87 protein-coding genes and 1 tRNA gene (2 of these 88 running past the window's edge) are annotated in these 115,343 nt (G+C 62.4%); 36 read left to right on the top strand and 52 right to left on the bottom strand.

Features of this window, described 5'->3' with window-relative positions; translation table 11 throughout:
- Positions 1–1,236: the final stretch of a WD40/YVTN/BNR-like repeat-containing protein gene (locus tag D0Y96_RS19490; RefSeq protein WP_117303411.1), read on the top strand. The gene continues 1,968 nt to the left of window position 1, outside the view; the window shows 1,236 of its 3,204 coding nt (coding positions 1,969–3,204); its start codon lies beyond the left edge, outside the window; the stop codon is at positions 1,234–1,236.
- On the opposite strand, the gene D0Y96_RS19485 is transcribed toward D0Y96_RS19490, so the two are convergent.
- Both D0Y96_RS19485 and D0Y96_RS19480 read right to left on the bottom strand, forming a co-directional pair.
- Positions 1,233–2,537, bottom strand: a complete 1,305-nt coding sequence (locus tag D0Y96_RS19485; protein WP_117303409.1) for an RNA polymerase sigma factor — start codon at positions 2,535–2,537, stop codon at positions 1,233–1,235. The two genes, D0Y96_RS19490 and D0Y96_RS19485, sit on opposite strands and share 4 nt — an antisense overlap.
- A gap of 85 nt (positions 2,538–2,622) precedes the next feature.
- Entirely contained in the window at positions 2,623–2,976 is a 354-nt protein-coding gene (locus D0Y96_RS19480) for a YciI family protein (protein ID WP_117303407.1), read from the bottom strand.
- A 337-nt stretch (positions 2,977–3,313) separates the two neighbouring features.
- Between D0Y96_RS19480 and D0Y96_RS19475 the strand changes: the two genes are divergently transcribed.
- The 5 genes from D0Y96_RS19475 to D0Y96_RS19455 all read left to right on the top strand — a co-directional run bounded on the left by D0Y96_RS19475 (position 3,314) and on the right by D0Y96_RS19455 (position 10,631).
- Positions 3,314–3,712 carry a hypothetical protein gene (locus tag D0Y96_RS19475; RefSeq protein ID WP_117303404.1) on the top strand — a complete coding sequence of 133 codons (399 nt, stop codon included), beginning with the start codon at positions 3,314–3,316 and terminating at the stop codon, positions 3,710–3,712.
- Between the two features lie 134 nt (positions 3,713–3,846).
- Positions 3,847–5,097: an efflux RND transporter periplasmic adaptor subunit gene (locus tag D0Y96_RS19470; RefSeq protein WP_117303402.1), complete on the top strand. Its 1,251-nt coding sequence runs from the start codon at positions 3,847–3,849 to the stop codon at positions 5,095–5,097.
- Positions 5,097–8,252 (top strand): efflux RND transporter permease subunit, encoded by a 3,156-nt coding sequence (locus tag D0Y96_RS19465; RefSeq protein ID WP_117303399.1) that lies wholly within the window; start codon positions 5,097–5,099, stop codon positions 8,250–8,252. Before D0Y96_RS19470 ends, D0Y96_RS19465 begins: the two co-directional genes overlap by 1 nt.
- Entirely contained in the window at positions 8,252–9,697 is a 1,446-nt protein-coding gene (locus D0Y96_RS19460; RefSeq protein ID WP_350449125.1) for a TolC family protein, read from the top strand. Before D0Y96_RS19465 ends, D0Y96_RS19460 begins: the two co-directional genes overlap by 1 nt.
- Positions 9,698–9,791: 94 nt before the next feature.
- Positions 9,792–10,631 (top strand): universal stress protein, encoded by an 840-nt coding sequence (locus tag D0Y96_RS19455; RefSeq protein ID WP_147325152.1) that lies wholly within the window; start codon positions 9,792–9,794, stop codon positions 10,629–10,631.
- Positions 10,632–10,652: 21 nt separating this feature from the next.
- Here the strand turns inward: D0Y96_RS19455 and D0Y96_RS19450 are convergent, their stop codons facing one another.
- Positions 10,653–12,674 (bottom strand): FG-GAP-like repeat-containing protein, encoded by a 2,022-nt coding sequence (locus tag D0Y96_RS19450; RefSeq protein WP_158562507.1) that lies wholly within the window; start codon positions 12,672–12,674, stop codon positions 10,653–10,655.
- Positions 12,675–12,989: 315 nt separating this feature from the next.
- Between D0Y96_RS19450 and D0Y96_RS19445 the strand changes: the two genes are divergently transcribed.
- Positions 12,990–14,189: a tetratricopeptide repeat protein gene (locus D0Y96_RS19445; protein ID WP_117303392.1), complete on the top strand. Its 1,200-nt coding sequence runs from the start codon at positions 12,990–12,992 to the stop codon at positions 14,187–14,189.
- A gap of 72 nt (positions 14,190–14,261) precedes the next feature.
- On the opposite strand, the gene D0Y96_RS19440 is transcribed toward D0Y96_RS19445, so the two are convergent.
- The 3 genes from D0Y96_RS19440 to D0Y96_RS19430 all read right to left on the bottom strand — a co-directional run bounded on the left by D0Y96_RS19440 (position 14,262) and on the right by D0Y96_RS19430 (position 21,141).
- A complete protein-coding gene (locus D0Y96_RS19440) occupies positions 14,262–17,912 on the bottom strand; it encodes a tetratricopeptide repeat protein (protein ID WP_117303390.1) in 3,651 nt (1,216 codons plus the stop codon).
- A gap of 6 nt (positions 17,913–17,918) precedes the next feature.
- A complete protein-coding gene (locus D0Y96_RS19435; protein ID WP_117303388.1) occupies positions 17,919–19,397 on the bottom strand; it encodes a toll/interleukin-1 receptor domain-containing protein in 1,479 nt (492 codons plus the stop codon).
- A 250-nt stretch (positions 19,398–19,647) separates the two neighbouring features.
- Positions 19,648–21,141: a carboxylesterase/lipase family protein gene (locus D0Y96_RS19430; protein WP_158562506.1), complete on the bottom strand. Its 1,494-nt coding sequence runs from the start codon at positions 21,139–21,141 to the stop codon at positions 19,648–19,650.
- Between the two features lie 458 nt (positions 21,142–21,599).
- Here D0Y96_RS19430 and gltX point away from each other — a divergent pair, with 458 nt between their 5' ends.
- Entirely contained in the window at positions 21,600–23,060 is a 1,461-nt protein-coding gene (gltX, locus tag D0Y96_RS19425; protein WP_252263963.1) for a glutamate--tRNA ligase, read from the top strand.
- Between the two features lie 29 nt (positions 23,061–23,089).
- On the opposite strand, the gene D0Y96_RS19420 is transcribed toward gltX, so the two are convergent.
- The 3 genes from D0Y96_RS19420 to D0Y96_RS19410 are packed head-to-tail and all read right to left on the bottom strand — an operon-like array spanning position 23,090 to position 24,515.
- A complete protein-coding gene (locus D0Y96_RS19420; protein ID WP_117303381.1) occupies positions 23,090–23,314 on the bottom strand; it encodes a hypothetical protein in 225 nt (74 codons plus the stop codon).
- Complete coding sequence (locus D0Y96_RS20540; RefSeq protein ID WP_117303379.1) at positions 23,311–23,832, bottom strand: protein-disulfide reductase DsbD domain-containing protein; 522 nt, start codon at positions 23,830–23,832, stop codon at positions 23,311–23,313. Before D0Y96_RS20540 ends, D0Y96_RS19420 begins: the two co-directional genes overlap by 4 nt.
- A complete protein-coding gene (locus D0Y96_RS19410; protein WP_117303377.1) occupies positions 23,829–24,515 on the bottom strand; it encodes a TlpA family protein disulfide reductase in 687 nt (228 codons plus the stop codon). Before D0Y96_RS19410 ends, D0Y96_RS20540 begins: the two co-directional genes overlap by 4 nt.
- Before the next feature lie 100 nt (positions 24,516–24,615).
- Here D0Y96_RS19410 and D0Y96_RS19405 point away from each other — a divergent pair, with 100 nt between their 5' ends.
- The gene (locus D0Y96_RS19405) at positions 24,616–25,593 is read left to right on the top strand and encodes a KpsF/GutQ family sugar-phosphate isomerase (protein WP_252263962.1); all 978 of its coding nucleotides are present in this window, start codon (positions 24,616–24,618) and stop codon (positions 25,591–25,593) included.
- Positions 25,594–25,903: 310 nt separating this feature from the next.
- Here the strand turns inward: D0Y96_RS19405 and D0Y96_RS19400 are convergent, their stop codons facing one another.
- Together D0Y96_RS19400 and D0Y96_RS19395 are read right to left on the bottom strand one after the other, a co-directional pair.
- Entirely contained in the window at positions 25,904–26,776 is an 873-nt protein-coding gene (locus D0Y96_RS19400; RefSeq protein ID WP_117303375.1) for a pirin family protein, read from the bottom strand.
- Positions 26,777–26,865: 89 nt separating this feature from the next.
- Complete coding sequence (locus D0Y96_RS19395; protein ID WP_117303373.1) at positions 26,866–27,330, bottom strand: MarR family winged helix-turn-helix transcriptional regulator; 465 nt, start codon at positions 27,328–27,330, stop codon at positions 26,866–26,868.
- 293 nt (positions 27,331–27,623) lie between these two features.
- Between D0Y96_RS19395 and D0Y96_RS19390 the strand changes: the two genes are divergently transcribed.
- Positions 27,624–28,064, top strand: coding sequence for a recombinase family protein (locus tag D0Y96_RS19390; protein WP_117303371.1), 441 nt, complete (start codon positions 27,624–27,626; stop codon positions 28,062–28,064).
- 2 nt (positions 28,065–28,066) lie between these two features.
- On the opposite strand, the gene D0Y96_RS19385 is transcribed toward D0Y96_RS19390, so the two are convergent.
- The 5 genes from D0Y96_RS19385 to D0Y96_RS19365 form a co-directional block, all read right to left on the bottom strand.
- Positions 28,067–29,431 carry an alpha-L-fucosidase gene (locus D0Y96_RS19385; protein ID WP_117303369.1) on the bottom strand — a complete coding sequence of 455 codons (1,365 nt, stop codon included), beginning with the start codon at positions 29,429–29,431 and terminating at the stop codon, positions 28,067–28,069.
- Between the two features lie 128 nt (positions 29,432–29,559).
- Positions 29,560–30,339, bottom strand: a complete 780-nt coding sequence (locus D0Y96_RS19380) for a flagellar motor protein MotB (protein WP_117303367.1) — start codon at positions 30,337–30,339, stop codon at positions 29,560–29,562.
- Positions 30,340–30,345: 6 nt separating this feature from the next.
- Positions 30,346–31,239 carry a flagellar motor stator protein MotA gene (gene motA, locus D0Y96_RS19375; protein WP_117303365.1) on the bottom strand — a complete coding sequence of 298 codons (894 nt, stop codon included), beginning with the start codon at positions 31,237–31,239 and terminating at the stop codon, positions 30,346–30,348.
- A 430-nt stretch (positions 31,240–31,669) separates the two neighbouring features.
- Positions 31,670–33,097: an ATP-binding protein gene (locus tag D0Y96_RS19370; protein WP_252263961.1), complete on the bottom strand. Its 1,428-nt coding sequence runs from the start codon at positions 33,095–33,097 to the stop codon at positions 31,670–31,672.
- Between the two features lie 29 nt (positions 33,098–33,126).
- Entirely contained in the window at positions 33,127–34,779 is a 1,653-nt protein-coding gene (locus tag D0Y96_RS19365) for an NAD(P)/FAD-dependent oxidoreductase (RefSeq protein ID WP_117303361.1), read from the bottom strand.
- A gap of 368 nt (positions 34,780–35,147) precedes the next feature.
- On the opposite strand from D0Y96_RS19365, the gene D0Y96_RS19360 reads away from it, so the two are divergent.
- Entirely contained in the window at positions 35,148–35,807 is a 660-nt protein-coding gene (locus tag D0Y96_RS19360; protein WP_117303358.1) for a response regulator transcription factor, read from the top strand.
- A gap of 13 nt (positions 35,808–35,820) precedes the next feature.
- On the opposite strand, the gene D0Y96_RS19355 is transcribed toward D0Y96_RS19360, so the two are convergent.
- Both D0Y96_RS19355 and pruA read right to left on the bottom strand, forming a co-directional pair.
- On the bottom strand, positions 35,821–36,201 hold the full coding sequence (locus D0Y96_RS19355; protein WP_158562505.1) for a response regulator: 381 nt from the start codon (positions 36,199–36,201) through the stop codon (positions 35,821–35,823).
- A 94-nt stretch (positions 36,202–36,295) separates the two neighbouring features.
- Positions 36,296–37,891, bottom strand: a complete 1,596-nt coding sequence (gene pruA, locus D0Y96_RS19350) for an L-glutamate gamma-semialdehyde dehydrogenase (RefSeq protein ID WP_117303354.1) — start codon at positions 37,889–37,891, stop codon at positions 36,296–36,298.
- Positions 37,892–38,072: 181 nt separating this feature from the next.
- Here pruA and D0Y96_RS19345 point away from each other — a divergent pair, with 181 nt between their 5' ends.
- From D0Y96_RS19345 to D0Y96_RS19315, 7 genes are all read left to right on the top strand, one after another.
- Positions 38,073–38,684 (top strand): helix-turn-helix domain-containing protein, encoded by a 612-nt coding sequence (locus D0Y96_RS19345; RefSeq protein ID WP_252263960.1) that lies wholly within the window; start codon positions 38,073–38,075, stop codon positions 38,682–38,684.
- A complete protein-coding gene (locus D0Y96_RS19340; protein WP_117303351.1) occupies positions 38,681–39,325 on the top strand; it encodes an NfeD C-terminal domain-containing protein in 645 nt (214 codons plus the stop codon). Before D0Y96_RS19345 ends, D0Y96_RS19340 begins: the two co-directional genes overlap by 4 nt.
- 32 nt (positions 39,326–39,357) lie before the next feature.
- The gene (locus tag D0Y96_RS19335; RefSeq protein WP_117303491.1) at positions 39,358–40,797 is read left to right on the top strand and encodes a flotillin family protein; all 1,440 of its coding nucleotides are present in this window, start codon (positions 39,358–39,360) and stop codon (positions 40,795–40,797) included.
- Between the two features lie 66 nt (positions 40,798–40,863).
- The gene (locus D0Y96_RS19330; protein ID WP_117303349.1) at positions 40,864–41,538 is read left to right on the top strand and encodes a PspA/IM30 family protein; all 675 of its coding nucleotides are present in this window, start codon (positions 40,864–40,866) and stop codon (positions 41,536–41,538) included.
- A gap of 147 nt (positions 41,539–41,685) precedes the next feature.
- On the top strand, positions 41,686–43,149 hold the full coding sequence (locus tag D0Y96_RS19325) for an RNB domain-containing ribonuclease (protein ID WP_117303347.1): 1,464 nt from the start codon (positions 41,686–41,688) through the stop codon (positions 43,147–43,149).
- 18 nt (positions 43,150–43,167) lie between these two features.
- The gene (locus D0Y96_RS19320; protein WP_117303345.1) at positions 43,168–45,777 is read left to right on the top strand and encodes an AMP-binding protein; all 2,610 of its coding nucleotides are present in this window, start codon (positions 43,168–43,170) and stop codon (positions 45,775–45,777) included.
- A 402-nt stretch (positions 45,778–46,179) separates the two neighbouring features.
- On the top strand, positions 46,180–48,936 hold the full coding sequence (locus D0Y96_RS19315) for a TonB-dependent receptor (RefSeq protein ID WP_158562504.1): 2,757 nt from the start codon (positions 46,180–46,182) through the stop codon (positions 48,934–48,936).
- A gap of 138 nt (positions 48,937–49,074) precedes the next feature.
- Here the strand turns inward: D0Y96_RS19315 and D0Y96_RS19310 are convergent, their stop codons facing one another.
- The 3 genes from D0Y96_RS19310 to D0Y96_RS19300 form a co-directional block, all read right to left on the bottom strand.
- Positions 49,075–50,448, bottom strand: coding sequence for a DUF3300 domain-containing protein (locus tag D0Y96_RS19310; RefSeq protein WP_158562503.1), 1,374 nt, complete (start codon positions 50,446–50,448; stop codon positions 49,075–49,077).
- A gap of 317 nt (positions 50,449–50,765) precedes the next feature.
- Positions 50,766–53,690: an IPT/TIG domain-containing protein gene (locus D0Y96_RS19305; RefSeq protein ID WP_158562502.1), complete on the bottom strand. Its 2,925-nt coding sequence runs from the start codon at positions 53,688–53,690 to the stop codon at positions 50,766–50,768.
- A 314-nt stretch (positions 53,691–54,004) separates the two neighbouring features.
- Complete coding sequence (locus D0Y96_RS19300; RefSeq protein ID WP_117303337.1) at positions 54,005–54,205, bottom strand: allantoinase; 201 nt, start codon at positions 54,203–54,205, stop codon at positions 54,005–54,007.
- 175 nt (positions 54,206–54,380) lie between these two features.
- Between D0Y96_RS19300 and trxB the strand changes: the two genes are divergently transcribed.
- Together trxB and D0Y96_RS19290 are read left to right on the top strand one after the other, a co-directional pair.
- Positions 54,381–55,316, top strand: coding sequence for a thioredoxin-disulfide reductase (trxB, locus tag D0Y96_RS19295; RefSeq protein WP_117303336.1), 936 nt, complete (start codon positions 54,381–54,383; stop codon positions 55,314–55,316).
- A 188-nt stretch (positions 55,317–55,504) separates the two neighbouring features.
- On the top strand, positions 55,505–55,804 hold the full coding sequence (locus D0Y96_RS19290) for a hypothetical protein (protein WP_252263959.1): 300 nt from the start codon (positions 55,505–55,507) through the stop codon (positions 55,802–55,804).
- Positions 55,805–55,846: 42 nt separating this feature from the next.
- Here the strand turns inward: D0Y96_RS19290 and D0Y96_RS19285 are convergent, their stop codons facing one another.
- The 5 genes from D0Y96_RS19285 to D0Y96_RS19265 are packed head-to-tail and all read right to left on the bottom strand — an operon-like array spanning position 55,847 to position 60,649.
- Positions 55,847–56,713, bottom strand: coding sequence for a DUF3108 domain-containing protein (locus D0Y96_RS19285; RefSeq protein ID WP_252263958.1), 867 nt, complete (start codon positions 56,711–56,713; stop codon positions 55,847–55,849).
- Positions 56,714–56,747: 34 nt separating this feature from the next.
- Positions 56,748–57,308 carry a methyltransferase family protein gene (locus tag D0Y96_RS19280; protein ID WP_117303334.1) on the bottom strand — a complete coding sequence of 187 codons (561 nt, stop codon included), beginning with the start codon at positions 57,306–57,308 and terminating at the stop codon, positions 56,748–56,750.
- The gene (locus D0Y96_RS19275; protein ID WP_252263957.1) at positions 57,308–58,384 is read right to left on the bottom strand and encodes a glycosyltransferase family 9 protein; all 1,077 of its coding nucleotides are present in this window, start codon (positions 58,382–58,384) and stop codon (positions 57,308–57,310) included. The genes D0Y96_RS19280 and D0Y96_RS19275 overlap by 1 nt, the downstream gene beginning before the upstream one ends.
- A 4-nt stretch (positions 58,385–58,388) precedes the next feature.
- Positions 58,389–59,357, bottom strand: coding sequence for a tetraacyldisaccharide 4'-kinase (lpxK, locus tag D0Y96_RS19270; protein WP_158562501.1), 969 nt, complete (start codon positions 59,355–59,357; stop codon positions 58,389–58,391).
- Positions 59,354–60,649 carry a 3-deoxy-D-manno-octulosonic acid transferase gene (locus tag D0Y96_RS19265; protein ID WP_117303330.1) on the bottom strand — a complete coding sequence of 432 codons (1,296 nt, stop codon included), beginning with the start codon at positions 60,647–60,649 and terminating at the stop codon, positions 59,354–59,356. Before D0Y96_RS19265 ends, lpxK begins: the two co-directional genes overlap by 4 nt.
- A gap of 87 nt (positions 60,650–60,736) precedes the next feature.
- Here D0Y96_RS19265 and D0Y96_RS19260 point away from each other — a divergent pair, with 87 nt between their 5' ends.
- Complete coding sequence (locus tag D0Y96_RS19260) at positions 60,737–61,381, top strand: hypothetical protein (RefSeq protein WP_117303327.1); 645 nt, start codon at positions 60,737–60,739, stop codon at positions 61,379–61,381.
- 104 nt (positions 61,382–61,485) lie between these two features.
- Entirely contained in the window at positions 61,486–62,712 is a 1,227-nt protein-coding gene (gene serB / locus D0Y96_RS19255; RefSeq protein ID WP_117303325.1) for a phosphoserine phosphatase SerB, read from the top strand.
- Between the two features lie 91 nt (positions 62,713–62,803).
- Here the strand turns inward: serB and D0Y96_RS19250 are convergent, their stop codons facing one another.
- The 10 genes from D0Y96_RS19250 to D0Y96_RS19205 all read right to left on the bottom strand — a co-directional run bounded on the left by D0Y96_RS19250 (position 62,804) and on the right by D0Y96_RS19205 (position 70,259).
- A complete protein-coding gene (locus tag D0Y96_RS19250) occupies positions 62,804–64,099 on the bottom strand; it encodes a Gfo/Idh/MocA family protein (protein WP_117303323.1) in 1,296 nt (431 codons plus the stop codon).
- 27 nt (positions 64,100–64,126) lie between these two features.
- Positions 64,127–65,131, bottom strand: a complete 1,005-nt coding sequence (locus tag D0Y96_RS19245; RefSeq protein ID WP_252263956.1) for a sugar phosphate isomerase/epimerase family protein — start codon at positions 65,129–65,131, stop codon at positions 64,127–64,129.
- Between the two features lie 183 nt (positions 65,132–65,314).
- On the bottom strand, positions 65,315–66,694 hold the full coding sequence (locus tag D0Y96_RS19240) for an FAD-containing oxidoreductase (protein WP_117303321.1): 1,380 nt from the start codon (positions 66,692–66,694) through the stop codon (positions 65,315–65,317).
- Positions 66,691–67,158 (bottom strand): DUF4126 family protein, encoded by a 468-nt coding sequence (locus D0Y96_RS19235; protein WP_199480485.1) that lies wholly within the window; start codon positions 67,156–67,158, stop codon positions 66,691–66,693. Before D0Y96_RS19235 ends, D0Y96_RS19240 begins: the two co-directional genes overlap by 4 nt.
- An 88-nt stretch (positions 67,159–67,246) precedes the next feature.
- Entirely contained in the window at positions 67,247–67,927 is a 681-nt protein-coding gene (locus tag D0Y96_RS19230; protein ID WP_117303481.1) for a 7-carboxy-7-deazaguanine synthase QueE, read from the bottom strand.
- Between the two features lie 20 nt (positions 67,928–67,947).
- Positions 67,948–68,355 carry a type II toxin-antitoxin system VapC family toxin gene (locus D0Y96_RS19225; RefSeq protein WP_117303316.1) on the bottom strand — a complete coding sequence of 136 codons (408 nt, stop codon included), beginning with the start codon at positions 68,353–68,355 and terminating at the stop codon, positions 67,948–67,950.
- Positions 68,352–68,597 (bottom strand): hypothetical protein, encoded by a 246-nt coding sequence (locus tag D0Y96_RS19220; protein ID WP_117303313.1) that lies wholly within the window; start codon positions 68,595–68,597, stop codon positions 68,352–68,354. The genes D0Y96_RS19225 and D0Y96_RS19220 overlap by 4 nt, the downstream gene beginning before the upstream one ends.
- 32 nt (positions 68,598–68,629) lie before the next feature.
- Positions 68,630–69,007: a 6-carboxytetrahydropterin synthase QueD gene (gene queD / locus D0Y96_RS19215; protein ID WP_117303479.1), complete on the bottom strand. Its 378-nt coding sequence runs from the start codon at positions 69,005–69,007 to the stop codon at positions 68,630–68,632.
- Positions 69,008–69,129: 122 nt separating this feature from the next.
- Positions 69,130–69,789 (bottom strand): YceH family protein, encoded by a 660-nt coding sequence (locus D0Y96_RS19210; protein ID WP_117303311.1) that lies wholly within the window; start codon positions 69,787–69,789, stop codon positions 69,130–69,132.
- A 32-nt stretch (positions 69,790–69,821) separates the two neighbouring features.
- Entirely contained in the window at positions 69,822–70,259 is a 438-nt protein-coding gene (locus tag D0Y96_RS19205; protein WP_117303308.1) for a winged helix-turn-helix transcriptional regulator, read from the bottom strand.
- Positions 70,260–70,359: 100 nt separating this feature from the next.
- Between D0Y96_RS19205 and D0Y96_RS19200 the strand changes: the two genes are divergently transcribed.
- Positions 70,360–70,809, top strand: a complete 450-nt coding sequence (locus D0Y96_RS19200) for an anthrone oxygenase family protein (RefSeq protein WP_117303306.1) — start codon at positions 70,360–70,362, stop codon at positions 70,807–70,809.
- Between the two features lie 95 nt (positions 70,810–70,904).
- On the opposite strand, the gene D0Y96_RS19195 is transcribed toward D0Y96_RS19200, so the two are convergent.
- The 8 genes from D0Y96_RS19195 to D0Y96_RS19160 all read right to left on the bottom strand — a co-directional run bounded on the left by D0Y96_RS19195 (position 70,905) and on the right by D0Y96_RS19160 (position 81,951).
- Complete coding sequence (locus D0Y96_RS19195; RefSeq protein ID WP_117303304.1) at positions 70,905–71,165, bottom strand: hypothetical protein; 261 nt, start codon at positions 71,163–71,165, stop codon at positions 70,905–70,907.
- 69 nt (positions 71,166–71,234) lie between these two features.
- Entirely contained in the window at positions 71,235–73,241 is a 2,007-nt protein-coding gene (gene yoaA / locus D0Y96_RS19190) for a DNA repair helicase YoaA (protein ID WP_117303477.1), read from the bottom strand.
- A 276-nt stretch (positions 73,242–73,517) separates the two neighbouring features.
- Positions 73,518–73,847, bottom strand: a complete 330-nt coding sequence (locus D0Y96_RS19185) for a BrnA antitoxin family protein (protein ID WP_117303302.1) — start codon at positions 73,845–73,847, stop codon at positions 73,518–73,520.
- On the bottom strand, positions 73,828–74,100 hold the full coding sequence (locus D0Y96_RS20825) for a BrnT family toxin (protein ID WP_117303300.1): 273 nt from the start codon (positions 74,098–74,100) through the stop codon (positions 73,828–73,830). Before D0Y96_RS20825 ends, D0Y96_RS19185 begins: the two co-directional genes overlap by 20 nt.
- A 39-nt stretch (positions 74,101–74,139) precedes the next feature.
- Complete coding sequence (locus D0Y96_RS19175; protein WP_117303297.1) at positions 74,140–75,348, bottom strand: hypothetical protein; 1,209 nt, start codon at positions 75,346–75,348, stop codon at positions 74,140–74,142.
- 3 nt (positions 75,349–75,351) lie between these two features.
- Positions 75,352–76,506 carry a hypothetical protein gene (locus D0Y96_RS19170; protein ID WP_117303295.1) on the bottom strand — a complete coding sequence of 385 codons (1,155 nt, stop codon included), beginning with the start codon at positions 76,504–76,506 and terminating at the stop codon, positions 75,352–75,354.
- Positions 76,507–76,627: 121 nt separating this feature from the next.
- A complete protein-coding gene (locus D0Y96_RS19165) occupies positions 76,628–78,031 on the bottom strand; it encodes a tetratricopeptide repeat protein (RefSeq protein ID WP_117303293.1) in 1,404 nt (467 codons plus the stop codon).
- Positions 78,032–78,174: 143 nt separating this feature from the next.
- On the bottom strand, positions 78,175–81,951 hold the full coding sequence (locus D0Y96_RS19160) for a TonB-dependent receptor (protein WP_117303291.1): 3,777 nt from the start codon (positions 81,949–81,951) through the stop codon (positions 78,175–78,177).
- 341 nt (positions 81,952–82,292) lie between these two features.
- Between D0Y96_RS19160 and D0Y96_RS19155 the strand changes: the two genes are divergently transcribed.
- Together D0Y96_RS19155 and D0Y96_RS19150 are read left to right on the top strand one after the other, a co-directional pair.
- Positions 82,293–86,087: an FG-GAP-like repeat-containing protein gene (locus tag D0Y96_RS19155; RefSeq protein ID WP_252263955.1), complete on the top strand. Its 3,795-nt coding sequence runs from the start codon at positions 82,293–82,295 to the stop codon at positions 86,085–86,087.
- Between the two features lie 25 nt (positions 86,088–86,112).
- On the top strand, positions 86,113–87,891 hold the full coding sequence (locus D0Y96_RS19150; RefSeq protein WP_117303286.1) for a CRTAC1 family protein: 1,779 nt from the start codon (positions 86,113–86,115) through the stop codon (positions 87,889–87,891).
- 27 nt (positions 87,892–87,918) lie between these two features.
- Here the strand turns inward: D0Y96_RS19150 and D0Y96_RS19145 are convergent, their stop codons facing one another.
- On the bottom strand, positions 87,919–89,520 hold the full coding sequence (locus D0Y96_RS19145) for a tetratricopeptide repeat protein (protein ID WP_252263954.1): 1,602 nt from the start codon (positions 89,518–89,520) through the stop codon (positions 87,919–87,921).
- A gap of 312 nt (positions 89,521–89,832) precedes the next feature.
- Between D0Y96_RS19145 and D0Y96_RS19140 the strand changes: the two genes are divergently transcribed.
- Positions 89,833–90,840: an ATP-grasp domain-containing protein gene (locus D0Y96_RS19140; RefSeq protein ID WP_117303282.1), complete on the top strand. Its 1,008-nt coding sequence runs from the start codon at positions 89,833–89,835 to the stop codon at positions 90,838–90,840.
- Between the two features lie 7 nt (positions 90,841–90,847).
- The gene (locus tag D0Y96_RS19135; RefSeq protein WP_117303280.1) at positions 90,848–91,879 is read left to right on the top strand and encodes an LLM class flavin-dependent oxidoreductase; all 1,032 of its coding nucleotides are present in this window, start codon (positions 90,848–90,850) and stop codon (positions 91,877–91,879) included.
- An 81-nt stretch (positions 91,880–91,960) separates the two neighbouring features.
- Here D0Y96_RS19135 and D0Y96_RS19130 read toward each other — a convergent pair whose 3' ends face one another.
- The 3 genes from D0Y96_RS19130 to D0Y96_RS19120 all read right to left on the bottom strand — a co-directional run bounded on the left by D0Y96_RS19130 (position 91,961) and on the right by D0Y96_RS19120 (position 99,109).
- Entirely contained in the window at positions 91,961–93,931 is a 1,971-nt protein-coding gene (locus D0Y96_RS19130) for a S9 family peptidase (RefSeq protein ID WP_215601632.1), read from the bottom strand.
- A 64-nt stretch (positions 93,932–93,995) separates the two neighbouring features.
- Positions 93,996–97,415, bottom strand: a complete 3,420-nt coding sequence (locus tag D0Y96_RS19125; protein WP_117303275.1) for a TonB-dependent receptor — start codon at positions 97,413–97,415, stop codon at positions 93,996–93,998.
- A 92-nt stretch (positions 97,416–97,507) separates the two neighbouring features.
- Positions 97,508–99,109, bottom strand: a complete 1,602-nt coding sequence (locus D0Y96_RS19120; RefSeq protein ID WP_252263953.1) for a M28 family peptidase — start codon at positions 99,107–99,109, stop codon at positions 97,508–97,510.
- A 740-nt stretch (positions 99,110–99,849) separates the two neighbouring features.
- Here D0Y96_RS19120 and D0Y96_RS19115 point away from each other — a divergent pair.
- Positions 99,850–100,980, top strand: coding sequence for an acyltransferase family protein (locus D0Y96_RS19115; RefSeq protein ID WP_158562499.1), 1,131 nt, complete (start codon positions 99,850–99,852; stop codon positions 100,978–100,980).
- 80 nt (positions 100,981–101,060) lie between these two features.
- Here the strand turns inward: D0Y96_RS19115 and D0Y96_RS19110 are convergent.
- Together D0Y96_RS19110 and D0Y96_RS19105 are read right to left on the bottom strand one after the other, a co-directional pair.
- Positions 101,061–101,152: transfer RNA gene (locus D0Y96_RS19110), tRNA-Ser, on the bottom strand.
- Between the two features lie 150 nt (positions 101,153–101,302).
- Positions 101,303–102,685, bottom strand: a complete 1,383-nt coding sequence (locus D0Y96_RS19105) for a formimidoylglutamate deiminase (protein WP_117303268.1) — start codon at positions 102,683–102,685, stop codon at positions 101,303–101,305.
- Between the two features lie 116 nt (positions 102,686–102,801).
- On the opposite strand from D0Y96_RS19105, the gene D0Y96_RS19100 reads away from it, so the two are divergent.
- The 8 genes from D0Y96_RS19100 (at position 102,802) to treY (ending at position 112,101) form a co-directional block, all read left to right on the top strand.
- Positions 102,802–103,107 carry a DUF503 domain-containing protein gene (locus D0Y96_RS19100; protein ID WP_117303266.1) on the top strand — a complete coding sequence of 102 codons (306 nt, stop codon included), beginning with the start codon at positions 102,802–102,804 and terminating at the stop codon, positions 103,105–103,107.
- A 116-nt stretch (positions 103,108–103,223) separates the two neighbouring features.
- Complete coding sequence (rbfA, locus tag D0Y96_RS19095) at positions 103,224–103,604, top strand: 30S ribosome-binding factor RbfA (protein WP_117303263.1); 381 nt, start codon at positions 103,224–103,226, stop codon at positions 103,602–103,604.
- A gap of 70 nt (positions 103,605–103,674) precedes the next feature.
- Positions 103,675–104,691: a DHH family phosphoesterase gene (locus D0Y96_RS19090; protein ID WP_117303475.1), complete on the top strand. Its 1,017-nt coding sequence runs from the start codon at positions 103,675–103,677 to the stop codon at positions 104,689–104,691.
- A gap of 191 nt (positions 104,692–104,882) precedes the next feature.
- Entirely contained in the window at positions 104,883–106,565 is a 1,683-nt protein-coding gene (locus D0Y96_RS19085) for an ArnT family glycosyltransferase (RefSeq protein WP_350449124.1), read from the top strand.
- Positions 106,566–106,653: 88 nt separating this feature from the next.
- On the top strand, positions 106,654–107,649 hold the full coding sequence (locus D0Y96_RS19080) for a GNAT family N-acetyltransferase (RefSeq protein ID WP_117303257.1): 996 nt from the start codon (positions 106,654–106,656) through the stop codon (positions 107,647–107,649).
- Between the two features lie 176 nt (positions 107,650–107,825).
- Complete coding sequence (locus D0Y96_RS19075; RefSeq protein WP_117303254.1) at positions 107,826–108,233, top strand: YtxH domain-containing protein; 408 nt, start codon at positions 107,826–107,828, stop codon at positions 108,231–108,233.
- A gap of 148 nt (positions 108,234–108,381) precedes the next feature.
- The gene (locus D0Y96_RS19070) at positions 108,382–108,894 is read left to right on the top strand and encodes a hypothetical protein (RefSeq protein WP_117303252.1); all 513 of its coding nucleotides are present in this window, start codon (positions 108,382–108,384) and stop codon (positions 108,892–108,894) included.
- Between the two features lie 234 nt (positions 108,895–109,128).
- Complete coding sequence (treY, locus tag D0Y96_RS19065; protein WP_158562498.1) at positions 109,129–112,101, top strand: malto-oligosyltrehalose synthase; 2,973 nt, start codon at positions 109,129–109,131, stop codon at positions 112,099–112,101.
- Between the two features lie 29 nt (positions 112,102–112,130).
- Here the strand turns inward: treY and malQ are convergent, their stop codons facing one another.
- Both malQ and D0Y96_RS19055 read right to left on the bottom strand, forming a co-directional pair.
- The gene (malQ, locus tag D0Y96_RS19060; protein ID WP_117303247.1) at positions 112,131–113,645 is read right to left on the bottom strand and encodes a 4-alpha-glucanotransferase; all 1,515 of its coding nucleotides are present in this window, start codon (positions 113,643–113,645) and stop codon (positions 112,131–112,133) included.
- A 130-nt stretch (positions 113,646–113,775) separates the two neighbouring features.
- A protein-coding gene (locus tag D0Y96_RS19055) for a peptidylprolyl isomerase (protein WP_117303245.1) crosses the window boundary here: on the bottom strand, positions 113,776–115,343 show its 3' portion. The gene runs 406 nt beyond the window's last position; only the last 1,568 of its 1,974 coding nucleotides appear in the window; its start codon lies beyond the right edge, outside the window; the stop codon is at positions 113,776–113,778.

The following is a 115,343-nucleotide window of genomic DNA, read 5'->3' as shown; positions in this document are numbered from 1 at the left end:
GGGCTGCCGGAGGATGCTCCGGTCAACGCGGTTCGCGCCGATCCGGTGCAGCCGGGGCTGCTGTACGCGGCTACTGAGCACGCAGTGTGGGCATCTTTCGACGATGGAGCGCACTGGCAGCCGCTCCAGTACAACCTGCCGCACACGTCGATGCGCGACCTGCTGGTGAAGGACGATGATCTGATTGTGGCCACGCATGGTCGCTCCTTCTGGGTGCTGGACGATGTGAGTCCGCTGCGTGAGCTGGCCGCGGATGCGGGCCGGCAGGCCGCGCTGCTGCTTTCGCCTGCGCCGGCGTGGCGCGTACAACGCGACACCAACACCGATACGCCTCTGCCTGCCGATGAGCCTGCGGGCGAGAATCCTCCGGATGGAGCGATCCTTGATTACGATCTGCCGGGCGATGCGCATGAAGTTGCGCTGGAGATGCTCGACGGCACGGGCCAGGTGCTGCGCCGCTACAGCAGCAGCGATCCCGTCGCTCCTTCGCCGGAAGGGTTGCGCACGAATCTGATTCCGGCTTACTGGCCCGCTGTGCATGGACCGCTGCCGATCACTGCGGGAATGCACCGCGTAGTGTGGGACCTGCACGCGACGGCTCCGACTGCGGTGCATTACGAATATCCGATCGCGGCGGTGCCGCATCGCACGCCGCTGACGCCGGAGGGTCCTCTGGTGCTGCCGGGGACGTATACGATTCGCCTGACGGTCGATGGTCACAGCGAATCAAAGCCGCTGCTGGTGAAGATGGACCCGCGCGTACACACTTCGGTTGTCGATCTGGAAGCGCTGCATACGGAGCAGACCGCGATGGCGGCCTCCCTCGATGCGCTGGCAAAGGCCGATCTCGCGGCGCACTCGGTCAGCGAGCAGATTGCCGCTCCGCAGAATGCTGCACTCTCGACGCAGCTTGCGCCCTTCAGCGACACGCTGAAGACGCTGCTGGATGGAACCGGACCGAAGGCAGCGAAGCGGCTGCCGGGCATCGATGAGGTGACGCAGGAGGCGACGCAGCTTTATGAGGAGCTGCAGCAGGCCGATGCTGCTCCCACAGAGGCGCTGAAGGCGGCCGCTGCGCATGTGGAGATGGAAGGCAAAGAGGTGTTGCCGGGCTGGGAGGAGTTTGAGCAGAAGCAGCTGCCGGCGCTGAATACGGTGCTTCGCAATGCGCACCACACCGCTGTCGATCCTGCGAAGCAGCCGGAGAATATTCCGGAAGAGGGCGACGAGGGCTAAAGCGCGGCACGGCGCTTTTCAAGAAACTGCCGCACGGCGGGATCGGATTCGAGGCCAATGGCGATCTCATAAGCGCGCAGAGACTCGTCGCGCATGCCGGCGCGAGAGAGCAGATCGGCACGAGCGGCCCACCAGGGCTGATACTCGGCGAGGCGTGGATCGGCTGCGGAATCGGGCAGCGCATCGAGTCCGCTCTGCGGCCCTTTCAGCTCGGCGATGGCCAGAGCGCGGTTGATGGCGACGACCGGCGATGCGGTGAGCGACAGCAGCGCATCGTAAAGCTGCACCACCTCGAACCAGTTCGACTGTCCGCTCCGGCAGCGCGCAACATGCGCGGACTGGATGGCGGCCTCAAGCTGATAACGGCCGATTGCCCCGAGGCATCCGGCACGGCGCAGCAGCGCTTCGGCTTCGCCGATCTTTTCTGCGTCCCACAATGCATAGTTCTGTGCGCTGAGTGGAATGTACTCGCCATACTGGTTACGGCGGCCGCGGCGGCGCGCCTCCGCATGCAGCATGAGAGCAAGCAGACCAAGCGCCTCCGGCTCATCAGGCAACATTTCGACAACGAGACGGGCGAGGAAGAGTGACTCGGCGGTGAGATCGCGGCGCGTTGCATCGCTTCCGTCGGCATCGCTCCAGCCCTCGCCGAAGGCGGCGTAGATCGCGTCGAGCACGGTGTCGAGACGCCCCGCGAGCTCTTCGCGCTCAGGAATGCGGAAGGGGACGCCGGCTTCGCGAATCTTGCTCTTCGCGCGCACCAGGCGCTTGCCCATCGCCGCGGGCGAGGTGAGAAAGGCCGAGGCGATGGTGGCCGCATCGAGGCCCAGGATCGCCTGCAGAATCAATGGCGCGCGAATACTCTCTTCGATAGCCGGATGCGCACAGGCAAACATCAGCGCCAGCCGGCGGTCCGGGATCTCCGCGTTCTCCCGCTCGGCGCCGAGAACGTCGGCGATCTGCTGCAGATCGATTTCTTCATCGACGATGCCGCTGCTCTGCCGCTTTCGCACGACATCCATCCACCTGCGGCGCGCCACGGTGAGCAGCCATGCCTCCGGATTTGCGGGACAGCCATGCAGCGGCCAGTCTGCGAGTGCTGCGGCAAAGGCTTCGGAGAGCGCGTCTTCAGCGGCGGCGACGTTATGCGTGCGCGCGGCGAGAAAGGCGACAAGACGGCCATAGCTGCGCCGCGCTACCGCGTCGGCTACACTGCGTGCCTGCTCATCGCCTTCCGCTTTCTGCGGCTGACCGGCCGGCTCTTCGCGGCTGCGGTCATTCTCTGTGCTGCGCTGCTGCACGGATGAACCTCACTCGTGTTCCTGCTCAGATAAGGATGAAGCCTCCGGCAGCATTGCGCAGCACAGAAGGGTCGGCCATGACGAATCAGCCCTGCATGGCCCAGACCGGACGCACTTCCACTGTGCCGTGGCCTGCGCCCGGACAGCGCGAGGCCCACGAGAGCGCCGCATCGAGATCGGGCACATCGATCAGAAAGTATCCGCCGAGCTGTTCCTTCGAATCGGCGAAGGGGCCGTCGAGCACCTGCGATTTGCCGTTCGTGACGCGCACCGTGGTTGCGGTGGCAACCGGCTGCAGACGGTTCGAGCCCTTCAGAGCACCGGCCGTCGTAAGCGCCTGCGTATACGCCATGTAGGCCGCGAAGCCCTGCTCCTGCTGTTCCTTCGTCAGCTTCGGCCAGTCACTCTCGTTCACATAGACCATCAGAAGATATTGCATGCCAGACCATCCTCGTTATGAATTTGCGGCGGGCGCAAAGGCCCGACACCACGATGACGCGCGGGAGATGAAGATTTGGACAACTTCACGCTACATTTTTCAGATTCACCGGTCGAGGCTCTGCAGGCCGGGATGCGAAGATTAAAAAGTATCCTCGCAGACGAGCCGTAAGGCGAGGATTTACCGGTATTTATGCGGACATTCATCGGGATATGAATATGCGCCGCACAATATTTTGCTCACCATTGTCCCCTGCGCGCCATCCAAACTCACAGGGTATACTGAGGAGCGTCGGAGTGTGCCCTCAGTCTCCGCCGGACGACAGGATTCAGTCAGCTTGAAATTCACATGCACAGGACGAGCGCGATACTTCTGGTTTACTCTCGCATTCCTGTGGCTGGGCATCGCTGTATTCGCCTGGGGACTTGAATACAAGCTGTCGCTGTACGATCCGCCGCAGTCGATCACGCGCAAGATGCCGGAAGCCAAGCTCCTGTCCAAAAATGAGCATGCTACGGTAACGGAACACGCGGCGGTCTCTGAGAACGATCTGCGCGCATCGTCGACGGATTTTCACTGGTCGGTCTTCACGGTCTTTCTTGTCTTCCTGCTGCTGGCCGCCGATTATGCGGCTACCTCGCAGGACCGAGCGCCGGAAACGGAGAGTCCGTGGAAGCTGCGTCAAACCGCGGCTTTGAATGCCTTTTTCTTTCGACCTCCTCCCGCACTTTCCTGATTCTCCCTTTCATTACAGATTGAATCCGGCCTGACTTTCATTGCCGGCTGTCTCATGGCGCGTTCTCTGCCGGAGAACCCATTCGCCATGCAGGCACCGTCGGCCTGAAATCCATGAACAGGTGCATTCAGGTTATGCGAAAGCCTATCGCCTTGATTTTCGCCGCGGGACTGGCTCCGGCCATTCTGTGCGGCGTGACTGCCTGCAACTCCGGCGCCTCCGGCTCCCAGGCAAGCGCTGCGGAGATTCCGTCGGCCACGGTCGCTCCGGCGACACGCGGAACGATCACACATACGCTGAACCTGGCGGGACAGTTTCAGCCGTACCAGGTGGTCGACGTACATGCAAAGGTGTCGGGATATATCCGGCACATCTATGTCGATATCGGCGACAAGGTTCGCCAGGGACAGGTGCTTGCGGTTCTGGAGGTGCCGGAGCTGAGCGCGCAGCTGAAGGGCACCGTCGCGGAGCTGGCACGCAGCCGCGATGAGATCACACGCGCCGAACATGAGCTGGCCCGCACCGAGTCGGAACACAGCGCCGTGCATGCGGACTACCGGAGGTTGAAGCAGGCGGCAGCGGCGCAGCCTGGTCTGATCGCGGAGCAGGAGCTGGACGATGCGCAGTCAAAGGATCTCTCCGCGGAGGCACAGGTCGACGCGGCCAAAGCGTCGCTTGCCGCGGCACAGCAGCAGGCCGATGTGGACAGCGCCAATCATGAGCGCGTCGGCGCGCTGATGGGCTATACCCAGGTCACGTCTCCGCTCAACGGCGTCATCATCTGGCGCTATGCCGATACGGGCGCGCTGATTCAGGCCGGGACCGCGTCGGATGTGCAGTCGCTGCCGGTGGTGAAGCTTTCGCAGAGCGATCTGCTGCGTCTGCGTCTTCCGGTTCCTGAAGATGCGGTGCAGTACATCCACGAAGGCGCGGTGGTGCAGGTGCGCGTGGACGCGGTGAATCGCTCGTTTGTGGGCAGGGTAGTTCGCTTCACACGCGATGTGAGTCTCGCCACGCGAACGATGGAGACGGAGATCGATGTGGAGAACAGGGATCTGTCGCTGACTCCGGGCATGTATGCGAACACGAAGATCGAGCTGGAGCGCCGGCAGAACGTTCTCACCGTTCCGGTGATGGCGGTGGTCCGCAACGGCAATCAGGCTTCGGTGCTGGTGGTGGATGCGCGGAACCATGTCGAGCTGCGCACGATTGCGACCGGGCTGCAGGGTTCGAACCTGGTGGAGGTGAAGAGCGGCCTGGCCGAAGGCGATCGCGTGATCACGGGCGGACAGGCGAATTATCAGCCCGGCGAGACGGTGCGGCCGGTGGTGCGGCAGCTGCCGACGTTTGACGTAAACGCGGAGCAGTCCGGAGGCGGGGAGTAATGCCCAGATTCGCGTTACGTTATCCCTACTTCATCATCATGATGTGCCTGGTGATCGCCGTGGTCGGCATTACCAGCATCGCCGGTATGCCGGTCGATCTGTTTCCGACGATCGATATACCCGTGGTCGTCGTGGCCACCTTTTACTCCGGAATGCCGCCGCAGCAGATCGAAGCGGACATTACCGATACCTTCGAGCGCTTCTTTACGCTGGCCAATAACGTCGATCACATCGAGTCGCGCTCGCTGACGGGCGTGAGCCTGGTCAAGATTTACTTCAAGCCGGGCACCGATCCGAATGCGGCGCAGAGCAACATTGCCAACCTGGCAATGGCCGATCTGCGGCGACTGCCACCAGGGACGCTGCCGCCTGTCGTGCTGGGCATGGATGCATCGAGCCAGCCGGTGTGCCTGGTGACGCTGAAGGGCAAGGGGCTGAATGAGACCGAGCTGAAGGACCTGGCGCAGTTCCAGGTGCGCAACCAGATTGCGAATGTTCCAGGCGCCTCGGTGCCGCAGCCGTTCGGCGGGCGCTACCGGCAGATCATGGTGTACGTCGATCCGCTGAAGCTGGAAGCGCACAACATGAGCCTGATGGATGTGGTGCACGCGGTGAACGATTCGAACCTGATTCTGCCCGCGGGCGACGTGCGCATCGGCTCGAAGGATTACAACATTTACGCCAACAGCCAGGTGCCGACGCCGGAACAGATCAACGATCTGCCGCTGAAGTCGGTGGGCAACGCGTCGGTGCTGGTGGGCGATGTGGGGCACGCCGAAGATTCCGGCACGCTGCAGACGAATATCGTACGCATCGACGGGCAGCGGTCGGTCTACATTCCGGTACTGAAGCAGGGCGGCGACAGCAACACCATCACCATCGTGAACGGAATGAAGACCGCCATCCGGCATCTGGTCGATATTCCCGCTTCGTTGAAGACCGCGGTCGTCTTCGATCAGTCGCTCTTCGTGAAGGCAGCGGTCAAAAATCTGCTCAAAGAAGCCGGCATCGGACTGGTGCTGACCGGCATCATGATCCTGGTCTTCCTCGGGAGTCCGCGCGCCACCTTCGCGGTGCTGCTGTCGATTCCGCTCTCGGCACTGTTGTGCATGCTGCTGATGCACGCGAAGGGAGGGTCGATCAACACCATGCTGCTCGGCGGGCTGGCGCTGGCCTTCTCGCGGCTGATCGACGATTCCGTCGTCGTGCTCGAAAACATCTTCCGGTACATGGAGATGGGCGAAGCGCCGTATGCCGCTGCGGAAAAAGGCGGCATGGAAGTGTCGCTGGCCGTTCTGGCGGCGACGTCCACCACTTCCATCGTCTTCTTCCCTGTTACCTTCTTTTCCGGAGTCAGCAAATACATCTTCACCGATCTGGCTTTGGGCGTGGTGCTCTCGATCTTCGCGTCGTACATCTTCGCGATGACGGTCGTGCCGCTCTACTGCGCGAAGTTCATTCGCCTCTCGCATCATGAAGCTCCAGGCGAGGCGAAGCCGCCATCTCTCTTTCGTCGATTCGAGACGAAGTTCAACGAGTCGTTCCAACGGCTGCTGGATTACTACGAGTATCAGGTCATGCGCACGCTGCGGCGACCGGGTGTGACGACGGCGGTGATTATCGGCGGCATGGCGGTGATCCTGATCGGCCTGTTCCCCTTTCTCGGCAGATCGTATTTTCCGCGCACCGATCCGGGGCAGTTCGTCATCAACGTGCGGTGTCCGAGCGGCACGCGCATCGAGCTGAGCAACCAGTACATTGCGCAGGTCGAAAAGGAGATTCGCGATACCGTCTCTCCTCACGATCTCGGCATGATCGTGTCGAATATCGGCATTACTCCCGATCTTTCGTCGATTTACACCAGCAACTCGACGATGGACACGGCCTTTGTTCAGGTGAGCCTGAAAGAGGATCACACCATCGGAAGCTATGCCTATATGAACCGGGTGCGGCGCAGGCTGGCGAGGGATATGCCCGAGCTGACGACGTACTTCCAGGCGGGCGGTCTCGTCGATTCCGTGATCAACCAGGGACTTCCGGCTCCGGTCGATATTCAGATCAGCGGCAATGACCTTAACCAGTCCTTCGCGATGGCGCAGCAGATTGCGGCGCAGGTGAGAAAGCTACACGATGTGAGCGATGTGCTGATTCCGCAGAACCTGCGCTATCCGGGCCTCGAGCTGAATATCGACCGCGAGCGCGCCAGCCTGATCGGGCTTTCTCCCAAAGAGGTGGTCGATAACGTGATCACGGCGATGACCTCGAACGGCATGATCGCGCCGAGCTACTGGATCGATCCGAAGACGGGCAACAACTACATGCTGACGGTGCAGTATTCGGACCAGAAGATCGCCGATATGACGATGGACGACTTCCGGCAGATTCCTCTGCGCGCGAGCAACGAGCAGAACTACACGCCGCTGCAGTCGGTCGCCAATATTCAGGAGATCAATACGCCGACGGAGATCGACCACTATCAGATTCGCCGCGTGATCGACATCTACGTCATGCCGTCGACGGAGACGCTGGTGAACATAAACCGCGAGGTAAACAAAATCATCGGCGGCATCACCACGCCGAGGAACGTTCGCATCACGGTTCGGGGCGCGGTGGTGAGCATGAATCAGTCGTTCAACCGGTTTGCGATCGGCCTGCTGCTCTCGATCGCACTGGTTTATCTGATTCTGATGGCGCAGTTCACCTCGTTCGTCGATCCGTTCATCATTCTGATGGCGATTCCACCGGGCCTTGTGGGCGTGGTGGTGATTCTGCTGGCAACGCACAGCACGCTGAACATCATGTCGCTGATGGGCGTGATCATGATGACCGGTATCGTTGTCTCGAACAGCATTCTGATTGTGGAGTTCGCCGGAACCCTGCATGAAAAGGGCAGGCCGCTGCTCGAAGCGGTGGTGCAGTCGTGCAGGATTCGACTGCGCCCGATTCTGATGACCTCGCTCGCCACGCTGCTCGGCATGATTCCGATGGCGCTGGGTATCGAAGCGGGCAGCGAGCAGTATGCGCCGCTGGCGCGCGCCATTATCGGCGGCCTCGCGGTTTCCGTGGTGGTCACCGTATTCCTGGTTCCTGCCGTGTATCTGCTGATTCACGGCAGAGGCAAAACAACCATGGCCGTTGCCGAGGAGAAAGCATAGTGAGCACAGAAACGATGACGAGGCTGCTTTCCGCCGCCTGCCTGTGCCTGCTGGCCTCGGCCGCGGGCGCTGCATCCGCACAGAAGCAGATGACGGTCCCGGCGCTGCCCGATGCTCCACCGGCCCGGCTCATCTCCCGCGCCGATATGCCGCAGGCTGACGCAGCCATGCACGCCGCGCCGGATACGGCAGCGGCTTCCGCACAGGATGCCGGAGCGCTTCCACGGCTGACGCGGACGCAGGCGGAGCAGATGGCCGTGAAGAACAACCCCAGGATAAGCGCGAGCCATCTGCTGGCGCTGGCGCAGCACCAGGTAGTTCGCGAAACCAGAGCCGCGGAGCTGCCGGCCTTTACCGGCAGCATTACGGCGATGGATGCGGAGGACGCCAGCCGCATCTCCGCCGGATCGCTGACGGCCTCGCGCCTCTTCGAGCACGCTGGCGCAGGCGGAGGCTTTACACAGCTGCTGACGGACTTTGGCAGAACGAGAAATCTTGTGGCCTCTTCAAAGCTGCAGGAGAAGGCGCAGAATGCCGGCGCGCTGGCGACGATCGAAGACATTGTGCTGGCGACCGATCAGGCCTTCTACGATGCGCTCGAGGCCCAGGCGCTGCTGCAGGTGGCGCAGCAGAACGTGACCACGCGGCAGACGACCGACGACCAGGTAGGCCAGATGACGAAGAACAAGCTGAAGTCGACGCTCGACCTGAGCTTTGCCGACGTCAATCTGTCGCAGGCGAAGCTGCTGCTGCTGGATGCGCAGAACAATGCCGACTCGACGATGGCGGCGCTCGATGACGTGCTGGGACTGGACAAGCTGGTGAAGTATGAGCTGGTGGAGCAGCATGCGGATGCTCCGGCTCCGCCACCGGACGTGGAGCTGCTGATTCAGACCGGTCTGCAGCAGAGGCCCGATCTGCAGGCGCTGCAGTACAACCAGCAGGCGGCGGTGAAGTACAGCCACGCGGAGCGCGACCAGATGCTCCCGAGCATCAGCGCCGCAGGCACAGCGGGCAGCGTGCCCATCCGTCCGGCTGCGTACTACAACGAAAACTGGTGGGGCGGCATCGGCGTGAATATGACCATCCCACTCTTCAATGGATTTCTCTACTCATCGCAGGCAAAGGAGGCGAGCCTGCGCGCGCAGGCCGAGGGAGAGCAGGGGCGGGCTCTTCGCGACCGCATCGTGCGCGATGTGCGCACCTCGTGGCTTGCCGCCAACACCGCGTTTCAGCGAGTGGCAGTAACGGCCGATCTGCTGCAGGAGGCCAACCTGGCGCTTACCCTGGCGCAGACCCGCTACCGGCTTGGACTAAGCTCGATTGTCGAGCTGAGCCAGGCACAGTATCAGCAGACCGATGCCGCTATTCGCCATACCAACGCCTCGTACCAGTACAGACTGGCTCTGGCGGCGCTGAACTATCAGACCGGAGCCACTCCGTAACAGAGCGACTGCGCAGGTCCACGCTTTAGATTTCTCAGGAGGAGCTGGATTGCACGATATCGGCGAGAGACCGGAACCGAATCTGAAAACCGTTGTGTACGCGACCGATTTCTCGGTAAGCTCGCGGCTGGCCGGGACGTATGCCATGTACCTTGCCGCGTGGTTCTCGGCCAGACTGCTGGCCGCGCATGCCTTCACGCTGTCGGAGCCCGCGATGGAAGCCGAAGCCGAAGGCGCTTCTGCAAGCAGGCAGCGAAAAGACCTGCAGACGTTGCTGTCGGAGCAGGCAGCGGTGCTGACATCGACATCGGTCAAGCCGGTCCCGGTGCTTGTGGAAGGCGACCCGAAGGAAGAGATTCCCAGACTGGCTGAGGAGAACGCGCCTTCGCTGATTGTGCTGGGCACGCATGGCGGCGGACGGGTGGAGCGGAAAATCATCGGATCGGTCGCCGAAGCGATTCTGCGCGCGACGCGCCGGCCGGCTCTGATCGTGGGGCCGAAGGTGCAGACGGCGGTGTTTCCCTTCCGGCGTGTTCTTTATGCCGCCGAAGTCACGCCTGCTTCCATTCATGCGGCAGCCTTTGCCGCTGTCTTCGCGGAGGAGTTCGGCGCTGAAATCAATGTGCTCCACGTCCTTCGTCCGGAAGATGTTCGCCATCCGGAACATCTCTCTGAGCTTATCCAGCGCTGCTATGGACCGCTTCGAGATCTGGAGCCGCAGCGGGCACAGGAGTTCTGCGATGCGCGCGCATTTGTGGAGACGGGAAGCGCGCAGCAACAGATTATGAAACATATCCGCGAGCGTTCCATCGATCTGCTGGTGCTGGGCGCTGCCACCTCTGCGCACTTCAGCCTCGGGATGCATACGTCGGCGGTATTTCAGATGATCGTGGATGCTCCCTGCCCGGTGCTGACCGTTACGCTGCGGACGTAACCGGCCTGTACCGGGCAGAAGCTACCGGCCTGAGATATCGGCGCGATGCGAGCCCTGCTTCATTCTGTTGATGAAGACAAAGGTGCCGTACGGTCCCGACGTTTCGATGTCAGGCAGGCCGTCGCCGTTCATGTCCTTCAGCTCGATGTGCGCGCCGACTCCGGAGAAGTTGTGAATCATCTCCGGCACGAAGCGCGCTCCACCGGGCGCATGCGGATCGCGAACGGTTTTGTAGATATACAGCACGGGCTGGCCCCAGGGATCGGGATCGTGCCAGCTGTCGAGGTGCGAGAACGACCGCTTGCCCGTCACGATATCCGGAATGCCGTCGCCATCCATGTCGGCGAAGCCGATGGCGTGCAGCTCTGTGAAGGTTACGCCCCCGGCATTTTTATCGAGCCAGTTGTTCATGATCCAGTGGCGCACGAAGGTGATGTTTCCGGCCGCATCGCGCTTCTGCTCAAACCATGCCAGGCCGAAGCCGTGCCCCTGCTGCGCCGTCACCACATCGTTCAGTCCGTCTCCGTTGACGTCGTAAACGCCGAGCGTCGAGCCGCCTGGGCCGCCCTGCGAGATGCCGAAATTCGTAAAGGCAAAGGGATGGTACTTCCAGTAGCCCTGGGTTCCGGGCGGCGGCTGCTCCCACCATCCAAAGGGTGAGATGATGTCTTTCCGCCCGTCGCCATTGATGTCGCCCGCGCCCAGACCATGGACGAGAAAGTCGCCCCACGGTCCCTTCGGCGCAATCCTTGTGATGATCCACTTGCCGGTCGGGTCCTTCGGATCGGGCATGGAGTAGCCGAGGCCGTAGTCGGGGCCGCCGTGGAGGATCTCCACTTTGCCGTCGCCGAAGAGGTCCACCAACTCGGTGTCTTCGTTGGCGAGCAGATCGAGAACCTTGTACTTATCCCAGTGGCGCGACTGGCCTTTGGGATTTACGTAGAGCCAGCCGGTGATGTATCCGGCATTGCCGGTGAACTGGATGATGTCGTCCCATCCGTCACCGGTGAAGTCGTGCGCGAAGGCGACGGTGGAAAGCTGCGGATAATCGGCGGTGGGGTTGTAGGCCACGGGCGTGTAGTACTCCTGCGCCTTTGTGAAATCGGGGCCGAAGTAGATCCAGGGTCCGGCGGCAATGTCGGGATGGCCATCGTGATTGAAATCGCCGACGGCCGGCGACCAGGAGTAGAACAGGCCGTCCAGACGGTGCATCTCGAAATCGGACGAGAGATATTCCGCAGGGCGCTCGCGCTTCAGCAGATCCTTCCACGCGACACCGGAAAACTGCGCGGGCTTTGTGCCTCCGGCATAGAGCGCAATCCGACCATAGGTTCCGAGATCGGCCGGAACGATCACATCGGTGAGCGCGCCGGTGCCGTCGACGCCGCCATTCACCGACGGATTGAAGGCATCCTGAAAGAGAAAGATATTCAGCGAATTCCAGGCGCCGGGAAGGTAATCGCCGGTGGGCCGGTTGAGGGGCTGCATATCAGCGGTCTGCGGCGTCATGGCGCGCAGCGAAGGAAGGACGGTGTTGCGAATCTTCTGGAGCGCGTCAATCTCAGGAGGGGTATTTGCATGCGGACTGGACAGACCGCCGAAGCTGGCTCCGGAAGGAAGCTTCACCCGCGAGACGTCGCGGCCCTGGGCATCGACGGTGAGCGCGTAGACGCCGCGGTCGCTGTCGCTCAGCGCGACGTACAGGCCCTTCATTCCGCCGTCGGCCGTCTTCTCCGCACGCAGCAGAACACCGGCTTTGCAGTCTCCGGCGCAGCGGATTCTCGTGTAGAAGCCGATATTCGACAGCGACCGGCCGAGCACGAGCCAGCCGCCCTCCGGCGTCTTCGGCTGCGCGGTCACGACACCATCGCGCGCGGTCCACGCGGCGTGGCCGAGGGGCGTCCAGCCGGTGAGCGACGAGCCGGAGATGCCGCCGTCGGCCGGAAAGGCGGGCAGCTCGGTCTGGCTCCATGCAGCCGGCACATGGAGAGCGGCGAGTACGGCAAGCGAGGCGACCCACTGGATCGATCGGGTGATTTTCATCTTTTCCCGTTCCTTCCTCATTGCGCTATACGAACAATTCTTTGCGCTTTAATCAACGGCGTCCCAAATGTAATGACTGCCGCGGCGGCAAGTCAAGCCGTTCCGGCGGCTGCGAAAAGAGACCGGTGCCGATCCGTCTTTCGCGGTTATGCCGGGGCTTTTCCGCGATGGGCGAGATGCCTCTTGCCAAAGGCCGGGAAATCAGGGAATCTGATGGCACCGGTCTCCCCCTCGGCGTGGTCCCATCGGGCGCTCCAGATGAACACACATTTCAGACGATCTCTTTCCCGCAGCCGCGCTGTCTTTGCAGGCGTTATGGTCTTCGCGACTCTGTGTTCCGGTACCGCGATGGGAGCCGACACTCGTCCACCGGACAGCCTTTGGCGCACGTATTTTGAAGCCGCCATCGATACGATCGAGGCCAGCCAGGATGCCTCCGAGGCGGCGACCAAGCTGAGCCTCGATCAGAATGCCGTCGTGCTGCTGCAGTCGGCGCTGGACGTCGCCAACCGGATCGACCCCGACGGACCGCGGCCGCGCATTACGAACTGGCTCATCTATATCACCTACTATGAGCTGAACCGGGGGGAAGAGGCAGAAAAGCTCATCGCCAACAGCAAAGCAGTCGCGCTGAAACTGTACAAGGCCGACCTGATGCCGGTTGCGAAGAAGCTGGATCAGCTGGGCAATACTTACCTGAACCATGACACAGACACCAAAAACTACAACACGCTCAACGAAAACTTTGCCGCCTATAAGTGCTATCAGGCCGAAGTCGGCATTCTGATGAATACCTATGGAGAGTCGGATGTGCAGCTCGCGACGCCGACGTCCTCGATGGCGATTGCCGAGATGCGGCTCGGGACCGGTTATATGGCAGAGGCCGCCGATCAGCCAAAAGACAAGGAAGCGGATCGCAAGTCAAACGAGAAGAGCGCCGACTTGTATCTGACCGATGCCATCCAGCAATACAAAAACGCTCTGGCCATGTGGGCCGAGAGCAGCCGGCAAAATGAAGTGCTCAGAGTGAACAGTCAGCGGTACATGGTCTCCCGGTTCGAGCTGCCTGCTGCGGCCAGCCGCGATCCTGGCGCCACTGCCGGCGGCGGCGGAATCGAAGGCCCGAACAATATCACGAGCCTGCTGAGCGATACGGAGGTCGATCTCGGCGACCTTTACGTGGCGACAGATCAGAAAGACAAGGCGCAGAAGCAGTATCAGGAGGCCGCCGAGGTCCTGAGCTCCGTGCTGACCACCTACCAGGCCGACTGGCCGAACCATCCCAACATTGCCTTTGCGCAGAACCGGCTGGGGCTGATCTATCTCAAGGAAAATCGTTATCCCGACGCGGAGAAAGAGTTCCGGGTGGCGCTGCAGGCCACGGAACAGAGCGTGGGGAAATCGGCCGCGAACACGAAAACACTCGCGCAGAACCTTGGCTATACCCTGAGACTGGAGCATCGGGAGGCCGAGGCAAAGGTCATTGACGATCAGTACGGCGTGAAATCCAACTAGAGACGCGAACCCTTTTCGACGGAGCTGTTCCGGTGAAACGCACAGGCTGCACCAGGCGCGTACCTGCGCCGCTCAGTGCGCCTGTTGCGGACTGCCCTGCGTCTGCTGCTGATTGCTTTGCGCCTGCTGGCTGCTGCCGAGACGCTCCAGCTCCCTGTTCGCCCACTGCACCATGACCGGATTCTTCGTGGATGCTGCGGTGTTGCGCCAGAAGCGCGCCGCTTCGTCGACGGATGCGCGCTCCGTCAGGAAATCGGTGATGGTTCTGGCGGTGAGCTCGGTCTGGAACTGAACGTCTTTATTTTTCTGATCGGGAAGATCGGCGGCGGCGTGCAGCGCCTGCAGATACTGAGCCAGAGCTTCGTCCTGCCGGTCGAGAAGCGCGAGCGCGTTGCCGGCAGTCAGATAGCCCGCGATCAGATGTATATCCGCCATCTGCTTCCGGTCGGGCATAGCGGCCTCAATCGCCTGGCGGTCTTCATAGTACGCTCCTTCCTCGGGCGCAATGCTCAGCAGCCGATTGATCGTGTCCAGCGCCTCCTCTTCATGGTGAAGGTGATGCTCGATGGTCGCCACATCGGATTGCGCTCCCGGGGCAAACGGGTAGAGTTTCACGCGATCCCGGGCAAGCTTTAACGCTTTCTGAAGACTGGCATCGTCGCCCTTGCTGTACAGATAGCCGACATAACTCTGGAGAACGGTCACGTCGGAGGGGTTGTCTGCAAGCGCCGCCTGGAAGTGGCGTTCCTTCGCCGCGTCATCGGTTTCATTGATGGCCAGAAAGTATTCGGCAGCGGCATTGTGCGGGTCGAGGGTAAGAATCTCGTTGCAGTCTCTCCGCAGTGAGGAAAAATCCTTCGCCGAGTTCTCCACTCTGACTCTCGATACCAGAAGCTGCGCCAGCTTATCGTGCCGAAGCAGAGGCATCGGCTCGGTCTTTTTCTCCTTCGCTATGGCTGCGTCAAGAAGACTTCTCTCCGCAGCGAGCTTCATCACATCGGTGCTGTCGCCATTCACCGATTCCAGCTCCTGGGCCTTCATCTGCAGCATGTTCACATCATCGGGGCTGCCGGCTTCTTCGGTGTGCGACGGTTTCAGACCGCCCAGACGCGCCCGCACCCACTCCCGCAGCCCCCGGTAGCGCGGGTCGTGGTGCTGCGCATCTTCGGACTGAAAGTGCAGATACTGCTCAGTCGACCAGCGGCGGAAGCGGAGATCTCCACCGGAGACGTCGCCGAGGCGCTTCCAGATATCCCCAAAAAATGCGGAGATTCCATAGTCGGGAAAATGCCTTGTCTCCATCCAGGCCCAGTCGAGGACGGCCTCGTAGGCATAATGCGGCTGTCCGAAGGCGGCGGCTTTACGGTCGGCCTCAGCAAGATCGGCCGTATAGCGCGCATCGCCGCTCATGGCGTCGATGGCGGCGAGCTCGTAATAGAGCGCAACCAGAAAGGCCGGTCCAGGCGGCTGGATGAGCTTATGACCGGTCGCCTCCTGGATATCGGGGGAAACCTCGCTCTCGAACCGCGATTCATCTTCGGTGGGGCTGTAATGTTCAATGGCCTTCAGTGTGTTCTGTCTGGCCGCCGAGTAATCGCGCAGCATGGCCTCATCGATGGCCATGTTCTGCAGCACGTCGGGCGAGCGCGGGTCCTGAGCCATATAGCGCTTCAGATCGGCCATTGACTTTTCGGGCTGGTCGACGAGGAGATATTCATAGCCGCGATTTGCGAGCGCCAATGTATCGTCGGGCTGAATCTCCAGTATCCGGCTGAGCTGTTCAATCGATCCCTGGTGATCGCCTGTTTCCGACAGCGCTATCTGTTTCTCCTGGAGGGCCAGGATGCCGTAGAGATTCGAAGACTGACCCACGAGATCATCGGCCAGAACTTCGACGCTCTGCTGATCGCTGATGAGCTTGCCGCGCGAGGCCAGCACCTCCTCGTGCAGCTCCCCTGCGGAAAGCTGCGCGTCCTTCTTCTCCTCTTCGGCGGCAGCCCGCTGGTTATCGGCTTCGACCTCTGCCTGCTCCGCGGCGGTGCGCTGACGATCGGCCTCTGCTTTCTGTACGGCCAGCGCCACCGCTCTCTGCTGCGCCGTCTCGAGCGCCGAATCGGCTCGGTCCTTTTCCTTTTGCAGAGCGGTCTTCTGGCTGGTCAGAATTTTGCCTTCATGAATGGAGACGGCACCCAGGAACGCCGCCACCAGAAAGGCGAGCAGCACGACCGCGGCAAAGACCTGGAGACGGCGCAGCTCCTTTACCCGCCTGCGCTCTTTTTCGAGCGCTTCGGCCTGCTGCGCCTTCGCGCTGTCATCGAGAAAGCGCATGGCCTGCTCGAAGTTGCCGCGGTAGCGCCGGGCCCAGGCGGCGCTGGGCAGTTCACGATCGCGCCACGCGAGCGCAACGCCAAGCTCCGGCTCAGTGAGAAATCCCGCCCTTCCCTGCGCATGGTAGGCAGCCGTTTCGGCGAGGCGCTGCCAGGTCTCGGCAGAGGTCGATTCTTCCTGCACCCACTCCCGAAGACGCTGCCATCCACGAATCAGGCTTTCGTGCGAGATGTCGACCAGCGACTGCTCCTCGAGCGGAACATCGGAGGGCGGCATCAGAAACGAGCGGCCTGGGCGGCGGAAGCACTCGACCGTAGCGAGCACCTCGCCGAGGCTGGCGTGGGTGCGCTCCATGATCTCGATGATGCGCGTGGGACGGCGGACTTCGCGGTTGTCTCCACCCTTCTCGGTCAGCGACTGGAAGAGCCGTTTTGCGATGAGCCGGTGGCGGTCGTCGGGCAGCTCCGCCCAGGCTTCGTCCGCATGCCGCGAAAGCGCCTCGGCCATGCCGCCGATCGCTTCGTAGTGGCGCAGATCGAGCGGCTCGCCCTCCTGATGATCCTGCTCCCAGTAATCCCAGGTGCGCATCAGCGCGTGCTGCATGATGGGCAACTGGTCGGGATTGTCGCCCATATCGTTCAGCAGGCGATTGACCAGACGGGGCGCGATCTCCGCTCCGCCGACCGCGACCGGGCCGCAGATCGCTTCCTTCCGCTGCTCGCGGTTCATGCGCGGAATCAGGTACATCGCATCGTTGACCGCTTCCGCCAGGTTAAGAAAGCGGGCGCAGTCTCCGATGAAGTCCGAGCGCATGGTGATGATGATGTAGATCGGAACCGTAGTCTGGCTGGTCGCTTCAAGCAGCAGCTTGACGAAGGCGGCGGCATCGTTCTCCCGCCGCGCGCTTTCGGCGGCGCCGGCAAAGCGGAAGAGCTCCTCGAACTGGTCGACGATCACCAGAATGTTTTCGCGCGGAGGCAGATGCGCCAGCCGGATGGCATCGATCAGCCCCAGGCCGCTTGACCGGAGCGTGCTTTCGATCAGCGCCGTGTCGAGCGAGTCGTCCGAGCCCTTCTCCGGAGCGAGGACTCCTTTGCATCCCAGCGCGCGCGACAGATTGCCGATGGGATCGTCGCCGGGGCGGAAGATCACATGCCGCCAGCGGGAGCCGACCTGCACCATCATGCCGCCATAGAGGGCGGGCAGCACGCCCGCGCGGATCAGCGACGACTTGCCGCTTCCGGAGACGCCGATGACGGCCAGGAAGCGGTGCATGCGCAGACGCTGCAGCACCTCGTCGCTCTGGCCGTCGCGGCCAAAGAACAACGCTGTCTCGTCAAACTCGAAGTGACGCAGTCCTGGAAACGGATTGGAGCGGGGCGGATTCTGCGACATGTTCCGTTATTCCGGTTTGCGGCGAAGCTGCTCCAGAAAAGGCTGGAGGGCGTCGCCCGAGAATTCGTGAAAATTGCGCACCAGGAGAGCTTCACGCGTCTGTAAGCGGCGCTTTTGGTCCGTCTCCGGCGCCGCGATGTAAATGCAGCGCGACAGCACCGGTTCGACTCGGGCGTCCAGCACTTTGCGGAAGTCGTTGAGCTTGGCGCGAAGCCAGAACTCTCCCGCGGTTCCGTAAAAGATGATCGAGGCATCGCAAAGCCGCAGGTTCTCGACATGGTCTTCGCGTGTCTGCTTTTCGTCGGGTCCGGCGAGAGAGCAGATCACTTCGTATCCCTGATTGAAGAGATAGTCTTCGAGCGGCGCCACCAGCCCCTGCTCAAGATCCTGCTGATCGGCGATGATGTAGATCCGCAGCGGGCCGCGCCGGACCGGCGGCTTCACCACCGGCGGAGTCACCGCTTTCCGCTGAAAGACATCCTCAACCAGCGACTTCAGATCCTCGAGCCGGGTCTTCAGCACATCCGTCTTCTTCTGCGCGTCGGAATCGTTCTCCAGATGATTGATGAGCGCCTGCTGCCGCGCGTCGCCGGTCTTCAGATCCATCGGCATCCACAGCACGCGGCGAAAGCCTTCGATCTCGCAGCGCTCGGCGGCGAGGTCGGCCTGCAGCTCGGTGAGGGACTGCGTCTCGCCCTCCGGGACGATGCCGTAGCGCTCTCCGACCAGGTGGATCGACAGACTGCACTTCGAGAGAGACTCGCGCACCTGATCTCGGAAGTTTGCCCCGTCCTGGGCCAGCGGGCGGTCGGGCAGAACGGCATAGCCGCGATGGATCAGGTCGCGCTTCACCTCTTCGCGGGCCGCGCGCAGGTCGGAGGTCGTCTCGGCGAGATAGATCGTGCCCAGGGGCTCGGCCTGGCGCACGCCGCTGAGGCTGCGGAGAAACTCGGCCAGATCGTAGGCCACCCGGTTCAGCTCGTCGGCGTATTTGTAGCGCCACTTCTCGCCAAACTCCCGGTTGTATTCGTAGGCTGTCTTGCCGTCCAGCTCGTAAAACTCATACCCGGTCACGGCCTGCATCTCGGGCGGCTGAATCCGGCCTTCGACGGGCGTCTTGACCACCTTGAAAAGCCGCTTGAGGACGGGCACCGGCAGCGTGGTATCTTCGTTGGCCGAAGCGAGAAAGGCGTCAAACTCGGCCCGGCACCACTCGGAGTGAAAATACAGCGGGGAGATGACCGAGATCAGAACCGCGGTGCGCGGCAGCTGCGACTTGATTTTGTCGGCAAAGGGGTCGTTGCCTTTAATCTCGTGTTCATCGCGCCAGATCTTGGCCTCCGCACCGAGCCACTGCGCCAGACGGCTGCGCAGATCGCGATGGAAGTGCGTGACCCAGCCCTTTTCGCCCTCGATGACCGGCTCATCGTCCTTCCAGGCGTAGCTGATGAACACATCGTCGTCGAACTGCCGAAGAAAAGCCATGAAATCCCCTGAAGGCCTGTCTTTCGTCACGGGGTCGCACAGGGGGAGAAACACGACCTATGGGAAAGAGAACGACTGCCTGCCGCTGAACAACGTTGCAGAGAGTGCGCGAGCAAAATTACCGGCGCGCAGGATACTCTCTTTGACCGTCAACATATCGTAAAGAGGCTCTCCGCGCCAGCACTAACTCCGCCCCGCGGCCGAGGCCCTGCTTTCGGGCAGAACCGCCCTCGCAGCCGGCGGACTCGCCTTAGAAAACCGGAGCGTTCCGGCTGTCCGGGGAGCGGAAGTAGCGCAGCCAGAAGTCCAGCCGCACCTTTTCGGCGAGAGGCATGGTGCCGGTCTGCACACCGATCTCCATCGTGGCCGGCGAGCCGGCGCTGACCTGCGGCCACTTCGGCAGGCCGGGGCCGTTCGGATTCCCGGTCGCGGCGAAGTTCTTCAGATACGCCGAGGTGGTCTGAGCGATACGGTGGTCTGCGTCCTCCCAGGGGCGGTCGAGGACGCCGAGGTTCCGGAAGAAGTACGGAAGCTCGCCGGAGTGGAAGGCTCCGTACTGCGGATGCTGCGGCCAGGGAATCGCGCGGTCGAAGTAGTAGGTGTAGACCGGACTCTTATGATTTTTCCCGCGGCCCGAGGCCCAGAGGAACATCGAAACGCGGTCGCGGTCGCGCATGCTTTTCTTCGACATCTGCGCGATCTCATCGGACGTGGAGGCCGGATAGAGGCGCTCGAACTCGGAGGCAAAGCTGCCGTAGTACCGGTGCGCCATGCGGTCGTACTCGGCGGCGGAATGGGGCTGCGGAGCAAAGAGCGCGCCGTCGTCGGCCTGGTAGCCGGTGATGACCGGAACATCGCTGTCGGTGCCGCGCGCGCTGAGGGCCTGCATGCTGGCGGGGAGAATCCAGCCGTCCAGATCGGGCGCGAAGTGCAGGCTGCGGTCCTGCTGATCGGGCAGCAGATCAGCCGCAGGAAGGGCGCGGAGCTCCTGCACATTGCGGGCGTGGTGGGCCTCGGCGAAGCGGACGCCGGCCTGCTCGGCGGCAGCGAGATCGGGCATCGGGAAGACAACATTCCCCAGGCCACTGTCGGCCATGCCGCGCTGGAAGAGTCCTTTGGCTTCGGGCGAGGCGATGAGGGCGCCCACGCTGAAGGCTCCTGCGGACTGCCCCCAGATGGTGACACGGTCCGGATCACCGCCGAAGTTCCGGATGTTCTGCCGCACCCAGCGCAGGGCGGCGATCTGATCCATCAGCCCGTAATTGCCCGAGCTGTGATGCCGGGATTCCGCGGTAAGACCGGGATAGGCGAGAAAGCCGAAGGCGGCGAGGCGGTAGTTGATGGTGACGATCACGAGGCCGGTGCTCGCCAGGTTCTCGCCGTCGTATACAGCGATGCCGCCCGAGCCCTCGACCATGCCGCCGCCATGAATATAGACGACCACCGGCAGACCGGCCTTTGCCGAAGCCTGAGGCGTCCACACATTCAGATAGAGGCAGTCCTCGCTCACCTGGTTCTGGACGAGGTACTCCTGCGTCCAGGGCAGGACCTCTTTCCTGGTATGCTGCATGCAGCTCGCGCCGAACTGATCGCCCTTGCGGACACCTTTCCACGATGCCGGCGGCACCGGCGGACGCCAGCGCAGGTTTCCGACCGGCGGGGCGGCGAAGGGAATGCCCTTAAAGGACAGAATGTGCGATTGGGGAGCTTCAACTCCGGAGACAACCCCGGATGCGGTTTTCACAGGATGGTCAGCGGCCGGCGCCGCAAACAACTCAATTGAAGAACATACCATCAGGCATACAGCGGCAAATCCGGCTTTGTAACGCACGGGTCTCCTTCTCCGGTTCCATACATTCTGTCGCGCATGCTCTGCTTCCGCGCTGCAGAGTAATGTAACTGCGGGAGTGACTTACTGTGCAGAGATTTCCGCGCCGGCGCCGTGTTTTTTCCCGCTGCGGTTCTCATCGGAACTTTCAGGCCAGGAAGAGAGCAGCAGGGAGGGCCACGGCCGCGTCTGACGCGGGCTGCCGTGATTGCGATAAAGTAGTTCACAGGGCTTCCCGGGGAGTGGACAGAGGCGTGCATGATCCGGCTCAGAACTGCATGACGATGCCACGGCGGAGCACGAATCCTTCCACGGAACGGAAGAGAGCCCTTCCACGAGACCGAAGCCGGCACCGAATCCAATATTGAGCTGAAATGTCCTACTCTATGAATCCAGGCAAGTCTCCCCGCGTCCGTTTTGCGCCCTCACCCACCGGCTACCTGCATGTGGGCGGAGCGCGTACTGCCCTGTTTAACTGGCTCTTTGCCCGCCGCTTTGGCGGAACCTTCATTCTGCGGATCGAAGACACGGACTTCGAGCGCTCGTCGGAGGCGATGGTCGAGGGCATTCTGGAAGGCATGCGCTGGATCGGCCTGGACTGGGATGAGGGCCCGTTCTTTCAGTCGCGGCGGCTGGATCTGTACACGCAGACGGCGGAGCGGCTGATCGCCGGCGGCCACGCCTACTACTGCTTCTGCACGAAAGAAGAGCTGGAACAGCGCCGCGCCGAAGCCACGGCTGCCGGGCGGCCTCCCATGTATGACCGGCGCTGCCGGAAGATTGCGCGCGAGACCGCGGCGCAGAGAAGGTCGGCGGGCGAGCCGTGCGCGGTGCGCTTTGCGGTGCCCGAAGGAGGCAGCACCGGCTTCGACGATGCGGTCTTCGGGCGCGTGGAGTTCTCCAATGCCGAGATCGAAGATTTTGTGCTGCTGCGCTCGGACGGCATTCCGACCTATCACCTGAGCGTGGTGGCGGACGATCTCGACATGGAGCTGACGCACATCATTCGCGGCGCCGACCATATCTCGAACACGCCGAAGCAGGTGCTGCAGTATGCGGCTCTGGGCGCGGAGATGCCGGTCTTTGCGCATGTTCCGCTGATTCTGGGCCCGGACAAGACGCGGCTCTCGAAGCGCCACGGCGCGACCAGCGTCATCGCCTATAAAGACATGGGCATTGTGCCGGAGGCCTTCCGGAACTTTCTCGCGCTGCTCGGCTGGTCGCCCGGCACGGCACATAAAGACCGCGAGATCTTCTCCTCCGACGAGCTGAAGCAGCTCTTTTCGCTCGACGGGATCTCAAAGTCCAACGCCGTCTTCGACAACGACAAGCTGGCGTGGTTCAACACCGAATATATTCGTGCGTACAGCTCGGATAAGCTGCTGCCGCTGGTCGAAGAGGAGTGGCGCAGAGCCGAGTTCCACCCGGCACGGCCGCACGACGAGATTCTTTCGCTGATCGATCTGCTGAAGCCCCGCGCGCGCAATCTGAAGGACTTTGGCGGACCATTTCGCGCTTACTTCGGCGACGATTTCGAATATGATCCCGCCGCTGTTACAAAATTCCTGAAGGACGCGGCGGTGCGCGCCCTGCTGGTGGAGCTGGCGGAGCGCTATTACACGGCCGCGGAGTTCACCGAGGCTTCGACCGAGCAGGTGCTGCGCGGCTTCGCCGAAGAAAAGGGCGTGAAGGCGGGCGCGCTGATCAACGGCGCGCGCGTGGCGCTGACCGGACAGGCCGTGGCGCCGAGTCTGTTTGCGGTGATGACGGCACTTGGAAGAGAACGCGTGGTGCGGCGGCTGCGCGATACGGGCGGCATTCCGGGAGACGTGTAAGCGGGGCGCGCAGGCTTCGGCCGCTGGGATCAGTGGCCGGAGCGGTTGCGCTTCTTCCAGGCCTTGATGGACTTTTTCTGCGCCTTCGCCAGCTTCTTCTCTTCTTTCCGCTTCTGCTTCATGAACTTTTTCTGCGTCTTGTCCGAGCGCGTCTCATGGTTGCCCGGCGCGGGCGCGGCGTAGGAGACCGCCGGAACAGAAAGCATGGCAAACGCCAGCGAAGCGAGCAGCAGAACCCGGATAACTTTCTTCATCGTCTGACCTGGTCAGCGATAATATCCAGCGCAACCGGCGCCTCGCGGGGGGGATAGCAGGAGTTGGTGTCGCAGGCCTGGTAGCGCAGCGCGCCTTCCAGAAGATGCTCGCCGGGCGTTGCCGTAATATGCGCCGTCACGACGAACTCGCCGGTATAGACGCTGAGCTTGTCCGAAGGGCTGAAGGCCGGGCTGTAGTCGGAGCCCGAGGGGAAATCGACGGAGCTGACCTTCACTCCGGAGGGCTCTGCCACAATGAGCTGCGTCGGAATGAAGCTCTTCTCGCGCGGGGTATGCGAGTTGATGTGCAGGCCGTCTTTCACGCGGAAGTGCATCTCGACGGAGCCCTGCTTCCCTGCCGTGAGCGTGATCTGCTCGGGATAGAGATAGGCCACGGACTGCGGCGGCTGGCCGTTGTTCGCACCGCTCTTTTGCCACGGCAGCTTCTGCATGGCCACCGCACCTGCCGCACAGAGCAGCAGCGCGGCGCCGGACAGAAGAAGCGGAAGCCGTGTCACGAGGCGGCTCCGCTGCCGAGCGCTTTTTTGATGTTGGCTTCGATCTCGTCTTTGCTTGCGAGGCCGAGCGTGGCGGCGACGACCTTGCCGCTGCGATCGATGAAGAAGGTCGTAGGCAGCGCATCGAGGCCGCCCCAGGGCTTCGCAATCGAGTCGGCGTCGATAAGCACCGGATAGTTCATGTGCATCTTCGTTACGAACTCGGAGATCTGCTGTTTGTCTTTCTGGTTCTGCGTCTTGTTGTCCTTGTCGAGGTCGTCGGCGGAGACGCCCAGAATCTCCAGCCCCTGCGCAGAGTACTGATCGTGCAGCTTTTCAAACCACGGAATCTCGATCTTGCAGGGCGCGCACCAGGTGGCCCAGAAGTCGACGACGACGGCCTTGCCCTTGAAGCTGGAGAGCGAGACCTTCTTTCCCTGCAGGTCTTCGAGCGTGAAGTTGGGCGCGGGCTTGTCCTGCAGCGGATCGACCCAGGCGGGCCCCTGATCTGCAGAGGAATCGGCGGCGGGCTGCACCGCGCCTGCGGCCGAAGACGGCGTGCCGTTGTCGGGCACCAGCAGCATCTGCGGGCCCTGCATCTTCGCCTGCTCCTGTTTGCGGTGCCGGTAATTGACAACACCGGCCCAGACCATCGCCGTCAGGGCTGCCACCATCACAAGAATGACAAGAGAGTTCCGTCGCACACGATACCGCCTTCCATCCACCATTTTAGTGGAACTTCGTGGAACAGCACAGAATAAGCCGATGCCGCTCTGATAGCATCGAGTGTTTTGGGGCGTGATTTTGACCGAACACACACCGTCACAACTGGTAAGGATCGAGGCCGAAGCGCTCGAGGCGCTGGCCGCCCGTCTGGATGGGCCGATGGCGGCGGATTTCGAGCGCGCCGTGGAGCGGGTGCTCGCCTGCGGCGAATCGCGCGGGCGCGTGGTGGTGACCGGCATGGGCAAGAGCGGCATCATCGCGCAGAAGATTGCAGCCACGCTCAGCTCCACCGGCAGCCCGGCATTGTTTCTGCATCCGGCCGAGGCGGCGCACGGAGACCTGGGCATGCTGGCGCGGGGCGATGTGGTGATTGCGCTGTCGGCCAGCGGCGAGACGGAGGAGATTCTGCGCCTGATGCCGGTGATCCGGCGGGTGGGCGAAGCGCTGATCAGCTTTGTGTGCAGCATGCAGTCGACGCTGGCCCAGGCGAGCGACGTGGCGCTGGACTGCAGCGTGGAGCAGGAGGCCTGCGGCATCGGCCTGGCTCCCACCGCCTCGACCACGGCCATGCTGGCGCTGGGCGACGCACTGGCAATTGCCGTATCGCTGCGCAGGGGCTTTCGGACCGAGGACTTCGCCGAGCTGCACCCGGGCGGCAAGCTGGGCAAGCGGCTGCTGCGTGTCCACCAGAAGATGCGCACCGGCGATGCGGTGCCGAAGGTGCAGCCGGAGACGGCGATGAAGGACGTGATCTACGAGATGTCGCGCAAAAAGCTGGGCGTGACCACGGTCGAGCGCGAAGGACGGCTGGCGGGGATCATCAGCGACGGCGACCTGCGGCGGCTGCTCGATCTCGACGGGCCGGAGTGTCTGAAGAAGACCGCAGGCGAGGTGATGAACCGCGAGCCGAAGACCATTGCCGCCGACGAGCTGGCCGTGCGGGCGCTGCACTTTATGGAAGAGAAGAAGATTACGTCGCTGGTGGTGGTCGATGCAGAGCGGCGCATCGAAGGGATCGTCCACCTGCACGATCTGTGGGAGACGGAGCTGATCTGAAGGCAGCTAAAGTCCTGTCAGCTAAAAAGCGGTCAGTGAAGAAGCGGCCAGTGAAGAACCGGTCAGCTGAAAAGCGGTTAGCGAAAAATGGACAGGGTAAGACGGTTTGACGGATTTTTGTAACTCCTGAAACATGTCTGCGGGCGGAGTAAGCTGCCCCACCCCGATTTGCCCTTGCGCAGCTGATATTTCAACTACGAGCAAGAGCAAACCTGAGTGGAATCCAGCTATCCGGACTTTAACTGACCGGACTTCCGCTGATCGCTTTTACAGCTGACCGCTTTACCATCTAACGGCTTTACCGGCTGCCTTACGCCAAATGCCCCATCCGTCCGGACTGGTAATCGGTGACGGCCTGCATCAGCTCTTCGCGAGTGTTCATCACAAAGGGGCCGTAGCTGGCGATGGGTTCATCAATCGGCTCTCCGCTCAGCACCAGCAGGATGGTGTCGGCCTTTGCTTCGAGCGCGACCGAATCGCCTTCCGCGCTGAGGGAGGCCTTTTTCGCCTCGCCTTCGAGCGCGGTGCTTCCGTTGATCGTGACATCGCCCTTCAGCAGAACGAGCAGGCTGTTGTGCCCCTCGGGCAGCGCCAGATCGACCTTGTCGCCGGCCTTCAGGCGCACGTCGAAGACGTTGACCGGCGTAAAGGTCTTTGCCGGACCCTTCACTCCGTCCAGCTCTCCGGCGATGACGCGGGCGACGCTCTCTCCGCCCAGCTTCACCACGGGAATCTGCCGACTGGTGATGGCCTGATAGCGCGGCTTCGTCATCTTGTGCTCTTTGGGCAGGTTGACCCAGAGCTGCACGACCTCGAAGACGCCGCCGTTCTTCGTGAACTCACGCTCGTGCTTCTCCTCGTGCACAACGCCGGAGGCGGCCGTCATCCACTGCACGTCGCCGGGGTAGATGGTGCCGGAGTTGCCGGCCGAGTCGCGATGATCGACCGCGCCCTGCCACGAGATGGTGACGGTCTCGAAGCCGCGGTGCGGGTGCTCGTCGACGCCGCGTGCGCGGCTGGAAGGCTCAAAGTAAGCCGGGCCCGCGTAGTCGAGCATCAGGAACGGGCTGAGCTCGGGGGTGACTCCATTGGGCGCGAAGAGGGTGCGCACGGGGAAGCCGTCGCCGACCCAGTGCTTCGAGACCGGCCCGTTGATGGAGAGGATTTTCTTCTGTACAGACATGGTGTTGCTCCTTTGGCATCGCTGCGATGCCGGATGTGGTTGCGGTGCAATGCTGAAAACGGCTGCCGGAAATCTGCCGAAGCGCGGTATCAGTGCGGCGGCGGATCGGTGCTGCGTCCAAGGCGGCGCAGCAGATCGATCAGCTGCACGCGATCTTCGCAGGCAAACGAAGCGACGGCCTGCTCCATCGCCTGCTCGTGGCCGCGGAAGGCGCGGCGGATCAGGGCGCGGCCCGATGACGTAAGCCGAATGACTCGCGCCCGCCGGTCTTCGGCATCTTCGGTGCGCTCGACCAGGCCGCGCTCCGCCAGGCGGTCGATGGCCGCGGTCATCGAGCCGCTGGTCAGCAGCACTCTCGCGCCGATCTCTTTCACCGTCAGCGGCCCTTTGTGCAGCAGCGCTTCGAGCACGGCAAAGTCGCTCACTCCCATGCCCAGCGCCGCGATATTGCGGATCGCGTGCGCTTCGAGGGTGCGGGATGCCTTCCGCAGGATCAGCCAGAGGTGAATACCCCGGGTGTCCGTCGTATTTCCGGATTGGTTTTGAGTTGCCATCGTCAATTTTCTCGATATCAAGATGCTTGATATCAAGAAAAGATTCAGAGCCGGCCGCTCGGGCAGTCTTGGCGGCACCGCTGTTCTCTCCTGGAGGCTTCGGTTTCGAGTATTCCTGCGGCCGTCCGGGAGTGGACGCAGATTCCGGAAAGTGGACGCTCGGAGATCGAAACAGGGAAACGCTCTGGCGAAGATATCTTTTCTTATGTTTTGCTTGCGGCGCGCAGAAGGGTCCGGCGCTTTGGCATGGCGATTGCCACTGGGTACGGCGGAAATCTGCGGGGAGGCTTTGGATGGCGCATTTTGAAAGGATTCGCGATGTAATCTCGGGGCCCTTCAGCCCGGAGGTGATGGAGCAGCGCATGGCGGCCGGCTGGAAGCTGGTCTCGATCGAGTGGCGGCGCGAGCTGCCCGACTCGGAGGCTCCGACGGAGGGCGCTTTCAGCGAGCAGATTCCCTACGGCCTGCGCATCTCCGACGACTGCAGCCGGCTGGAGATCGATCCGAAGGAAAACCAGGCCCTGCTGCTGATGATGGAGCTGCTGGTGCAGGACTTCCCTTTCTCAAATATCGCCAGCGACCTGAACGAGAAGGGCTTCCGCATGCGCGAGGGCCGGCGCTGGAGCCCGGTCGCGGTCTTTCAGATGGTGCCGCGGCTGATCGAAGTGGGGCCGCGCCTCTTCTCGACCGACGAGTGGGAGGCACGGCGGCAGAAGTTTGCGCGGATGATGTGAGGCTACTCCCGGGGCAGCTTCACGTTCGCGTCGTTGAAGATCTGGAACTCGCGAATATGCGCCTCGCCGGTGGTCGAAAGCAGGTTGAGGCGGACCCGCTGCGCCGTGACCGGCGGAAAGATATCGATCTTCTTGTGGCCGATGGCCTGGGCTGAGGCGACCGTCTTCCAGCGGCCGTTTTCAAAGACTTCCACAGCATATTTTTCGATGTGCTGGCCATCGTTGAGCCACTCCATGGCGAGCGAGCGGTCGAAGGTCACAGGTTTCGGGAAGCTGATTTCAAGCGTGGCATGGTGCGAGCCCTGCGGAGCGGACCAGAAGGTATCCGTGTCGCTGTCGAAGGTGGCCTCCTCGCCGGCTGCGGGCCGTCCGTGCTCTTCGGCGACGAGGTTGTGCCCGTAAAGCTGGTGAATCGCATCGCCAAACGCCTTCAGGCGGGCCGCGTCCGCCTGCGGCACCAGCCCGGTGTCGTCCGGCGCAATGCCGAGCATGAGCTGGCCGCCGTGGCCGACGGTTTTGTTGTAGATGTCGACCAGCTCGGAGACGGACTTCAGGCTCGACTCGTCGTGCGGGTGCCAGAACCAGTGCAGTTTGCGCAGCGGCGTGTCGGCCTCGACGGGACGCCAGCGCAGGTACCCGGCACGGTCGATGACGTTCCAGTTCTCGTACGGAATGGTGCCGTCTTCCGAGCCCACCCAGCGCAGGTCGGCGTACTGGAAGAGCGCGACATCGGCAAAGACCATGGCGTTGGGCTGATAGGTACGGAGCTCGGTGACGATTTTGGCGAAGTCGTAGGTGTGCCCGGCGCTGCCGGCTCCGTCGAGCCAGAACTCGGTGAGTGGACCGTAGTGCTGCGCCAGCTCGTCCAGCTCGGCGAGGTAGAACTTGTCGTAGGCCGGCGGATCGTTGTACTTCGGCTCGTGGCGGTCCCAGGGAGAGAGATAGACGCCGAAGCCGAGGCCGTTGGCGCGGGCCGAATCGGAGGCCATGCGCACCAGATCACCTTTGCCGTCGAGCCACGGGCTGGATTTGACGCTGTAGCTGGTCTGCGCCGTCGGCCACAGAGCGAAGCCGTCATGGTGCTTCGCGACCAGGACGACGTATCGCGCGCCACCGGCTTTGACGGCCTTCATCCACTGATCGGTATCGACGTGCGCGGGGTTGAAGACAGACGGGCTGGCGGTGCCGTCGCCCCATTCGCGGTTGAGAAAGGTGTTGGTGCCGAAGTGGAAGATGACGCCGATCTCGAGATCCTGCCAGGCCACCTGCGCCGGGCTGGGCCTGATGTCGGTAAAGCTCTGCGCAGAGAGGGAGAGCGCGGTCAGGCAGACGATGGCAGACAGTATGGCACGCGGCAGCTTCGGCATCCGGATTCCCCGAGTATTCAGAGTAAGTCCTCAGCGTACATGGAATGCGAAGGCCGCAGCGCTGCCGGGCTGACGCCGTAGAGATTTCAGCGCGCCTGCGGTGCGGGACTCGAAGACAGCGAGCGGACTCAGTGAATCTGCACCTGCGCGGCGAGCGGCGCATGCGGCGTGACAATGCCGGGAGGGTCGGGTGCATCCTTCATGTACTGGACGATCAGCGAGATGCGGCGGTTCGAGGGATCGTAGGGGTTGGAGGGGACGCGAAGCTGCTCGTCGGCATAGCCGCGCACCTGAGAGACCTGATCGCCGCGCAGGCCAGAGGCCTGCATCACACGCCGCGCCGCGTTGGCGCGATCGGTCGAGAGCTCCCAGTTGCTGTAGCTGCCGGTGAGCGCATAAGGCCGCGCGTCGGTGTGTCCCTCGATCGAGATCTGATTGGGCAGGCTGCCGAGCTGCTGCGAGATGAGCTGCAGCAGCTCCCGGCCGTTCTGGCTGAGGGTGGCGCTGCCGGTATTGAAGAAGGTGCCGTCCTTCGATTCGAGCAGCTCGATGCGTAGACCTTCCGGGGTGATGGTGATCTGAATGTGATCGGAGAGCGCCTTGAGATTATTGCGCTTGAGAATGGCCGACTCCAGGCGCTCCTTGAGACTGGCGACATTATTGCGGGTGATAGGCAGGCTGTCGTTCGAGCCGGAGCGGTCGGTTCCGGTGAGCGCGGATTTGCCGGAGGGATCGTTGAAGTATCCGGCGACGGCCTGGCGGATGTGGTCGTTGGTGTTCATCAGCCAGAGCACTATGAAGAGTGCCATCAGCGCGGTCACGAAGTCGGCATAGGCGACCTTCCACGCGCCGGACTTATGGTGCGCTTCGCCGTGGCCTTTCTTCCGGACGAAAATGATCTTCGACATAGGCGCTCAGGCGGCTGTCTCCGTCTCTCCCTCGGGGGTTTCGCCGGTGCGCGGACCGCGGCAGGCCGTCTCCACCTCTGTAAACGAAGGGCGGACGTGCATGGGTATCGCGCGGCGGGCGACTTCGATGGCCATGATCGGCGGATTGCCCCGGATAAAGCAGAGCATCAGCACGCGCAGCATATAGAGGTAGGCATTCTCGTCGTCCATCGACTTCGACATGGACGCGCTTACCGGACCGATGAGGCCGTAGCAGAGCAAAATGCCGAGAAAAGTGCCGACCAGCGCCGCGGCCACCTTGTGGCCGATCTGCTCGGGCGGGCCGCCGAGCGCGCCCATAGTGATGACCACGCCCAGCACGGCCGCGACGATGCCGAGACCGGGAAGCGAGTCCGCCAGAGCGCTGAGCGAGTGGACCGGCTCGGTCGCCGAGCGGTGCTGCACCTCCATATCGAGCTCCATCATCTGGTCCATCTCGAAGGGATCGATGCCTCCGGTGACGGCCATGCGCATGGTGTCGCAGACAAAGTCGCGCGCGTGATGATCCTTCAGAAAGGCCGGAGAGGCTCCGAAGACCTGGCTCGTCGCCGGGTCCTCGATATCGGCTTCAATGGCCAGCATGCCGGCGCGGCGCGCCTTGTTCAGCAGCTCATACATCATCTTCAGTGTTTCGAGATAGCGGGCCTGGCTGTACAGCAGGGCGCCGAAGACGCCTCCGGCTCCGGCGGCGATCTTTTTGAGCGTATGGACGCGATTGGCGATCAGCAGCGTTCCCAGCGCCGCGCCGCCGATGATCAGCAGCTCCGACGGCTGCACCAGAACCGCCAGCTTCCCCTTCTCCAGAAGATAGCCGCCGGTTACGGCGCCGAAAACGATCAGTATTCCAACGATGGCAAACATGCGTTCCGGCTCTCCTGTACCCGGTCGGGCTCTGCGAAAGGGCGCACGGCAGCGCTGCCCAGAGACAGCATGGCCTGCACCGCGAGCTCTGACGGATGTATCGGCGGAGCGGGAGTGAACTTCAGGAGAGGAAGACGGAAAGAGGCAGGGCCTGAACCCTGCCTCTTCACGGAACACGGTCAGTGGGGGAGGGCCGGGGCTGAGCCGCTGGCCTGGAATCCGTGCTCATATTCGTGTACGCGCTGTGCGCGAAGACCGGAGCGGTGAAGTTATGATCTCTTCACGTTGATTTTTCCTGTGGGTGGGTCTGACGAAGACCAGCCTGCTGACAGATGAGATAGCCCGGCTGCGGGCAGTGTTGCCCGCTCTCCGGAGCCAATTCCATAAGCCTTTTTCGCAGCGCTTTATGGCCCGGGAAAAACCGCCTCGCTTATTCGCTGATGGGAAGCCGGACGATGAACTCGGTGTTTCCGGGCTCAGAGGTGAACTCGATCTGTCCGTGATAGCTGCCGGCGACGATGCGGTACGTAATGTCGAGGCCGAGGCCGGTGCCCACGCCCGCAGGCTTGGTGGTGAAGAAGGGCTCGAAGATGCGCTCGCGATGCTCGGGGGGAATGCCCGGTCCGGTATCGGAGACGCCGACGCAGACCTGATTGCGCTCGACCCAGGTGCGCACGACGATCTTCCCGCCGTCGGGGGATGCGTCGATGGCATTGTCGAGGAGATTGGTCCAGACCTGACTGAGGCCGGTAGCGGAGGTCGTCAGGCGGGGAAGCTCGGGGGTGAATCGCTTCTCGACGACGATCTGTTTGTGGCGGAATTTGTGACCGAGAAGGATGAGGGTGCTGTGGATGCTGTCCTGCACATCGACCTGGTGTTCCTTGTTCTTGCCGTCCCAGGCGTATTTTTTGACGGCGATGACCAGCTCGGTGACGCGGCTGAGGCTCTCTTCGATGGTGGTAAGAAGGTGGAAGTTCGAGAGCAGCGCGCCAAGCCAGTTCAGAGCGTCGGAGAGCAGCGCGGGAGGGAAGGCATACTGCGCGCACTGGATATCGTCCCTCACCCAGCCGGCGGCCACCAGAATGGGAGCAAGCTTCCAGGCGTTCATGACGCCGATGCTCTCCAGCCATTCGGTCAGCGCCTCTTCGGCATCGGACTGCTCAAGGCTGCCGAGGGCGGCATTCTTCTGCTGATTAAAGGCCGCCTGCTGCAGATCGCGCAGGCAGGACTTCTGCTCCTGCGTAAGCGGCGTATCGGTCAGGCGCAGGCTGATCTCCTGCAGCTGCGTCATGTTCTCGCGAAGCTGGGAGGCGGCGCGTTTGGCGGCGGCGCCGGGGTTGTTCAGCTCGTGCATCAGACCGGCGGCCAGCGTGCCGAGCGAGATCAGCTTCTCTCTCTGCTGCGTCAGCGTCTGATAGGTTTCGATGCGGCGCGCCATATTGGCCAGAACGCCGCCGCGCACGGCCGGGCAGGTGGACATCAGACGCCAGAAGGCATCGGCCTCGATCCGCACCAGCGTGCTGTCCTCGACCACGCTGCAGCTGGCCGGAGCGCACTCGGAGCCGAGCATCAGCGGGACTTCGCCGAAGGATTCACCGGCCTGAAGGACGGCAAGCGGAGTGATCTCGCCCTTGCTGCCGGCCTTGGTCACCTTGACCTGGCCGCCGAGCAGCACCCAGAAAGAGAGACGGGGCTCGCCCTGCTCAAAGAGCAGCGAGCCGGCCGGCGCATGCACCAGCTCCACGTCATCGAGACAGGCCAGATCGGCGGCCTGCGACTGAGAAAATACCGCGGTTTCACGGAGCTGCGAAAGCAATTCCTGAGCAGAAATCGTTTCCGAGGTAACCTGTCCTTCCATCTGCGCTTTATCCATCCATGACGCGCCCGCTAGAAGCGGGCAAGATACTGATGCACAAACTGTACGGCTATGGAACCCTCGCCCACTGCCGAAGCCGCACGCTTGACCGAGCCGTGACGAACATCGCCGGCAACAAAGACCCCTGGTGTACTGGTTTCGAGCAGAAAGGGCTCACGCTCCTCTTTCCAGATGCGCGGAAGCTGCCCTTCGACCCGAAAATCCCGCCCGGCAAGAATAAAGCCATTCGCATCCCGCATGATGCCCTCCGGCAGCCAGTCCGTCTGCGGAGCGGCCCCGATGAAGATAAACAGCCCGGTTGCCGGACGGAGCTCCTCACCCTGCTGCGTGCCGATCCGGATGGCTTCCAGCCTGTTCTCTCCTATGGCTTCCTTCACTTCTGCCCAGGTTTCCACCACGATATTGGATGTGCCGGCAATCTGATCGATTAAATATTTCGACATGCTCGACTCAAGCGAGCCGGAACGCACCAGCATAGTCACTTTTTCAGCGTACCGGGAGAAGTACATCGCCGCCTGGCCGGCGGAATTGGCTCCGCCAACGATATATACCTGCTCTCCGGCGCAGGAGCGCGCCTCGACCAGCGCGGCACCATAATAGACACCTGCTCCGGTCAGCCGCTCGACGCCGGGAGCGGCAAGACGGCGGTAATTGACCCCCGTGGCGATAACGCAGGCATAACAGGAGACATCGCGGTCATCGGCCAGGCGCACCAGCCGGTACTGGTTATCGACGCAGATGCTGGTCGCGCGCTGGGTGAGGAATTCAGCCCCGAAGCGCGAAGCCTGCACGTAGGCGCGGCGGGCAAGGTCGGCTCCGCTGAGCCCGGAGGGAAAGCCGAGATAATTTTCGATGCGCGAGCTGCTGCCTGCCTGGCCGCCGGGCGCTTCCGGCTCGATGACCAGCGTTTTCAACCCCTCGGAGGCGCCGTACACAGCGGCGGCGAGGCCCGCCGGACCAGCGCCGATAATGGCCAGGTCGTAAAAGTCCTTCTGCGCCTGAGTGCGCAGGCCGACGCGGCCGGCCAACTCCGTAATGGTCGGCTGCACGAGCGCGGCGCCGTCGGGAAAGAGGACCGCGGGCAGGTGGCGGTCGTCCACCTTGTACTGCTGCAGAAGCTGCACGGCGGCATCGTCCTTTTCCGGATCGAGCCAGACATACGGAATCTGATTGCGCGAGAGGAAGTCGCGCACCTGATAATCGCGCAGCGACCAGCGCGGACCGACGACGCGCAGACCCTCGAACGGCGGCTTATAGTCGACGCGCCAGTCTTCGAGCAGATCGTCTAGCACCGGATAAAGCTGCTCCTCGGGCGGGTCCCAGGGCTTGGTCAGATAGTAGTGAATGCGGGCGGTGTTGATGGCGCGGATGGCCGCTTCGGTGTCGGCATACGCGGTGAGCAGCGCGCGCTTCGCATCGGGATAAACCCCCTGCGCCCGCTCCAGAAATTCGACGCCCTGCATGCCGGGCATGCGCTGGTCGGAGAGAAAGAGAGCGACCACATCGCCGCGCTCTTTGAGCTGCGCACAGATATCGAGAGCTGCCTGGCCCGAACCGGCGCGCAGAATGCGGTAGCCGGAGCCGTACTGACGGCGCAGATCCTGGATGACCGCTTCCAGAACGCTGGCGTCGTCGTCCACCGCGAGGATGACTGGTTTACCCATCGGTACAGTGAGTGTATGCTCCGTCAGTATTTTTTTGATAACCTTCGGGCGAGGTCGGAGCTATCCTTTGAGCTATCAATAACTTTTTGCTTTGCAGAGAGAAGGTTTCTTCGCTACTCTTGATTCCAATTTACCAAAAAATCAGAAGGAACCTGGTAGTAAGCTGCGATTCCTCAGTATGCGACTTTAGACGCCACACAGTGTCCGGCTGTTCAGAAGAGACACAAGGTCGGGTTCTTACCGGTCGATGAGCTGCACAGGCAGCAGCGATCAGCTGCGCCTGAAACCAAGTCGATCATGCATGTGTAGACTGTCCCGCAAGACCGTCTGCCCGGTATGGGAAAGTCATTTGAGGAAACGAAAGATCGATGAACAAAGTTATCTTAGCCGATAGCCAGGCGATCTTCCGCGCGGGTACCGCCAAAATACTCGCTATGGAGGACGACTTTCGCATTATTGCTCAGTGCGCGGAGGCGGAACGGCTTTTGCCGGCACTGGATGCCTTCCGCTGTGCCACTGTGCTTTTCGCATCCACACTCAAACTTGAACTGCCTGATTTTGTCGAACGTGTGCGCGCCGCCGGCAGCCGCTGTATCGTGATTGCCGAAAATGGTGAATCTCCCCTGCCGTACCTTAGTGCGGGTGTGCAGGGATTTCTGCATCGCGGCGTGAGCGGCCCTGCCCTCATCGACTGCGTGCGCCGCGTGGCCGCAGGAGAGCGGAACGTGCGCGCAGCCGGAATCGGCGCCGTTCAGCCGCCGGACGAGGATCTTGTCGGAGCGCGGGTTCGCGACCGTCTGACTCCGAAGGAGATGAAGATCGTCGCGCTGATCGTTCAGGGATGCAAGAACAAGGAAATCGCGATGCGCCTGGGAACGACCGAACAGGTCATCAAGAATTACCTTCGCAGCATCTATGACAAGACCGGCGTCTCCGACCGGCTGGAGCTGGCGCTGTTCACCATCCATCACCGGATTCTCGCCGAGGCAGCCGCGGCTGTCGGCGAGCTGATGATGCAGGGAACGTAACAGAACCAGTTACTTATTCGGCGGGCGCTGCTGCGGGTCTGGCCTGAAGCAGCGCCTCAAGCACCTGCAATAGCTCTCTCGGGTCGGCAGGTTTTTCAAGATAGAGGTCGGCCAGCGGCTCCGCGGCCTGAAACGCCTCGTCCACATAACCCGACACCACCAGAACCGGAACCGTGGAGCGAGCAAGCTGTCTTGCGGCCTGTACGATGCTGCGTCCGGAGTCCTGCCCGAGACGCCAGTCGGTCACGATCACATCGAAGTCCTGCGTCTGCAGAATCCGCATCGCATCGGCGGCGTTGGTGCAGGCGGTAATGGAGTGGCCGGCCTGTTCAAAGATGAGCCGCTTCAACCGGATAATTTCCGTATCGTCATCCACGCACAGAATTCTGGCCACACAACACTCCTTGCACACTTCCGCAGCCGTGGCTGAGCCCGTTGCTCCATATCACTTACCTGCGAGCAGTTACGGCCACTATATACGAAATAACTCAGCGCAGCTTTTCCGCTACGGACTTAGCCTGGGTAAAGAGATACAGATAGTCCGGACCTCCGGCCTTTGAGTCCGTGCCCGACATATTGAATCCGCCGAAGGGATGCGCGCCCACCATAGCTCCGGTGCACTTCCGGTTGAAATAGAGATTTCCGGCATGATACTTCTGCCGGGCGCAATCCAGCTTGACGCGGTCTTCGGTATAGACGGCTCCGGTAAGTCCGTACTCGGTGTTATTCGCAATTTCAAGAGCATGGTCGAAGTCACGCGCCCGCAGAACAGCAAGCACCGGCCCGAAGATCTCCTCCTGCGCGAGGCGCGCATCGGGAGCAATGTCGGCGATGACCGTCGGCTCGATGAAATATCCGTTCTCCGGAGTGGAGACGGCGTTGCCGCCGCTGATCAGACGGCCCTCCTGCTTCCCGATGGCGATGTATTCGAGGATCGTCTTCATCGCCGCCTCGTTCACGACCGGCCCCATATTCGGGTTCGCGGCGGGATCGCCCACCGTGAGCTTCGCCACGCGCTGCTGAACACGCTCGAGGAAGACGTCGTAGAGCGGCTCTTCGACGATGGCGCGTGAGCAGGCCGAGCACTTCTGCCCGCTGAAGCCGAAGGCCGAGGCGACAACGCCGTCGACGGCCGCGTCAAGATCGGCATCGGAGGAGACGATGATCGAATCCTTGCCGCCCATCTCGAGGATGGTGCGCTTGATCCAGATCTGGCCGGGGCGGGCCTTGGCGGCGCGCTCGTGAATGTCGAGGCCGACATCCTTCGATCCGGTAAAGGCGATGAAGCGCGTCTTCGGATGCTCGACGATGGCGTTGCCGAAGGTGGCGCCGGAGCCGGGGCAGAAGTTGACGACACCGGCCGGCATGCCGCCCTCTTCCAGCACTTCGACGAAGCGCGCGGCGATGGTGGGCGAGTCGCTCGACGGCTTGAGGATGACCGTGTTGCCGCTGACGATCGCCGCCGCTGTCATGCCCGCCATGATGGCAAAGGGGAAGTTCCACGGCGGGATGACCGCGCCGACGCCGAGCGGAAGATAGAGCAGCTCATTGCGCTCGCCGGGATACTGAATCGGCGTGGTCGCTTTCGCAAGGCGCAGCGCCTCTCGCGCGTAGAACTCGAGGAAGTCGATGGTCTCGCCCACATCGGCATCGGCCTCTGCCCAGTTCTTGCCGACCTCATAGGTAAGCCACGCGCAGAATTCGAACTTGCGCTTACGAATGATCGCGCCCGCGTGCAGCAGCAGCGACGCGCGATCTTCGACCGGCGCATACTGCCAGGTCTCGAAGGCCTTCAGCGCCGCCTGCATCGCCAGCTCGGCGTGCTCGGCTCCGGCCTTCTGGTGAATGCCGACGATCTGCGCGGGCCGCGACGGATTGCGCGATTCGATTTTGCCGGCGGTGAGCATCCGCTCGCCACCGATGATCAGCGGATATTCGTATCCGAGCCGATCGCCGATCCGGACGAGCGCCTCTTTCATGTCGTGCTCATTCTCGCGCTGTGAAAAATCGAGGAAGGGCTCATTGCGAAAGGCTCCCTGCGGCGGATGCGGCAGAATGACGGTGGAAAGCTGTGCCAGTGACATAACAGATCAGTGTAGCTCCGCCCGGGAAACGGCGAGAAAGACAGGGGTGGGCGCGGGTTATCCGGCTCAGGCGAGCCGGATTCGATTTGTTTTCAGCGGCTTTCGGGGGCGATTCGATTCCTGTTGCGCAATATTACATATTGCGATATCGTATTCACGGATTGCGATAGAGCTTCCGGCGATGAAACTGGGCGAAAAACTTCGGTATCTGCGCGAGATGGAAGGCAGCCTTCGCGGGCTGGGACGCGCCATGACGCAGCAGGAGCTGCTGCGGGCCATCCGCGAGGAGACCGGCGGCGAGATGAGCCAGAGCTACCTCTCGCAGATCGAGAACGGCGGGCGGCCGCACCTGACCAACACCACGCGGCTGCTGCTGGCGAAGTTCTTCCACGTGCATCCGGGCTATCTGGTCGATGATCCGGAGGGCTACCACCCGGAGCTGCTGAGTGATGCGCGGGCGCTGGCGCCGACCTCCGACGACAAGCTCGATCTGTGGCTGATCGGCGGAGCCGAGCGCTTCCGCCGCGACCCTGAGCTGCGGCGGGCGCTGCTGGCGGTGGCGCGTCACGCGGACTCGCGCAGCTGTCTGCTGCTGCTCGAAGCCGTGCTCGACACACAGGGACTGGCGGAGCGGCTGCTGGAGGTGCTGCGGCCCACTCCGGGAGTGGAACCGGGGAGGAGCGCTCCGAAGGCATCGGGCAGGACGTTGCCGCCTGCCGTGCCGCAGCCGGCGCAAAGGGCCGGGCGCTCGCAGACGGCACGGCGCGGCAAAAGAAAGGAGGCCGGCAAATGACGTGGCAGGCGTTTTATCTGATCTGTTTTGCGCTGGGACTGTCGCTGACGTTTCTGTCGGCGCTGGGAGTTTTCGGGCATCTGCACTTCGGACACTTCCATCTGCACACGCCGCTGGGCAGGGCCGGGCACGGCCATATGCACGTGCCGCACACCCACGGTGGCGCGCAGGCGGCGGGCAAAGTGAGCATCAGCCCGGTGAACGGCTTCACGCTGGCGGCGTTTCTCTGCTGGTTCGGAGGGTGCGGTTATCTGCTGACGCAGTTCGGCAGTTTTGTGATGCCGGTGGTGCTGGGCGTCTCCACACTGACGGGGCTGGCCGGCGCGGCGATTCTCTTCTGGTTTCTGGTGCGGGTGCTGATGCCGCACGAACGCGAGCTGACGGCGGCCGATACGGAGATTCTCGGCATGCTGGGACGCGTCAGCGGCCCGATCCGGGAAGGCGGCACGGGAGAGATTTTGTTTTCGCAGAACGGCAGCCGCCGTTTTGCTCACGCGCGGAGTGAGGAAGGCGTAGCGATTCCGCGCGATACAGAAGTGGTGGTCATGCGCTACGAGCAGGGCATTGCGTACGTGCGGCGCTGGGAAGACATCGCTGACGAAGCGGCGGAGCCCGGCCGCGGCACGGCGCAGAAACGGTAATCGCAGTTTTCCTGATGAAAGGTCAGGATGTTATGACGAACACCATTGTTGTCATTGTCGGACTCGGCCTGCTGGTGCTGATACTTCTGGCGGGCATACTGGCCAGAATGTTCCGCAAAGCCGGACCGAATGAGGCGCTCATCGTCTTCGGCTTTCGCGGACCGCGCGTGATCAAGGGACATGGCACGATCATCTTTCCGATGGTCGAGAACTGCCGCGAGCTGTCGCTCGAGCTGATGTCATTCGACGTGGCTCCGCAGCAGGATCTGTACACGAAGCAGGGCGTGGCGGTCACCGTCGAAGCCGTGGCGCAGATCAAAGTGCGCAGCGATCAGGAGTCGATCCTGACCGCGGCGGAGCAGTTCCTCACCAAAACGCCGCCGCAGCGCGAAGGGCTGATCCGGCTGGTGATGGAAGGCCATTTGCGCGGCATCATCGGCCAGCTCACGGTCGAGCAGATCGTGAAGGAGCCGGAGATGGTGGCCGACCGCATGCGTTCCACCTGCGCGGACGATATGAGCAAGATGGGGCTCGAAGTGGTCTCGTTCACCATCAAGGAGGTTCGCGACAAGAACGAGTACATCACCAACATGGGCCGTCCTGACATTGCCCGCATCAAGAGAGACGCGGACGTGGCCGCGGTCGAGGCCGAGCGCGATACGGCGATTCGCCGCGCGAATGCTCTGCGCGAGTCGGCGGTGGCGAAGGCCGCGGCCGATCAGGAGCGGGTGATCGCCGAAACGCAGTCGCTGGCCAAACAGGCGGAGGCGCAGCGCGACCTCGATATCCAGAAGGCGCAGTTCGCCGAGCAGAGCCGCCGCCAGCAGGCGCAGGCCGATAAGGCCTACGAGCTGCAGACGAATGTGATGCAGCAGCAGGTCGTCGCCGAGCAGGTGAAGGTGATGCAGATCGAGAAAGAGCAGCAGATCAAGGTGCAGGATGCGGAAATTCTGCGCCACGAGAAGGAGCTGATCGCCACGGTGCTGAAGGATGCCGAGATTCAGCGTCAGCGCATCGAAGCCCTGGCCGCGGCGGAAAAAGCGCGTCTGACGATGGAAGCCGAGGGCCGCGCCTCCGCGATCCGCACACAGGGCGAGGCGGAAGCGGCGGTCATCTTCCAGAAGGGCGAGGCCGAGGCGAAGGCCATGAACATCAAGGCCGAGGCATACCAGGAGTGGAGCCAGGCCGCGGTGGTCGACAAGCTGATCTCGAGCCTTCCGGATGTGGTGCGCGCGATGTCGGAGCCGCTGGCGAAGGTGGACAAGGTCACCATCGTCTCGACCGGCAGCGACGGCGCGGCGGGCGCGAGCAAGCTCACCGGCGACATGGCAAAGATCGCGGCGCAGGTGCCGGCGCTCTTTGAAGCGCTCTCGGGAATGGATCTGCGTGAGCTGATGTCGAATGTGAAGAGCATGCGTTCGCGGCCGAACGGAGGTTCTGCGAACGGCAGCTCGACGATCGACGGCAAGTAACTTCAACCCGGGCGGAGGGCCTTTCGGCTCTCCGCCTCAATTTTATTTCCGTTAAGGAGGAAGATTATGGCACTCCTCGAACGTGTGGGAACACTGCTTCGGGCCAACCTCAACGATCTGATCGAAAAGGCCGAGGACCCGGAGAAACTGCTGAAGCAGCTTGTGCTCGATATGGAAAATCAGCTGCTCCAGGTAAAGACACAGGTGGCCATCGCCATTGCCGACGAGCACCTGCTCGACAAAAAGCGCAAAGAGCACGAAGAGGCCGCCGCCGAATGGCAGCGCAAGGCCGAGCTTGCGGTGAAGAAGGCGAATGACGACCTGGCGCGCGCCGCGCTGGAGCGCTCGCTGAGCCACAAACAAATGGCTGCCGGCTTTGCGCAGCAGCTTGAAGATCAGAAGGCCGAGGTGGAGACGCTGAAGAACGCGCTGCGCCGACTGCAGCAGAAGCTCGAAGAGACGCGCTCGCGCTGCGAGATGCTGATTGCGCAGCACCGGCGGGCGCGGGTGGTCGGCAGGGCGGCACAGGCGCGGCAGGCCATCGACAACAAAGACCGCGCAGCCGGGATGCAGCGCATGCGTGTGCGCATCGCCGGCAGCGAGGCGAGCAACGCCGCGCACGAAGAGCTGGCGGATGCGGACACGCTCGAGGATCGCTTTGCCGTGCTGGAGCGCGAAGAACAGATCGAGGCGCTGCTTCGCGATCTGAAAGAACAGCATGGACGCGACGCCGCCGTCTGATCCGGAGTGATCCATCGTATTCGCGCAGCGCTGCGGCACACTCGCCACCGCGCTGCCGCATGCGCAAAATTCTCCGCGAACCTTTTCCGCGCCTCCCCTTTTCCCCAGGCGGCGTGATAGTTTTGAGCTTCCTGTCTACAGGTGGTCATGACGAACGGACATTCTCACTTCAACCTGCGGGACGCTGCGCGGCGCTCTCTGATCGAACATGGATTTCAACCCGATTTTCCGGCAGCGGCTCTCGATGAAACTGAACAACTGAAGAGCCATCCGCCGCAGCCTCCGGCTTCGGCACGCGATCTGCGGCACCTTCTGTGGTCTTCGATCGACAACGACACCTCACGCGATCTCGACCAGATCGAATACGCCGAGCGGCTGCCGAACGGCGATCTGCGCGTGATGGTCGCCGTCGCGGATGTGGATCTTTTCGTGACGAAGGGCTCGGCGCTGGACCGCTACGCGCTCGCGGAGACGGCGACGATCTACACCGGCGTCGAGAACTTTTCCATGCTGCCGGAGGCGCTTTCGACGGGCCTCACTTCCCTGCTGGAGCATGAGACGCGCGCGGCCATGGTCGCCGACTTCACGATCGACGCGCATACGTGCATCGCATCGAGCGAGATTTATCCGGCCATCGTTGTCAACAAGGCGCAGCTTGCCTATCCTTCAGTCGGCGCATGGCTGGCCGGCACCGGCCCGGCTCCGAAGAAGGTCGCCGCCTCGGCCGAGCTGCAGGCTCAGCTTCGCCTGCAGCATGAGATTGCGCAGCGTCTGCGGCTGGAACGATACCGGCACGGCGCGCTGAACATCGAGACCATCGAAACGCAGCCGGTGATGATGCACGACGAGGTCGTGGACGTGGCCGCGGAGCTGAAGAATCCGGCGACGGAGCTGATCGAGGACTTTATGATCGCCGCCAACGGCGTGGTGGCGCGCACGCTGGCCGCGAAGGGATTCTCTTCCATTCGCCGCGTGGTGAAGACACCCAGGCGCTGGGACCGCATCGTGGAGCTGGCAAAGCAGCAGGGCGGCAGCCTTCCGGCAACGCCGGATTCAAAGGCGCTGCACGACTTTCTCTGTGAGCGGAAGAAAGCGGACCCCGACCACTTTACCGATCTGTCGCTGGCGGTGGTGAAGCTGCTCGGTCCCGGTGAGTATGTGCTGGAGCGTCCCGGCGATCCGCCCGAGGGGCACTTCGGCCTTGCCGTGCAGGACTACACGCACTCCACCGCGCCCAACCGCCGCTATGCCGATCTGGTGACGCAGCGCCTTCTGAAGGCGATGCTCCAGGGACGGCCCTCGCCCTACTCCGATGACGAGCTGGCTTCGGTGGCCGCGCAGTGCACCCGGATGGAAGACGCCGACCGCAAGGTGGAGCGCGAGATGCAGAAGCGTATCGCCGCGGTTGCGATGAGCCGGCGCGTCGGCGAAACCTTCAGTGCCATCGTCACCGGAGTGAATCAGCACGGCACCTTTGCCCGCGCTCTGGCTCCACATGTGGAGGGCATGGTGGTTCACGGCCAGCAGGGCGTCGATGTTGGTGACAGAATCAGAGTGAAGCTGGTGCGCACCGATCCCTGGCACGGGTTCATCGATTTCGCGCGCATCTGATTTCGCGTCTTACTCTGCATGCGCCCTCATCTGGCAACCCTGATCGACGATTTCCGCCATAACGGCGGGCAGGCGGCGATCGTCTCGCACCGCGGCAACCGCCGCATCGTCACGACCTGGGCGGAGCTGGCCGCGCTGGCCGACAGCTTTGCCGCAGAGCTGATGCGCCGCGGCATCGGCATAGGCGAGCGGGTTGTGCTGTGGGGGCCGAACGGCGCGGAGTGGATGGGCGCGTTCTTCGGCTGCCTGCAGCGCGGAGTGCTGGCCGTACCGCTCGATGCCGCGGGCAGCCTCGACTTTGCGCAGCGCGTGATCGCCGACACCGAGCCGCGCCTGATCGCCGGCGATGGGATGCTGCTGGCTGCGCTGGGCGGCACGACTCCGCTGCTCGACTTCGATGCCGTTGCGGTGCTGCCGCGGTATGCCGGACCCGATCTTCGCGAGCCTGCGCTGTCGCTCGACACGCCGCTGCAGATCCTCTTCACCTCGGGCACAACGGCAGAGCCGAAGGGCGTGGTGCATACGCACCGCAATGTGCTGGCCAGCCTTGCGCCCATCGAGCGTGAGATGCAGAAGTATCGAAAGTATGAGCGCATCGTGCATCCGCTGCGCTTTCTGCACACGCTGCCGCTCAGCCATGTCTTCGGCCAGTTCATGGGATTGTGGATTCCTCCGCTGCTGGCGGCGGAGGTTCACTTCGAGTCACGGCTGCAGGCGCAGCGGCTGCTGGAGCTGTTGCGGCGCGAGCGCATTTCGGTGCTGGCGGCGGTGCCGCGCGTGCCCGACCTGCTGCGCTCGGCGCTGCTGGCGGAGCATCCGGAGCTGGAAGCGCAGTTGAAGGCCGCGCATGGGGAGAAGATCTGGAAGCGATGGTGGCGCTTTCGCAGCATTCATCGCAGATTCGGTTACAAATTCTGGGCATTCGTGTGCGGCGGCGCTTCCCTGCCGCCGGAGCTCGAAGATTGCTGGACGACGCTGGGCTTTGCGCTGATCCAGGGCTACGGCATGACCGAGACCGCCGCGCTCATCACGCTGAACCATCCCTTTAAGCCGGGCAAAGGCACGATAGGCAAAGTGCTACCGGGCCGTGAAGTGCAGATCACCGACGAAGGCGAAGTTCTGGTACGGGGCGAGATGGTCTCCACCGCGACCTGGCAGCAGGGTGCGATGCGAAGGAACGAATCGCCGTGGCTGGCAACCGGCGATCTGGCGAGCCGCGACGAGGAGGGCCAGCTGCGCTTTCTGGGGCGCAGAAACCAGGTCATCGTGACCTCTTCAGGCATGAACATTCACCCCGAGGACGTCGAGGCCGCACTCAGTGCGCAGCCCGGCGTGCAGGCATCGGCGGTGGTGCCGCTGCTGACCGCAAACGGTACCGAGGCCGCGGCGGTGCTGCTCTTTCGCGGACCGGAAGAAGCTGCGCAGCAGGCGGTGATCGCTGCCAATGCGAAGCTGGCCGAGTATCAGCGCATTCGCCACTGGCGTTTGTGGCCGGAGCTGGACCTGCCGCGCACCTCAACCGGCAAGATTCAGCGGCGGCGCGTGACGGAGTGGATGAACGCGCAGCGCCGCGATGGCTCGGGCTCGGATGCATCCGATCCGCTGATGCGCCTGATTGCTTCCATCACCGGCACGCAGGCCGCAAGCTCCGGCGACGACGCGCGCCTGGCGGAGGATCTGGGGCTGGACAGCCTGGGCCGCGTGCAGCTGCAGGCCGAGCTCGAACAGAGGCTGAACCTTACCCTGAGCGACAGCATGCTCGAGCAGGCCGCTACGCTGGGCGATCTGCGACGGCTGCTCGGCATGGGCGCGCCGGCACCGGAAGCTGCACCGGAAAGACAGACTGCGGTTGTGCAGACTGCGGCAAATCAGGCCGGTGCGATGTCCGCGGAACAGCCTGCAGTGCCGCAGCAGACGGTGCGGAAGGATATCTATCCCCGCTGGCCGTGGTCGTGGCCGGTTCGGATACTGCGCGTCGCCTTTATCGAAGCGGTTCTGCGCCCGCTGGTGTGGCTGCTGGCCGCTCCCGGAATCGAGCGCGACGCCACGCTTTCCGTTAAAGGTCCGGTGCTGCTGATTGCCAACCACGTCAGCACCTATGACGTGCCGCTGATTCTGTATGCCCTGCCTGGCCGCATGCGCCGTCGCGTGGCCGCAGCAATGGCCGCCAATATGCTTGCCGACTGGCGGCAGAGGAAGAACCTGGGCCCGCGCGTGCTGAACGTTCTGGGGCCGCCAGTGTGGCTGCTGGTTACGGCGCTCTTCAATGTCTTTCCGCTGCCGCGCTCGGCGGGCTTTCGCCGCAGCTTCGAGCACGCGGGCGAAGCGCTCGATCACGGCTATCACGTGCTGGTCTTTCCGGAGGGCCACCGCACCGCCGGCGGTCTGCAGGCCTTCCGGCCGGGCATCGGCATTCTGGTCGGCGAATCGAAGACGGCTGTGGTTCCGGTGGCGCTGTGCGGGCTGGGTGAGATAAAGCAGGGGCAACGGCGCTGGTTCCGCTCCGGCAGCCTGACGGTGCGCGTCGGCGAGGCACTGCAGTTTGCGCCAGGCCTGAGCCCGGAGGCGATAACTACCCAGTTACAACAGAAGCTGCAGCAAATGCTTTCCCAAAGCGGAAAGGTGTAGGAAAATGAAAGAAGGACAAGGGCTGAGCCGTTCAAGTTATTACTGATTCGGTACGCTCCTGTTCCATTCTGATTACTCCCCCATTACGCAGGTACAGTACACCATTGCGTGTTCCCTTCTGCCTGGAGATTGTTACAAATAAAGCTAATCTCACAAATCACAGGCTCACGGTGCGATACGCCCTGCACCATGAAGCGAAATGACCTCTTTTTATGCCTCACTTTGATATGGATCAGAGAGATCGTACCTTGCGCCCCCTGCACTCTGCGTGCTGAGCCTTCCGCATCTCTCTGAAAAGACTGCCCTGGAGCTTCCCCGACCTGCATGCCAAACCTCTGTCCCGAGAAAATGCCGAACGCCCGTGCGGCCCGTTGCGTGCCGCGGCGGAGCAGGCGCGGCAGTATGACCCGGGCCATGATGCGGGGCTGCAGCTTTCTTCTGTGGGCCGGGCTGCTCTTTACTTTTTGGCTGTGCGCGCCGAAGATCCTGGCGCAGACCACTCCCGGAAATGCTCCGGGAACCGTCTCCGGTACGGTCCTCGATCCCGAAGGCGCGCTGGTCCGGGCGGCGAAGATCGCACTGATCAGCGCGGATCACCTGTCGCAGGCGACGCAGAGCGACGATTTCGGGGTCTTCCGCTTTCCGGACGTGGCGCCGGGCCGGTATACGATCACGGCCCAGGCGACCGGGTTTTCGCTCTTCGCGCTGAGCGATGTGGACGTGCAGCCGGGCCAGAATGTACGTCTGAATCTCCGGATCAGGATTGAGGTGCAGCAGCAGCAGGTGCAGATCTCCGGCCAGACGCTCGATACCAGCCCCGACCAGAACGCCAGCGCCATGATCCTCCGCAGACCGGAGCTTGACACGCTTCCGGACAATCCGCAGGATCTTCAGCTGCAGCTGCAGGTGATGGCCGGCTCCGATCCGGAGTCGCCGACGCAGTTTTACGTCGATGGATTTACTTCGGGCAAGCTGCCGCCCAAGTCGGCGATCCGCGAGATCCGCATCAACGAAAACCCTTACTCGGCGGAGTACGACAAGGTGGGCTTTTCGCGGGTGGAGATCTTCACGAAGCCGGGCACGGAAAAGCTGCACGGCGACCTGTTCCTGCTGGGCAACGATTCGGCGCTGAACTCGCGCAACCCTTATGTTTCCACGCAGCCCTCGTACAGCTCGGTCTATGCGCTGGGCGATGTCAACGGGCCTCTGTCGAAGTTCGCATCATATTTTCTGAGCGTCGAAAGCCAGCGCTACGAGAGCCAGTCGTTCATCCACGCGGTCACCACTCCGGGAGGCGCGGCTTACGATGCCGCCGTGCCGAGTCCGCAGACAGGGCTCGACCTGACGCCGCGCTTCGACTTCCAGGCCGGCAAAGATCAGACCGTCACCGTGCGCTACGAGATCAACCGCGCCACGCAGGACGATCTGCTGTCCAGCTCGTTTTCCCTGCCCTCGCAGGCCATCAGCACGCGCAACGTGCAGCAGACGCTGCAGATCAGCGATACACAGATGTACGGCGCGCACGTCGTCAACGAAACGCGCTTTCAGTACGTGCGCACGCGCAACCATCAGATTGCGGCCAGCAGCTTGCCCACCATCGTGGTGCAGGGCGCCTTCACCGGAGGCGGCAACAATCTGGGGACGGTGATCGACAAACAGGACCAGTACGAGCTGCAGAACTATGCTTCGGTCGCGGCCGGAGCGCACTTCCTCCGCTTCGGCGGCCGCTGGCGCGCCACACGCGACTCCAACGACTCGAATGCGGACTTCAACGGACAGTACATCTTCTCGTCGCTCGACGATTACGCCGCGGGCAAACCATCGCTCTTCAGCCTGACGACGGGACAGTCGAAGATTGCGATTCTGGCGCAGGATCTCGGCCTTTACGCCGAGGACGAGTGGAAGCTGCACCCGAATATGACGCTGGCCTACGGGTTGCGCTTCGAGACGCAGAACCATATCCACGATCACGCGGATTTTGCGCCGCGGCTGTCGTACTCCTGGGCCATCGGCGCGACGGACAAGAAGGCCGCGAGCACGATTCTGCGCGCCGGAGCCGGGATTTTTTATAACCGCTTTACGCCGGACCTGGTGCTTACGGCGGAGCGCCAGAACGGAATCGTCCAGCAGGAGTATCTGGTCGAGAATCCCTCGTATCCGAATTTCCCGCCGCCGAATGGCTCATCCTCGCCGACGATTTACCGCATCGCTCCGCTCCTGCACGCTCCGTACACGGCCGAGGAGAGCATCGAGATCGATGAGACGCTGCGCAAGATTCTGACGCTCTCCGCCACCTGGCAGTATTCGCGCGGGATCGATCTGCTGCTCACGCGCAACATCAACGCGCCGCTGCCCGGCACCTTTCCGGCCAGCCCGGTGCGTCCGCTGGGAACGAACGAAAATATCTACGAGTACGAATCGGAGGGCGCGTCAAAGCGCAACCGCCTGCTGGTGCGCTTCCACCTCACCACCGGGCCGGTGCTGCTGTACGGCTCGTGGACGCTGGGCTGGAACAAGGCTAACACCGCCGGTCCCGCCAGCTTTCCTTCGAACCAGTACGATCTGCACGCCGACTGGGGACGCGCTTCGAACGATATTCGCGCCCAGGGCTATCTGGGAGGCGTGATCAATCTGCCGTGGAGCCTTCAGGCTACGCCCTTTCTCGTGATGCAGTCGGCGACCCCGTTCAATATCACCATCGGGCAGGACCTGAACGGCGACGCGCAGTTCAACGACCGCCCGGCCTTTGCCACCGATCTGAACCGGCCCAGTGTCTACCGCACGCGCTACGGCAACTTCGACGCCGACCCGCTGCCGGGACAGACGATCGTCCCCATCAACTATGCGAACGGGCCGTCGCAGACCATGCTGAACTTTACCCTGCTGCGGAGTATCGGCTTCGGTCCCGCGGTGCAGGACAGCGCTCCGGCAGCGCCTGCAGCCGCCGGCGGCAAAAAGAAAAAGACGCCGGTGGAGAGGAAGTACAATCTGGCGCTCGGCTTCGAGGCGCAGAACATTCTGAATAACGTGAACCCGGCGCCGCCGGTGGGCGTGCTGGAGTCGCCGCTCTTCGGACAATACACGGCGCTCTCTTCGAGCCTGTTCTCGAGCACCGAGGCTAACCGCATCTTCTATCTGAATCTGCGCCTGAGCTTCTGAGGCTTCCGTCTGCGCCTGAGCTTTCAGAGCGCTGCTTTGGGTAACTTCCTGCGCACGCCACAGCCTGCACAGCTTCTTTCGCCGCAAAGAAAAGCGGGGATGGGAGCTCCATCCCCGCTCTGTTGTTCGTGCTGTTTTTTAGCGGTGTCCGCCGTGACCGGCCGGATGGCCGCCGCCGCCGGGGTGTCCACCACCGGGATGGCCACCGCTCGGGTGTCCGCCGCCAGGATGAGCTTCCGGACGAGCCTGCGGATGCGCGCCGCCGGAGGGCCGGCTGAAGTTCTGCTGCGGCCGGTTATAGTTCTGCGCCGGACGAGTCTGCGCAGGCCGGCTGAAGTTCTGGGCCGGGCGCGCATTGTTCTGGCGGAAGCCGTTGTTTACGTTGCCGCGGTTATACGTGTTGCCACGGTTGTAGGTATTGCCGCGATTGTAGGTGTTGCCGCTGTTGCGGTTGAACGTGTTGGTCCGGTTGATCGTGGTGTGGTTGTACACGTTCACGTTGCGGTTGTAGTTCACGGCGTGCATCGACACGTTGCGGTTGAAGGCGCGCGCCTGCGGGTTGCGGTCAAAGCGGCCGTAGTAGCCGTGGTTGATGACCGTCACGCTGCGCGAGACATACGTGGTGTGGTTGAAGAAGACGGCGTGGTTGCCCCATCCGCAGCCCCAGTGTCCCCAGCCCCAGCCCCAGTGCGACCATGCACCGACGACGATTCCAAGACCAAAGCCGATGCCCAGGCCGACTCCGAAGGCGATGCCGCGCGGCGGCGGCGCAACATAGTAGCCATACCAGGGATGAATGACCGGGCCATACACCGCCCAGGGGTTGTAATAAGGCACGTAGACCACCGCGGGATTGACCGGCGCGATCACGATGTTACCCGGCGCGTAGGTCACGGCGATCTGTGAGCCGGTGCGCAGGTTTCCGGAGCTGTATGCCTGCTGACGCATCGCCTGCACCGCGTTCATCACGTCCTGCGGCTGGTTGTAGTAGGCGTTGCCGAGCTGCGAGGTCCAGTCCATGTTGCGGTCGAGGTTCGAAAGCACGGTGGGAAATGCCGTCAGCGCCTTGACGCTGGGGTCCCACGGCATGCCGTCGGCCATCTGCGCGATCTGATCCGGGCTCATGCCCGCATGCTGCTGGGCGAAGCGGTCGGCGTCAGGAATCTGATTGGGAAAAGTTGTGGCGGCCAGAATCTGCGCCACGAGCGCATCGGGATAGAGCGCGATCGGGGCAACGAGCTGATTGAGCTGATCCGGGCTGAGGGCACTGTACTGCTGCGGCGGCGCTCCACCCTGGTCAATCGGCGCATCCTGATCCGGAGGAGGCGGTGGCGCACTCTGTGCAAACGCCGAAAGGTTACCCATGCCCAGCGGAATCATCAGGTAGACCAGAGAAAGCGCAATAGCGCTGCGGCTGAATCTCAGCGCGGACGCGGCTGCGCGGTGTGTCCACAGCCGTGCGCCGAACTCTCCGGCGCGATTCCAAAAACGGTCCGTTTGTTGCTTCATCATCTTCATTTCTGCCCTCATTCTTTCAGGCCATTCGGAGGATGCGTCCTGTGAGCCGCGTCCGGTTCCGATTCCTGTCCCTTGAGACACGGAGTTGCCCCCAGGAGTTGCGTTCCTCCCGATTCTAATGACAAAGAAGACGTCGTGAGGCCCGGAATATTGATTTGAGGCACGAAGGGGAGGTCTGCCGGATTTACCGGCCGGTATTGAAAACAGACCCGCAAAAAGAGCGCCGGAAGATGAATCGACGCTCATCGAACGGTCATGTGGCAGGCGAGCCTCGCATTGCGATTCAGGGATCGCACATCCGGAATCGCCGCTCAGGGATACTGCTCGATCTGAAAGTTCAGCACCGCCGCGTCGCCGGTCACCGCAGTCACGATGAGCCTCTCCGGCTGCCCGTCGTTCGCAGAAGGAACCAGCGTGACGCTGCCGTCGGCAAGCGATGTGAGCTGCACGGTCTGCTGGCCGAGCACGGGCGCGGCAGGACAGCGTCCATGCTGCGGGCAGGGCTCTGTCCAGGCGTAGGTCGTCTCATAAAAGGTGACGACCGCGCCCGCCATGGGATGGCCGATGGCGTCGGTGACCCGAAGCACGACCGGACTGAGGCTCTGCGCGGCGGAGATGTTCTGAGTGGTTCCACTCAGCGCGGCGAGCGCGGCGGTCTGCGTATGCACCGCCAGCACCATGAACTGGGTACAGGTGGAGGAAGCGGTGAGGCAGGCATCCACGGGCACGACGTCTCCCGCGCCGAGCGGGCCGGCTGCGATCTGCGAGCTCACCAGACCGCCGCTGTTACTGACACCGTTCTGCTCGGTCACCGTGGCGCCGATGCCCATCGGCGTCCAGCTCACGCTCTGGCCGGCCACCGGCGCGCCGTTGTTCAGCACCAGGCCCTGCGGATTCCACGTCGTGGTCGCTCCGATGGCGAGGTAGAGATTCGGCGTCACCGCGCTGATCGACGGAGGAGCCACGCCGGTAAACTCAGCCAGCGTGGTTGCGCCGTTGCTGAGCGAGGCGGTGATCTGCGTCAGCGCCGTCGACGCCGCGCTCACCAGCACCGCCGCCGTGCCGTCTTCTCCCGTCACCACGCTGCAGGAAGCGGCTCCGCAGCCAAGCGCAGCCGCGCCTTCGGTCACCCGAAAGGTTACGGTCACGCCGGATGCGGGGATCTGACCGGTCTCATCGAGCGCCCGCACCGTGAACGGCAGAGGCACGCCCATGTCCACGCTGCCCGAGGGCGCGGTCACCACGGCCAGCAGATCGCCGTTCTCCGCCTCGTAGCTCAGGCCATCCTCGATCGCCGCCATGCCCAGCGTCTGCGGATCTTCCACCTCGACCAGCACATTGCCGGTCGTGCCGCCCGAGGCCGGAGCGATGGCGGTGATCTCCGTGGGCGAGACGCTGGTCACCTCTGCCGGATTTCCGTTCACCGTCACGGTCGAGTTCAGATGGAATCCCATGCCCGCAATCAGGATCGGACCGCCTGAGACGGGCAGCCGCGCCGGGCTTACGGTGTCGGCATAGAGCACGCGTCCCCGGTAGAGGTAATCCGGGCGTCCGTCGCCGCGGGCATCCGCGATGCCGAGCCGCACCTCTCCGTCCGCGGTGGTCGCCACCGGCAGAGTGGTCAGGCCGACCACATCGCCGTTCAGAGGCTGCAGCGTGCCGATTGCGGGAAGCGTGCCCGCGTCGGCCGTGCCGTTCCACATCCCCAGAACCAGGCGCGCCTTGTCCTGGGAGTCCTGCCCGCTCGCGTCGAGCGCCTCGCCCTCGATGGTAAATTCGCGATTGGCGCGCGCTCTCCACGCAAACCATACCGTCTGGCCCGGCGCATCGAGCTGCCCCATCCACTCGCCGCCGGCAGCAAGCTGCGATGGCTCCTCTTCGCTGCTCCCGACACCGCGCGAGGTCGCAGTTGTGTCACCGGCCGAATCGTCAATGACGACATCTTCGGTAACCGACGATCCGGCGGTGAGGCCGTGCAGCGTGATCACCGGCATGGTGCCGGAGGGAGTGACCTGCCCGGTCACGTAGGGGCCGACGGAAAACTCCTCCACATACTCGGGATTGATCGGCTCGAAGGTGAGCTGATAGTCCGACGAGGTCACGCCCGAAGGCAGCGCCACATCACTCAGATCGAAGTACCCCTCGAGCGATGGATCGCTGCTGCCGAAGCGGTCGAGGGCATTGCCCTGCGCATCGTCGGGGCCGTTGACCCGGTTGCCGGCGTTGCCCTGGTAGAGCACGCCGCTTACGGCGGTCACCGTGTAGCGGATATCGGGCTCTCCATTGACCAGCGGCCGCAGAACCACGTTGACGCCCTGCATGCCCTGGCCATTTTTGAAGTGAATTGTTCCGGTCACCGAGATCGTGTTGGGTACAGTGAGCTTCTTGCTGATAAAGCTGCCGATGTTCGCTGAAGTGACCGGATACAGGCGGCTGAGAGCAGCCATATCGTCCGGACGAAGGGTCGTCATGTTCGGCATGCACGCATTACCGCTTTCGTCGCAGAGCCTTTCGACCGGATGCATCACCGGCCAGCCCTGCAGACCCTCCGTCGTGATCTGATCGCCGACGAACATCTCTTCGTTCGTCGAAGACCAGTCGAGACCCGCAAGCCGGCCGAAGGCACGCGCGATCTGATACTGAAGATTCGTCAGCTGCGTACTGGTCATGGCGCACAGTCCGTTGATCAGCATGACGCCATGAGCGAGCGTTCCCGCGGTGGAGAAGTTGTCGACGTAAGTAAAGACACTGTCCTTCTGGCAGTCGGAGGGATCGCTCGCTCCCGGCCCGTAAAGCGCATTGATCACCGAGCCGTCTTCGTCATAGACGACGCCGATCTGACGGCTCGTCGCCGTGGAGCGCAGATCCACCGGCATGGTCACCACCCCCGTCGAGGAGACAGTGACGTTGGTTCCGTTCACATCCTCAGCCAGATTGCCGCCTCCCGCGATGTTGAAGGCGGCCGTCGGCACGTTATTCCACAAACGCGCCGAGGCTACCAGAGCATCGGCCTGCGCCTTGGTCACGGTCGGACTCAGATCCCCCAGGTCAAAAAAACAGATGAGCTTTCCCCCGGGGATGATGATCGGATGCCCCATGACGGAGGGACTGAAGTAGCTGGAACCGGCGACCCAGCGCGGCCCTCCGGCCCGGACCCCGGGAGGCATGAAAAGCAGCAGCATGGCGAGGATGGTTCCGGCAATCGCCGCGAACGGCGTTCCCGGCGGCCTCCGCATCTCTCCTGAAACTTCCGGCGTGCCGGAAGCTTCTGAATCGGAAATGCCGGAGTCTGAAAGACCGGAGCCTGAATCCGCCTGCTTCCACCACGCGCACCGCATCGCCCGCCCCTCTGAACGCGCCGGTCCCGGCTGGGAAGCTTCGGACGCCTCGTTCTCCATTTCGGCGGAGAACAGAGAGGACTTGAGTCAGTTTGTGTCGCGGAACACGGCAGAGCTGGCCCAAAAGCGGAAAGAGCGGGCCACGTTTGCTCGAAAACCATACAGCGGCCCGGCTGCGATGAAGCTTCCGCAGCTTCTGTCGAACGAGACCGTCAGATTTCAGGGAAGAAGTCGAAAAATGCGTCGATACTCTGCCGGAGCTGCGCCTCGATCTGCTCCCGTGTACCCTCCAGCAGATGCATCGTCACCCGCGCTGTATTGCCGTTCTTCAGCTCGATCGGAGCCTCCCCTACGCCGGCAATTTCATCGGCCGGAAGCAGCCGCATTCCGTAAACAAGAGTCAGATTCGCCATACCCAACATCTTATCTCCAGGATTTACGCAACATCTTATCTCCAGAATTATCGAAGAGCTTATTTCAGGGATTTATCGAAGAGCGTATCTCCCGGCCGGCGGAAGATCCGGTCCAGGCGCCTTTGCGGGCCGGAACGGCATGCCGCACAGGTACAATCAGAAAGATCGTTTTCCTATGTCCGACACCATTCGCGATACTGTCATTCTCGGCTCCGGCTGCGCCGGACTCACTGCCGCCATCTACGCCGCCCGCGCCAATCTGAAGCCGCTGGTCATCGAAGGCCATGAGCCGGGCGGTCAGCTCTCCATCACCACGCTGGTCGAGAACTTTCCCGGATGGCCCGAAGGCATCCAGGGACCGGAGCTGATCGAGAACATGCGCAAACAGGCGTCGCGCTTCGGCGCGGAGTTCCGTATGGGACACCTGACGCATGCCGAGCTCGGCAAACATCCCATCACGCTGCATCTCGGCCAGGAGGCGATCCACACACGCACGCTGATCATCGCCAGCGGAGCGTCGGCGCGCTGGCTGGGGCTGCCCTCCGAGCAGGCCCTGATCGGACACGGCGTCAGCTCCTGCGCCACCTGCGACGGCTTCTTCTTCTCCGGCCATGAGATCGCGGTGGTCGGCGGCGGCGACTCGGCCATGGAAGAGGCGCTCTTCCTGACCCGCTTCGCGACCAAGGTCACGCTGATCCACCGGCGCGAGCACTTCCGCGCCTCACGCATCATGCTCGACCGCGCCATCGCTCACCCGAAGATCACCTTCCTCGCCAACACCCTCATCGAAGAGGTGCTGGGCGTCGAGGAGAAGACGGTGAAGGGCGTGCGCGTGCGCAACGCGGTCACTGGCGAAGAGTCGATCCTGCCCGTTACCGGGCTCTTCCTCGGCATCGGCCACGAGCCCAATGCGAAGATGTTCACCGGACAGATCGATCTGGATGAAGACGGCTACGTGCAGACACAGAACCAGGTCTTTACCCGCGTTCCCGGCGTCTTTGCCTGCGGCGACGTGCAGGACCGCCGCTACCGCCAGGCGATCACCGCTGCTGGCTCGGGCTGCATGGCCGCGCTTGAAGTGGAGAAGTATCTCGAAGAGCACGGGAGATAAAGCAGCGAGTCAGCACAAAAGCGCTCAGGGATGAAGCGGTCAGGAGTGAAACGGCCAGCAGTGAGTAAAATCCGGCTGGCCGTTTTATGCCTGACTACTGGCAGCTTTCTCGCTGACCTCGAACCTTTTCCGTTTCTTCCGCGTCTCAATCATTGTACGATGCGTTCGCAACGGAGGAATTCCGGTACATGGGCTCACAGAGCGAACTTCCGCAGCCGTCATTCGAGTCATTCAGAGAACCCTCGCATCAGACCCCCGAAGAGCTTCTGGAAGAACAGCGCAGGCTTCGCCGCCTGCAGATGCTGATGAACATGGTGATGTCGGTCATCGGGCAGGATGTCAGCCTCACGGTCGAGGAGGCCTCGGAGATGATCGCCGGCACACGCAACGCGGCGCTCGCCATGTTTCCCGGCAAGGAGCTCGTCTGGGACCTGATCTACCGCCCGCGCCTGCAGCGGCTGATGCGCGAGCGCTATCGCATTCAATAAAAGATCTGCAGCCAAACCCTCCGGCGCGCCGGCCGGCTGCGGCTATTTGTCTTCAAGCGCGGTGAGCTGAAAGGTGATCGTGCCCCAGAAGAGACGAGCGCGCATCTGCACGGGAATGTGCCGGTCGTCATCCGTATACCAGATCCAGATATTGCCCCGGTTTTTGACCACGCCCGCATCCGCCGTCGGCTGCACGCGGATCGTCTGATACGTGCCGAGCGGCGTGTGCACCTGCTCGCGCCCTTCCATCTTCATGGTTACGGGGATGGTCCGCATGCCGTCGGCGACGGGAACCTGAAAGTTCTGCCCCACGGTCAGCGCCTGCGACGAGGGGTAGAAGATCGCCGAGAGCAGGTCGATCACGCAGGACGGGATGGACGCCTCCTGATGGCGGCTCGTGCCTCTCACCACATTCCTCTCGTTCTGGATCATTTTGTGCTGCTGATAATCGAACTTCAGGTCGGAGTTGACCTGCCTGCGCCCCTCCTGCAGCTGCTTCGAAAAGCCCGAGGAACAGCCCGTCTGGCGATCAAACGAGGACTGGAAGCGGTCGACGACGCGGAAGATGAGGTTGATGGCGCCCAGCGTGTCCGCCGTAGAGGTGACGTGCTCCTCATTGCCCTGCCCCTCGAGGTGCATCACCACCGTTCCGGCGGGAAAGACGCGCCAGTCCACCTGATAGGTGAGCGTCTGCCTCGCGGGAAAGCTGTATCCGGCACGCGGCTGAGGCAGCGAAGGCACCGGCTGCCTCGCCTGATTCTGCGCCGCCTGCGCAGGCGCCTGAGCCTGCTGAATAAGCGCCCTCAGCGATTGCCCCTGCAGCGACTGAGCCTGCAATACGGGCGTCTGCACGCCGGCCAGCAGAAGAATTCCAGGGAAAAGAAACAACAGTCCGCGATGCCAGATCAATCCAACCTCATGATTCGTGCAGATTTCTTTCCTTTTATGGATGCAGAAGAAGCAGCCGCAGCGCAAGGGCGATGTAAATCGCCGCAGCGCCTATCAGCGCATTGTACTCGCGGTGCTTCCAGTACAGGGCGGACGAAAACTCACCCGCCTCCGTCTGTCCGCTCTTTGCGGGCGTGATGCGGGGCAGAAGCCTCGGCACGCGCGTTGCATACGCGTCGAACTCGGGAAAGGCCGAGCGCAGAAACTCCTCTTCGCCACGGATCACCGGGATATAGATCACCGCGAAGAGAATCGCCAGCGCCACGGCGATCCAGATGCTGCGCGCCGCAAGGGCGAAGCCGAAAGCGATCGTCATCGACCCGAGGTACAGCGGATTCCGCGTGTACGCATACGGCCCGGTAACGGTCAGCTCCCGGTTCTTTTTGACGTATCCCGACGCATAGGCCCGCAGCAGAACTCCGGGAACCACGAGAGCCAGGCTCAGCGCCATGAAGAGCGGCGTGGGCCGCGCCAGCCACAGATACAGCCCCGCAAATACAAAGCCCATCGGCACGCGGATGCGCTTCGCGATTCTCTTCCAGCCCGTCGCGGCCATTACGGGGTCTCCTGCAGCAGCTCGAGCGCCGCATCGGCCACAGCTTCGGGCGTAATGGTCAGCAGGCCGGCCTCGGGCTCGACGCGGCGGGTATGATCGCGCACGCTCTCCGGATGACGCAGCACGCGAAAGGCGCAGCCGAACGGGCCGTTGCGGGCGGGATCGGTGGGACCGAAGATGCCCACCACCGGCCTGCCGAGCGCGCAGGCCAGATGCAGCGGACCGGTATCGCCCGCGATGACCAGCGAGGCGCGCCGCGTGACCGCGGTCAGCTCGGCGATGCTCATGGCCAGCGGCTGCACCGGGACCGGGCTCTGATACATTGCGCTGCTCTGTACGATCTCTTCGGCCAGCTTCTCTTCTCCTGAATGGGTTCCGGCGGCGCCAGCATTGATCACCACACCATAGCCCGCCTTCGCCAGAGTACTCGCAACCGCGCCGTAGCGCTCCGCCGGCCAGCGCTTCGCGCCCCACCCCGCGCCGGGGCTGATCAGCACGAATGGCTGCGCGAGCCGCGCTGCGCGCTCGTCGGCATCGGCATCATGCGGCAGATACGGAAGCATCACCGGAAGCCGCTCCCGGAGGATCGCGTTCACCACCTCGAGCGACTGCTCGATCACATGAACGCCGCTGGTGGCCACGCGCTGCTGAAAGAGCCACTTCGCAATGGGCTCGCGCGGCGCCGCCTCGCCGATGACTTTGCCGGTGCGCGCCCAGCGCGCGATCATCGCCGAACGCACCGCCCCCTGCAGATCGACGGCCACGTCATACTGCGCCTCGCGCAGCTCGCGGCGCACACGGCGGATATCGCCAAGCGTAGCCGGACTGAGCGGTGACTTTGCCCAGCGCTTGGCGGGAACGATGTGAACCCGGTCCACCAGCGGCATTGCCGGCGTGCCCGGCCGCGCCTCGCCTGTGCCGAAGAGCTCGCGCCACTGCGGCTCGATCGCCCAGCCGAGAAACCATCCCGGATGCGCCTCACGCAGCGCCGTGACGGCAGGAAGCGAATGAAGGATGTCGCCCATGGCGCCGAGGCGCACGATGAGCACGCGATACTGCTTTTTGACTGGCGGCAAACTGTTATTTTCTCACAGCCTGGCGAAGCAGCAGATCGACCGCCGCGGCCTCGTCGTCGAGATGCACGGTAAGCGGCGCGACGTACAGCGGAGCGGCCGACTCCAGCCGGCTGCGCAGCGCGGCGGGCAGGCGCACGCCGTCCTTTTCCGTGGTGACAAAGGCCTTCGCCCGATGCTGGCGCTGCCATTCGATCAGCTTCGTGATATCGTCGCGGGTCCAGCGGTGATGATCGCGAAACGACAGCGCGGCGCACAGCTCGATGCCGGCCGAGCGCAGCGCGGCGAAGAACTCCTCGGGCCGCGCGATGCCGCAGAAGGCCACCGCCCGCTGTACAGGCGGAGCCTCCAGCCGCCGCTGCATGAACCAGACAGGCTGCGTCAGCCTGCGCCGCCGCAGCTCCGCTTCGAGGCCGCGGTCCTCTTCACGCAGCACCAGGACGGAGGCGCGCTGCAGCGCGCTCAGCGGCTCACGCAGACGCCCGGCCGGCAGCAGAGACTGCGCAAAATCGCTGCGGTGCAGCACGACGATATCCAGATCGCGCCGCAGCTGACGGTGCTGAAAGCCGTCGTCGAGCAGGTGAAGCCCCGGCTCGGCAGCGCCGCGCTCCGCCAGCAGCCCGGCTTCAAAGCGCTTTGCGGCCACGTAGACCGGCACATGCGCAGCACGTGCGATCAGCAGCGGCTCATCGCCGAAGCGCTCCGCGGAGCCGTTCTCATCCACGCGCTCCACCGCGGCCGAGCTGCGCCCATAGCCCCGCGACAGCACATCCACGTCCACTCCGCGGTGGCACAGCAGCTGCGCCAGACGGATCACCAGCGGCGTCTTGCCCGATCCGCCGACGGAGAGATTGCCCACACTCACTACCGGCCAGCGCAGGCGCTTTGCGCGCAGCCAGCCCCGGTCATACGCCGCGCTCTTTGCAGCCGCGGCCGCGGCATACAGCGGCACCAGCGGATACAGCAGGCGGCTCAAGCCCCGGCCTCCGCAGGCTGCGCCTTCAGCACCAGCGCCGTCAGCGCATCGGCGGCCCGCGCCGTTGCGCCCGCCTCGCTCTCGAAGACCTGCCTGGCCCGCGCCCCCAGCGACTGCGCGAAGGATGCATCTTCGAGCAGGCGAGCCAGTGTCTGCCGCAGCTCTTCGGGCCGGGTCACGCAGATCGCGTCGTGCTCCCACAGCTTTGCCACGATGCCGCGGAAGTTCTCGCAGCTCGGACCCATCACCACCGGCACGCCGAACTGCGCGGGCTCGAGCGGATTGTGGCCGCCCGCGCTCACCAGGCTGCCGCCGACAAAGGCCACCGCAGCCAGCGCATAAAGAGACGCAAGCTCACCGATCGAGTCGAGCAGAAAGATGGTGCCCGCAGGAACCGGCCCGGGAGCCTCCATCCATTGCGAGCGGCGCAGCCACGGAATGTCCTGCGCGCTCAGCAGCTGCGCGACCGCTTCGAAGCGCTCCGGATGACGCGGCGCCAGCACCATCACCGTCTCCGTCGGCAGCGCGCCGGAAGAGATTGCATCGAGCAGCATGCGCTCTTCGCCTTCGAGCGTCGATCCGCAGATTAGCAGCTTCGCGCCCGGCGGCAGATGCTCTCGGAGAGCCGCCGTCACCGCCGCGGGCTTCGCGGTACGGATGTCGTACTTGAGATTGCCGCCGAGCTCTGCGCGGGCCGCTCCCAGCGCCCGCAGACGCTCCACATCGAGCTCGCTCTGCGCCAGCACCAGCGACAGTCCGCTCAGCAGAGGACGCCAGAGGAATCGCAGCCGCTGGTAGCGCGGCCACGAGCGATCGGAGATGCGGGCGTTCACCACGACGACAGGCACACCGGCTCTGCGGCACTCGACCAGCATGCGCGGCCAGAACTCCGTCTCCAGCAGCACGAGCATGCGCGGCTGCAGAGCGCGAAGGTACGCGCGTGCGGCGAAGGCGAAATCCAGCGGGAAATAAAAGACGTTCTCTTCGCCGAAGCGCTCGCGGGCCAGCCGCTGACCGGTGCGCGTGGTGGTCGAGACGACGATGCGCCAGCCTGGAAGGCGCTCGCCCAGCTCGGCGATCATGCGGCCGGCGGCCAGCACCTCACCGACCGAGACGGCATGCACCCAGACCACCGGCTCTGCCCGCGGCGCGGCGCGCAGCCGGCGCGGCACGCGGCCCAGTCGCTCCGGCAGACCCTCCCGGTACTTCCCGCTGGTGGCCATGCGAAAGAGCCACCACGGCGACCCGGCCACCAGTACCACCGTCAGTGCCAGGCTGTAGAGAACCCACATCCGCTTACGAATCCTTTTTTGCGCCGGTCTTAAACGAAAGACGCTTTACCCAGGTCTTAACCGAAGATGATACTTGTCAGAACAGTCATGCGCTCACGCTCTCTGTTCGTTATCGCCCTGCTCTGCCTTATGGCAACCGTCCCGCTCCGTGCCGACGACCGGCCCGCGCCGCCTCCGGCAAAGGATGCAATGGCGTGGCCGGCCCTCGACAATCATAAAGACGAACAGGTGGTCATCGCGGCCGAGCCCTTCGACACGGCGGAGAAGTGCAGAATCTTTCGCGTGGATTATCTGAAGTATCACTTCATGCCCATCCGCATCATCGTCACCAACAACAGCGACCGCCCTATCTCGCTGTCGGATGCGCGCATCAATTTCTTCAGCTCGGCGAACGACAAAATCCTCGCCGCGGAGCCCGACGACGTCGACCGCCGCGTCTCGCTCAAAGACAAAAAGGGGCACGATATCCCCATCGGCCCGGTGAGGCTGCACACGAAGGGCAAAAACACCGACAACAAGATCGAGCAGGACTTCGACGAGTTCGAATACTCGGCGCTGGCCGTCGAGCCGCACACCACGCACTCCGGGTTCCTCTTCTACGATATGGACGGCCTCGGCAGCACTCCGCTGCGCGGCGCAAAGCTGGTGCTGCGGGAGCTGCGCGACGCCGACGGCAAAGAGCTCTTCTATTTCGAAATTCCTTTCAATAAATATCTGAACGCGCAGCACTGATCGCGCCGCGGTGACGTCTGTGCCGATTCGCAGAGATGGCCGTCTGCGCAGCGCCGGGCCTGCGCCGCCACTGTTACCCTTGAAGACGAGACCCCTTACGAACAATGAGCGAAACGATTCTGCTTCACTTCTCCGGCCAGGACCGCCACGGCATCACCGCCGAGCTGACCGCGCTGCTGGCCGAATGCAGCGCCTGTATTCTCGACATCGGCCAGGCCGTGGTGCATGAGACCCTGGCGCTGGGCCTGCTGGCCGAGTTCCCCGAGGGAACCTCCTGCGCGGCCTCGCTCGAAAAGCTGAAGGCGCGCTGCGTAACGCTGGGGCTGCAGCTTCGGCACTCTCCCGTGGACGCGGCGGCGCTCGACCGCTGGATCGCGGCACAGGGAAAGGACCGTTACCACATCACCGTTCTGGGCCGCGTCATCAGCGCGCAGCATCTGGCCCGCGTCAGCTCGATCATTGCGGAGCATGACATGAACATCGACCGCATCGAGCGGCTCTCCGGACGCCTTTCGCTCGCCGCGCCCGCGCCGCACACCAATGCCTGCGTCGAGCTGCACATCAGCGGCCAGCTCCGCTCGGAGAGCGGCATGCGCGCCAGCTTTCTGAGCGCCGCGAGCGATCTCTCCATCGATATCGCCTTTCAGCGAGAGAGCATCTTCCGCCGCAACCGCCGCCTCTTCGCCTTCGACATGGACTCGACCCTGATCCAGGGCGAGGTGATCGACGAGCTGGCGAAGCTTGCCGGCGTTGCCGATCAGGTGGTGAAGATCACCGAGTCGGCCATGCGCGGCGAAATCGAGTTCAAAGAGAGCTTCAGCCGCCGCGTCGGCCTGCTGAAAGGGTTGCCGGAAGAGCGCGTTTACGAGCTGCTGGGGAAGATCCCGCTCGTTGACGGCGCCGAGCGCCTGATCCGCACGCTGAAGCTGCTCGGCTACAAGACCGCGATCCTCTCCGGCGGCTTCAACTTCTTCGCGCGCCATCTGCAGCAGCGGCTCGGCATCGACTACATCTTTGCCAATGAGCTGGAGATCGTCGACGGAGCCGTTACCGGCCGTGTCATCGGCACCGTCGTCGACGGGCCGCGCAAGGCCGCGCTGCTGGAAGAGATCGCCGCACGCGAAAAGATCTCGCTCGAACAGGCCGTGGCCGTGGGCGACGGAGCCAATGACCTGCCCATGCTCAGCCTGGCCGGCATGGGCATCGCCTTCCGCGCCAAGCCGGTGGTGCGCCAGCGAGCCGACCATTCGCTCTCGCAGCTCGGGCTCGACAGCCTGCTCTACCTCATCGGCGTGCGCGACCGCGATCTGGATGGCCTCGAGGCCCTATAAGGCGAGTTGACAGTCGACAGTCACCGGCTCTCAGTAAAGACACGCACCTGCTTCAACACTGAGGACTGGCGACTGACCATAGGGAACTGCCCTATGTAAACCGGCTCAGGTCCATGTTCAGTCGATACTCTTCGCCGTGCACCAGCAGCTCGTCCCATGCCACTTCGTGCTTCTGCGCGGCAGCCATGCGGCCCAGCATGGCGCTGCGCGCGCTTTCGACGCCGGCTGCGATCTGGTTGTGGAACCGTCCGGAGACGATGCTCTCGATAAATCCGCGATCCTTGTCGCGGTCGGCATCGGCCAGATTATCGGTGAAGGCCCCGTTCGCCGCGAATGCGCCGGGAGCCTTTGCCTGCGCGCTCTGATCGGAGCCGCCTTCCGCCTGGCCGCTCCACGTCCAGGCATTTTCACCGATGATGCGCAGCGGTCCGGAGTACGGGGCTTCGGCGACGCCTTTCGCTCCGAAGACGCGCACCGACACATCGAACCAGTTGTCCGCGTCGAACTGCGTGGATGAAAAGCTCACCCGCACATCGCCGGCATACGTATAGACCACCTGATAGTTGTCCGAGATGTCCCCGGCATGCGAGAGGACGTTCCGCCCGCATCGCGCCACGGCGCTCAGCGGATGCGCGCCGAGAACCCAGTTGCAGATATCGATGACGTGAATGTCCTGCTCGACGAGAATGTCTCCCGAGAGCACGCGGTCCCACAGCCAGTCGCGCAGCCGCACCTCGTCGGCGCTCATGCCGGTGCGCTCCGGATACGCCGACGGCGGCGCGTTGTAATGCGCGGCGATACAGGCGATCTTTCCCAGAGCGCCCTCGTGGATGCGCCGCACGATCTCGACATACGGCGGAGCGCTGCGGATCTGAAAACCCACATCGACGCTGACTTTGCCGCTGCGCTCCACGCGCTGCGCAATCTCGAGCGCCTGCTTCGTCTGCGCGATATCGACGCCCACCGGCTTCTCGCAGTAGGCGTGCTTTCCGCCGCGCACTATGGCGTCGAGGTGCTGCACGTGGAAGAACGGAGGCGTGGAGATCTGCACCGCGTCCACGTCCTGCGCCGCCGCCAGCTCCTCGAAGGCGCGCCAGCCGCGAAACATCAGCTTCCGATCCACGCCCGCATAGCCGAGCGTGCCGGCAAGCGCATCGAAGTGGGTTTTGCCCAGCTCGAGCTTGTCGGGAAAGATATCGGCCAGCGCCACGATGCGCGCGCTGGTGTTCTTCGCGAACGAGGTCGCGACGGTGGTGCCGCGGTTGCCGCAGCCCAGCAGCGCCAGCCGCACCGCCGAGTTCGCCTCATAGCCGAATGCCGTCTTCGGCTTCAGCAGCAGAAGGCCCGAAGCGGCTGCCGATCCTGAAAGAAACTGCCGTCTGTCCATTTTCGTTTCCCCTGGTCGCGCTTCCCTTTACGACTCGCCGCGCTGCACACGCGCGATGACGTTTTCCAGATACACCTTCTCCTGCTTCACATCGGCGATCAACTGCTCGGGCTGCGCTGTTTCACGCTCAATGGTGATGGCGCCGGTGTAGCCCAGCCGGTGCAGACGGCTGAAGACGGCCATGAAATCCACGCGTCCGGTGCCGATCAGCACCTCTTCGCCCAGCTTCATCGGATCGGTCGGCCAGCGTCCGTCCTTGGCATGCACGCTCCTCACATGCGGCCCCAGAATATCCATCGCATCCACCGGATTGGCCTTGCCGTAAAGAATCAGGTTCGCTGTGTCCATGCCCACGCCGAGATTCGGCAGATTGACATCCCTGATGGTGCGCGACATCGTCGTCGGCGTCTCCTGCCCGGTCTCCATCAGCAGATCCTGCCCGTTGCCCGCGCAGTGCTGCGCCACCTCGTGAATCGCAGCCACGGCCTCGTGATACAGAGGATCGCGCGGATCTTCCGGCAGAAAGCCGCAGTGCGTCTGCACCGCGGGAATGTTGAGCAGCTTTGCGAAGTCCGAGGTCTGCTTCAGCGCGTCCATTCTTGCCGTGCGCGTCGCGCGCGGCACCACGCCGATCGTCGACGGGCCATCGAGAAAATCCCATACCAGCGGACCGGGGCCAACTACCTCCGCCGCCGTCGCCACCAGCTCATACTTCTCGAGCAGGTCTTTCAGCTGTCGCGCCAGCGCGGGCGTGTATTTTCCCAGGTAACCGTCGAGCGAGAAGAAGCAGGTGGTGAAGCCCAGATTCTTCACACGCGCCAGCGTCTCTTCCGGTCCGTTCGACGGCTCGATCACCAGACCCAGGGCCATCGGCTTCACGGCAGCGGGCGCTTCGCCAGCGGCCTGCACGTCTTCAGGAGAGATCCATGTCGATCCACCGAGGGATGATCCGCCCAGTCTGTCGGCTGAAAAGGCGGCGGCCATCACCCCGGTCTGCACCACCGTCTGACTCAGAAACTCCCGTCGATTCATAAGGCTCCTTCACATGGCTGAGTGATCCAGAACGGAAGCCTATCAGAGATACGCGGCGCAGTGCTCCCCTGAAACTGCATCCTTTCAGGGAAGAACTTTTCATTGCGCGGGTCGAGGCGCACAGACCAAAACAACAGGGTGCACAGGGGGCACACCCCGAGACAGGAAAGACGGAAAAGGGATTTACCGGAGCGGTTTCAGATCGCCGAGCATGGTCGGGATCAGCTCCGAGACCGTGGGGTGAATGTGCACCGCGCGCTGCATCGTCGTATACGGCGCGCGCGCGTACATCAGATCGAGGACGCAGTGGATTGCCTCATCGCCGCCGGTACCGAGGATCGACGCGCCCAGGACCTGCTTCGTTTCGGCATCGACCAGGATCTTCATAAAGCCCTGCGACTCGCCCTTCTCAAGCGCACGCGCCACTTTGGTCATGGGCCGTGTGCCGATCAGTGCAGGCTTCCCTGTTTTGCGCACCTCGGCTTCGGTCATGCCGGCGCGGCCCAGAGGCGGGTCCATGTACACGGCGTAGGCGGGAAAGCGGTCGCTCACGCGGCGCGGATCATGGTCGAGCAGATTGGCGGCGACGATCTCGAAGTCGTTGTACGAGGTGTGCGTGAATGCGCCCCGGCCGTTGCAGTCACCCATCGCCCAGATGCCGGGCACGCTGGTGCGAAGCTGGTCGTCCACGCTGATGAAGCCGCGCTCGTTCATCTCCACGCCCGCCTTGTCGAGGCCGAGATCGTCGGTATTCGGACGCCGCCCCACCGCGAGCAGCACATGCGAGCCCACGACGGCGGGATCGCCCGTCTCGCAGCTCACACCTGCCGATACATCCTCTCCATGCGGCGCAAAATGGATGCACTCCGCATGCAGCCGGATGTGAATGCCTTCTTTTTCGAGAATCTCCTTCACCGCCGCCGAGACGTCTTCGTCCTCGCGCTGCAGCAGCCGCGGCCCCTTTTCGACGATCGTGACTTCACTGCCGAAGCGGCGAAACATCTGTCCGAACTCGATGCCGACATAGCTGCCGCCGATGACGACCAGATGACGCGGCAGCGTATCCAGATCCATCATGCTGACGTTGGTCAGGTACTTCACCTCATGCACGCCGGGCAGCTCGGGCACGGTGGCGCGCCCGCCCACGTTGAGGAAAATCTGCTCCGCCGACAGCAGCTCCGGCCCGACGCGTACCTCGTGCGCCGATTCAAACCGCGCATGCCCGTCATAGACGGTGCAGTTTTTCATGCCGCGCAGCCAGCCTTCCACGCTGTTGCGCGACCGCGCCACAATGCCGTCCTTGCGCGCCTTCACCGCCTTCATGTCGACGCTGACCGAGCCGCTCAGCGTCACGCCATACTCCGCGGCACGGCGCGCCACCTGCGCGGCGTAGGCGCTGGCGACCATGGCCTTGGTGGGGGTGCATCCGGTGTTTACGCATGTGCCGCCGAAGAGCCTGCGCTCGATCATGGCGACCCGGCGGCCGGCCTGGGTGAGACGGCCTGCAAGCGAGGGACCGGCCTGGCCGGCTCCGATAATGATGGCGTCGAATTTTGTGGTCATGGCAGATGCGACACGATAAGGAAACCGCCAATAATGGCAATCGCGTCTTCAAGCAGTGCGATGGGCAAATCTTTGCCGCCGGTTGCCTTGACCAGCCGCACTCTGCATGCATGGCCGCCCAGCGTGCCCGCCACCGCGCCGATTGCCCCCGCGATCAGCCCGCCGACCAGCATGTGCTGCGAAGCGCCCAGCGCCGCGCCGGAGAGCGCTCCGGTGATGATGCGGACAATAAACGACGGAGGAGCGGTGCGGCTCGGCGTCTTCGGCAGCTTGTCGTTGATCAGCTCGCCGACGGCCAGCACGGTGAAGATCCAGCGCGTGATCGGCGAAGCCAGAAAGTGCAGCGGCGTGCCCTCCAACGGCAGCCAGCTCAGCGCGGCGGCCCAGCACACGACGGCTGGAGCAGTGAGCGCACGGAGCCCGGCGATGACTCCAATCAGAAAAGCGAAGACCAGTAAAGACAACGGCAGCCTCTTTCCCTGCCGGACCAGACCAGCGTCCCGCGTCGCACCATCATACGATGGAATTTCCGAGTGTGGAGAAAAGAACCGGCTAAACGCCCTTCTTCTGCGGCTCCCAGATGTACTTGTGAATCTGCAGGCTCAGCCGGGCGTCGAGCCCGTCGGCCAGCATCCACTCCACCAGCTCGCGCGGGTCGAGCAGGGCGTTCGCGGTGCTTCGCTCGGGCGACGGCGTCTTTGAAAACGCCGGAGAGAACAGCACGCTGCCGGCCTTCGCCGCCAGATCGTGCTCGCGGACAAAGGCCCGCGCAAATTCGTAGTCCGGACGGCCCGCAATCACGAACTTTACCTCATCCCGCTTCGTGAGGTGATCGAGATTCGTCATGCGAAAGCTGCCGCCTTCGCCCGAACCGGGGCACTTTACGTCGACGATCTTGTGAACCGCCTTCGGCACGCGGTCGAGCGGGCGCTCTCCGCTGGTCTCGATCATCAGCTCATAGCCTGCCGCCAGCAGGCGCTCCATCAGCGGAACCAGTTCGCGCTCCTGCAGCATCGGCTCGCCGCCGGTAAACTCGATGAGCTTTACCGGAGCCAGCGCCTCCATCGCAGCGATCACTTCCTCGTCCGTCAGCCGGTGGCCGCCCGTGAAGGTGTACTCCGAGTCGCACCACGAGCAGCGCAGATTGCACCCGGCCAGCCGCACAAAGATGCAGGGCCGCCCGGCAAAGCTCGATTCGCCCTGAACGGATTTGTAGATTTCAATGAAGTGCATAATCACTACCAGCTACTCGATCAGAGAAGCGTTATCCCTGCCTGCCTGGATGCTGCGGCCAGGTTTGCGTCCAGCGTCGCGAGCGGCAGGTTGAGACGCAGGGCCAGCTCAAGATATACGGCGTCATACGCGGTTAACGAATAAGCCTGCATCAGCGGCATTAAAACAGACGAGCTGATATGGGGATAAACCGTATCTGTATGCAGCTCAAGGACGGCAAACATCCGCAAAGCAATTTTGAGATCGATTTCATTCAATCGCTGCTTACGAAAAGAACTTCCGAGGATGTTCGCCATTTCCACGTGCCATAAAGAGGGAACAAAAATGGCGCGCCGTCTCGCAAGCTTCAGAACTTCCAGCGATTCCGGCGACTGCTCGTCCTTAAAGCACCAGCTGAGCGCTGTGGAACTATCGAGTACAAAGCTCAAACTGCATGACCTTCATGAATGAACTCTCTCCAGCCACGTCTTTCCCGCCCGGAAGCCGAGGCTGCAGTCTTCATGTGCTCGATCAGGGCATCGATCGCCTGGGAACGCAAAATCGCTCTCTGTGAATCCTGAGCCAGCTGCTCTTCCATAAGCAGACCAGCGTACCTCGAAACGCTCATGCCGGCAGAGGCCGCGGCTTGTTCCAGCGCATTTTGCAGCTTGTCGCTGAGTTCAATCTGCATGGAAAACCTCCGGCGTCTCAGTATAAATGCGGTTACTCGTAATATGTCGCCGTCGTCGTATCGGTCTCGTAGATCGTGCAGTCCTTGACGCGCACACGCCCCTGCGTCATCTCGTGGAGCTGCTGGTTCGTCTCGTCATAAAAGAAGCGAGCCAGGTTCTCCGCCGAGGGGTTGATCTCCGTGAACGGCGCAAGGTCGTTGAGCATCTGGTGATCGATGCGCTCGATCACCGGACGCATGACCTGCTTCAGATCCTTGAAATCCAGCAGCAGCCCCGCCGCATCCAGCGTTTTGCCGCACAAGGTAATGCGGACCTTATAGTTATGTCCGTGCGGATTCTCGCACTTCCCCTTGTAATTGCGCAGGTAGTGCCCGGAAGAAAATCCGCCTTCGACTGTTACTTCGTACATGCCTGATATCGACTCTCTCGGACCCGTCTCGCAGACGATTCGGCCCTTTTCCCATTGTATCTTCGATGCGGATTCACCGGCTTCGGCGTCAATTTCAGGCCCGCTGCCGGCTGCTTCCAAACCTACGATTCCTGCCCGGTGAGCTTAGCCACCTGCTCCCTCAGCTCAGACACTTCTTCCCGCAGTCTCGCCACCTCATCTTCGAGTCGCATAAGGCGATCGCTCCCGGCCGAAGCCTCTCCGGCATTCATGGCCGAGGGCTGCGCCGCCTCTGCTGCATCGTCGATCTCTCCCGACAACAGGTGCATATAGCGAATCTCTTTCGTTCCCGGCTGGCGCGGGAGCGCCCTGGCCAGCGCCGGCTCGCGCTGCATCAGCCGTTGCAGGGTCGACAGCACGTCGTCGATCTCCGCAAAGCGATGCATCCGCTCGGTTCGCCCGCGCAGCTCGCCCGGCGTCTGCGGCCCGCGCAGCAGCAGCACGCAGATCACCGCCACCTCGCCGCGCGTGAAATTGAAGACCTCCTGCAGGTGATGCTCGTACTTCGTCACCCGGCTGTCGGAGCCGCGCCTGGGGCCAGCCAGCCTGTCGTCTTCCAGCCCATGCAGCGCCTGCAGAACCTCAGCCTCATCCAGATGCATCACCGGCTCGCGATTGTTCTTCTGGTTGCAGGCATTCACCAGCGCATTGAGCGAAAGAGGATAGTACTCAGGAGTCGTGATCTCCTTTTCCACCAGCGCGCCCAGCACCCGGGCCTCGACAGCATGCAGCAGTATGGTCATGGAATCCACTTTACCCGGAAACCGATGGCGGCTCACTCCCGGCTCGATGGTCCGCTCGCAGAGAGAGTCGGTGGCCGCGCCGTTTTTGCAGCGCGCGCAGCCGCCGCTCTTCGATCCGCTGATCCGGACATACGGCAGCTCCCGTTCATGATGCGAAGATGAGTGCGGCCCCAGGCGCAGATCATCTCCAGAACCGGCAGCAGCGTCATCCCGTACTTCGAGATCGAGTACCGGACACAGGGAGGAAGGCTCCTCTCCTGACGACGCACCAGAATTCCATCGCGCACCAGCTCCTGCAGGTGCCGGATCAGCATTCTCTCGGTCATGCCGGGAATGCTGCGGCGAAGCTCGCCGGTGCGCATCGGCCCCTCGGAAAGCCGCCACAGAATCGTGCCCTTCCAGCGCCCATCAATGACGGAGAGCATGGCGTCGATGGGACACTCTGAGAATTCTTTCTTCGAAACCGGCATCGAAAGAGCCTCTCAACTCAGGATGTACTGACATATTTGTCAGTACATCTCTTTGCGTCAGCATACACCCAGCCCGCGTCTCATCGGCAGGAGCAGATTCATGATGCACATTCTCAACATCGCGACCATTGTCAGTATCGGACTGCTGACCGGCACCGAGTTTGCCGTGTCCGCCTTTATCAATCCGGTTTTGTGGCAGATGGAAGACCGGTCTCAGGCCAGAGCTGTCAGCCTGTTTGCAAAGAAGCTCGGCACGGCCATGCCCTTCTGGTATGTGCTCAGCTTCCTGCTGCTCATCGCCGAAGCCGTTCTGCAGCGCCATGCATCCGGATTACCTCTGCTGATCGCAGCCGGCACGATCTGGGCAACGGTCATTCTGCTCACGCTGCTCTTTCTGGTCCCCATCAACAATCGCATGGGCAGACTGCAGGCGGATTCCTTTCCGGAAGAGGCGAAGCGCGAGCACCACAGATGGGACGCGATGCATCGCCTGCGCGTGGCCGCCCTGGGAGCGGCCCTGGTCTGCCTTCTTCTCGCGGCAGGCGTGTGAGCCTCCCCGTCCGACGCCGAAAACGCCTGCTCGCAGAGGGGTGACAGGCCTCGCCGTCTGTTACAGAACCGCGGCGTCGCAGGCCGGACAGCAGCTCAGAGGTGGCCGCGCCGTTTTTGCAGCGCGCGCAGCCGCCGCTCTTCGGTCCGCCGGTCCACCTGCTCGAACATCGCCGTCATTACGCCCATCAGCCCCACCAGCAGGCCCACCAGCGCCAGCAGCAGCGAGGTCGTCTTCCAGAGCGTGCCGTTGCCCGGCAAGCCGGGCTGCGTGCTGCTCGCCATAAACGACATGCCGAAGGAGATCAGGCCGAAGAACAGCAGCGTTCCCGCCAGGATGTAAAGGTTTCGTGCCACTCCTCATACTTTAAAACGGAACGGCCGTTTGCCGCTGCGATTCATTCCATCCGGCAAATTTCTGCCCGTTCAGCCGCGCCGGCTTCCGGCCGGCGGGTCTGCCGGTACAGGCGGCTGCGCAAAGAACGCCTCCACGTCGCGAATCTCCTGCGTGATGCGGTAGGGCGGCAGGCTGTCGAGAAAGACGCGCCCGTAGCGCTGCCGCTGCAGCCGGGGATCGAGCAGCATCAGCACGCCGCGGTCTTCGAGCGAGCGAATGAGCCGCCCAAAGCCCTGCTTCAGCGTGATCACCGCCGACGGCACCTGATATTCGAAGAACGGCGCGCCGCCCGCCTCCTCGATTGCGCGCATGCGCGCCTGCACCACCGGGTCGGAGGGCACGGCAAAGGGCAGCCGGTCGACGATGACGCAGCTCAGCGCCTCGCCCTGCACGTCCACGCCCTGCCAGAAGCTCGACGTGCCCAGCAGCACCGCGTTCGGCGTCGTGCGGAACTCCTCGAGCAGCGCCTTTTTCGGCGCCGTGCCCTGCAGCAGCAGCGGATAGCCCACCTCCATCAGCAGCCGCTCGTAGATGTCGCGCATCTGGGCGTAGCTGGTGAAGAGGCAGAAGGCGCGACCCCGCGTGATATCGAGCACGCGGCGGATGCGTTTGACGGCTTCGTCCTGAAAGTTGGCGTCGCGCGGGTCCGGCATCTCCGGCGGCAGATAGAGCAGCGCCTGCCGGCCGTACTGAAAGTGCGACGGCACCACCAGCTCCCGCGCATCGCGCAGGCCGAGCCTTTTCCGGATGTGCGCAAATCCGCCCTGCACCGTCAGCGTCGCCGACGTGAGCACCACGCTCGGAAAGTTCTCGAAGAGCAGATCCTCGAGCAGGCCGGAGACATCGATCGGTGTCGCCTGCAGATGCGTCGTCATGGTGCGCCCGCCGCGCCGCTCCAGCCAGAAGACGGTGTTCTTGTCCTCGGCCTCCATCAGAAACTTCAGCCGCTCGCGAATGTCGGCGGCCCGCTTCGCCAAGGGTTGCGCCTCTTCCACGCCGCGCACCCGGGCCAGCTCCGTCTCCATGCGGTGCAGCCCGTTCAGCACGCCCAGATACAGGTCGCCCTGCGTCTCCAGAAACTCTTCGCGGTTGGCAAACTGCATGCGGCCTTCGACTGGAGCTCCGCGTCCGGCAGTACCCGGCGCACCGCGCCCGGCAGCGCTCGAAGACTGCGAAGAAACGGGCAGGGCTCCGAAGAACAGCCTTGCGCGCTCACGCGTGGACTGCGCCGCTCCGATAGTCTCCGTCGTCAGCGCCTGCTTTGCCCGCAGCAGCGTCTCGATATCCCGCGCCAGCTCCTCAAAGCGCACATTGCTGAGGCTGATGCCGAAGTAGCTCGACGCCACATCCTCCAGCTCATGCGCCTCGTCAAAGATCACCGCGGCGGCCTCCGGCAGTATGCCCGCATCGGGAGCCGCCTTCGCCTGCTGTTTGATGGCCAGATCGGCGAAGAAGAGGTGATGATTCACGATCACCACATCGCTCTCCATCGCGCGGCGGCGCATTTCGGTGATGAAGCAGCGCTCGTAATCCGGACACGACTGCCCCAGGCAGGCTTCACTGCGCGCGTCGAGCTTGCTCCACAGGGCCGACGTCTCCGGCAGATCGTCGATCTCCACGCGGTCGCCGGTCTCGGTCGTCTTCTCCCACTCGGCGATCTTCTGATACTGCTCGATCTCTTCGAGCCCTGACAGAATCGGCTGGCTGCGCAGCGCAAAGAGCTTGTGGCGGCACAGATAATTGGCGCGGCCCTTCATATAGCAGACGCGCAGCGGCCCCAGCAGCGACTCGAGAAACGGAACGTCCTTATAGAAGAGCTGCTCCTGCAGGTTCTTCGTGCCCGTAGAGATGATCACCCGCTGCCCGGTGCGCGCGCAGGCCCGCAGCGCCGGCAGCAGATAGGCGAGCGTCTTGCCGGTTCCGGTGCCTGCCTCGACGATGAGGTGTTTGCTCTCGTTCAGAGCCCGCTCCACGGCCTGCGCCATCTCCAGCTGCCCCTTGCGAAACTCGTACGGCAGCTCGGAGCGCGACAGCATGCCGCCCGGCGCGAAGAAGTCATGGAGCGACGGGAGCGAGGAGGCGGTCTGGGTTGGAGTGGACACGCTTGGCGTTCTTTGGCTGGTAGTCCTCTTCAGGATATCCGGTGCGCGGTGAAAAAAGAGAAGTACGATGACCTGTATATCGGAAACTTACGGTCGGACGAGTGCAGGCTGCAGACAAGACGAAGGGAAACAAGATGGAATTGCCTGAAACAACAAATGTGTCGAAAGTACCGACGACTGCCTGGCTGGTGCCATCCATAGATGGACTATTTACTTTGCCGCTTTCTTCCGCCTTCCTTTCATCCATTCCCTTAATGCCTCGTCCATGCGCGTCTGCCACCCGCCGCCCGTAGACCGGAAATGTTCCACGATGTCATGCGAAAGGCGGATCGTGATCCGCTCTTTTGTCGGAGCCTTCTGCGGGCCCCGCTGTCCAGGCCGGCGGACGATCGTCGCCGCCTTCCAGTACGCCTCAACCGCCGCCTCGTCGTTCGGGTCGTACGGGCCGTCTTCGGGTTCCCAGGCAATCGGAGCATCCGCGCCGGACTCGCGCTTCACCCGCTCCCAGTCGGTCTGACTCTTAATTTTTGGCCGCCGCATACAATCTCCTTTCTCTTCGCGAGGCTCTGCGAAACGAGATGATCCGAATATCGTTTCCGCGCTCCGTGCAGACCACGCAAAGCAGGCTGCCGTGGACTTCGACCAGCGCCAGATCCATCCTCCGCTGTTCATCAGTCCGAGCCGAAAGCAGCATCAGCTTCTCCGGATGTTCGCAGACAAGGTAAGCATCCGCAAAGTCGAGCCCATGCTTCCTGAGACTGGCTTCCCGCTTTGCCTCGTCCCATTCGTACATTTGATTTAATTGTACATACTGGAAAAGCGGGAGCCGCTCTCAGCCGAGGCCCCATTTGAGCAGATCGCTCAGATCGGCGGGTGAACTCGATTCCGTCCCATGCGGCATGGCGGGAGCGATCAGCACTGCCTGGCCGTGACCTTCGAACCAGGCGAGAAAGACCGACTGATCCGCGCCGGGAAGCCGCTGCTGGTTGATCCAGTTGTAGTATGCGCCCATGTCCGCATCGACCAGCGAGCCGGCGGGATCGAGCCCGGCCTCGCTTTTGTCGTTCGACAGCAGCTCGTTCATCGGCCGCTGCCGCTGCCGCGGAGCAAAGCGCACCAGCAGCGTCAGCGCCTGCGCCCGCCGCAGGGCTTCGCGGGCCGTCCACTGCGCAAAGGTGGTGCTGAAGATCTGCGTTCCGGAGCCTTCGGTGAGCAGCTTTATCTGAAAGCGGTCGAGCACCGGGTCACCGGCCCTGCTCATGCCGAGATCTTCCGGCAGCCAGCGGGCCATATCGGTGCGCAGCTCCTCCGGCCCCATGCCGGGGCGGTGAATCTCGTCCTGCATCTTCCGCAGCAGCGCAGCGCGCACCGGGTCGATCGCCTCATAGGAGACGCTGGTCAGCAGAGGGCTGTGATCGGCCGCATGCCCGCCGTCGACGTACCAGTGGCCGTACGGCACGGGATGCGCTTTCGCCCGGGCAGCGGCGGCGTCCAGCAGGATGTTGAGCCCGTTGTCGGGCTTTACCTGCGAAAAGTACGTGCCGTAAGGGCGCAGGTTGCGGAACAGCGGCTGGTCGTATGAGGCTACGCCCTGTCCGATCACGGCGATCCCCAGACGGCGCACCGGAAGCTTCTCCGGCGGCGCGGCCGCCTGCAGACGGTTTCCGTACGCGGTCGCCGCTTTGCTGAAGGCGTCGAGCTGATGCGTCGACCACAGATATGCGGAGAGCTGTTCCATGAACTGGGCGGGCTGATTGATCCAGTCGAAACGTTCGAGCTTCGACGACAGCGACAGCTGCGTGAAGGGCTGCACCCAGCCGGCGAGCTGCGCCGGTGAGAGCGCGGTGAGGCAGGCCAGCTCCTGATCGATGGCCGCGCGCTCTGCCGGAAACCGGAAGTCGTAGTCGATGGCCTCGCGCAGCAGGCCAGGCAGCATGCTCAGCGGAAGCTGCTGCAGAACAGACAGGTGTGCCGTGATCAGCTTCCTCGCCTGGGGAGGATACCGGTCGAAGGATTCGGCTTTGAGATCGCGTGGCAGCATACGTTACACCAGCTCCGCGATCGGCTTTCCCTGAGAAAGCGAGGCGGAGAATCCCATCATCGCTCCCAGAGTGGGCACCAGATCGATCGACTGCATGGGCCGGTCGTAGATCACGCCTTCGCGCACACCCGCGCCCAGAGCCATCATCCACGTGGTCCGCGAAGCCGCGTCGCCGGTGCGATGGTGCTGAAATCCGTTTCCTCCCGCATCGTCGTCGCCGTCGCGTCCAAAGTCCGGCAGGATAAAGAGCGTCGTGTTGCCGGCATACTCGGGCTCGCTCTGTATCGTCTTCCATAATTCGCTGCAGAGACGGTCTGTGCGCCGGATGCCCTCCACATAAAGCGAATACGCGCCGGCATGGGCCACATCGATATCGTGCATGGTGATCCAGAGCAGGCTCGGCGCCTCAAGCTGCATCAGCCGCCGCACGATGTACATCGAGAGCTCGTCGGGGCTCGAGAGCGTTCGCGCATGCGCCCGGAAGTCGTCGACCGAAAGCTTCAGGATGCGCTCGAGCTGCTGCAGCTCAAATTCACCGCCGGCCAGCGAAGGCGTGTACAGAGGGCTCTCGTAATTATCGCGAAGCAGATGATCGTAATCGGTGCTGCCTCCGGACATGGCCGCGGTCAGCAGGTGCTTCGGCAGAATGACGCGCGCGCCCGTGCCCGGCCCAAAGGATCGGTCGTCGCTCTCACCGATCCGGTTGAACCCGTTGCTGGGCGCAACCACCCACGCGTCGGATGACGGACGGTGCAGATCCCTGCGGAAGTATTCGAAGACCGTGGGATGCTCCGGCGGCACAGCGGCAAAATTGTTGAGCGTCTCATAGACGCCCGTCGCCAGGCTGGCCGTCGCCACATAATGACCGAGAATCCCGTGATTCACCACCTGGGTAAAAAAGCTCGACTGCGGGACGAGCTCATGCAGCATATGCGGAATGTTCTCCTGGCCTGCGGGAGCAAAGGTCTCCTGATCGCGGGCTCCTCCGCCGAAGGTGACGACGATGATCTTCCGCTTCTTTGCCGCGGCCACACCACGAATCAGCGGACTGCCGCTCATCAGCGCGCTTCCCAGCGCCACGCCCGCCGCTCCGCGCAGAAAATCGCGACGGCTGCAGCTGAGCGCATGAGCCACCTCGCGCGGGCTGGCTGCCTCCATGCGAAGGGCCTTTGGAAAATCGTTGCTGCATAATGGCATCGTCAACTGAATCCGCCTTTACCTGTCCGCGCCGCTTTTCCCTGCGGCTTTTTCCGTCTTCCGCATTCCGCTCCTTCAACGGTCACGGATGCGCGGTGGGAGCATCCTTCGCTGAATACACAAACTCCTGAATATCGGCGGCCTCTTTGTCCGTCTCTGCCAGATGTTGCGCCCGCAGGGTCTTATAGAGCTGGAATTCACTCTGCGCCCGGTCTTTCTGCCCGGTACGGGCCCAGGCCTGTCCCAGGCGGTAATGCGCATCCGGAAGATTCTGGTTCAGCTTCAGCGCGCTCTCGTACTCGGGAATGGATTTGTCATATTCATGCTGGTCGAAGTAGAGATTGCCAAGCTGCAGGCGGGCATCGGAAGATGCCGGATCGAGTGCCGCCGACCTTTCAAGCAGAGACTGCACCTCCACGAGATCCGGATTCATACCCCCAGCCCGCTTTTCTCTCCACAGACTCATCGCGTAATCATACTGGGCCAGAGCATTGTGAGGCTGAAGCTCGGCATACCGCCGAAACACCCGGAGAACGTCCCCTGCCTGAGTGGGAGAGTTGTCATACACCTTCGAAAGAAAGAAGTAGCAGCGGGAATCGGACGGGTTCAGATCCGCTGCCGTCACCAGCGCCTTTACCGCTTCGTCGTATCTGCCGCGCCAGTACACAGCCACACCCAGACCGATCCACAGCCGGGGCGACTTCGGATAACGCCGCACAGCCTCCTGAAAGATCTGGATCGCCGGTTCATAGGTCCGGTGCAGAAGCAGCTCTCCTGCCCAGTTAAACAGGTTGTCTTCGCTCGGGTCCATGTGCGCTGCGGTCTCCAGCTCATTCGCCGCGTCGAGAAACTTTCCATCCTTCTCATCGATCTGGCCGAGCAGGGCGTGCAGCTCCGCGGCATTGTTCTGTTGTATGAGGCTTTGAACGAGCTGCCGCGCATCGGCGAGGTGGCCGGTCAGAAAACGGGCCTGCGCCAGATCGTACCCGTTGTCGTATGCCGTGGGACGAAGGTGCTGCGCCTGCTCCAGAAACGGCAGCGCCTCCGCCAGTTTGCCCGACTGAATATAGAACTCTCCGAGATTGTGATTCGCATCGTAATTCGACGGCTCAAGCTCCCGCGCCCTGCGGAACTGCTCGCCGGCCAGCGCAGAATTTCCCGCGCGCAGCAGACTCGCGGCCAGATTGGTCCTCGCCGCCGCCGAATCCGGTTTTAACCGGACAGCGGCCTGGAACTGCGCGACGGCCTTCGCATTCTGCGACTCCGAGGCGTAGACCTGTCCCAGAAGCTCGTGCACCTCGAAGCTGTTCGGCACCACCGGCAGCATCGCTTCGAGCTGCGCCGCCGCCTCGGGAAGATGACCGGCGTTGTACTGCGCAACCGCAGCCTCAAACTGCTGCTCCAGCTTCCGGCTTCGGCTGTCGCTTCTGTTGTTCTGAGCGGTCGCAGCGATTCCTGTGCAGACCAGGAGAGAACACAGCGTCATCAGCCGAAACCGCGGCCTTCGGCTCACCCATGCGCTCCTGTTGTCGCCGCCTGAATAAAACACAGTGGAGAAAAGCAATCGGGAAGACACCCGGCAGGCGTGCCTTCCCGGAGTTGCTTTCATCTTAGCCTGATGACACAGGCTTAGTAATACAGCTTCAGCGCGAACTGAATCTGTCTCGGATCGAACGGAGCATCGCGAGTCGACCCGATTTCGCCGAAGTTGGGGCTGTTGAAGTTGCTGGAGTTCGAAACCGCCGTCACACCGTTGCCGCCAAAGTTCGGCGCATTGAAGTTCGGATGGTTCAGGATGTTGAAGAACTCCGCCCGGAACTGCATCGAGAAGCGTTCGTTGAGGGCGAATGCCTTGAACATCGAGAAGTCAAAGCGACGGAAGCCCGGTCCCATTGTTGTCGATGGTCCCCAGCCCAGAGCCTGAGGGCCCGACAGCGGAATGCAGCCGGGGGGCGTGCCTGGAATCGGAACCGTGTTGCCCGAGGAATCCGTTCCCAGCTCGCAGGGCTGCTGGAAGGCCTTCGGATTACCGAACCAGCTCAGGTTTCCGTTGGAATCCGTGTGCAGTCCAAGTTTTTCGCTCTGTCCCGAGACCCTGACATCGTTGCAGTTTGTTCCCGATGTGGTTCCGGACGGGCAGCTGAGGCTGACCGGCTGACCACCCTGCAGAGTGACGATCCAGTTGACGCTCCATCCCCCGACGACGGCGTTCGCCAGCTTGCCGGAACTCGCCATAAACTGCTTGTCTTTACCGAACGGCAGCTGATAGCCGCCGCTGAAGTGGAAGACATTGCGAATGTCGAAATCAGCCAGACCCCAGTCGAAGTGGGGTCCCAGTCCCGGCACATACGGCGCGCGGAACCCGTTGGTGCTTCCGCCGTTCAGCAGGTCGCCCGCATCGGAAAGCGTCTTCGAGTAGGTGTAGGTGAGCAGGTACGTCAGTCCGTTGCCAAGCTGCTGTTCCAGCTGGGTCTGCAGACCGTTGTAGATGCTGTGCCCAATGGTTCGCTGATAGCTCGCCTGCTGCGAGAAATCAGGGAACGGCACGTACGGCTTGGTGCTGATGCCGGCCGGCAGGATTTGCGATACCCAGTTATTGCCAACCCCAGCCTGCAGGTTGTCGCCATCCGTGAGCACATAAGCGGCCTGTGCAGACAGAGTATGCGTCAGCGAGTACTGGAAGGTGAGGTTCGCGCTCACTGTGCGCGGAGTCTGGTAATTGAACTGAAGCCCCTGCAGACTCAGCCCCTGAGCGTTTACTGCCAGCGGAGTGAAGGCCAGGCAGGCAAGACCTGCCTCGGTGGTCGCTGTTCCGGTCGGCGTTCCGGAGGAATTTACAGCCGATCCGCAACCAGCATAGGGAGAGCCTGCGCTGATCGGCGTGACGCCTGGAATGCCGAGGTTCTGCTGCTGATAGTTAAAGTTGTAAACGAAGGGATAGTTCTCACCGATGTTCGGTCCGTATCCCTGATTTTCAAAGGCGTTGTAGGAGATGCCGACGCCGCCGCGGGTAACGAACCTCGGCGTGACCTGGAATGCCACTCCGAAGCGCGGGGCGAAGTTGGACTTCTGCGTCTGCACAAGTCCGTCCCCGTACTTGTCGGTTTCCACCAGCGTGATGCCATCGTTTGCCAGCAGGTCCAGGAAGCCGTTTCCGTTCAGCGCCGAATTGTTGGCCGTCGAAGACAGATCCCTGTTGTCCTTTCCGGTCTTCGGAAGCAGGAAGATCGGACCGCCATTGGGTGGACCACTCTGGATAAAGTTGGCCTGACCTCCGTTCGTCTCGCTGATCGGAGTGAAATAATCCCAGCGCAGACCAAGATTGAGGGTCAGCCTTGGAGTGACCTTCCAGTCATCCTGGAAATAGAGAGCCAGATATTTCCGGGCATCATAGGTTTTGCTGATGTTGGAGGCCTGTACCTGATCGGGGCCACCGACGAAGTCTGGTCCGCCAACACTTGATGCTATTGGATCGAGCAGGAACTGCGCCGGACCCGTTGTCTTGCTGTTTTGATTCACGACATCGGTGAAGGTGCCGTTGTAGTCGAACGAGCCTCTCGAATACGCAGGCTGCAGCGTCGAGAAGTGTACGTTCTGGAACTCAATACCCATCTTGAAGCTGTGGTTGCCGTAAATCTTCGTGAAGTCGTCTGCTGCCTGCAGAGTTTCGCTGACTTCGTCCGAAGGCAGATACGGGTTGCTGCCGAACTGCGACAGCCCGCTGATCGTCAGCGTGGGAAGACCGCCGTTTTCCGCTACCTGCTGGACTCCCTGAATGCCGAACTGTCCCGGAATGCCGGTTGTGTTGCCGTCCGGTCCGAATCGTGTGGTGTGAAGATGGTTCCAGCCCACCCGTGCAACGTTGATGGTGCTGGGACTAAAGACGTGTGTCCACGCGGCAACCGCCTGATCGGACTTTGCCGTCTGAATGCCCTGCTGGAAGGCGCCGCCGTCTGCGATGCCGCCGAAGGCTCCCGGGATGAACTGCGGGTCGTCGACCCAGCTGAAGCGGACGAAGGCCTGATCCTTATCGGAGGCGTTGAAGTCTTCACGCGTATCGAAGGCGTTGCGATGCTCATAAAGACTGGGGCTCGATGCATAGTTGTTCGTCAGCGTCGATTTGGTCGGCGCAGGCAACAGATTCAGCAGCTTGATCGCATTCGGATCAAGCTGTGCCGTAGGACCGGTGAGCTGGTTCAGACCCGGGCAGCTGGCCGGTGTCGGATGCGTTGGATCAGAGCAGGTGCTCAGGCCATACGGATCGCGCACATAAGCGCCGCCCGCCACCTGACGGGTGGTCGTGGGGTCGAGAATGGTGCCCTGCAGAATGGTGCGTCCCAGAGCATCGATGCTCGGTGAGCTTGTGATGATATCGGTGAAATCCGTGTAGCCGCTGTTGCGCTCCAATGCGGTCGGCACAGTGCTGGTGGTCGCCGTGCCCTGCACGCGCCGCAGACCTTCGTAATCGCCGAAGAAGAAGAGCTTGTTCTTGATGACCGGACCGCCGATCAGAGCACCGAACTGGTTCTGGCGATACTCGCCCTTGCCATTGGTCTCGAAGTAATCGGAAGCATCGAGCTTATCGTTGCGGAAGAACTCCCAGGCAACACCGTGGATGCTGTTGGTTCCCGATTTGATGGTGGCGTTGAGCACCGCGCCCGCGGAGCGTCCGTATTCGGCGCTGAAGTCCGCCGTCTGTACCTTGAATTCCTGAATCGCATCCAGTGGAGGAAGGATGATGAAGTTGGTTCCGTTCAGGAAGTCGACGGCATTGGAGTTGTTGTCGATGCCGTCGAGCAGATAGTTGTTCTGCGCGGGACGAAGACCGTTCGCTGAAAACGCGCCGGAGGCCGCGTTGCCGCGCGTGTCGGCTTCGGGAGTATTCACGCCGGCGCCGAGCTGGGCCAGGAAGGTGAAGTTACGGCCGTTAAGCGGCAGGCTGTTCACTGTCTGCGTACCGACCGTTTGTCCTACCGAAGCATCTTCGGTCTGCAGCACCGGCGGCGCCGTGGTCACTTCCACGGTCTGCGTCGTCGTGCCCGGCTGAAGCTGAATGTTCACCAGCAGATTCTGCGAGACGTGAACCTCAAGGTTCTTCTGCGTCGTCTCGGCAAAACCCGGCGCGGTGACGCTCACCGAGTAGTGGCCGATGCGCACCGGTGAAAACGTATACGCGCCCGCCTGGTTGGTGATCGTTTCAAGGTTCAGACCCTGGTCCGTGTTCAGCAGGGTGACATGCGCATTTGGAACCACCGCGCCTGAAGTATCCTGCACCGTTCCGGTAAGGGACCCCTCGTCCACCTGCCCGAATGCCGGCTGCATTTGCATGACAGTAAAACAGATAGCAGCAAACGCAATCCAGCCCAGAGGCCGTAATTTGCTGAATATATTGCGATCATGGCTCATCCGAAAAACCTCCACTTTCCCCGCACGATGGTCATTTGCGCCTGCGCGCTGACTCGAGTGTGCAATCGGTTACATACAACGGGTAAAACGCTTACATTGATTCCGGAGGAGACTAGAACACAGAGAAATGAACCCTGTCAACCAAAAGGTGGAGACGCTCTGTATGTGACTGATAAAAAAGGACAGTTCAAGCGTTCATTCGCTCGATGCCAACGACCCTTTGGGACGCCTGGCCCGTTGTGCTAGGATGCAGACACTTTGCCCGCTCATCGGAAATGACAGAGATGTCGCTTTACAAAAATAAGGGCCGGGGCCTTTCCCGGCGGGCATTTATCAGAGGGATGGGGTTCGCGCCTCTGCTTCTGCGCGCCGCGCCCTTTCATGGGCTTCCGCTTCTGCCCGGTTTTACTCCGGCGCTGCCAAAAGAAGATGCCGCGCTTCCCTTCTCCGATGTGCATCTGACGCCCCGGTATCCGGCGCGGTCGCCGCTTGAAGACGTTCTTCGCCTGGTCGCTCCCGGCTCGGATGAATATGTAACGGAAAAGTATGCATTTGAGATCGAAGCCATTCTTCGGGAGTGGAGCCGTTCGATCCTCACATCGCCCCGCGACCTCTTCGGCCTGTCGAAGTTTCTCGATCCCCTGATCGAAGCCTCTCCACTCACCGCGTCCGGTGAGACCGCTCTGCGCACAGGCGGCGGAGTCGACGCAGCCCGAAAGCGGTTCGCTCCGGATGCGGTGTCCGGTCAGGCAGAATTTCTGCGCAGCGTTCAGGCGTGGCTCAGCCCGTTTCACCATGTGGAAACCGCCGAGTTCGAGATGGTTCAGATCGAAGAGATCGTGAGCGGCAGAATTGCAGGGAGTCCGCCTGCCGTGCGCGCGGAGATTCGCTACGACCTTGTCGCCACGCGCGGCGATGAACGGCGCGAGGAGCGTGTCGGCTCCTGGCAGACCGAGTGGTCCCGCGATTCGTCAGGCACATGGAAGGCGCGTCTCTGGAAGGCCCGCGAAGAGACGGCCGCGACGGCGCATTCTCCTGTATTCCTCGACGTCACCTCGCAGTGCCTCGGCGGAACGGAATCTTACACGCGCCAGATGCTGCGCGGCGTCGACTACTGGCGAACGGTTCTCGACGGCGCCTGCGGCATCGATGTCTACGGAAACAACGGCATCGCCGTGGGCGACTTCGATCACGACGGCTTCGACGATCTCTACGTCTCGCAGCCGGCCGGGCTGCCCAATCGTCTCTATCGCAATCGCGGCGACGGCACCTTTGAGGACGTCACGGAAAAGGCCGGAGTCGGTGTCCTTGACAGCACGGCCTGCGCGCTCTTTGCCGACTTCAGGAACAAGGGGCTGCAGGATCTTCTGGTGGTCTGCGGCAGCGGCCCTTTGCTCTTTCTCAATCAGGGCGACGGAACCTTTTCACTGAAGCGCGACGCCTTCCGCTTCAAAAAGCAGCCGCAGGGAACCTTCACCCACGCTGCCGTTGCCGACTACGATCACGATGGCCGGCTGGATATTTATTTCTGCCTGTATAACTACTATCTCGGCCTCGACCAGTATCACTATCCGGTGCCTTACTTCGACGCACGGAACGGTCCACCCAACTTTCTTCTGCACAATGAAGGCGACGGCGCCTTCGAAGACAGGACCGATGCGGCAGGGCTCAATGCTGAGAACGACCGCTACAGCTTCGCCTGCGCCTGGGGCGACTTCGATGCGAACGGATGGCCCGATCTCTATGTCGCTAACGATTTCGGCCGCAGCAATCTCTATCGCAACAATGGCGACGGCACCTTCGCCGCTGTTTCAGAAGCCGCTCACGTACAGGATGCGGGCGCGGGCATGAGCGCCGCCTGGTCTGACTGCGACAACGACGGAAAGCAGGACATCTACGCAGCCAACATGTGGTCGTCCGCGGGCCAGCGCGTTGCGGCGCAGACGATCTTTCACCAGCAGGCGCCGGAGGCCATTCGCTCGCTCTACCGCAGACATGCGCGCGGCAATTCGCTCTATCGCAATCAGGGCGACGGAACGTTTCAGAACATTGGCGCCGAGGCCGGCGTGGAGATGGGCCGCTGGTCGTGGTGCTCCGACTTCTGGGACTTCGATCACGACGGCTGGCCCGATCTCTATGTCGCCAATGGCTACATCTCCGGACCCGAGCGCGAGGATCTGGCCAGCTTCTTCTGGCGGCAGGTGGTGGGCCGGTCGCCCGAAGATGCCACCCCGTCGCTGGCGTATGAGCATGGATGGAACGCGCTGAATGAGCTGATCCGCTCCGACCGCTCCTGGAGCGCCTACGAGCGCAACGTGATGTTCGCCAACAACCGCGACGGCACATTCTCCGAAGTCTCGGGCGTCGTCGGCCTCGACTTCCCTGAAGACAGCCGCTCCTTCGCGCTCGCCGATCTCGATCACGACGGCCGACTGGAGGTCATTCTCAAAAATCGCAATGCGCCGCAGCTGCGCATTCTGCGCAATGCGATGAAGGACATCGGCCACTCGATCTCCTTCCGCCTGCGCGGACAAAAGAGCAATCGCGATGCGATCGGAGCGTCGATCACGGTCGAAGTCGGCAGCCTTCGCCAGATGAAATCGCTCGAGGCCGGCTCCGGATTTCTGGCTCAGCACACAAAGGAGCTCTTCTTCGGCGTCGGAAAAGAAGAGGGCACGATTCGCGCGACGATTCAGTGGCCCGGCGGCCTGTCGCAGCACTTCGACCGGCTGCCGGTCAATCACCGCATCGAGATCGAAGAGGGCTCATCAACCTTCGCCGCCGTTCCCTTCTCCGCGCCGCCCGCGGCGTGGAGCGAACCAGGCACGCAGCCTCCAAAGGAGTCGCTGCCGAATGTCGCCGAGACCTGGCTGATCGAGCCGCTGAAGGCTCCGGATTTTTCTCTGCCCGACCTGACGGGCAGCACGCATACGCCTGCGTCGTTTCGCGGCCGCTTCACGCTCCTCAGCTTCTGGACCTCCACGGCACCCGCTTCACGCGAAGGGCTCACACGGCTCGAGCTCCACTCCGCTGACCTTGCAGCAGCGCAGCTGGCTGTCGTGGCGATCAACGTCGACGATGCGCAGCACCTTCCGGCATCGCAGGCCTTCGTACAGCAGGAGCGCTTCTCGTTTCCTGTCCTCTTCGCGACCGAAGAGACTGCCGGAATCTACAACATCATCTATCGCTACCTCTTCGATCGCCGCCGCGACCTTCCCATCCCGACATCGTTCCTGCTCGATAAAGACGGCATGATCGTGAAGGTGTATCAGGGGCCGCTCGATCCGCAGAAGCTGGCGGACGATGTGCGCTCCGCGCCGTCAACGGCTGCCGACCGCATGCGGAAGGCCCTGCCGCTGGGGGGCGTTCTTTGCCAGGACACCTTCCAGCGCAATGACTTTACCTATGGCGTAGCAATGTTCCAGCACGGCTATCTGGAACAGGCGGAGGCATCGTTCCGGCAGGTTATCGCCGCCAAGCCGGACGATGCGGAGGCGTATTACAACCTCGGCACGCTCTATCTGAGACGAAATGACTTTCAGCAGTCGCGACAGTATCTGGAGCAGACGCTGAAGCTGCGCCCCAATTATCCGGAGGCATGGAACAACCTTGGCATGATGGCCGCGCAGCAGAACAACCCGGATGAGGCCATCAAAGATTTTCAGCAGTCTCTGCTTCTGCGGCCCGGTTACGCCATCGCTCTGCTGAACCTGGGCAATGTGTATCGCAGGCAGGGATCGTACGAGCAGGCGAGTGACTATCTGAATCGCGCGCTTGCCCTGCAGCCCGACGACCCGGAAGCGAACTACAGCCTGGGCATGCTCTACGCGCAGCAGAACCAACTCGCGCAGGCGGCAGATGCGCTGCAGAGGGCCATCACGCTGCGTCCTGACTACCCCGAAGCGCTGAACAATCTCGGCGTTCTCTACGTGCATGAGCGGGATTACGCGAAGGCAGAGGAGCAATTCCGCGCCTGCATTCGCCTCGTTCCTACCTACGATCAGTCATGGTTCAACCTTGCGCGCCTTTTCGCCCTTCAGGGAGATAAGCAAAAGGCGCGGCAGGTCATGCTCGATCTGCTGCAGGCCGAGCCGGACAATGCAAATGCAAAAAAGGCACTGCAGATGCTGCAGTAGCCCCGCTCTATAATCATCACGGTCTATGAATTTTCCGCGACGCCGCTTCCTCGGCTCCTCTCTCTTTCTTCTCGGCAGTACGCTGACGGAGATGCTTGCAACACCGCTCTGGAAGTGGGGCGATCCCTCGCTGGCGCAGGCCGCGGTGGCCGGTCCCGCAGCGTCTCCCGTTCAGTTTGTGAATGTGGCGCGCGAGGCCGGGCTGAATGCTCCGAGTGTGTGGGGCGGTGTCGATCACAAGCGATCGATCCTTGAAGCCAAGGGCAGCGGGCTCGCCTTCTTCGACTACGACCACGATGGATGGCTGGATATCTATCTCTCGAACGGGGACCGGCTCGATACGCAGTGGCCCGCGGGCAAGGCGCCGACCTCGCATCTGTATAAGAACAACCGCGACGGCACGTTTACCGACGTCACAGAGAAGTCAGGGCTGGGCGTGACCGGATGGCAGACCGGCGTCTGCGTGGGCGATTACGACAACGATGGATGGGACGATCTCTTCTGCTGTTTCTGGGGTCATAACATCCTCTTCCATAACAACGGCGACGGCACCTTCACCGATGTCACTCACAAGTCCGGCCTCTATAAAGATCAGATCCGCTGGGGCGTAGGCTGCACCTTTCTCGACTATGACCGCGACGGCCATCTGGATCTCTTCGTCTGCAATTACGTCGCGCTCGAGCCGTCGATGATTCCTCCCGCCGGCGCCGCGAATAACTGCCAGTGGAAAGGCGTGCCCGTCATGTGCGGTCCGCGCGGCCTTCCCGGCGGCGTGAACCTTCTCTATCACAACAACGGCAACGGCACCTTTACCGATGTCTCGGAGAAATCAGGCATCCTGAAGCCGGGCCCGCGCTACTCCATCACCGCCGTCTCTTATGACTTCGACAACGATGGATGGCCGGATATCTATGTGGCCGTCGACTCCGAGCCGAGCATTCTCTTCAAAAACAATCACGACGGCACCTTTACCGACGTGGCCATGATGGCCGGCTGCGCCTACAGCAACGAGGGCCACGAGCAGGCCGGGATGGGCGTCGCCGTGGCCGATTACGACTGCGACGGATGGTTCGACATCTTCAAAACCAACTTTGCCGATGACACCAGCGACCTGTACCACGGCAACGGCGATGGAACCTACACCGACGTCGCCTTCTCCGCCGGCGTGGCCAACAATCGCTATGTGGCCTGGGGCTGCGGCTTCATCGATTACGACAACGACGGATGGAAAGACATCCTTCAGGTCAACGGGCACGTGTATCCGGAGATCGACCGCTACCACTTCGGCCAGACGTTTAAAAATCCGCGCCTCGTCTATAAAAATCTTGGCAACGGCCAGTTCAAAGACGTCTCCGCCGAGATGGGGCCCGGCATCAGCGAGCAGTATTCGAGCCGTGGCGCGGCCTTCGGAGACTACGACAATGATGGCGACGTCGACGTTCTGATCCTGAACATGAACGATCTGCCCTCACTGCTTCGCAATGACGGAGGCAATCAACAGAACTGGATCAAGATCAGGCTGCTGGGAACGCAATGCAATCGCACCGCCATCGGAGCGAGAGTGCGCGTGACCACCGGCAAACATATTCAGATGGACGAGGTGCACAGCGGCACCAGCGTGATGTCGCAGAGCGATCTGCGCCTGCACTTCGGCCTCGGAGCGGCCGACACCGTGGATCTGATCGAAGTGAAGTGGCCGACGACCTGGAAGGTCGAGCGCTTCGCTCACGTAAAGGCCAATCAGATCCTCACCATCCGCGAAGGAGACGGCATCATCGCCACTGCCGCAGCGAAGCTGAAGTAAGCAGGCCGCCGCTTACATGCTTCCGGTTCAGTGCGCCTTCGGAGCGGCCGTCTGATTCCGCTGCACGATCTGGAACTGCTTCACCTCGCGCCGCTGCTGTTCGATGGCCGCGGCCTGCTTCTTTTCGAGCTCTTCGTGGAGCTCGAACTCCTTCTTCGCCTTCGCCGCATCGCCGGTTCGATCGTAGGCCACGCCCAGTCGATAGTATGCTTCGACGATCTGCGGATCGGCCTCGACGGCTTTGGAGTAGAAGCCGATGGCCTTCTGCAGATTGCCCTGATCGAACGAGAGCGTTCCAAGCTGCAGCCAGGCGTCGCCGCAGTGCGGATCAAGCGTCACCGCCTTTGTCAGCAGGCTCTCCACCTGCTGCGAGGCCTGCGGGTCGTGCCGCGGCGCGCGGCGCTTCCAGATCGCCATCGCGTAAAAATAACTGGCCAGCGCATTGTTCGGCTGCTCCTCAAGAAAGCGAGCCAGCTTCGGCTCAGCGCAGCTCAGCGGCACAGGCGCGGCGCTTTCAATTTTGTTCAGAAAGGTATAGGGCGCGGGATCTTCCGGATTGAGATCCGATGCGGCGCAGATGCGAACCGCTGCCTGATCGTAGAGGCCGCTCGCGAAGAGCGCCGTGCCCAGCCCGGTCAGCATGCGCGCCGACTTTGGATACGCCTCTGCCCCTTTGCGAAAGACCTCCTGCGCCTGCCATACCGCGCGATGCAGCAGCAGCTCCGAGCCCCACTCAAAATCATTCTGCTCGCTGGGATCAAGGCGTGCCGCATGCTCGAGCTCGTGCACCGCGTTCAGAGGATCGCCCTGCTTCTCATCCAGCTCGCCTGAGAGACGATGCAGATCGGCGCTGTCGTGCATCGCCAGCATTCTTCGCACCTGCTCCTGCGCCTGCGAAAGATCGCCTGCGCCCTCCAGAGCAAGCGCCAGGTCATATCCGTTCTCCTGGTTCGCGGGATCGATGCGAGAGGCAGCATCGAGCAGCGGTATCGCCTCGCGATACCTCGCCGCGCGCAGACAGAACATGCCGAGCCGATGGTTCGCGGCGTAGCTGTGCGGAGCCTTCGCTAACTGCGCGCGCAGGCTCTCTTCCGATACATGCGCCGCACCGGAGCTGCCGGCACTGCTGTCTGCATCTTCCGGCCGCAGCGTCAGCGTTTCGCGGGTCAGCGCTTCGCTGGTGCGCAGACTGATATCGGCGCCATGCCCACCCACCGCGGTCCAGTCCGTCACGCCGGCCACGGCAAAGTTAGGCTGGTCTGCAAACTCCATCGCATCGGCTGAGGATGCAGAAGGATTCGCCGGGCTCGCGGAGGACGAAGAATGGTCGGCGGCAGACGAAGGCTGAAGGATCAGTTGAATCGGCTGCGGCTGATCTCCCGTCGATACAGAAACAGTGACCATGCGGCTGCGGGAGCCCGGCTTTGCCGCACGGAGGGTGTAGCTCCCTGGCCGGAGATGAGCGAATGCAAAAGCGCCGTCGGCGCCGGTCGTCGTCTGCGTGCTGCCGGCAACGTCCTTCTGCGCAAGCGTCACCGCTGCGCCGCCGACAGCGTGATTCGCCACGTCAAGCACCGTGCCGCGCAGCGTTATCTCCGCGGGCCGCTGCGGGCTCTGGTTCTGCGCCATCGCACTCACGGCCGCGAAACCGATGATGAGAATCAGGCTCTGAAAACTTCGGAGGCTTCCTGCCCGGAAGCACCACCGCAATCTGGATAAAACGTTCACGAATAACTCTGTCATGCTTTCCCGGCATTTTAACCGGCGCGGCACACCGCAGTCAGCGCGGCAGACATGGACGCGGCGAAACACCCTCGCATGCGCCGCGATATGCGGAGGCACAGCGCGGCAATTGCGGAGATAGAATCGGAGTTACCGGCGCTTTCTTCAGGAAAGGCCGCCGGTCAAATCCGGGCTATCTGTGCTGAGAGGATATCTTCCATGACCACAGCCGTCGCGTCTCCGGCCACCGGCAGCGAATCCGTATCATCCGCGGCTGCGCTCGCGTTTCTTTATGAGCATCCACGCTGGTTTGCTCCCATCTTCACGGAGCTGGACAAACGGGAAGTTCTCTATCAGAAGATCTATGCGCCCGATCATATCTATGACGTGAGCGGAGACGCACCATCCTTTCGCGTGCTCTTCAATCGCATGAGCCCTTCGGCCGACCGCCGCGGCCACGGCACCGGCATCCTTCACACGCTCGCCTACCTCGAGCATCTGGAGCTGCTCGGCGCGCGAGTCGTTAACGGTGTGAAGGCCTTTCGCTATGAAATCTCGAAGGCTCTGCAGTTATCGCTGCTGCGCTCTCTTGGCATCTCGTATCCACGCTCAAGGGTGATTCACGATCCACGCCACGCGGCAGCGGCGGCGGAAGGTCTTCGTTACCCCGTGGTGGTGAAACCCAACGTCGGCGGCAGCGGAGCCGGCATCGTTCGCTTCGACAGCCCGAACGATCTTGCCGCGGCTGCGGACGAGGGCGCTCTGCAGCTCGGCTTCGATCACATCGCGCTGGTGCAGGAGTTCATCCCCGCGCGCGAGGGCCGCATTACGCGCGTGGAAACGCTGAACGGAAAGTTTCTCTATGCGATCCATGTGCACCTCAGCGGGCAGACCTTCGACCTGTGCCCAGCCGATATCTGTCAGACGGCTCGCGGAGAGGCGCTGCAGAATGCCTGCGTGGTCGAGGCAGCGAAGGCCGGTCTGAAGGTGGAAGGCTATACTCCGCCGCCGGAGGTCATTCATACCATCGAGCGGATCGTCGCCGCTGCGGGCATCGACGTGGGCGGTATCGAATACATCGTCGACGACCGCGACGGGCAGATCTACTACTACGACGTGAACGCTCTTTCGAATTTTGTTGCAGACGCTCCGCGCGTCATCGGCTTCGATCCCTTCGTTCATCTTGCCGACTTCCTCGAAGGAGAGGTTGCCCGTGCCGCAAAGTAATCAGGGAATGCGATTCGGCTACTGGATGCCGGTCTTCGGCGGATGGCTTCGCAATGTGGAAGACGAGGGGATGGAGGCGAGCTGGGCTTATGTCAGCCGTCTGGCGCGCCGCAGCGAGCAGATCGGCTTCGACCTGAGCCTGATCGCCGAGCTGAACCTGAACGACATTAAAGGCGTTCACGCGCCTGGCCTCGATGCCTGGTCAACATCCGCGGCGTTGGCCGCGGTGACAGAAAAGCTGGAGCTGATGATCGCCGTGCGGCCCACCTTTCATACTCCCGCATTGCTGGCCAAACAGGCGGCGAACATCGATCACATCAGCAACGGCAGGCTCGCGCTCAATGTGGTGTCATCCTGGTGGGAGCAGGAGGCGCGCATGTATGGCGTCACCTTCGACCGCCATGACGATCGCTACGCGCGCACCTCAGAGTGGCTCGACGTGGTTGACGGAGTGTGGTCGCAGTCTTCCTTCACTCACACCGGCCGCTACTACACGCTCGAAGGCACCGTGCTCGAACCGAAGCCCGTGCGCAAACCGCGGCCGCCGATCTATGCCGGCGGCGAATCGGAAGCGGCGAAGAACCTGATCGCGCAGAAGTGCGATGCCTACGTGATGCACGGCGATTCGCCGGAGGATATTCGCACCCGGATCGAAGACATGAAGGCGCGGCGCGAGCGCTTCGGTCTGCCTCCCATGCAGTATGGCGTCGCCGGATATGCCATTGTTCGACAGACGGAGCAGGAGGCGCAGCGCGAGGTAGAGCGCATCACCGACGTAAAGCAGAACGCCTCCGGTTACGCGAACTATCAGCAGTGGCTGCAGGGAACGCAGCTCGAGCGGACCGTCTCCATCGAGGAGTATTCGGTCTCCAATCGCGGCCTGCGCTCCGGCCTCGTCGGAACCCCGGCGCAGGTGCAGGATCGGATCGAGCAATTCGAGAAAGCAGGCGTCGATCTGCTTCTGCTGCAGTTCAGCCCGCAGATGGAAGAGATGGAGCGCTTCAGCGAGTCGGTGATTCAGGCGCTGAAGCCGGCATAACGACGGGCTTCTCCATCCTCGTGCAACGTCACACACACGAAAGCGAAGAAGCCCCGCCGTCTCGCTCAGATCATTGCGGCCTTATGGCTGAGGGTTGAGATACTTCTGCAGAAATGCCAGCTCGCGCTGCATGGAATCGAGCCGGTGCGCCGGTATCCGGAACCCGTGGCCCTCGTTGGGATACGTGAAATAGCTGTAGGTTTTCCCGGCCTTTTTCAGCGCAGCGACAAACTCGATCGACTCCTGCGGAGGCACCTGCGGGTCCTCCTCGCCATGCAGGACCAGCAGCGGCGCTTTGATGCGGTCCACATCCGGCAGCACATTCGCGCGGCGGTAAACGGCGGGCTTCTCTTCCGGAGTTCCTCCCATTTTCGTCTCCCACCGTATTCTTGAGTTGCGATTCGTGTACTGAAGATAGAGCGCGCGGTCGACGACGCCGAACATCTCGATGCCCGCGGCGAACAGATCGGGAAGCTTGGTCACCGCATTCGCCACCACGGTTCCTCCGTGGCTGCCGCCGCCAATCGCCACACGCTTCGGATCGGCAAGCCCGCGATCGATGAGCGACTGCACGGCCGCGCCGATATCGTCGATCTCGCCGCCGCCGGAGTCTTCCACATTCAGATTGCGAAATCTTTCGCCGTATCCCGTACCGCCGCGAAAGTTCGGCTCGAAGACCAGAAAGCCTTCCTGCGCCAGAAACAGCGACCACGGCGAAAGGCTCAGCGTGACCTGCCCTTCAGGACCTCCATGCGCCCAGATCACCGTGGGATAGCGCACACCGGCGCGATAGCCCAGCGGGCGGTAAAGGATGCCGGCCAGCGGCAGTCCATCCTTGCCCTTGTAGTGCGCGACCTCCGGAGCGGGCAGGCCGGCCTCTTCATAGATCGACGGCTTCAGCGGCTGCAGCGGACGCGCCGCTTCGCCGCCGCGCACCGGTGCCGCATACGTGACAGGCTCGCGCAGCGATGTGCCGCGTGAAAAATAAATGGTGCCGCTGTCGGGCGACCACTGCGGATCGCTCTCAACCCCGGCAGTGTGCGTCAGCCTCCACGGCGCGGAGCCATCCGTGGGCACAATCCAGATATGCCGCTCTTCCGGCAGATCGCGATTGGAGACGATCGCGATCCATCGGCCATTCGGCGCGTAGACCGGCGTCTCATCCTCTGACTCGCCGCGCGTCAGCTGCTTCGGCTGGCCTCCGGCTGCCGGAATGAGAAAGATCTTGTCCCATCCGGTCTGCTGCAGCACCACGGCCAGGGTTCTGCTGTCCGGCGACCAGGCTGCGGTGTTTACAGCCCATGCGCCACCTGGATCATTCTTCGCAACATACACATCGACGGCATCGCCCTTCGGCTCACCCGATGCCGGATCGAAATCCAGAACCTTCAGCTTGCCGGAGAAGAAGCGGCGCGACCGCTCGGTATAGGAGACGTGCGTTCCATCCGGCGACCACGCAGGATCGGGAGCAAAGCGGTCTGCGGAGACCGCATCGCCATGATCGGGCGCCGTGTTGCCGAGAGCGTCGGCGCCTGAGTAGACCTCAGTGGGCGCCAGCTCATGCTTCGTCTTCCCGTCTTCGCTGACCACGCAAAGCTCATCCCAGCCTTTGCTGCCGGACTCGTAGAGTATCCATCCTCCTTTTGGATTCCACTTCGGAAGATGATCGGTCGCACCGCGCGGATCACCGGGACCGGCGGGATCGTTTGTAAGTCTGAGAGGCGTTCCACCCGATGCCGAGACTGTCCAGATCTGTCCCTCGCTGACGAAGGCGAGGCTGCGGCCGTCCGGCGACCAGCTCACCTCCGACTTCGCGCCCGGCGCTGTGGTGACGGGAACGGCGGGCCCTCCATCCACCGGCAGCAGAGCGATCTGCCCTTTGACAGTAATGGCGAAGTGTCTGCCATCCGGCGCAAGCACACCACGCTGTCCGAATGATGGTTCCGCATACGCCAGATCCTGCAGCGTAAGCGGCCGTCTCTGCTGTGCCGGCGCGGGCACAGCAGTCAGAGCGGCAACCGTCAGGAGCAGCACGATCGATCCGGACTTCAATCGACTCTTTGATTCGGGCTTTCTTATCCGCATCTCTTCTTCCTCCGTATGTATGCCGGTCTCATCAGAACGTGAACTTGCCGAGCAGCACCAGAACGCGGCCCGAAACGATTGCTCCCTGTCCCGTGCCATAGATGCTTGTCGGCGAGCTGACGGTGCTGGTAATCAGTCCCAGACCGGAAGCGACGTTGCCCGTGGGCACGGCGAAGTTCGCGTGGTTGAAAAGGTTGTAGGCCGTGGCTCCGGCCTCGAAGGCCACACGCTCATGAATGGGAATTCTCTTCGTCAGCTGGCTGGCTACGCTGAAGAAGCCCGGACCCCGGAAATCGTTTGGAGGAGTATTGCCGAAATCGGTCTGCTGATTCGGGTTCGCCGCAGTCGCCTGGTACGTCGCAAACTGCGTGCTGCTGAAGCACGGCGTGGTCACAGCAGCTCGCGAGCAGTGCTTCCCTGCCAGGTTCTGCTCGAGCAGATCGGCCAGCACCGGTCCGCCAAAGGTAGTGGAGAGCCCGCCGGGAATCTTGCTGTTGGTGACTGAAAACGGGCGGCCGCTGTAAACATACAGCTTGCTGCCCAGTGTCCATCCGCCGAGCCCCGCCTGCAGCCAGCGATTCTTCTCCCGCGGCGTAACCCACAGAAAATCGGCCGTGAAGTTGTTTCTTGTATCGAAGCCTGTCGGGCCGTATCCGGCTCGCAGGTTATACGGGTTGTAGACGTAGAAGGTCGTCGCTGTTCCGGTGAGCGGTTCCAGCTGCAGCGCGTGGCTCCAGGTGTAGCTGGCCTGCCCCTGAAATCCATAGCTCAGGGCGTGACGCACCAGCGCGGTGAATCCGTCGTAATTCGAATAGCCCGAAGTAAGAATCTGACTGACGGTCGAAAACCTTGGATCGGGAATCGCAGAGGGCAGCGCGCCGAAGCCGTTGGGGTACCGGCTCGGAGTGCCGATATAAGCATTCGCATCCGAGTTGTTCACGGACTCGTCGTATCCATGATTGCCCGAATAGCTCAGGACAAAGACATCGCGGCGGCCCAGCGGCTGCTCCAGCTCGAGGCTCCACTCGAGCACCTTGATCGTGCTGAAGTGGTTCGGATTCACATAAAACGCCGGCGTCGCGAACTTCACGCTGCCGAGCGCAGCCTGCAGCTGGTTCAGATCGTCACCGGCGGTAAAGCCGTTGCGGAAGGCCAGGTCGGACGCGATGGCGACCGACTGAGAGCTGCTGGGGTCGTTGTTCAGCGCCACATCGCCATAGCTCACCGTGGGCGTGAATTTGTTGGGCGCATTGCCAAAGACGCTGGCGGCGATGCTGCCGGGAAAAGTATTCGCAAACAGACCGACACCACCGCGAATCACGATCCCGCCCTCGCCGCGGGGAGACCAGGCAACGCCAAGACGCGGCTCCGTCACAACGCCTTCCAGGCTGGCGAAGTTCTTGTGCAGGCCGGTCTGAATGGTGGTGTTGTATGGAACACCGGCTCCTGCCTGATAGCCGGAGGCCAGGAACTCCGTGTTGAAGCGCGAGTAGCAGTTCTCTTTGCACGAGGGATTTCCCTGCAGCTCAAAGCGCACGCCGTAGGTGATGTTCAGATTTTTGCGGGCGCTCCATTCATCCTGCCCGTAAAAGCCAAGCGAGTTGAGCCGTGTGTGCACAGTAGAAAGCAGCGGAAAGGACTGCGTGAATTTGCTGCCGGTACTGGTGCTGTTCACCGCGCCGGTTGCAAAGTCGGTGAGATCGTTAAACGTGTAGGCTCCGATGATCGAGCCGCTGGAGATGCTCGAGTCCGAGATGCGATTGTTGCGGTCGTTCACGCCCGCCTGAATCGTATGGTGGCCGCGGCTCCATGAGACGTCGTCGATCAGCTCGAACTGCTCGCCGCGCCGTCCGGTGGGCAGCAGCGCATTCACGTTGGCAAACCCGGTGCCCGTTGTATTGTTGGCGCTGCCGTTGGCCCCGCCGTCGTTGAAGGTGATGTTTCCGGGAAAAGCAGTCTGCGCGTCGGGGAAGTTCACCACGCCGAAGACCGCCGAGTACCAGTTGCCGCTGGCGATGAAGTTATTCACCAGCGTCGGCGTAATGGTGTAGGTGTAGTTGACCTGCGGAATGGTCCAGGGCTGATTGCTCTGCTGGTTAAAGGTGGGGCTGATGGGGCTGGTGGCGCTGGCCTGAATGCCCCAGTCGCGGCTCAGGCGAAAGTAGATCTTCTGCCTGTCGCTGATGTTGTAATCCACGCGCCCGGAGACATAAGTCTCCGTGTTGAGGCTCGACGCATTCGTGCCGAAGGCGACCGCGCAGGGCACATCAGAGCCGAAGCGCGGGCCGCTCGATCCGTTCACATACGTGCCGGAAAATGTCTGCACGCCGCAGCCGAGGTGACCGGTGTTGTCCTGCTCAGGACCGTTGCCGTTGGTCACAGGCACCGCGCGGTTCACGCCCGGAGCATTGTTGTAGAGCTTGAAGAGATCCTGATAATACGGCACCGAGTCCGCCGGGATGTGCGCCAGCGTGTACTGCTGAAACTGCGGCGAAGGCAGAGAGACCACGCCCGAAGAGGGCAGCGCGTAGCGCAGTCCTTCCGTATTGGCGAAGAAGGTGAGCTTGTTCTTCAGGATCGGCCCGCCGATCGAAGCCGCATACTGATTGGCCACAGCGCGTCCGCGCGGCGTTCCTTCCAGGTTCTTGAAGTAGTCGTTGGCATTGAAAACGGCGTCGTTATAGTTCTCCGCCAGATTGCCGTGAAACTCATTCGTGCCGGACTTGGTGATGTAATTCACCTGCGCTCCGGCCATGCGGCCGTATTGGGCGCTGAAGGCATTCAGCACCACCGCGGCCTCCTGAATATCATTGGCGCCGAGCGTGTTGTTGCTCGCGCCGGACTTGTTGTTCAGGTTGTACGGCTCGTTGATGTCGGCTCCGTTGACCGTAAAGAGCGCTGAGCTGAAGGGCAGCCCGTTGACGTTGAAGTTCGTATTGCCGCCGCCCACATTCAGCCGCAGGCCCGGCGTCGTAAAGGCGATGTTCGTGATGTCGCCGCCGTTCACCGGCATGTTGGCGACTTCCTTTTCGCTGTACGAGGTCGCCTGATTGGCATTCTCCGTCTCCAGCAGCGTGGAAGAGCTGTTCACGTAAACAGACTGCTGCACCGACTGCACGGCGAGCACCAGATTGATCTGCTGCTCCTGCCCCACCAGCAGGCTGAAGCTCGGAACGCTTGCCGTCTGCCCCGTAGCCTCGGCCGTAATCGAATACTCGCCCGGCTTGAGAAACGGAAAGCGGTACTGGCCGGCGGCGGTCGTCTTCGTCGTGCGGACCGTGCCGGTGTCTGCCTGCCGGATGGTCACCGCTGCATCCGGAACAATTGCGCCGCTCGAGTCCGTCACAGAGCCGACGACGGTGCCGCTGGTAACAGTCTGGCCGAATGAAACAAACGCGAACGAGATCAGGAGAAGAAGAAATAAACTATGCCGGGTTCCCGAAGAACTCATATAAATCTCCTTACAAATGCGAAGCCACCATGAAATGAATGAGGAACGATATGTTCCGATAAACGTCTTTCCTGCTGCGTCGCTCCGCCCCGCTACGACCGCGGAATGGAAGCGAAGAAACTCTCCGGATACCACGCAGGCCGCTCTTTGGCATTGGCCACACGCAGCGCGAGCTGGCCGAGTATGCGATCGAAGAGCACCGCCGCATTTTTATCGACGGGCTGTTCGAGATCGTCCGACGGCTTGTGGTACCGGTTTTTGATCCAGTCGTTGAAGGTCTTTTCTTCCGGCGAATCGGGCACCCACCCGAACTTGAAAGCAAGCGCGGGAATGCCGTGCTTCACAAAACTCGCCTGATCGCTGCGGATAAAGCGGTTCTGGTCGGGCTGTTTGTCGAACTGCACCTCGACATCGTTCAGCTGCGCCACAGCTCGCACATCGTTCCCGAGCGACGACTCTCCCAGCCCCTGCACCTCCAGATAGCGCAGCGGAAAGAGCGGAAGATACATATCCATGTTGAGGTCCGCGACAATCTGCGCACGCGGCACGGTTGGAAACTGCGCAAAGTACTGCGAGCCCAGCTCGCCTTCTTCTTCACCCGTCAGCGCAAGAAAAAGGATCGAGCGCTTCGGCCGCGGCCCGGCTGCAAGCTGCTTCGCCACTTCAATCAGCGACGCGATCCCCGTGGCGTTATCCATCGCGCCGTTGTAGATGTCGTCTCCGTTGACGGGCCGTCCCTTTCCCAGATGATCGAGGTGCGCGCTGAGAACGATGTACTCCTTCTTCAGCCTGCGATCGCTCCCCTCCAGCACTCCCGCAACATTCGGCGCCGTAAACTGGCTGAACTGCTTCACGGCCGTGTGAGCATGGATGGTCACGTTCAGTGAAAATTTCGGGAGCTCTTTACCGGCCTCGGCCTGAGCTTCCAGATCGGAGAGCGTGTGCCCGCTGTGCGCGAACAGCGCATCTGCCGCTGCGATCGGAACCGTCGCGCTGAGCTTGTTGCCGGCAAGAGGATTCAGCTCCGGGCTCGCCAGCCGAATCGTCGGGCGCGGTCCCTCGCCGGGACGCGGCCCCGCGGGAGCGTTCTGCGGCCTCGGCTCCTGAATGGTAATGACGCCGACCGCGCCGGCGGCTCGCAGCTGCTTCCAGCGCTCCGCAGCGGTTCTGAAATAAGCCCGCAGCGGACCATGCACTGAGGGCGGACTGCCGGCCAGCACCACCGCAATCTTTCCCTTTACATCGACGCCGCTCAGGTCGTCGAAGTGCTGCACCGGCACCGCAAAGCCATAGCCCGCAAAGACAGCGGGCGCGTCCACGGTCGTATCCGGACCGGCATACGGAGAGAGAATCGCAGCGCTCCCAACAGGAAGCGAAACCGCCTGGCCTTCATACACGACATCGAGACGCGAGGCCGCGTTATCGATCTGCTGCTCTTCAAATCCCACATCCTGCAGGTAGCCGCTGGCGCCCGCAGGGCTGAGGCCGGCCGCTTTGAACTGCGCCTGAAGATACTCCGCGGCCTTTACGAAATCCGCAGTGCCTGTTCTGCGTCCGGCGAGCGCATCGCTGGCGAGATAACTGACATGCGACCACCACTGCGCGGCTGCGTCGGGGGAATCGACCTGCGCGGGGCATGCAATCACTGCAGCCGTGGCGGAGAGAATCAATAGCAGGAACTTTCTGCTGTTCAACGTCCCGTTTTCCTTTCTTTCATGAGCCGGAATGCCCGAGACCGCTTCCGTGCGGGCAGTGAGAGCCCTGGAAACGGTTCGAATGCCCAGGCAAAGATCACCTCAGGCTTTCGGCGCTCCAGGCACATCCACAGCGTGCACAGCCGGTCTGCTGATCTGAAGCGGCGACATGGCCGCTGCGAGAAAAGGAAAAGAGAACGATCATCTGCTGCGAGCTGACAGCACAGTTGCCTTCCCTGCAGATACAGCTGCGCGGAACGGACTATGAGACAGCCGGTGCAGTACACCAGCCCATGCAGCTCAGCAAAACAACGATACGAGCGGGAACGGTTTCCTTTTCAAAAGGCGAGGAGAAGGGGATGTCAGAGACGACATCGAACGGAAACACACGACAGGCTGAACGTGGCCTGCACCAAATGGATGGAAGTGTGTTTCATAGTTTGAGAGATATCATATCCCCGTATAAAGTCAATAGCTTTTTGCCGGAGCGGCGCTCCGCCCGCCGGAAGATCCGGCATTCTGTTCCGCATAATGCAGACGGCCGGCACGGCCTTTCAGCCGCCATAACGAAGGTCCACATAAGAGGCCCGCACAGAGAGTGCGGATGGAAAAACCGGCGGCAGAGAACGCACTCTGTACGAGAAGCAATCGTCTTTTTTTGCTGTTGTAAAAATAGTACCTGTGAGACATTAAAGTTATCCGCTTTTTCTGATAAGCGATCGGCCCCGCTCTCCACGCTCATGATCGCTGTCGTCGATACACTCGCAGTTCCCGCATCTCACAGCCCTGCAACCAGCCTGCGGCGAAAGCCGCTCAACGCTCTGACCGGCGCGCGTTTTCTCGCTGCCTTTTACGTCGTCCTCTATCATTTCGCCTCGCGGCCTGCCAGCGAGCATCGCCTTCCGGAAGCGCTTATCTGTTTTCTGCAGAACGGCTATATGGGCGTTCCTTTCTTCTTTCTTCTCTCCGGCTTCGTGCTTGCTTATTCTTACTCCGGAGATACAGGCCGGTCGAAAAGTCCGTTCAGCTTCTGGGCGGCCCGCATCGCGCGCGTCTATCCCGTCTATCTGCTTTCGCTGGCGCTGAACTGGCCCTTTCGCAATGACGGACCGTGGCACATCGTGCTGAGCAAAGGCGCTATGGCCGCTACCGCGGCGGCCGTCCAGACCTGGAACCCGCACTATTTCTATCTGGCGCAGGCGTGGAACCCTCCCGCCTGGACGCTCTCCGTCGAAGCCTTCTTTTATCTCTGCTTTCCCTTCGTTTTGCCTTTTTGCACGCGCATGCGCACGCGGCAAAGACTATCGGCGATGGCGGCCCTGGTGCTGGTGATCGTCTTCTGTCACACGGCCCTGCCGGTCGACCATCTGCAGGGTATCTTTCGGAGCATCCTGGTGGCGCTGCCCATTCCCGTCGTCCGTCTGCCTGAATTCCTGCTCGGCATCCTGATCGGTCAGCATTATCTTGAGAAGCAGCCCTCGTCCGTCAGCGGACGCGCACTGCTCTCTCTCGCCGCCACCATCGTCATTCTCTGCACACTCCACGGACACTGGCTGACGCTGTCTGTCCTCCCACTTGCCGTCCTCATCTACGAGCTCGCCGCAGGCGGAGGCCTGATCGGCCGCTGGCTGTCGAACCGCGTGCTCGTCTTCCTTGGCGGCGCCAGCTATGCCGTCTATCTGCTCCAGTTTCCGGTGCGGAACTGGGTGCGCGTCGCGTTTGAGCGATGGAACCCGCGGGGCGCTTCGCTCGGCGCCGTGGTCTCGCCTCTGCTGCTGATCCTGATTGCCTGCGCCGTCTTCGAGTGGTACGAGGAGCCGTCACGCCGCCTGATCCGAGGCTGGCTGACGCCGCGCAAAAGCCAGGCCTGATCCGGCAGAATAGCTTCTCAATGTCACGCGACAGATGAAACGGCGCGGAGATTACGGCTTAAGAGTTTTTTGAAGGGATATGGCGGAGAGGGAGGGATTCGAACCCCCGATACCCGTAAAGGTATGGCTGATTTCGAGTCAGCTGCATTCAACCGGGCTCTGCCACCTCTCCACAATGCGGGAACAACCCGGGCCAGCATATCGATTGTAGCATTGGCGCGGCGCTCCGAATCGCGATCCTCTTCCGGCGCGATCCCGTTTTCAGATCTCCCTTTCATCGTCCTGCCGCAGACACGTCGCGCACGGGATGCCCTCTGCACGCTTATTGCCGCCACACCCGCGCAGCGATCTCTTTATAGCGGGCGACGATCTCCTCTGCCGCGGAGTGCAGCCCATCCCGCAGAATCCACCTGCCGCCCACCGCAACATCGCGGATCGTCCCTCGCTGCAGCGAAAAGACCAGCGACGGCAGCAGATCGTCAGCCGCAGCCCCGGCAATCGACGGATGATCGAGGTCGACCGTGAAGAAGTCCGCAGGATATCCGGGAGCCAGCACGCCGCCGTCGAAACCCAGAGCCGCTGCGCCACCTGCCGTCGCATAGCCGAAGAGCCGCTCCGAAAGATCGCGGCCGCCGATGCCGTCGAGGATGCCCCGCTTCTGCCGCGTCAGGCGAAGGTGATACTCCAGCTCGCGCGCATCTTCCAGCAGATCGATCTGCGCCTGGCTGTCCGACCCCAGCGCGATGCGAATGCCGTGCCCGGCAGCGCGGGCCGCATCGAAGACACCGTCTCCCAGGTTCCGCTCCGTCGCCGGACACGCGCAGACCGTCGTCCGCGCCGCGGCCATCGCCTCCATCTCCTCCTCAGTTATGTGGATCGCGTGCACCAGCGTCCACGCATCCGACAGCAGCCCAAGCTCGGCAAGCAGCCTGACCGGAGTCGCGCCGTACTCCTCGCGGCATGCGGCCAGCTCCGCCGGCTGCTCCGCCGCGTGCATGTGAATGGGCAGAGCGTGCTCTGTGGCCCACAGCGCCATCTGCTCCAGATCCTTCAGCGGCACGGCGCGTATGCTGTGCGGAGCCACTCCCATCCAGGCTCTGCCGGATTTAGCATGCAGCGCGTCTGCCAGGGCCGCGGCGTTTTCCAGATACTCCGCCGCCGATTCGTAAAAGCGCGCCTGGCCCGCATGCGGAGCCAGCCCATACCCGGCGCGCAGATAAGCCACGCGCAGCAGCGCGATGCGCAGTCCCACCGACTCCGCCGCGGCGACGACCTGAAGGCCGAGCCGGTTGGGATCGCTGTACGCCGCTCCGCTCTCGCTGCGATGCAGATAGTGAAACTCGCCCACTGTCGTAATGCCGGCCGTGACCATTTCGAGAAAGGTCATGCGGGCCACGTCATACACATCCTCGTCGCTGACGGCGGCAGCGGCGCGGTACATTGCCTCGCGCCAGCTCCAGAAGTCATCGCCCCCCGTGCTGTGGCGCTCTGAACGCCCGCGGATCAGCCGCTGAAAGCTATGCGAGTGCGCGTTCACACATCCGGGCAGAAGCGCCTTACCGGCTAACCGGGTCGCGGGCCAGGCTGCTGTATCTTCCGCTCTCAGCACCGCTTCGATCCAGCCATCGTCCTTCACCAGCAGGCCGCAGCCGGAGCGGAACGCGCCCTCCGTGAAAACGAGATCGGGATGAAAGAAGTGCGGCATCGTTTTCTGCGCAGAAGACGGGTATTTGCCTCCGCCCTCCCGGCGAACGACTGATTGTAGCGGACAAATCACGGGCAGGTCGCCGCTGCGGCGCGATAGCATGGTCACAGCGCCTTATGCCTGTTGCTTCCATGACCATCGAGCTGCGCATCGAGCACGCGCAGTCGCTCAAGGACCGGCGCCAGGTGGTGCGCAGCCTTAAAGAAAAGCTGGCGCACGGCTTCAATATCTCGGTGGCCGAGCTCGACGAGGCCGTCACCTGGCAGTCGGCCACGCTCGGCGTTGCCGCCATCTCCGGCTCACGCGACTATCTGACCGGCCTGATGCGGCAGGTTGAAGACGCCGCGACGCGCATCGCCAACGATCTTGGGGCTACCATCACCGAGGCCTGGTGGGAGTTTCTGGAAGGCGCTGCTGATTAGCCGGAATCCGCCGATTTTCATCTCAGCACATTTTCTTCGCCGCTCCTCACTTTTGTGATTTTCGCGGCGTCCCGTCTGATATTCTCAATCGTTTAACCATACAAGGATGCTGGAGTATGCCGGAACAGAGGGCTCGGAAGTACCATCAGGACCGCGTGGCGGAGACGCTGAGAGAAGAGATCGGAGCGATGATCGAGGGTGAGCTGTCCGATCCCCGCATCAGCTTCGCCTATATCAGCCAGGTCGTGCTGAATCCCGGAGGCAAATCCGCCGTAATTTATGTTGCGGTAGACGGCGGACCGGAGGAGGAGAACAACACGCTCGAGGGGCTGATGGCCGCCCGCGGATACATCCGGCATGAGCTGCTGGAGCGCATGGGCGTGCGCCACGTGCCCGATCTGACCTTCCATGTCGACCGCTCCGACAAGCTGAAGGCCCGCATCGATGAGCTGCTGGGCCGGACGAAAAAGAAGCATGGAACAGGCAGCCGGGAGTAAACGGCCGGATGCCGGGACCGCGGGGAAGCTGCCTGACGGTTTCGCATACCGGAATGGCGTCGAAGAAACGATGCAGACACGTCACAATATTCACGAAGTCGGGGACGCGGTACTGGCGCGGCAGCGCTTTCTTGTATCGGCGCACGCCCGGCCCGATGGAGACGCCATCGGCTCGATGCTGGCCTGCGGCATGATGCTGCAGCAGCTCGGCAAACAGGTGGATCTTGTCTCCTGCGATCCGGTGCCGCTCATCTACTGGGGGCTGCCCTGCGCGCAGACCATACGGCAGACGGGCTGTGTCGAGGGCGACTACGACGCCGTCATTCTGCTGGAGTGCGACGGCATCGAGCGGTCGCGTCTGCATGGCCTCGAGGACCGCTTCCTCATCAATATCGACCATCACGTCAGCGGCCGCGCCTTCGGCGACGTGAACTGGATCGACACCAGGGCGAGCGCCGTAGCCGAGATGGTCTACGAGCTGGCCCGGCTCCTCGGCGTCCCGGTCAATGCCGAGATGGCCACCTGCCTCTACACCGCCGTGCTCACCGATACCGGCTCGTTCTGTTACGACGGCACCGACGCGCATACCTTTGAGCTGGCCCGCGAGCTGGTCCGGCACGGAGCCGATCCCGCCGACATCGCCCGCCATGTTTATTTCTCCAATCCCGCATCCAAGATGCTGCTGCTCGGCGCGGCGCTCTCCAGTCTGCAGCGCGAGGGCCGGCTGGCATGGCTCTGGGTCACCCGCGAAAACATGCTGCGCGCCGGAGCGGCGGAAGAGGACTGCGAGGGAATCGTGAATTATGCCATCGGCATCGCGGGCGTGGATGTAGCCGTATTTCTCCGCGAGCTCAGCGACGGGCAGGTGCGGCTCTCTCTGCGCAGCAAAGGCCCCACCATCAATGTGGCCGGCATTGCCGAGATGTTCGGCGGCGGCGGCCACGAGCACGCCAGCGGCTGCACGCTCGAAGGACCGCTGCCCGAAGCGATGGTGCTTATTCTGGACACGCTGCGCCGGAAAATGCAGATTTCCGCGCACGATGGCGCAGGAACAGCCGGGGGCCGCGCATTCGGCGAGTCGATCTGATAGCCTGATACCGTTTTCCACGTAACTGTCCGGTGGCAGATTGTCTGCCATCGTCCGCACCGCCGGCACATAACCGAAAAGGAACGGTATAACGCGGAACTGTGGCTGAGAAATCAAATCAAGCAGAAAACTCCGCGGCTAAGCGGATCCTTCGCTACAGCCCCTCCAGCCTCTCGACACGTTTTCCGGTCGTGGGCACAGTACTGGAAGCGGGAACACTTTTCGTCCTTACGGCCTTTTTCCTCTTTTATGGACTGGTCCCCATCTTTGGCGGAGACGGCCTCGGCCTGGTGGGCGCCGACGAGCCGCGTTACGCGCAGGTGGCGCGCGAGATGCTGCACCGCCGCGACTTCATCACCCCCATTCTGTGGGGACATCCCTGGCTTGAAAAGCCCGCGCTCTATTACTGGCGCGCCATGTTTTCCTTCCGCGAGTTCGGCGTGCACGACTGGGCGGCGCGTCTGCCCTCCACCAGCTTCGCCTTCACGCTCATCGTCCTGATCTACCTGCATATCCGGCGCTTCCGCAACGGCGGACAGCTCGATGCGGCGCTGATCACCGCCTCCTGCGCCGGCATTCTCAGCTTCGCGCGCGGCGCTTCGACCGACATGCAGCTGGCCGCGCCCTTCTGCATCGGCATGCTGGGCTGGTATGCCTGGTATGAGACGGACAGCAAGTTCTGGCTCTTCGATCTCTATTTCTTTGTCGGCGCCGCCACCCTGGCCAAGGGACCGGTCGCTCCGTTTCTGGCGGTGCTCATCATCGTGGCCTTCGCCGCGCTGCGGCGAGAGTGGTCCATCATCCGGCGCAGCGTGTGGTGGCCGGGGATGGCGCTGTACTTCGCGATGGTGCTGCCGTGGTTCATCGCGGTGCAGAAGCGGAACCCGAACTTCCTCCGCGTCTTCTTCCTCGAACATAATCTGGAGCGCTTCGCCACCAACCGCTTCGAGCATGAGCACGACTTCTGGTTCTACCTCCCGGTCGTGATTCTTGCCCTTACTCCCTGGGCAGTCATCGCCATCACCGCCTTTGCCGACGCCGTCCGCGAGTCGATCAACGAGTGGAAGGCACGGCGCGCGAAGAACCGTTACATGGGCCACATCCGCGCCGGAGACGCCTTCCCCGAATTCCTGGTGCTCTGGGCGCTCATTCCCATCGTCTTCTTTTCCCTCTCGCAGTCCAAGCTGCCCGGCTACATTCTGCCCTCGGTTCCGCCGCTGACCATTCTTACCGGCGATTATCTGAACCGCATCCGCGAGCGCGGGCTGAAGCCCTGGCTGCTGATCACGCATGCCGTGCTCACCGGCCTGCTGACCGCCTTCGTGTTGCTGCTGCCGCTGCATCTCAGAAATCCCGAGCAGCTGCCGCCCGGCTCGGCGCTGATCGCCGGCGGGCTGACCGGATTCGCCGCCGCCGTCTTTATCCTGATCACCGTGGCCCGCTTCGGCGTAAAACGGCTGCGCATCGCCACCATGACCCCTATGATCGTGCTGATTCTGTTCCTCTTCGGCGTGGGTCCGGTCTTTGGCGTCGGCGCGGTTCCGGCCACCAAGCGGACGATCACTCTGATCGACATGACCTTTTCGGCGCGGCCGCTGGCCCGGATTCTGAACCGGATCGACCCGCCCGGCCCCGGCAGCACGGTCGCTGTCTATCGCGTCCGCCGGGATATGGAGTATGGGCTCTCCTTCTACCGCGATCGCAAGGTGATCGACTACGATGAGGATGGCGTGCCGAATGAGCAGCACCTGCTCGTCGTTCGTGAATCCTTTATCGATAAGCTGGCTCCATTACTGAAGGGGCGGACATACGAACCTCTTTTCACGTATCCTGCTCAGAACCTGGTCATTTACGAGGTTGCGGCCAGACAATAAAAGATTATTTTCAGTTCTCAGGGCTCAGAGTGCCGGACGAATCGGACGGCGCAGCCTGAGCCCTGTGCTCTGAGCTCTCTGCTCTGAAATGACTCCGGCGCTCCAACTCGAGATCTTCGATCTTCGCCACTTTTCTGCCGGCAGCCTGCGCCCTTTGCTCGATGCGGAAAGCTGCGTGTGGAGCGAGCGGCTGCACTGGGATTACCGCGCCTCCGCCGATCTGCTGCTGCAGTATCTCGATTCGCGCGTGCTGCCGGGCTTCGTCGCCGTCGAGAACGGCCGTATCTCCGGCTACATTTTCTGCGTGTACGAAGACAACAAGGCCGTCATCGGCGACGTCTTCGCGCTCGACGCGCCCCGCAGCGGCGCCACCGCGGCCGAGATCGAGCAGCAGCTTCTGCGCCATCTGCTGGAGATGCTGCAGAACACCCCCGGCATCGACCGGATCGAGTCGCAGCTTCTGCTGCATCCGCACGGGCTGCACGCCGAAATCTTCCACCATGCCGGCTTTGAGGTGCATCGCCGCATGTTCATGGAGCTTTCGCTCGAGCGCATCGAGCCGCAGACGGCAAGCCGCCTTCTGCTTGCCGGCATGACCATGCGCCCCTGGAAAGACGAGGACTTCGTGCCGACCGGACATCTGATCTCCCAGGCGTACCAGGGCCATCTCGACAGCCACATCAACGATCAGTACCGCTCCACCGCCGGATCGCTGCGCTTTCTCCACAACATCGTGCGCTTTCCCGGCTGCGGCATGTTCGATCCGGAGGGCTCGCGCATTCTTCTCAAAGCCGGGCAACAGGAGCCGGCCGGCGTGCTGCTCTGCTCCCGCGTCCGCGGCGACGTGGGACACGTTACCCAGGTGTGCGTGGCCAAAAGCTACCGCGGCCTCGGCCTGGGAGAGATCATGCTGCGCGACTGCGCCGCGAACCTGAAGAAGCGCGGTTTTCATACGCTCACCCTCACCGTTACGGCATCCAATACGAACGCCGCGGCGCTCTATGAGCGTCTTGGCTTTGTGGAAACCCACACCTTCGACGCCATGGTGTGGGATCATCGCCAGACACGCCCTGGCGGCCTGTAACTTATTGCGCGCAGACATGATCGCGATGCGCGGCGATCCACCGCTTTCCACTCCGGCGCTGGCAGCACAACACGTCTCCGGCGCATCTCTCTCACAGGTGTTTATTTGCCCCTCGGGGCCCGTTTTGGTACCATCCGGTTTTTCGGGGACGACAGCAAAGCGGAAGGAGAAAAGCAATGTCGGAAGAAAAACAGTCCAGTGGGTTTAGCTGGTTTCTTGCCGGGCTCAGCCTCGGCGCTCTGATCGGTGTGCTGTATGCCCCGAAGTCGGGCCGCGAAACCCGGGAAGAGATTCTCTCCGGTGCGCGTGAGGGCACGGAGTATCTGAAGCAGCGCAGCCGTGAAGCGGCCGACCAGGTCAGTACGATCGTCGATCGTGGGCGCGATCAGGTCAACGATTATGTCGACCGCGGCAAGGATTACGTCGAGCGCGGCCGCGCGCAGTGGGATGAGTTTGTCAGCCAGGGGCGGCAGTTTGTCGATGAGCAGGCAGGCAAGGTTTCGGCTGCGGTCGAGGCCGGCCGGGACGCTTACCGCAGCAGCGCCGCTGCGCCTGCACCATCCGATCCGTCGTATCAGTCGTAAATTCCACCTTCCGCCGCGCGCGGCCTGTTTGGGTAAAAGCGAAACGGGCCGCAGAAGCGCCGGAACGGGAGGAGTCGCCTGCAGCGGGAAAGAAAGTCCTGACAGGACTGTGGACCGGCTGCGGTGATGTCATGAATCAGGGGCGGAAATGCAGACGCACGTACCAGAGATTGTTTACATCCTCTTCACCGTTGTAACCGCGATCGGCGTGCTGTTGCAGGCGCTGGTGCTGCTTGGCATCTTTCTTTCGGTAAGGAAATCCTTCCACAAGATGCAGCAGTTCGCGGAAAGAACGGAAGAAAAACTCGGCCCCATTCTCAGCAGCACACAGCATCTGGTGGAAGATCTGTCTCCCAAACTGAGGGTCACCGCCGACAATCTTCTGGAAGCCAGCCATCTGCTCCGCCATCAGGCCAATCACGCCAGCGAAACCGTGGACGAAATTCTGAACCTCACCCAGGCCCAGGCCGAGCGCATGAACGAGATGATGACCGGAACCCTGAACACCGTGGTCGATGCCTCGGCTGCGGTGCAGAGTGCCGTATCCACGCCGCTGCGGCACGTCGCCGGAGCGGTGAATGGTCTGAAGGCATTCTTCGATGTCATGCGCAAAAAGCAGCCCGAGGCGCATGCCGCCGCCGACGGCGATCACTTTGTCTGAGAAGACCACGAAGAAGGTCTGAACCCTCGCTGAAACAACCCTGAGCCGTCCGCGAACATCGGACGTCATTCGTCTGCTCTGCATTCCGAAGCATCTCAGGGAGTGCGGCAGATCGTGCTTGCCGGACATCGGAAACTCTCTTTCATGCGGGCTCTGCGCCGTCTGCAGAATGCCCTGCCCGCATGAAAGCGATACACTGCGCCGATGGCAAACAGGAGAACACGGACTCAGCCTATGGCGGAAGAACTCTCGCAGAGCAAAGACTGCATCCTCCGGACCCTGCACGGCCAGGCGCGCGCTCCCCGGTCGACCTACCGGCTGCAGCTGCATCGCGGCTTCACCTTTGCCGACGCGCAGAGCGTGCTGCCTTATCTGAAGCAGCTCGGCATCGGCGACTGCTACACGTCGCCCATCTTCGAAGCGCGGCCCGGCAGCATGCACGGATACGATGTGACGCGGCACGACCGCCTGAACAGCGAGCTGGGCGGGGATGAGGCCTTCGAAATATTCTCCTCCACTCTGCATGAGCTCGGAATGGGCCTGCTGATCGACATCGTGCCGAACCATATGGGCATCGGCAACGACTCCATCTGGTGGCAGGACGTGCTTCAGAACGGCCGCTCTTCGCAATACGCCGAATACTTCGACATCGACTGGACGCCGCTCAAGGAGGACATGAAGGACAAGCTGCTGCTGCCCATCCTCGGCAGCCAGTACGGCGAAGAGCTGGAGAGCCGGCACATTCAGATTGCCATGGAAAACGGCCAGTTCCGCGTCGATTACTACGACCACCGCATGCCGGTGGCCCCGCGGTCGCTGCCCGTCATCTTTCCCGAAAATGAATATGACGATCTCGGCGTGCCGCAGGACTTTCGGGATCTGCTGCGCGAGCTCGCGCATATTCCTCCACACGCCACGACCGACACCGCTCTCACCGCGCAGCGCCGCGAGCAGCTGGGCGAGCTGAGGCCCAGGCTGCGCGAGATGCTGCTGAGCGACGAGATGCAGCCCATACTGGCGCGGGCCATCGCGAAGATCAATGGCGTCGAAGGCGACACACGCAGCTTCGACCGCCTCCATGAGCTGCTCGAGCAGCAGCCCTACCGGCTCGCGTTCTGGAAGGTATCGGCCGAAGAGATCAATTACCGCCGCTTCTTCGACATCAACGATCTCGCCGGCCTGCGCATGGAGAACCCGGAGGTCTTTGCCGCCACGCACTGCCTGATCCGCAGAATGATGGCGCGCGGACAGGCCACCGGATTCCGCATCGACCATGCCGACGGACTCTTCAATCCGCGCCAGTACCTCATCCGCCTGCAGCTTCTGTATGTGGCCAGCCAGTGCGGCGGCCAATCGCCGCAGGGAGAGCTGTCGCCGAACGGAATCGAAAAAAGCATTCGCGAATCGGTGCGCGGCTACGACTGGAATACCGTGCGCGGGCCGTTCTACGTCGTCGTGGAAAAGATCCTCGAGCCGAAGGAGTCTCTGCCGCAGGGCTGGCCCGTGCTCGGCACCTCGGGCTACGACTTCGTACATTTCAGCAATCAGATCTTCATTCAGTCGCAGAACGAGAAGCGTTTCACCGACTTTTACGCCAAACTTACGGACGGCAAATCCGATCCCGACGACATCATCTATCGCTCCAAGCTGAATATCATGCAGAACTCGCTTTCAAGCGAGGTCTACGTGCTCACCAATCTGCTCAGCCAGCTTGCCGCAACCGAGCGGCGCGCGCGCGATTTCACCGACAACATTCTCGAAGCCGCTATTCGCGAGACCATCGCCTGCTTCCCTGTTTACCGCACGTATGTCGACGACCGCGGCAAATACACGGAACACGATCGCGCGGTGATCGAAAGGGCCGTCGCGCGCGCCAGACAGAAAAACCCCGAAGTGGATGCGACTGCCTTCGACTTCCTCAAAAACACGCTGCTGCTGCACGGCCGCAGCGGAGCGGACATCGATCCGCGCGAGCTCTACTTCACGCTCAAATTTCAGCAGCTCACCGGTCCCGTTATGGCCAAGGGAGTCGAAGACACGTCCTTTTATGTCTACACGCGCTTTGTCTCATCGAATGAGGTGGGCAGCTCGATCAAAGTGTTCGGCATCTCGCCGGAGCGCTTTCACGAATCGAACCGCGCACGGCTCGATTCATTTCCGGATGCCATGCTCGCGACCTCAACCCACGATACAAAGCGCAGCGAAGACGTGCGCAATCGCCTGAATGTTCTCTCCGAGCTTGCGAATCTGTGGCCCTCGTGGGTGCGCCGCTGGCAGCGCATCAATGCGAAGTACAAACGCACGCTCGACGACGGACGCGTTGCTCCCGGCCCAGCCGAGGAATATCTCATCTATCAGACCATCGTGGGCGCGTGGCCCTGGAGCATGAACAGCACGGAGGATCGTAAGCAGTTCCTCGGCCGTCTGCAGGAGTACATGACCAAGGCGCTGAGCGAAGCCAAGGTCAATCTGAGCTGGACCAGCCCCAACCCGCAGTATGTCGAGGCGGTGCACGGATTTCTCCGGGACATTCTGATGCCTGGAAATAACCGGCGCGAGCCGCAGTTCGTGCAGACGCTGCGCGGGCTCATGCCGACTGTGGAGATCTTCGGTGCGGTGAACTCCCTGGCCCAGGTCGTGCTGAAGACCGCATCACCCGGCGTTCCCGACTTCTATCAGGGCTCCGAGATGTGGGATCTCAGCCTCGTCGATCCCGATAACCGACGGCCCGTCGATTACGATCTGCGCCGCAGCGCTCTCACCGAAATGCAGTCCATGGCCGAGCGCGAGGGCCTGCTCGCCGTCTGCCGCGACACGCTTCGCACTCTCTCCGATGGCCGTGTCAAGCTGTGGACGGCTCATCGCGCCCTTTCGCTGCGCAACCGCATGCCCGAGGTCTTTCAGCGCGGAGAATACGTGCCTGCTGTTGCTACAAATGGTCACAAGAACCATGTGATCGCATTTGCCCGCGGCCGCAAAGTCATCGCCGCCGTCCCGCGATTCGCCTGCACCCTGATGAACGGTAAGACGCAGCTTCCTTTACAGGCGGCCTGGGGCGATGCCGCGCTGCTTCTGCCGGATTTCAAACATGCCGTGCTCGAAAACATCTTCACCGACGAGCAGGTACAGGTCAGCGCGGATGGAAGGCTCGCGCTGCGTGTGGTATTCGCCGAATTCCCGGCAGCGCTGTTTACAGTCATTTCCTGACGTCAGCCGCTTTCATTTTCCTGCTCGTTTTAATTTTCCTGTTCCGGATCGAAGCGGTCGCGATCGGTGACCTCGGTCAGCGCAGCCAGCTTCTCTGCCAGAGCCGGAGTCAGTGCGCCCTCCGGCACGCGCCAGCTCCAGTTTCCATCGGAGTGAGACGGCACGTTCATGCGCGACTCGCTTCCCTGCTCCAGAATGTCCTGCACCGGAAAGAGGCAGAGGCTGGCCACCGACGATGCCGCCGCGCGGATCAGCGGCCAGACCACGCCGTCGTGGCCAGCGCCCAGATAGGTTTCCACCGCGCGCTTCTCGGTCTCGGTCGCGCCGTGCTCCCACCAGCCGCGCGTCGTATCGTTGTCATGCGTTCCGGTATAAACGACGGTATTGGGCACATAGCGGTGCGGCAGATAATTGTGCGCGCCGCGTCCTGAAAAGCCGAACTGCAGCACGCGCATGCCCGGCAGATCGAACTGCTCTCGCAGCGCATCGACATCGGCAGTGATCAGGCCCAGATCCTCCGCAATGAACGGCAGCTCGCCCAGCTCGCCGCGCAGATGCTGAAACAGCGCCGCGCCGGGAGCCTGCACCCACTCTCCGTTGATCGCAGTATCGTCTTCAGCGGGAATCGACCAGTACGCCGCGAAACCGCGAAAGTGGTCGAGGCGGATCAGATCATACAGCGCCAGCGCGCGGCGAATGCGCTGCGTCCACCATGGAAAGCCGCTCTGCGCAAGGATCTCCCAGCGATACAGGGGATTTCCCCATCGCTGCCCGGTCGCCGAAAAGTAGTCCGGCGGCACGCCCGCCACTCGCACCGGCGAGAGGTCCTCGCGCAGCTCGAAGATCTCAGGATGCGTCCACACATCGGCGCTGTCGTAGTTTACGAAGATGGCGACATCGCCGACCAGACGAATATCGCGCTCCGCGCAGTATGCACGCAGCGCGCGCCACTGCTCATCGAAGGCAAACTGAATGGCCTGCGCAACCGCCAGCTCTTCGCCATGTTCGCGGCCGATGCGATCCAGCGCATCGCTGTGGCGATAGCGAAGATCTTCCGGCCACTCGTTCCACGATGCCGAGCGGAATCTGCGGCGCAGCACCGAATAATATGCCCAGTCATTCAGCCAGCCTGCATTTTCCGCGCAGTAGCGGCTGAAGCGCGACCACTGCTCCTCGTCGTGATGATGCAGAAAATGACGCGCCGCCTCTTCGAGCAGCGGCAGCTTCTTCTCGAACACCTCGTCATAGGAGACATTTCCCGAACGCCCCGGCAGGTCCGCAAAGCGATCCGCGGAGATCCATCCCCACTCTGCGAGTGTCTCAAGCGAAATCAGCAGCGGATTGCCGGCGAATGCTGAAAGCGCGGCATAGGGAGAATTTCCATAGCCAGTGGGGCTGAGCGGCAGCACCTGCCACAGCCGCTGCTTCGACGCAGCGAGAAAGTCCGCGAACTGCCACGCGGCCGGGCCGAGATCACCGATGCCACCCCAGGAAGGCAGAGAGGAAATATGCAGCAGAAGTCCGGAAGAGCGTTCTAATGGCATAAAAAATCCATGCGATCCTTCTTACTCAGATGCGCGTTGGAGAGTTCGTTCCATAAAAAGGGCCCGCGATTCGAATCTTTCCGGAATCGCGGACCCTGGCTGCCTTCATGCTGACAGATTTTAATGTGTATCAGGAATTACCGAAGGGTGACTGCTGCGCCTTCCGATTGAGCAGGATGCGTCCCGACTTCTGATAGCGCTGCTCGAGGCTCGATACGAAGACCTCATACATCTCGTCGCGGCGCTGATTGAGAATGGCTTCCCGCGTTGTGTTCAGGTTTTTCGCCACATCGTCCGCAGCCGGCTGCTGCTTATCGGTCAGCTTTGCCACCACTCCGGCCTGCCCGGTATTGATCGCACTGCTGATCTGGCCGATATTCAGATCGAAGAGAGCAGGAGCCGCGCTCGCAAGCTGGCCCACATCCGGAACCTGCTGATCGCGTCCCACCAGGTCGCTGGTCTTCACCGTTGCGCCCAGCTCCTTCGCTGCCTTATCCAGATCGTTCTCCGCATGAGCGCGGTCGGCAAGCTCATTCGTCTTGCGCGCCAGCAGCTGCGGAACCTGCTCGTCTTTGAAGTCGTCGAGCACATGCGACTTGTACTCGTCAAAGCCTGGAGCATGCGCCGCCTGCACATCGGCTACCTGGAAGACGGCGAATCCGTCACCGGCCGCGCTGGCCTGCGGCGGAGCGCTCTTCTTTGCCGCAAAAGCCGCGGCGAGCAGCTTCGAGCTGTCCGTCATGCCCGGCAGCGTCGCCCCGTTCTGCACGAAGTCGGTGCTCACGAGCTGCAGATGATGCGCCGAGGCCGTCTGCGCCAGCCCCGACTTCTGTGCCTCCGCGGCAAGCTGCGCCGCATAAGACTGCAGAGCCCGTGTCTTCGTCTCGCTCGCAAGAGCCTGCACGATCGAGTCCTTCATCTCATCCAGCGACTTGACGTGCGCCACCTGCTTCTCTTCCGTCTGGATGATGTGATAGCCGTAGCGCGTATGCACCAGGCCCGAAATCTGTCCGGGCTGCAGCGAGAAGGCCGTCTGATCGAACTCCGGCACCGTCACGCCATGCTTGATCCAGCCCAGCTCGCCGCCCTGATCCTTGCTGCCTGGATCGCCTGAGTATTTCTTCGCCAGCTCGGCAAAGTTTTTGCCGTTGTCCTTGTGCAGCTGATCGAGAATATCCTGCGCCTTCGCTTTGGCATCCGCGTCCGCTTTGGCGCCGGCGCTCGCATCCACGGGAATCAGGATGTGGCGCACCTTCACCGAATCGTCGACGCGATACTCCTGCTGATGCGTGTTGTAGTACTGCTGGATCTCCGCCTGCGAAGGCTGCGGCACGCCGCCCGGAACATCCTTGTCCGTCACGGCGATGTACTCGATCTTCCGCGTCTCCGGAATGGCATGCGCATAGCGAGCCGCGTTCTGCTTGAAGAAGGTCTGCAGCTCGGCGTCGGTCGGATTGATCGTCTTGCGTATATCGTCGGTGCTCAGCACCGCGTACTCAAATTTGATCTTCGTCGCCTGCTTCAGATACGCGTCGCGCACCTCGGCATCGGAGACGGTGACACCGCCCGTGATCAGGTCACGCAGGCGATCGGAGGCGATCTGCTTCCGGATCTCTTCCTCGAACTTATCGCGCGTCAGACCGATCTGGTCGGCCACGAACTGCGTGTACTTGTCGTCGCCGATGTACTGGCCGTTGG

This window comes from Paracidobacterium acidisoli, from assembly GCF_003428625.2.
In the GTDB taxonomy this organism is placed as follows: domain Bacteria; phylum Acidobacteriota; class Terriglobia; order Terriglobales; family Acidobacteriaceae; genus Paracidobacterium; species Paracidobacterium acidisoli.
The sequence above is the reverse complement of the archived record's forward strand: the minus strand, read 5'-3'. Positions and strand labels throughout refer to the sequence as shown.

What these genes read in the sequence shown, in the direction of transcription:
- D0Y96_RS19480 (WP_117303407.1), bottom strand. Translation starts at nt 2,976, where the DNA reads ATGCAATATCTTCTGATGGTCTATGTGAACGAGAGTGACTGGCCGAAG.
- D0Y96_RS19470 (WP_117303402.1), top strand. Translation starts at nt 3,847, where the DNA reads ATGCGAAAGCCTATCGCCTTGATTTTCGCCGCGGGACTGGCTCCGGCC.
- D0Y96_RS19465 (WP_117303399.1), top strand. Translation starts at nt 5,097, where the DNA reads ATGCCCAGATTCGCGTTACGTTATCCCTACTTCATCATCATGATGTGC.
- D0Y96_RS19450 (WP_158562507.1), bottom strand. Translation starts at nt 12,674, where the DNA reads ATGAAAATCACCCGATCGATCCAGTGGGTCGCCTCGCTTGCCGTACTC.
- D0Y96_RS19445 (WP_117303392.1), top strand. Translation starts at nt 12,990, where the DNA reads ATGGTCTTCGCGACTCTGTGTTCCGGTACCGCGATGGGAGCCGACACT.
- D0Y96_RS19440 (WP_117303390.1), bottom strand. Translation starts at nt 17,912, where the DNA reads ATGTCGCAGAATCCGCCCCGCTCCAATCCGTTTCCAGGACTGCGTCAC.
- D0Y96_RS19435 (WP_117303388.1), bottom strand. Translation starts at nt 19,397, where the DNA reads ATGGCTTTTCTTCGGCAGTTCGACGACGATGTGTTCATCAGCTACGCC.
- gltX (WP_252263963.1), top strand. Translation starts at nt 21,600, where the DNA reads ATGTCCTACTCTATGAATCCAGGCAAGTCTCCCCGCGTCCGTTTTGCG.
- D0Y96_RS19420 (WP_117303381.1), bottom strand. Translation starts at nt 23,314, where the DNA reads ATGAAGAAAGTTATCCGGGTTCTGCTGCTCGCTTCGCTGGCGTTTGCC.
- D0Y96_RS19400 (WP_117303375.1), bottom strand. Translation starts at nt 26,776, where the DNA reads ATGTCTGTACAGAAGAAAATCCTCTCCATCAACGGGCCGGTCTCGAAG.
- D0Y96_RS19395 (WP_117303373.1), bottom strand. Translation starts at nt 27,330, where the DNA reads ATGGCAACTCAAAACCAATCCGGAAATACGACGGACACCCGGGGTATT.
- D0Y96_RS19390 (WP_117303371.1), top strand. Translation starts at nt 27,624, where the DNA reads ATGGCGCATTTTGAAAGGATTCGCGATGTAATCTCGGGGCCCTTCAGC.
- D0Y96_RS19385 (WP_117303369.1), bottom strand. Translation starts at nt 29,431, where the DNA reads ATGCCGAAGCTGCCGCGTGCCATACTGTCTGCCATCGTCTGCCTGACC.
- D0Y96_RS19380 (WP_117303367.1), bottom strand. Translation starts at nt 30,339, where the DNA reads ATGTCGAAGATCATTTTCGTCCGGAAGAAAGGCCACGGCGAAGCGCAC.
- motA (WP_117303365.1), bottom strand. Translation starts at nt 31,239, where the DNA reads ATGTTTGCCATCGTTGGAATACTGATCGTTTTCGGCGCCGTAACCGGC.
- D0Y96_RS19370 (WP_252263961.1), bottom strand. Translation starts at nt 33,097, where the DNA reads ATGGAAGGACAGGTTACCTCGGAAACGATTTCTGCTCAGGAATTGCTT.
- D0Y96_RS19365 (WP_117303361.1), bottom strand. Translation starts at nt 34,779, where the DNA reads ATGGGTAAACCAGTCATCCTCGCGGTGGACGACGACGCCAGCGTTCTG.
- D0Y96_RS19360 (WP_117303358.1), top strand. Translation starts at nt 35,148, where the DNA reads ATGAACAAAGTTATCTTAGCCGATAGCCAGGCGATCTTCCGCGCGGGT.
- pruA (WP_117303354.1), bottom strand. Translation starts at nt 37,891, where the DNA reads ATGTCACTGGCACAGCTTTCCACCGTCATTCTGCCGCATCCGCCGCAG.
- D0Y96_RS19345 (WP_252263960.1), top strand. Translation starts at nt 38,073, where the DNA reads ATGAAACTGGGCGAAAAACTTCGGTATCTGCGCGAGATGGAAGGCAGC.
- D0Y96_RS19340 (WP_117303351.1), top strand. Translation starts at nt 38,681, where the DNA reads ATGACGTGGCAGGCGTTTTATCTGATCTGTTTTGCGCTGGGACTGTCG.
- D0Y96_RS19335 (WP_117303491.1), top strand. Translation starts at nt 39,358, where the DNA reads ATGACGAACACCATTGTTGTCATTGTCGGACTCGGCCTGCTGGTGCTG.
- D0Y96_RS19330 (WP_117303349.1), top strand. Translation starts at nt 40,864, where the DNA reads ATGGCACTCCTCGAACGTGTGGGAACACTGCTTCGGGCCAACCTCAAC.
- D0Y96_RS19325 (WP_117303347.1), top strand. Translation starts at nt 41,686, where the DNA reads ATGACGAACGGACATTCTCACTTCAACCTGCGGGACGCTGCGCGGCGC.
- D0Y96_RS19320 (WP_117303345.1), top strand. Translation starts at nt 43,168, where the DNA reads ATGCGCCCTCATCTGGCAACCCTGATCGACGATTTCCGCCATAACGGC.
- D0Y96_RS19315 (WP_158562504.1), top strand. Translation starts at nt 46,180, where the DNA reads ATGACCCGGGCCATGATGCGGGGCTGCAGCTTTCTTCTGTGGGCCGGG.
- D0Y96_RS19310 (WP_158562503.1), bottom strand. Translation starts at nt 50,448, where the DNA reads ATGATGAAGCAACAAACGGACCGTTTTTGGAATCGCGCCGGAGAGTTC.
- D0Y96_RS19305 (WP_158562502.1), bottom strand. Translation starts at nt 53,690, where the DNA reads ATGCGGAGGCCGCCGGGAACGCCGTTCGCGGCGATTGCCGGAACCATC.
- D0Y96_RS19300 (WP_117303337.1), bottom strand. Translation starts at nt 54,205, where the DNA reads ATGGCGAATCTGACTCTTGTTTACGGAATGCGGCTGCTTCCGGCCGAT.
- trxB (WP_117303336.1), top strand. Translation starts at nt 54,381, where the DNA reads ATGTCCGACACCATTCGCGATACTGTCATTCTCGGCTCCGGCTGCGCC.
- D0Y96_RS19290 (WP_252263959.1), top strand. Translation starts at nt 55,505, where the DNA reads ATGGGCTCACAGAGCGAACTTCCGCAGCCGTCATTCGAGTCATTCAGA.
- D0Y96_RS19280 (WP_117303334.1), bottom strand. Translation starts at nt 57,308, where the DNA reads ATGGCCGCGACGGGCTGGAAGAGAATCGCGAAGCGCATCCGCGTGCCG.
- D0Y96_RS19265 (WP_117303330.1), bottom strand. Translation starts at nt 60,649, where the DNA reads ATGTGGGTTCTCTACAGCCTGGCACTGACGGTGGTACTGGTGGCCGGG.
- D0Y96_RS19260 (WP_117303327.1), top strand. Translation starts at nt 60,737, where the DNA reads ATGCGCTCACGCTCTCTGTTCGTTATCGCCCTGCTCTGCCTTATGGCA.
- serB (WP_117303325.1), top strand. Translation starts at nt 61,486, where the DNA reads ATGAGCGAAACGATTCTGCTTCACTTCTCCGGCCAGGACCGCCACGGC.
- D0Y96_RS19250 (WP_117303323.1), bottom strand. Translation starts at nt 64,099, where the DNA reads ATGGACAGACGGCAGTTTCTTTCAGGATCGGCAGCCGCTTCGGGCCTT.
- D0Y96_RS19245 (WP_252263956.1), bottom strand. Translation starts at nt 65,131, where the DNA reads ATGAATCGACGGGAGTTTCTGAGTCAGACGGTGGTGCAGACCGGGGTG.
- D0Y96_RS19240 (WP_117303321.1), bottom strand. Translation starts at nt 66,694, where the DNA reads ATGACCACAAAATTCGACGCCATCATTATCGGAGCCGGCCAGGCCGGT.
- D0Y96_RS19230 (WP_117303481.1), bottom strand. Translation starts at nt 67,927, where the DNA reads ATGCACTTCATTGAAATCTACAAATCCGTTCAGGGCGAATCGAGCTTT.
- D0Y96_RS19220 (WP_117303313.1), bottom strand. Translation starts at nt 68,597, where the DNA reads ATGCAGATTGAACTCAGCGACAAGCTGCAAAATGCGCTGGAACAAGCC.
- queD (WP_117303479.1), bottom strand. Translation starts at nt 69,007, where the DNA reads ATGTACGAAGTAACAGTCGAAGGCGGATTTTCTTCCGGGCACTACCTG.
- D0Y96_RS19210 (WP_117303311.1), bottom strand. Translation starts at nt 69,789, where the DNA reads ATGACCATACTGCTGCATGCTGTCGAGGCCCGGGTGCTGGGCGCGCTG.
- D0Y96_RS19205 (WP_117303308.1), bottom strand. Translation starts at nt 70,259, where the DNA reads ATGCCGGTTTCGAAGAAAGAATTCTCAGAGTGTCCCATCGACGCCATG.
- D0Y96_RS19200 (WP_117303306.1), top strand. Translation starts at nt 70,360, where the DNA reads ATGATGCACATTCTCAACATCGCGACCATTGTCAGTATCGGACTGCTG.
- yoaA (WP_117303477.1), bottom strand. Translation starts at nt 73,241, where the DNA reads ATGCTGTCGCGCTCCGAGCTGCCGTACGAGTTTCGCAAGGGGCAGCTG.
- D0Y96_RS19185 (WP_117303302.1), bottom strand. Translation starts at nt 73,847, where the DNA reads ATGCGGCGGCCAAAAATTAAGAGTCAGACCGACTGGGAGCGGGTGAAG.
- D0Y96_RS20825 (WP_117303300.1), bottom strand. Translation starts at nt 74,100, where the DNA reads ATGTACGAATGGGACGAGGCAAAGCGGGAAGCCAGTCTCAGGAAGCAT.
- D0Y96_RS19175 (WP_117303297.1), bottom strand. Translation starts at nt 75,348, where the DNA reads ATGCTGCCACGCGATCTCAAAGCCGAATCCTTCGACCGGTATCCTCCC.
- D0Y96_RS19170 (WP_117303295.1), bottom strand. Translation starts at nt 76,506, where the DNA reads ATGGAGGCAGCCAGCCCGCGCGAGGTGGCTCATGCGCTCAGCTGCAGC.
- D0Y96_RS19165 (WP_117303293.1), bottom strand. Translation starts at nt 78,031, where the DNA reads ATGACGCTGTGTTCTCTCCTGGTCTGCACAGGAATCGCTGCGACCGCT.
- D0Y96_RS19160 (WP_117303291.1), bottom strand. Translation starts at nt 81,951, where the DNA reads ATGAGCCATGATCGCAATATATTCAGCAAATTACGGCCTCTGGGCTGG.
- D0Y96_RS19155 (WP_252263955.1), top strand. Translation starts at nt 82,293, where the DNA reads ATGGGGTTCGCGCCTCTGCTTCTGCGCGCCGCGCCCTTTCATGGGCTT.
- D0Y96_RS19150 (WP_117303286.1), top strand. Translation starts at nt 86,113, where the DNA reads ATGAATTTTCCGCGACGCCGCTTCCTCGGCTCCTCTCTCTTTCTTCTC.
- D0Y96_RS19145 (WP_252263954.1), bottom strand. Translation starts at nt 89,520, where the DNA reads ATGGCGCAGAACCAGAGCCCGCAGCGGCCCGCGGAGATAACGCTGCGC.
- D0Y96_RS19140 (WP_117303282.1), top strand. Translation starts at nt 89,833, where the DNA reads ATGACCACAGCCGTCGCGTCTCCGGCCACCGGCAGCGAATCCGTATCA.
- D0Y96_RS19135 (WP_117303280.1), top strand. Translation starts at nt 90,848, where the DNA reads ATGCGATTCGGCTACTGGATGCCGGTCTTCGGCGGATGGCTTCGCAAT.
- D0Y96_RS19125 (WP_117303275.1), bottom strand. Translation starts at nt 97,415, where the DNA reads ATGAGTTCTTCGGGAACCCGGCATAGTTTATTTCTTCTTCTCCTGATC.
- D0Y96_RS19115 (WP_158562499.1), top strand. Translation starts at nt 99,850, where the DNA reads ATGATCGCTGTCGTCGATACACTCGCAGTTCCCGCATCTCACAGCCCT.
- D0Y96_RS19105 (WP_117303268.1), bottom strand. Translation starts at nt 102,685, where the DNA reads ATGCCGCACTTCTTTCATCCCGATCTCGTTTTCACGGAGGGCGCGTTC.
- D0Y96_RS19100 (WP_117303266.1), top strand. Translation starts at nt 102,802, where the DNA reads ATGCCTGTTGCTTCCATGACCATCGAGCTGCGCATCGAGCACGCGCAG.
- rbfA (WP_117303263.1), top strand. Translation starts at nt 103,224, where the DNA reads ATGCCGGAACAGAGGGCTCGGAAGTACCATCAGGACCGCGTGGCGGAG.
- D0Y96_RS19090 (WP_117303475.1), top strand. Translation starts at nt 103,675, where the DNA reads ATGCAGACACGTCACAATATTCACGAAGTCGGGGACGCGGTACTGGCG.
- D0Y96_RS19080 (WP_117303257.1), top strand. Translation starts at nt 106,654, where the DNA reads ATGACTCCGGCGCTCCAACTCGAGATCTTCGATCTTCGCCACTTTTCT.
- D0Y96_RS19075 (WP_117303254.1), top strand. Translation starts at nt 107,826, where the DNA reads ATGTCGGAAGAAAAACAGTCCAGTGGGTTTAGCTGGTTTCTTGCCGGG.
- D0Y96_RS19070 (WP_117303252.1), top strand. Translation starts at nt 108,382, where the DNA reads ATGCAGACGCACGTACCAGAGATTGTTTACATCCTCTTCACCGTTGTA.
- treY (WP_158562498.1), top strand. Translation starts at nt 109,129, where the DNA reads ATGGCGGAAGAACTCTCGCAGAGCAAAGACTGCATCCTCCGGACCCTG.
- malQ (WP_117303247.1), bottom strand. Translation starts at nt 113,645, where the DNA reads ATGCCATTAGAACGCTCTTCCGGACTTCTGCTGCATATTTCCTCTCTG.